Origin of the sequence: Mucilaginibacter ximonensis (assembly GCF_042686265.1) — a bacterium.
In the GTDB taxonomy this organism is placed as follows: Bacteria; Bacteroidota; Bacteroidia; order Sphingobacteriales; family Sphingobacteriaceae; genus Mucilaginibacter; species Mucilaginibacter ximonensis.
In genome coordinates, this window is record NZ_JBHUPD010000003.1 from 227,463 (window position 1) to 342,805 (window position 115,343).

General features: G+C 41.2%; 103 protein-coding genes and 5 tRNA genes (2 of these 108 cut by a window edge). 79 read left to right on the forward strand and 29 right to left on the reverse strand.

Annotation, left to right across the window (positions count from 1 at the left end; all coding sequences use genetic code 11):
• Positions 1 to 260, forward strand: the end of a protein-coding gene (locus ACFS5N_RS14945) for a class I SAM-dependent methyltransferase (protein ID WP_377187186.1). It extends 577 nt beyond the left edge of the window; 260 of the gene's 837 nt are visible here — the last part of the coding sequence; its start codon lies off the left edge, out of view; it ends in the stop codon at positions 258 to 260.
• 13 nt (positions 261 to 273) lie between these two features.
• On the opposite strand, the gene ACFS5N_RS14950 is transcribed toward ACFS5N_RS14945, so the two are convergent.
• The 3 genes from ACFS5N_RS14950 to ACFS5N_RS14960 form a co-directional block, all read right to left on the reverse strand.
• Entirely contained in the window at positions 274 to 1,500 is a 1,227-nt protein-coding gene (locus tag ACFS5N_RS14950; protein ID WP_377187189.1) for an MFS transporter, read from the reverse strand.
• A gap of 161 nt (positions 1,501 to 1,661) precedes the next feature.
• Complete coding sequence (gene purN / locus ACFS5N_RS14955) at positions 1,662 to 2,240, reverse strand: phosphoribosylglycinamide formyltransferase (protein WP_377187192.1); 579 nt, start codon at positions 2,238 to 2,240, stop codon at positions 1,662 to 1,664.
• Positions 2,241 to 2,294: 54 nt separating this feature from the next.
• Positions 2,295 to 2,783, reverse strand: coding sequence for a DUF5004 domain-containing protein (locus ACFS5N_RS14960; RefSeq protein WP_377187195.1), 489 nt, complete (start codon positions 2,781 to 2,783; stop codon positions 2,295 to 2,297).
• A 107-nt stretch (positions 2,784 to 2,890) separates the two neighbouring features.
• On the opposite strand from ACFS5N_RS14960, the gene yiaK reads away from it, so the two are divergent.
• Positions 2,891 to 3,880, forward strand: a complete 990-nt coding sequence (gene yiaK / locus ACFS5N_RS14965; protein WP_377187198.1) for a 3-dehydro-L-gulonate 2-dehydrogenase — start codon at positions 2,891 to 2,893, stop codon at positions 3,878 to 3,880.
• Positions 3,881 to 3,973: 93 nt separating this feature from the next.
• Here the strand turns inward: yiaK and ACFS5N_RS14970 are convergent, their stop codons facing one another.
• Positions 3,974 to 4,702 carry an RluA family pseudouridine synthase gene (locus tag ACFS5N_RS14970; RefSeq protein ID WP_377187201.1) on the reverse strand — a complete coding sequence of 243 codons (729 nt, stop codon included), beginning with the start codon at positions 4,700 to 4,702 and terminating at the stop codon, positions 3,974 to 3,976.
• A 73-nt stretch (positions 4,703 to 4,775) separates the two neighbouring features.
• Positions 4,776 to 5,591 (reverse strand): 3-methyl-2-oxobutanoate hydroxymethyltransferase, encoded by an 816-nt coding sequence (panB, locus tag ACFS5N_RS14975; RefSeq protein ID WP_377187204.1) that lies wholly within the window; start codon positions 5,589 to 5,591, stop codon positions 4,776 to 4,778.
• A gap of 322 nt (positions 5,592 to 5,913) precedes the next feature.
• Between panB and carA the strand changes: the two genes are divergently transcribed.
• The 17 genes from carA (at position 5,914) to ACFS5N_RS15060 (ending at position 23,034) form a co-directional block, all read left to right on the forward strand.
• A complete protein-coding gene (gene carA / locus ACFS5N_RS14980) occupies positions 5,914 to 7,014 on the forward strand; it encodes a glutamine-hydrolyzing carbamoyl-phosphate synthase small subunit (RefSeq protein ID WP_377187207.1) in 1,101 nt (366 codons plus the stop codon).
• A 189-nt stretch (positions 7,015 to 7,203) separates the two neighbouring features.
• A complete protein-coding gene (locus tag ACFS5N_RS14985) occupies positions 7,204 to 7,416 on the forward strand; it encodes a hypervirulence associated TUDOR domain-containing protein (protein WP_377187210.1) in 213 nt (70 codons plus the stop codon).
• 399 nt (positions 7,417 to 7,815) lie between these two features.
• Positions 7,816 to 8,580 carry an ABC transporter ATP-binding protein gene (locus tag ACFS5N_RS14990; protein WP_377187213.1) on the forward strand — a complete coding sequence of 255 codons (765 nt, stop codon included), beginning with the start codon at positions 7,816 to 7,818 and terminating at the stop codon, positions 8,578 to 8,580.
• A 148-nt stretch (positions 8,581 to 8,728) separates the two neighbouring features.
• Positions 8,729 to 9,841 carry an ABC transporter permease gene (locus tag ACFS5N_RS14995; protein ID WP_377187216.1) on the forward strand — a complete coding sequence of 371 codons (1,113 nt, stop codon included), beginning with the start codon at positions 8,729 to 8,731 and terminating at the stop codon, positions 9,839 to 9,841.
• Between the two features lie 135 nt (positions 9,842 to 9,976).
• Positions 9,977 to 10,702: a DUF2490 domain-containing protein gene (locus ACFS5N_RS15000; RefSeq protein WP_377187219.1), complete on the forward strand. Its 726-nt coding sequence runs from the start codon at positions 9,977 to 9,979 to the stop codon at positions 10,700 to 10,702.
• A gap of 156 nt (positions 10,703 to 10,858) precedes the next feature.
• The gene (locus ACFS5N_RS15005; RefSeq protein WP_377187222.1) at positions 10,859 to 11,356 is read left to right on the forward strand and encodes a PAS domain S-box protein; all 498 of its coding nucleotides are present in this window, start codon (positions 10,859 to 10,861) and stop codon (positions 11,354 to 11,356) included.
• 150 nt (positions 11,357 to 11,506) lie between these two features.
• Positions 11,507 to 12,805 (forward strand): phosphopyruvate hydratase, encoded by a 1,299-nt coding sequence (gene eno / locus ACFS5N_RS15010; RefSeq protein WP_377187225.1) that lies wholly within the window; start codon positions 11,507 to 11,509, stop codon positions 12,803 to 12,805.
• A gap of 248 nt (positions 12,806 to 13,053) precedes the next feature.
• Positions 13,054 to 14,409, forward strand: coding sequence for a DEAD/DEAH box helicase (locus ACFS5N_RS15015; protein WP_377187228.1), 1,356 nt, complete (start codon positions 13,054 to 13,056; stop codon positions 14,407 to 14,409).
• A gap of 169 nt (positions 14,410 to 14,578) precedes the next feature.
• Positions 14,579 to 14,872 carry an FtsB family cell division protein gene (locus ACFS5N_RS15020; RefSeq protein ID WP_377187231.1) on the forward strand — a complete coding sequence of 98 codons (294 nt, stop codon included), beginning with the start codon at positions 14,579 to 14,581 and terminating at the stop codon, positions 14,870 to 14,872.
• Positions 14,873 to 15,026: 154 nt separating this feature from the next.
• The gene (locus ACFS5N_RS15025) at positions 15,027 to 15,719 is read left to right on the forward strand and encodes a DUF3291 domain-containing protein (RefSeq protein WP_377187234.1); all 693 of its coding nucleotides are present in this window, start codon (positions 15,027 to 15,029) and stop codon (positions 15,717 to 15,719) included.
• 47 nt (positions 15,720 to 15,766) lie between these two features.
• On the forward strand, positions 15,767 to 16,471 hold the full coding sequence (locus ACFS5N_RS15030; RefSeq protein ID WP_377187236.1) for an ATP-binding cassette domain-containing protein: 705 nt from the start codon (positions 15,767 to 15,769) through the stop codon (positions 16,469 to 16,471).
• Between the two features lie 100 nt (positions 16,472 to 16,571).
• Entirely contained in the window at positions 16,572 to 17,090 is a 519-nt protein-coding gene (locus tag ACFS5N_RS15035) for a hypothetical protein (RefSeq protein WP_377187239.1), read from the forward strand.
• Between the two features lie 173 nt (positions 17,091 to 17,263).
• Positions 17,264 to 19,660 carry a gliding motility-associated ABC transporter substrate-binding protein GldG gene (gene gldG, locus ACFS5N_RS15040; protein WP_377187242.1) on the forward strand — a complete coding sequence of 799 codons (2,397 nt, stop codon included), beginning with the start codon at positions 17,264 to 17,266 and terminating at the stop codon, positions 19,658 to 19,660.
• Between the two features lie 37 nt (positions 19,661 to 19,697).
• Entirely contained in the window at positions 19,698 to 20,822 is a 1,125-nt protein-coding gene (dnaN, locus tag ACFS5N_RS15045; protein WP_377187245.1) for a DNA polymerase III subunit beta, read from the forward strand.
• 124 nt (positions 20,823 to 20,946) lie between these two features.
• Positions 20,947 to 21,615: a DUF4397 domain-containing protein gene (locus tag ACFS5N_RS15050; RefSeq protein ID WP_377187248.1), complete on the forward strand. Its 669-nt coding sequence runs from the start codon at positions 20,947 to 20,949 to the stop codon at positions 21,613 to 21,615.
• A gap of 6 nt (positions 21,616 to 21,621) precedes the next feature.
• Positions 21,622 to 22,341: a DUF4397 domain-containing protein gene (locus ACFS5N_RS15055; RefSeq protein ID WP_377187250.1), complete on the forward strand. Its 720-nt coding sequence runs from the start codon at positions 21,622 to 21,624 to the stop codon at positions 22,339 to 22,341.
• Between the two features lie 45 nt (positions 22,342 to 22,386).
• Positions 22,387 to 23,034 (forward strand): DedA family protein, encoded by a 648-nt coding sequence (locus tag ACFS5N_RS15060; RefSeq protein ID WP_377187253.1) that lies wholly within the window; start codon positions 22,387 to 22,389, stop codon positions 23,032 to 23,034.
• A 94-nt stretch (positions 23,035 to 23,128) separates the two neighbouring features.
• Here the strand turns inward: ACFS5N_RS15060 and ACFS5N_RS15065 are convergent, their stop codons facing one another.
• Genes ACFS5N_RS15065 through ACFS5N_RS15075 form a run of 3 tightly spaced genes read right to left on the reverse strand, consistent with a single transcriptional unit; the run spans position 23,129 to position 26,031 of the window.
• Positions 23,129 to 24,097 carry a zinc dependent phospholipase C family protein gene (locus ACFS5N_RS15065; protein ID WP_377187256.1) on the reverse strand — a complete coding sequence of 323 codons (969 nt, stop codon included), beginning with the start codon at positions 24,095 to 24,097 and terminating at the stop codon, positions 23,129 to 23,131.
• A 6-nt stretch (positions 24,098 to 24,103) separates the two neighbouring features.
• Positions 24,104 to 25,708 carry a MutS-related protein gene (locus ACFS5N_RS15070; RefSeq protein WP_377187259.1) on the reverse strand — a complete coding sequence of 535 codons (1,605 nt, stop codon included), beginning with the start codon at positions 25,706 to 25,708 and terminating at the stop codon, positions 24,104 to 24,106.
• Entirely contained in the window at positions 25,705 to 26,031 is a 327-nt protein-coding gene (locus tag ACFS5N_RS15075) for a phosphoribosylpyrophosphate synthetase (RefSeq protein WP_377187262.1), read from the reverse strand. Before ACFS5N_RS15075 ends, ACFS5N_RS15070 begins: the two co-directional genes overlap by 4 nt.
• 337 nt (positions 26,032 to 26,368) lie before the next feature.
• On the opposite strand from ACFS5N_RS15075, the gene ACFS5N_RS15080 reads away from it, so the two are divergent.
• The 9 genes from ACFS5N_RS15080 to ACFS5N_RS15120 all read left to right on the forward strand — a co-directional run bounded on the left by ACFS5N_RS15080 (position 26,369) and on the right by ACFS5N_RS15120 (position 39,198).
• On the forward strand, positions 26,369 to 31,666 hold the full coding sequence (locus ACFS5N_RS15080; RefSeq protein ID WP_377187265.1) for an Ig-like domain-containing protein: 5,298 nt from the start codon (positions 26,369 to 26,371) through the stop codon (positions 31,664 to 31,666).
• Between the two features lie 137 nt (positions 31,667 to 31,803).
• Positions 31,804 to 32,058, forward strand: a complete 255-nt coding sequence (gene rpsT, locus ACFS5N_RS15085; protein ID WP_377187268.1) for a 30S ribosomal protein S20 — start codon at positions 31,804 to 31,806, stop codon at positions 32,056 to 32,058.
• Positions 32,059 to 32,227: 169 nt separating this feature from the next.
• On the forward strand, positions 32,228 to 32,929 hold the full coding sequence (gene radC / locus ACFS5N_RS15090) for a RadC family protein (RefSeq protein ID WP_377187271.1): 702 nt from the start codon (positions 32,228 to 32,230) through the stop codon (positions 32,927 to 32,929).
• Between the two features lie 188 nt (positions 32,930 to 33,117).
• Complete coding sequence (locus tag ACFS5N_RS15095; RefSeq protein WP_377187274.1) at positions 33,118 to 33,339, forward strand: hypothetical protein; 222 nt, start codon at positions 33,118 to 33,120, stop codon at positions 33,337 to 33,339.
• A gap of 196 nt (positions 33,340 to 33,535) precedes the next feature.
• Positions 33,536 to 35,938, forward strand: a complete 2,403-nt coding sequence (gene pheT, locus ACFS5N_RS15100) for a phenylalanine--tRNA ligase subunit beta (protein ID WP_377187276.1) — start codon at positions 33,536 to 33,538, stop codon at positions 35,936 to 35,938.
• Positions 35,939 to 36,052: 114 nt separating this feature from the next.
• Positions 36,053 to 36,340 (forward strand): hypothetical protein, encoded by a 288-nt coding sequence (locus ACFS5N_RS15105; protein WP_377187279.1) that lies wholly within the window; start codon positions 36,053 to 36,055, stop codon positions 36,338 to 36,340.
• A gap of 22 nt (positions 36,341 to 36,362) precedes the next feature.
• A complete protein-coding gene (locus tag ACFS5N_RS15110; RefSeq protein WP_377187282.1) occupies positions 36,363 to 36,656 on the forward strand; it encodes a cell division protein ZapA in 294 nt (97 codons plus the stop codon).
• Positions 36,657 to 37,006: 350 nt separating this feature from the next.
• Entirely contained in the window at positions 37,007 to 38,569 is a 1,563-nt protein-coding gene (gene rny / locus ACFS5N_RS15115; protein WP_377187285.1) for a ribonuclease Y, read from the forward strand.
• Positions 38,570 to 38,682: 113 nt separating this feature from the next.
• Positions 38,683 to 39,198 (forward strand): Mpo1 family 2-hydroxy fatty acid dioxygenase, encoded by a 516-nt coding sequence (locus tag ACFS5N_RS15120; RefSeq protein ID WP_377187288.1) that lies wholly within the window; start codon positions 38,683 to 38,685, stop codon positions 39,196 to 39,198.
• Between the two features lie 244 nt (positions 39,199 to 39,442).
• On the opposite strand, the gene ACFS5N_RS15125 is transcribed toward ACFS5N_RS15120, so the two are convergent.
• Complete coding sequence (locus ACFS5N_RS15125; protein WP_377187291.1) at positions 39,443 to 41,197, reverse strand: lysophospholipid acyltransferase family protein; 1,755 nt, start codon at positions 41,195 to 41,197, stop codon at positions 39,443 to 39,445.
• Between the two features lie 71 nt (positions 41,198 to 41,268).
• Here ACFS5N_RS15125 and ACFS5N_RS15130 point away from each other — a divergent pair, with 71 nt between their 5' ends.
• Genes ACFS5N_RS15130 through ACFS5N_RS15140 form a run of 3 tightly spaced genes read left to right on the forward strand, consistent with a single transcriptional unit; the run spans position 41,269 to position 44,490 of the window.
• Entirely contained in the window at positions 41,269 to 42,138 is an 870-nt protein-coding gene (locus ACFS5N_RS15130; protein ID WP_377187294.1) for a ComEA family DNA-binding protein, read from the forward strand.
• A complete protein-coding gene (locus tag ACFS5N_RS15135) occupies positions 42,135 to 42,662 on the forward strand; it encodes an adenine phosphoribosyltransferase (protein ID WP_377187297.1) in 528 nt (175 codons plus the stop codon). Before ACFS5N_RS15130 ends, ACFS5N_RS15135 begins: the two co-directional genes overlap by 4 nt.
• Positions 42,663 to 42,675: 13 nt before the next feature.
• A complete protein-coding gene (locus ACFS5N_RS15140) occupies positions 42,676 to 44,490 on the forward strand; it encodes a glycoside hydrolase family 71/99-like protein (RefSeq protein WP_377187300.1) in 1,815 nt (604 codons plus the stop codon).
• Positions 44,491 to 44,615: 125 nt separating this feature from the next.
• Here ACFS5N_RS15140 and ACFS5N_RS15145 read toward each other — a convergent pair whose 3' ends face one another.
• Positions 44,616 to 45,836, reverse strand: coding sequence for a glycoside hydrolase family 76 protein (locus ACFS5N_RS15145; RefSeq protein ID WP_377187303.1), 1,221 nt, complete (start codon positions 45,834 to 45,836; stop codon positions 44,616 to 44,618).
• Between the two features lie 354 nt (positions 45,837 to 46,190).
• Between ACFS5N_RS15145 and ACFS5N_RS15150 the strand changes: the two genes are divergently transcribed.
• On the forward strand, positions 46,191 to 47,363 hold the full coding sequence (locus ACFS5N_RS15150; RefSeq protein WP_377187306.1) for an acyl-CoA dehydrogenase: 1,173 nt from the start codon (positions 46,191 to 46,193) through the stop codon (positions 47,361 to 47,363).
• 30 nt (positions 47,364 to 47,393) lie between these two features.
• On the opposite strand, the gene ACFS5N_RS15155 is transcribed toward ACFS5N_RS15150, so the two are convergent.
• The 4 genes from ACFS5N_RS15155 to ACFS5N_RS15170 all read right to left on the reverse strand — a co-directional run bounded on the left by ACFS5N_RS15155 (position 47,394) and on the right by ACFS5N_RS15170 (position 50,743).
• On the reverse strand, positions 47,394 to 47,993 hold the full coding sequence (locus ACFS5N_RS15155; protein ID WP_377187309.1) for an alpha-ketoglutarate-dependent dioxygenase AlkB family protein: 600 nt from the start codon (positions 47,991 to 47,993) through the stop codon (positions 47,394 to 47,396).
• Positions 47,980 to 48,249: an Ada metal-binding domain-containing protein gene (locus ACFS5N_RS15160; protein WP_377187311.1), complete on the reverse strand. Its 270-nt coding sequence runs from the start codon at positions 48,247 to 48,249 to the stop codon at positions 47,980 to 47,982. The genes ACFS5N_RS15155 and ACFS5N_RS15160 overlap by 14 nt, the downstream gene beginning before the upstream one ends.
• On the reverse strand, positions 48,242 to 49,096 hold the full coding sequence (locus ACFS5N_RS15165; protein WP_377187314.1) for a bifunctional helix-turn-helix domain-containing protein/methylated-DNA--[protein]-cysteine S-methyltransferase: 855 nt from the start codon (positions 49,094 to 49,096) through the stop codon (positions 48,242 to 48,244). Before ACFS5N_RS15165 ends, ACFS5N_RS15160 begins: the two co-directional genes overlap by 8 nt.
• A gap of 66 nt (positions 49,097 to 49,162) precedes the next feature.
• A complete protein-coding gene (locus tag ACFS5N_RS15170) occupies positions 49,163 to 50,743 on the reverse strand; it encodes a PAS domain-containing sensor histidine kinase (protein ID WP_377187317.1) in 1,581 nt (526 codons plus the stop codon).
• A gap of 208 nt (positions 50,744 to 50,951) precedes the next feature.
• Here ACFS5N_RS15170 and ACFS5N_RS15175 point away from each other — a divergent pair, with 208 nt between their 5' ends.
• From ACFS5N_RS15175 to ACFS5N_RS15370, 40 genes are all read left to right on the forward strand, one after another.
• Positions 50,952 to 51,557, forward strand: coding sequence for a hypothetical protein (locus ACFS5N_RS15175; RefSeq protein ID WP_377187319.1), 606 nt, complete (start codon positions 50,952 to 50,954; stop codon positions 51,555 to 51,557).
• 95 nt (positions 51,558 to 51,652) lie between these two features.
• Entirely contained in the window at positions 51,653 to 51,847 is a 195-nt protein-coding gene (gene rpsU / locus ACFS5N_RS15180; RefSeq protein WP_377187322.1) for a 30S ribosomal protein S21, read from the forward strand.
• 73 nt (positions 51,848 to 51,920) lie between these two features.
• A complete protein-coding gene (locus ACFS5N_RS15185; protein ID WP_377187325.1) occupies positions 51,921 to 52,826 on the forward strand; it encodes a tyrosine-type recombinase/integrase in 906 nt (301 codons plus the stop codon).
• Between the two features lie 12 nt (positions 52,827 to 52,838).
• Positions 52,839 to 53,186, forward strand: coding sequence for a ribosome hibernation-promoting factor, HPF/YfiA family (hpf, locus tag ACFS5N_RS15190; RefSeq protein WP_377187328.1), 348 nt, complete (start codon positions 52,839 to 52,841; stop codon positions 53,184 to 53,186).
• Between the two features lie 256 nt (positions 53,187 to 53,442).
• Positions 53,443 to 53,515, forward strand: a tRNA-Thr gene (locus ACFS5N_RS15195).
• 83 nt (positions 53,516 to 53,598) lie between these two features.
• Positions 53,599 to 53,679 (forward strand) — tRNA-Tyr (locus tag ACFS5N_RS15200).
• 94 nt (positions 53,680 to 53,773) lie between these two features.
• Positions 53,774 to 53,846: transfer RNA gene (locus tag ACFS5N_RS15205), tRNA-Gly, on the forward strand.
• Positions 53,847 to 53,891: 45 nt separating this feature from the next.
• Positions 53,892 to 53,963: transfer RNA gene (locus tag ACFS5N_RS15210), tRNA-Thr, on the forward strand.
• A gap of 58 nt (positions 53,964 to 54,021) precedes the next feature.
• Positions 54,022 to 55,209 (forward strand): elongation factor Tu, encoded by a 1,188-nt coding sequence (gene tuf / locus ACFS5N_RS15215; RefSeq protein ID WP_377187331.1) that lies wholly within the window; start codon positions 54,022 to 54,024, stop codon positions 55,207 to 55,209.
• A 115-nt stretch (positions 55,210 to 55,324) separates the two neighbouring features.
• Positions 55,325 to 55,395: transfer RNA gene (locus tag ACFS5N_RS15220), tRNA-Trp, on the forward strand.
• Positions 55,396 to 55,414: 19 nt separating this feature from the next.
• On the forward strand, positions 55,415 to 55,609 hold the full coding sequence (secE, locus tag ACFS5N_RS15225; protein ID WP_377187334.1) for a preprotein translocase subunit SecE: 195 nt from the start codon (positions 55,415 to 55,417) through the stop codon (positions 55,607 to 55,609).
• Positions 55,610 to 55,622: 13 nt separating this feature from the next.
• Positions 55,623 to 56,165, forward strand: a complete 543-nt coding sequence (gene nusG, locus ACFS5N_RS15230; RefSeq protein ID WP_377187337.1) for a transcription termination/antitermination protein NusG — start codon at positions 55,623 to 55,625, stop codon at positions 56,163 to 56,165.
• Between the two features lie 198 nt (positions 56,166 to 56,363).
• Positions 56,364 to 56,804: a 50S ribosomal protein L11 gene (gene rplK, locus ACFS5N_RS15235; protein WP_377187340.1), complete on the forward strand. Its 441-nt coding sequence runs from the start codon at positions 56,364 to 56,366 to the stop codon at positions 56,802 to 56,804.
• Between the two features lie 24 nt (positions 56,805 to 56,828).
• On the forward strand, positions 56,829 to 57,527 hold the full coding sequence (gene rplA, locus ACFS5N_RS15240; RefSeq protein ID WP_377187343.1) for a 50S ribosomal protein L1: 699 nt from the start codon (positions 56,829 to 56,831) through the stop codon (positions 57,525 to 57,527).
• Positions 57,528 to 57,529: 2 nt separating this feature from the next.
• Positions 57,530 to 58,048, forward strand: coding sequence for a 50S ribosomal protein L10 (gene rplJ / locus ACFS5N_RS15245; protein WP_377187346.1), 519 nt, complete (start codon positions 57,530 to 57,532; stop codon positions 58,046 to 58,048).
• A gap of 61 nt (positions 58,049 to 58,109) precedes the next feature.
• Positions 58,110 to 58,493 carry a 50S ribosomal protein L7/L12 gene (rplL, locus tag ACFS5N_RS15250; RefSeq protein ID WP_377187349.1) on the forward strand — a complete coding sequence of 128 codons (384 nt, stop codon included), beginning with the start codon at positions 58,110 to 58,112 and terminating at the stop codon, positions 58,491 to 58,493.
• Positions 58,494 to 58,716: 223 nt separating this feature from the next.
• Positions 58,717 to 62,520, forward strand: coding sequence for a DNA-directed RNA polymerase subunit beta (rpoB, locus tag ACFS5N_RS15255; RefSeq protein WP_377187352.1), 3,804 nt, complete (start codon positions 58,717 to 58,719; stop codon positions 62,518 to 62,520).
• Positions 62,521 to 62,611: 91 nt separating this feature from the next.
• Complete coding sequence (gene rpoC / locus ACFS5N_RS15260; protein ID WP_377187355.1) at positions 62,612 to 66,901, forward strand: DNA-directed RNA polymerase subunit beta'; 4,290 nt, start codon at positions 62,612 to 62,614, stop codon at positions 66,899 to 66,901.
• Positions 66,902 to 66,968: 67 nt separating this feature from the next.
• The gene (locus ACFS5N_RS15265) at positions 66,969 to 67,280 is read left to right on the forward strand and encodes a DUF3467 domain-containing protein (protein WP_377187357.1); all 312 of its coding nucleotides are present in this window, start codon (positions 66,969 to 66,971) and stop codon (positions 67,278 to 67,280) included.
• A 39-nt stretch (positions 67,281 to 67,319) separates the two neighbouring features.
• The gene (locus tag ACFS5N_RS15270; RefSeq protein ID WP_377187360.1) at positions 67,320 to 68,273 is read left to right on the forward strand and encodes a bifunctional heptose 7-phosphate kinase/heptose 1-phosphate adenyltransferase; all 954 of its coding nucleotides are present in this window, start codon (positions 67,320 to 67,322) and stop codon (positions 68,271 to 68,273) included.
• Positions 68,274 to 68,352: 79 nt separating this feature from the next.
• The gene (locus ACFS5N_RS15275; RefSeq protein ID WP_377187363.1) at positions 68,353 to 69,690 is read left to right on the forward strand and encodes an undecaprenyl-phosphate glucose phosphotransferase; all 1,338 of its coding nucleotides are present in this window, start codon (positions 68,353 to 68,355) and stop codon (positions 69,688 to 69,690) included.
• 23 nt (positions 69,691 to 69,713) lie between these two features.
• Positions 69,714 to 70,637 carry a GDP-L-fucose synthase gene (gene fcl, locus ACFS5N_RS15280; protein WP_377187366.1) on the forward strand — a complete coding sequence of 308 codons (924 nt, stop codon included), beginning with the start codon at positions 69,714 to 69,716 and terminating at the stop codon, positions 70,635 to 70,637.
• Positions 70,638 to 70,829: 192 nt separating this feature from the next.
• On the forward strand, positions 70,830 to 73,334 hold the full coding sequence (locus ACFS5N_RS15285) for an SLBB domain-containing protein (protein WP_377187369.1): 2,505 nt from the start codon (positions 70,830 to 70,832) through the stop codon (positions 73,332 to 73,334).
• A gap of 6 nt (positions 73,335 to 73,340) precedes the next feature.
• Positions 73,341 to 74,432: a lipopolysaccharide biosynthesis protein gene (locus tag ACFS5N_RS15290; protein WP_377187372.1), complete on the forward strand. Its 1,092-nt coding sequence runs from the start codon at positions 73,341 to 73,343 to the stop codon at positions 74,430 to 74,432.
• 2 nt (positions 74,433 to 74,434) lie between these two features.
• Positions 74,435 to 75,832 (forward strand): lipopolysaccharide biosynthesis protein, encoded by a 1,398-nt coding sequence (locus tag ACFS5N_RS15295; protein WP_377187375.1) that lies wholly within the window; start codon positions 74,435 to 74,437, stop codon positions 75,830 to 75,832.
• An 8-nt stretch (positions 75,833 to 75,840) separates the two neighbouring features.
• Positions 75,841 to 76,461 carry an acyltransferase gene (locus ACFS5N_RS15300; RefSeq protein WP_377187378.1) on the forward strand — a complete coding sequence of 207 codons (621 nt, stop codon included), beginning with the start codon at positions 75,841 to 75,843 and terminating at the stop codon, positions 76,459 to 76,461.
• Positions 76,462 to 76,520: 59 nt separating this feature from the next.
• On the forward strand, positions 76,521 to 77,147 hold the full coding sequence (locus tag ACFS5N_RS15305; protein WP_377187381.1) for an acyltransferase: 627 nt from the start codon (positions 76,521 to 76,523) through the stop codon (positions 77,145 to 77,147).
• The gene (locus tag ACFS5N_RS15310; protein ID WP_377187384.1) at positions 77,144 to 78,037 is read left to right on the forward strand and encodes an NAD-dependent epimerase/dehydratase family protein; all 894 of its coding nucleotides are present in this window, start codon (positions 77,144 to 77,146) and stop codon (positions 78,035 to 78,037) included. Before ACFS5N_RS15305 ends, ACFS5N_RS15310 begins: the two co-directional genes overlap by 4 nt.
• Positions 78,016 to 79,158, forward strand: a complete 1,143-nt coding sequence (locus tag ACFS5N_RS15315) for a glycosyltransferase family 4 protein (RefSeq protein WP_377187387.1) — start codon at positions 78,016 to 78,018, stop codon at positions 79,156 to 79,158. The genes ACFS5N_RS15310 and ACFS5N_RS15315 overlap by 22 nt, the downstream gene beginning before the upstream one ends.
• Positions 79,158 to 80,411 carry a glycosyltransferase family 4 protein gene (locus ACFS5N_RS15320; RefSeq protein ID WP_377187390.1) on the forward strand — a complete coding sequence of 418 codons (1,254 nt, stop codon included), beginning with the start codon at positions 79,158 to 79,160 and terminating at the stop codon, positions 80,409 to 80,411. The genes ACFS5N_RS15315 and ACFS5N_RS15320 overlap by 1 nt, the downstream gene beginning before the upstream one ends.
• A gap of 10 nt (positions 80,412 to 80,421) precedes the next feature.
• Positions 80,422 to 81,174, forward strand: a complete 753-nt coding sequence (locus ACFS5N_RS15325) for a glycosyltransferase family 2 protein (protein ID WP_377187393.1) — start codon at positions 80,422 to 80,424, stop codon at positions 81,172 to 81,174.
• Entirely contained in the window at positions 81,174 to 82,337 is a 1,164-nt protein-coding gene (locus tag ACFS5N_RS15330) for a hypothetical protein (RefSeq protein WP_377187396.1), read from the forward strand. Before ACFS5N_RS15325 ends, ACFS5N_RS15330 begins: the two co-directional genes overlap by 1 nt.
• On the forward strand, positions 82,334 to 82,942 hold the full coding sequence (locus ACFS5N_RS15335; RefSeq protein ID WP_377187399.1) for an acetyltransferase: 609 nt from the start codon (positions 82,334 to 82,336) through the stop codon (positions 82,940 to 82,942). The genes ACFS5N_RS15330 and ACFS5N_RS15335 overlap by 4 nt, the downstream gene beginning before the upstream one ends.
• A gap of 70 nt (positions 82,943 to 83,012) precedes the next feature.
• Complete coding sequence (locus ACFS5N_RS15340; RefSeq protein ID WP_377187402.1) at positions 83,013 to 84,044, forward strand: glycosyltransferase; 1,032 nt, start codon at positions 83,013 to 83,015, stop codon at positions 84,042 to 84,044.
• A gap of 362 nt (positions 84,045 to 84,406) precedes the next feature.
• A complete protein-coding gene (locus ACFS5N_RS15345; RefSeq protein WP_377187405.1) occupies positions 84,407 to 85,207 on the forward strand; it encodes a glycosyltransferase in 801 nt (266 codons plus the stop codon).
• 100 nt (positions 85,208 to 85,307) lie between these two features.
• Complete coding sequence (locus tag ACFS5N_RS15350; protein ID WP_377188494.1) at positions 85,308 to 86,651, forward strand: undecaprenyl-phosphate glucose phosphotransferase; 1,344 nt, start codon at positions 85,308 to 85,310, stop codon at positions 86,649 to 86,651.
• A 33-nt stretch (positions 86,652 to 86,684) separates the two neighbouring features.
• Positions 86,685 to 87,329 carry a hypothetical protein gene (locus ACFS5N_RS15355; protein WP_377187407.1) on the forward strand — a complete coding sequence of 215 codons (645 nt, stop codon included), beginning with the start codon at positions 86,685 to 86,687 and terminating at the stop codon, positions 87,327 to 87,329.
• The gene (locus ACFS5N_RS15360) at positions 87,326 to 89,011 is read left to right on the forward strand and encodes a capsule assembly Wzi family protein (protein ID WP_377187410.1); all 1,686 of its coding nucleotides are present in this window, start codon (positions 87,326 to 87,328) and stop codon (positions 89,009 to 89,011) included. Before ACFS5N_RS15355 ends, ACFS5N_RS15360 begins: the two co-directional genes overlap by 4 nt.
• 11 nt (positions 89,012 to 89,022) lie before the next feature.
• Positions 89,023 to 90,702: a capsule assembly Wzi family protein gene (locus ACFS5N_RS15365; protein WP_377187413.1), complete on the forward strand. Its 1,680-nt coding sequence runs from the start codon at positions 89,023 to 89,025 to the stop codon at positions 90,700 to 90,702.
• A gap of 15 nt (positions 90,703 to 90,717) precedes the next feature.
• The gene (locus ACFS5N_RS15370; protein WP_377187416.1) at positions 90,718 to 92,436 is read left to right on the forward strand and encodes a capsule assembly Wzi family protein; all 1,719 of its coding nucleotides are present in this window, start codon (positions 90,718 to 90,720) and stop codon (positions 92,434 to 92,436) included.
• A gap of 45 nt (positions 92,437 to 92,481) precedes the next feature.
• On the opposite strand, the gene ACFS5N_RS15375 is transcribed toward ACFS5N_RS15370, so the two are convergent.
• From ACFS5N_RS15375 to ACFS5N_RS15385, 3 genes are all read right to left on the reverse strand, one after another.
• The gene (locus tag ACFS5N_RS15375; protein WP_377187419.1) at positions 92,482 to 93,540 is read right to left on the reverse strand and encodes a hypothetical protein; all 1,059 of its coding nucleotides are present in this window, start codon (positions 93,538 to 93,540) and stop codon (positions 92,482 to 92,484) included.
• Entirely contained in the window at positions 93,540 to 95,876 is a 2,337-nt protein-coding gene (locus ACFS5N_RS15380; protein WP_377187422.1) for an SLBB domain-containing protein, read from the reverse strand. Before ACFS5N_RS15380 ends, ACFS5N_RS15375 begins: the two co-directional genes overlap by 1 nt.
• Before the next feature lie 125 nt (positions 95,877 to 96,001).
• Positions 96,002 to 97,069 carry a glycosyltransferase family 4 protein gene (locus tag ACFS5N_RS15385; RefSeq protein ID WP_377187425.1) on the reverse strand — a complete coding sequence of 356 codons (1,068 nt, stop codon included), beginning with the start codon at positions 97,067 to 97,069 and terminating at the stop codon, positions 96,002 to 96,004.
• Positions 97,070 to 97,296: 227 nt separating this feature from the next.
• Here ACFS5N_RS15385 and ACFS5N_RS15390 point away from each other — a divergent pair, with 227 nt between their 5' ends.
• From ACFS5N_RS15390 to ACFS5N_RS15400, 3 genes are all read left to right on the forward strand, one after another.
• On the forward strand, positions 97,297 to 97,935 hold the full coding sequence (locus ACFS5N_RS15390; RefSeq protein ID WP_377187428.1) for a methyltransferase domain-containing protein: 639 nt from the start codon (positions 97,297 to 97,299) through the stop codon (positions 97,933 to 97,935).
• A gap of 262 nt (positions 97,936 to 98,197) precedes the next feature.
• On the forward strand, positions 98,198 to 99,139 hold the full coding sequence (locus tag ACFS5N_RS15395; RefSeq protein WP_377187430.1) for an SDR family oxidoreductase: 942 nt from the start codon (positions 98,198 to 98,200) through the stop codon (positions 99,137 to 99,139).
• A gap of 45 nt (positions 99,140 to 99,184) precedes the next feature.
• On the forward strand, positions 99,185 to 100,258 hold the full coding sequence (locus tag ACFS5N_RS15400; RefSeq protein ID WP_377187433.1) for a glycosyltransferase: 1,074 nt from the start codon (positions 99,185 to 99,187) through the stop codon (positions 100,256 to 100,258).
• On the opposite strand, the gene ACFS5N_RS15405 is transcribed toward ACFS5N_RS15400, so the two are convergent.
• From ACFS5N_RS15405 to ACFS5N_RS15425, 5 genes are read right to left on the reverse strand one after another with little or no spacing between them, the layout of a single operon-like run.
• Positions 100,255 to 101,379: a glycosyltransferase family 4 protein gene (locus tag ACFS5N_RS15405; RefSeq protein ID WP_377187436.1), complete on the reverse strand. Its 1,125-nt coding sequence runs from the start codon at positions 101,377 to 101,379 to the stop codon at positions 100,255 to 100,257. The two genes, ACFS5N_RS15400 and ACFS5N_RS15405, sit on opposite strands and share 4 nt — an antisense overlap.
• The gene (locus ACFS5N_RS15410; RefSeq protein WP_377187439.1) at positions 101,372 to 102,070 is read right to left on the reverse strand and encodes an acyltransferase; all 699 of its coding nucleotides are present in this window, start codon (positions 102,068 to 102,070) and stop codon (positions 101,372 to 101,374) included. Before ACFS5N_RS15410 ends, ACFS5N_RS15405 begins: the two co-directional genes overlap by 8 nt.
• Positions 102,048 to 103,454, reverse strand: a complete 1,407-nt coding sequence (locus ACFS5N_RS15415) for an O-antigen ligase family protein (protein ID WP_377187442.1) — start codon at positions 103,452 to 103,454, stop codon at positions 102,048 to 102,050. Before ACFS5N_RS15415 ends, ACFS5N_RS15410 begins: the two co-directional genes overlap by 23 nt.
• An 11-nt stretch (positions 103,455 to 103,465) precedes the next feature.
• On the reverse strand, positions 103,466 to 104,395 hold the full coding sequence (locus ACFS5N_RS15420; RefSeq protein WP_377187445.1) for a glycosyltransferase family 2 protein: 930 nt from the start codon (positions 104,393 to 104,395) through the stop codon (positions 103,466 to 103,468).
• Positions 104,388 to 105,596, reverse strand: a complete 1,209-nt coding sequence (locus ACFS5N_RS15425; protein ID WP_377187448.1) for an oligosaccharide flippase family protein — start codon at positions 105,594 to 105,596, stop codon at positions 104,388 to 104,390. The genes ACFS5N_RS15420 and ACFS5N_RS15425 overlap by 8 nt, the downstream gene beginning before the upstream one ends.
• A 209-nt stretch (positions 105,597 to 105,805) precedes the next feature.
• On the opposite strand from ACFS5N_RS15425, the gene ACFS5N_RS15430 reads away from it, so the two are divergent.
• The 3 genes from ACFS5N_RS15430 to rfbA are packed head-to-tail and all read left to right on the forward strand — an operon-like array spanning position 105,806 to position 108,383.
• Entirely contained in the window at positions 105,806 to 106,630 is an 825-nt protein-coding gene (locus tag ACFS5N_RS15430) for a 2OG-Fe(II) oxygenase (protein ID WP_377187451.1), read from the forward strand.
• A 25-nt stretch (positions 106,631 to 106,655) separates the two neighbouring features.
• Positions 106,656 to 107,516 (forward strand): dTDP-4-dehydrorhamnose reductase, encoded by an 861-nt coding sequence (gene rfbD, locus ACFS5N_RS15435; protein WP_377187454.1) that lies wholly within the window; start codon positions 106,656 to 106,658, stop codon positions 107,514 to 107,516.
• Between the two features lie 9 nt (positions 107,517 to 107,525).
• Positions 107,526 to 108,383 (forward strand): glucose-1-phosphate thymidylyltransferase RfbA, encoded by an 858-nt coding sequence (rfbA, locus tag ACFS5N_RS15440; protein WP_377187457.1) that lies wholly within the window; start codon positions 107,526 to 107,528, stop codon positions 108,381 to 108,383.
• Here the strand turns inward: rfbA and miaA are convergent.
• From miaA to ACFS5N_RS15470, 6 genes are all read right to left on the reverse strand, one after another.
• On the reverse strand, positions 108,366 to 109,262 hold the full coding sequence (miaA, locus tag ACFS5N_RS15445) for a tRNA (adenosine(37)-N6)-dimethylallyltransferase MiaA (RefSeq protein WP_377187460.1): 897 nt from the start codon (positions 109,260 to 109,262) through the stop codon (positions 108,366 to 108,368). The two genes, rfbA and miaA, sit on opposite strands and share 18 nt — an antisense overlap.
• A gap of 164 nt (positions 109,263 to 109,426) precedes the next feature.
• On the reverse strand, positions 109,427 to 110,086 hold the full coding sequence (locus ACFS5N_RS15450) for an IS1096 element passenger TnpR family protein (protein ID WP_377187463.1): 660 nt from the start codon (positions 110,084 to 110,086) through the stop codon (positions 109,427 to 109,429).
• A gap of 39 nt (positions 110,087 to 110,125) precedes the next feature.
• Positions 110,126 to 111,544: a CCA tRNA nucleotidyltransferase gene (locus ACFS5N_RS15455; RefSeq protein ID WP_377187466.1), complete on the reverse strand. Its 1,419-nt coding sequence runs from the start codon at positions 111,542 to 111,544 to the stop codon at positions 110,126 to 110,128.
• A gap of 170 nt (positions 111,545 to 111,714) precedes the next feature.
• Entirely contained in the window at positions 111,715 to 112,281 is a 567-nt protein-coding gene (locus ACFS5N_RS15460; protein ID WP_377187469.1) for an L-threonylcarbamoyladenylate synthase, read from the reverse strand.
• Positions 112,274 to 113,257 carry a glycosyltransferase family 9 protein gene (locus ACFS5N_RS15465; RefSeq protein ID WP_377187472.1) on the reverse strand — a complete coding sequence of 328 codons (984 nt, stop codon included), beginning with the start codon at positions 113,255 to 113,257 and terminating at the stop codon, positions 112,274 to 112,276. The genes ACFS5N_RS15460 and ACFS5N_RS15465 overlap by 8 nt, the downstream gene beginning before the upstream one ends.
• A gap of 91 nt (positions 113,258 to 113,348) precedes the next feature.
• Positions 113,349 to 114,164 carry a 2,3,4,5-tetrahydropyridine-2,6-dicarboxylate N-succinyltransferase gene (locus tag ACFS5N_RS15470; RefSeq protein WP_377187475.1) on the reverse strand — a complete coding sequence of 272 codons (816 nt, stop codon included), beginning with the start codon at positions 114,162 to 114,164 and terminating at the stop codon, positions 113,349 to 113,351.
• A 442-nt stretch (positions 114,165 to 114,606) separates the two neighbouring features.
• On the opposite strand from ACFS5N_RS15470, the gene ACFS5N_RS15475 reads away from it, so the two are divergent.
• Entirely contained in the window at positions 114,607 to 115,011 is a 405-nt protein-coding gene (locus tag ACFS5N_RS15475) for an RNA-binding S4 domain-containing protein (RefSeq protein WP_377187478.1), read from the forward strand.
• Between the two features lie 99 nt (positions 115,012 to 115,110).
• Here the strand turns inward: ACFS5N_RS15475 and ACFS5N_RS15480 are convergent, their stop codons facing one another.
• A protein-coding gene (locus ACFS5N_RS15480) for a nucleoside deaminase (protein ID WP_377187481.1) crosses the window boundary here: on the reverse strand, positions 115,111 to 115,343 show its 3' portion. 226 nt of this gene lie beyond the right edge of the window; only the last 233 of its 459 coding nucleotides appear in the window; its start codon lies beyond the right edge, outside the window; the stop codon is at positions 115,111 to 115,113.

Here is a 115,343-nt window from a genome sequence, read left to right on the forward strand (position 1 = left end):
AAGGCACCGAGTTTGTGTTTACGGCATCTCAAAAACGTACAGGCCCGTGGTCGGCCAAGGTTGCTGAACGAGTAGCAAAAGCGGGCGAACCCTGGATAAGCCATTTTGATTTTGATGAGATGGAAAAACAACTCAAGAAAAGCGGATTTAGCCAGGTAATATTTGTATCGCCTGCAGAAAGTAAGAAACGCTATTTTACGGGAGCGAAGCTGCGAATACCGCCGCCGCAAAGGTGTAGTTTGGTAAGGGTAATAGTATGAGTCGTCCTCCAACTTACACCTCTGTAAAATCCAAATCCTTACCGTAAGTTTCGTCCAAAGCCCAGGCCGCTGCTATACCTATTGCAAAAATGATCAACCCTGTTACCCAACCGCCGGTTAAGTAATTGCCGAAGAATACGCGCAATCCTTTAAATAGCAAAATCATCAGGGGCAATGTACCGCGAACCATATTGGGGATACTGATACCTGCTGATGCGCGTAGGTTAGTGCCAAATTGCTCGACGCTGCTGGTAATGTAAACCACGTTCAGGCCCGCGCCGTAGCCTAATCCCATACAAATAATGTAAAACCAGGTGGGGCTGCCATTATGCTGTAAAAAATAAAGGATGGTAAACAGAATGGCGATAGCATAAAAAATAAATAAGGTTTTTTTACGGCTTTGCAACCGCTGGCTTAACCAGCCTACGCTAAAGTCGCCCGCGGCTATGGCCATGTACAGGCACATAATGGCAGTACCCGGATCGACGCCGTTAATACCCATTGATTTGGCAAACTGGTCTGAAAAAGTAACCAATATGCCTATAATGTACCAAACCGGTATACCCAGTAAAATGCATTGCATGTATTTGGCAAAACGTTTGCGGTTATTAAAAAACATCAGGAAGTTGCCTTTACTAATCTGGCTTTCCTGCACATTTTTAAAAATATTGCTTTCCTGTACTTGTATCCGCATGAGCAATAATATAATACCCAGTACACCTCCAATATAATAGCACACCCGCCAGTCGACCATCTTGCTGATCACTGACGCCGCCACCACGCCAAACAAACCAAAGCCTGCTATAAAACCGGCAGCTGTACTGCGTTTCTCTTTAGGTAACAGTTCGCTTACCAATGTGATGCCGGCTCCTAGTTCGCCCGCCAAACCCACGCCGGCTATAAATCGAAGTATGATGTATTGATTGATATCATGCACCATTCCATTAAGTATATTGGCTATAGAGTAAAGCAATATCGACCCAAATAAAACTTTAAGACGACCTTTTCTGTCGCCCAATATGCCAAAAATAATCCCGCCGATAACCATCCCCACCATTTGGATGCTGATCAGCAATTCGCCTTGCGACACAATATCCGTAGCATTTAGGCCAAGCGACGCCAAACTGGGTTTGCGGATAATGGCAAACAACAGCAGGTCATACGTATCAACAAAAAAGCCAAGGGCGCTAACAATTACGGCAAGCTGGAATATGCTGGTGGAGGGTTTGATCGAAGACATTTATGATTGAAGAATAAAGATTAAAGTTGGGTTTTATTTGGTTGCGATAAAAATACACATACAAATAAGAATGGCAATAAATAAAAAGAGACACAATATTTGTGTCTCTACATATATGATATTTGTTAATCTTTAATCTTCAATAACCCGTCTTCAACCGATCAGCTTTTCATCTTCTTCAACAAATTCTCAATCACCTTTGGGAAGTTCTGATGTTCCAACTGCTGGCCTTTAAATTTGATCATTTCCAGACTGTCGCCTGGCTCAATCTTAAATTTTGATTGATGGATGATCTCGCCTTCGTCAAATTGCTCGTTAGCAAAATGGATGGTGATGCCTGATTCTTCCTCGCCGGCAGCCAGTACGGCTTTATGGACGTGGTCGCCATACATACCCTTGCCGCCAAATTTAGGTAACAGCGCAGGGTGCAGGTTAATGATTTTATTGGGGAACGCCGCCAGTAGTGATTTAGGCACCAGCCACAAGAAACCGGCCAATACAATCAAATCTACCTGCAGGTTTTTAAGCATCCTGATAACGTCATCAGTTTCATAAAACTCCTGGCGGGTAAATACATGCGATGGGATCTCGAAATTATCAGCACGTTGTAAAACATAAGCCTGCGGGTTGTTGGTTAAAATCAATACAACCTCGGCGTCTGCGCTGCGCTTAAAATGCTCCATGATTTTTTGAGCGTTTGATCCTGATCCTGAAGCAAAAATGGCTATTCGTTTTTTCAAAAGGTTTATTTTGTTAGTGTTGACTCAAATATAAACTTTTACAGCTTTTATTCACTAATTGTTTTGCCGTACAAAACCGTAGCGTACAACACGCCGGGTGGCCGAACTGTTGTAGTTAATATAATCGCCGGTTAAAAGTACCATCGAATAGCGCCCGAGCGAGTTGATGGCGCATTTAATAAATGGTGTTGAGCTGCCCGTTAAAGTATCCTGGCACACCATGTTTGACCGCAGCGTAAGCCGGTTATCGGTTAGCTCCCACGCGCCTTTGGCTATGGTGTTATCCAAGCAATCAAAATTGGTATAAGTACAGGTTTTATCAGCATTAAAGGTAAATTTCTGATCGCACATGTTTATTGAGTATGTGGTATCCAGCAATAAAGTATCGCCGTGATTAACGGTAACTCTCACAGACGATAGTTGCCAGGTGCCATTTACCAGCAGATCGGGTATGTCAGAATCCAGCTGCCGTTTACATGAATTGACAAAAAAGCCGATTAATAAAAGCCCCGGTATTAATAAATATGCAAGATTTTTTTTCATTACAGAGATGTCGCAAAAATAAAAATTAATTAGCCATTGCGCTAACCTAAGGCAATTATAACTGTTTTAGTGGTGGTATTATTTTATGCCCTACTATATTTGCTTGTATGCGTATACCTTTTGAAAAACTGAAAGCAGAATTTAAACGGGTACTTATTACCCTTGATTTCCCTACGGATAAGGCCGATCTGTGCGCCCGGATATTTGCCGAAAACAGCCGCGACGGGGTTTATACCCATGGGCTTAATCGCTTTCCGACTTTTGTGAAATATATTAAGCAAGGTGTTATTAAACCCAATACCGAACCAACTTTGCTAAACAGCTTTGGAGCCTTAGAACAATGGGACGGCAACCTGGCGCCAGGAATAATTAACGCTTTGTTTTGCATGAACAGGGCCATTGAGCTGGCTACGACTCAGGGAATAGGTTGCGTAGCCATCAGAAACACCAACCACTGGATGCGTGGCGGTACTTACGGCTGGCAAGCTGCCGATGCCGGATTTATTGGTATTAATTTTACGAATACTACTGCAAATGTTGCTCCCTGGGGTGGCACGACGCCCACATTGGGAAATAATCCGCTGGTAATTGCTGTTCCACGCAAAGAAGGGCACGTGGTTTTGGATATGGCCATCTCGCAATTTTCAATAGGTAAGCTGCATCAATATCAAAGTTATGGCAACCAGTTACCCATACCCGGTGGTTATAATGACCGGGGTGAGCTAAGTACAGACGCGGGTGCAATTTTAAATTCAAAGAGAGTTTTACCCATCGGTTTCTGGAAAGGCTCGGGCTTGTCGTTAGTCTTAGATATGCTGGCTTCGGTATTAAGTCAGGGAAAATCAACTAAACAAATAACTGAAGACGGGCTTGAGTGGGGCGTGTCGCAGGTTTTTATTGCCATAAAACCTCAAAGTACCCGGCAAACCGAGGACTTGGTTGAGGACATACTGAGTTTTACCAAGAGTAGCAAACAGGTAAATACAGATAAGCCAGTAGCATATCCTGGCGAGAGTACTTTAAAAACAAGGCAAAAAAATATAGAACAAGGGGTGTTGGTTGATGAAAAGATCTGGGCAGAGGTACAGGCTTTATAAAACTTTAGTTATCTTGAGCTTTTCGAATAGCGAGCGTTAGTAGAGGTTTATAGGCCGCCGCGCTTATACTTAGACAAGCTTAGCTCAGCCTCTCTATGCCTGATCCATCATTCCTTCAAACTTTTCCCAAAAACCGTCTTTGGGTACAGGTGCAGTTATCAGTATCGGTTCTTTTTTAATGGGATGAATAAATTGCAGTCGGCGGGCATGCAGGCAAATGCTTTTGCGCAGGCTGCCGCGCGGATAGCCATATTTATTGTCGCCTACTATAGGAGTACCTAGCGTAGATAATTGTACACGTATCTGATGCGGGCGGCCGGTAATCGGATCGACCTCTATTAAAAAGTAACCATCCAGTTCGCCAACCAGTTTATAATGAAGCTCTGAGCGCTGGCCGTTGGCCACCTCATGATCAAAAGCTTTAGTGACGTTTTTCTGCGGATTTTTGATGAGGTAATGTACCAGTGTCCCGGCAGTTGGGTAGGGGCGTTTACGCGTTACGGCATAGTAGGTTTTATGCATTTCGCGCGCTTTAAACATTTTGTTTATACGATCTAGAGCTTTGCTGGTTTTGGCAAATAATATAACGCCGCTCACCGGGCGGTCCAGACGGTGAACCACTCCCAAGAAGGCACCGTTAGGCTTGTTGTATTTTTTGGTAAGATATTTTTTTACCTTTTCGTCAAGCGATTCATCGCCGGTGTCGTCAACCTGCACAATATCGCCTGCGCGCTTATTAATGGCAATAAGGTGATTGTCCTCATAGAGGACGTCCTTATCGGTTATATCATGATCTTCGTAATGAAATTCAGGTCTTGCCATTGTTAGTCGATGGGATCATGGTTAATGGTTCATGGTTTAATAATGCTTCTATAATCCATGAACTATGAACCAATTAATATTGTTCTTTCTCGTTCGGGAATTCCCTGGCTTTTACATCGCTCACATAATTGCCTATTGCGCCGTGCATCACGTCGTATAAATTAGCATACTGGCGCAAAAAGCGAGGTTTGAAGCCTTTGTTAATACCCAGCAAGTCATGTATTACCAAAACCTGCCCGTCGCAATGCTGGCCGGCACCGATACCGATGGTTGGGATGTCCAGGCTTTCAGAAACTTCTTTAGCCAGTTGTGCCGGGATTTTTTCCAATACTACGGCAAAGCAACCCAGTTCCTGTAGTTTCAGCGCATCTTCGCGCAGCTTGGCGGCCTCGGCTTCTTCTTTAGCACGAACGGTATATGTGCCAAATTTATAGATGGACTGCGGCGTTAAGCCCAGGTGGCCCATTACCGGTATACCGGCCGTAAGGATACGGCTTACTGATTCGGCAATTTCTATACCCCCTTCAATCTTCACTGCATGCGCACCCGATTCTTTCATGATACGGATGGCCGAATTAAGTGCCTCTTTTGAATTACCCTGGTAAGTACCAAATGGCAAATCAACTACTACTAATGCACGTTTTGCTGCGCGCACTACCGACGAGGCATGATAAATCATCTGATCCAGTGTGATGGGCAGCGTAGTTTCGTGACCCGCCATGACGTTTGAGGCCGAGTCGCCTACCAATATAATGTCCATACCGGCGGCATCAACTATGGTTGCCATCGAATAATCGTACGCGGTAAGCATAGCAACTTTCTCGCCGCGATTTTTCATTTCCTGTACGGTATGGGTGGTTATTCTTTTTACTTCTTTATGAACAGACATAGCTAGATCTGATTAAGATTAGGCAAAGGTAGGATTATTATTTTTTTCTTTTTGTCATTCTGAGCGTAGCGAAGAATCTTATGCGCCTTGCTGTAGTCACTTGATAAGATCCTCCGCTATGCTCAGGATGACAATTTATAGCTTCAAAACAATGTAAGTTTCTAATATTAAAAAAATCCGAAATCTCACTTCCGAAATACGAAATAAATCTCTACTTTTGCGGCGTGAATCAGAAGGTTTCTTACTTCGTTTTTACAATCCAGTTTAACGGCGCATCGCACCAGACAAGCCGCAATTTTAACCATTCAATTTTTTTAAACAGATGACATATTTCACCAAATTACCGGCGGTATTATTGTTAGAAGATGGAACAATTTTTCATGGCAAAGCTGCCGGAAAAATCGGTACTACAACCGGCGAAATTTGTTTTAATACCGGCATGACCGGCTACCAGGAAATTTTTACTGACCCATCATACTTTGGTCAGATCATGGTGGCTACCAACGCACATATCGGTAACTACGGTATCGCAAATGAAGAAGTTGAATCGGGCAATATCCAGATTGCCGGTTTGGTTTGTAAAAACTATAACATTCCTTACAGCCGTAAACAGGCTGACGAGTCTATCCAGGATTATTTTCAGCAACAAAATATTGTTGGTATATCTGATGTGGATACCCGTCAATTGGTACGTCACATTCGCGATAAAGGCGCGATGAACGCTATTATCTCATCAGAGATCACTGACATTGACGAGCTGAAAGCCAAGCTGGCCGAAGTACCGTCAATGGACGGACTGGAGCTTTCATCAAAAGTGTCAACTACCGAAACTTATACCTTTGGTGAAGAGGGCGCTCCTTACCGTGTAGCGGTGCTTGATCTGGGTGTAAAGAAAAATATCCTGCGCAATTTTGACGATCGCGGTGTGTATGCTAAGGTATATCCGGCTAAAACCACTTTCGAAGAAATGGAGAAGGACTTTACGCCAAGCGGTTACTTTATCTCAAACGGTCCCGGCGACCCGGCTGCCATGCCTTACGCAGTTGAAACCGTAAAAGCTATCCTGGCTGCTGAGAAACCAATGTTTGGTATCTGTTTAGGTCACCAATTATTGGCTTTAGCAAATGATATCCCGACTAAGAAAATGTTTAACGGCCACCGTGGTTTAAATCACCCGGTAAAAAATATTATTAAAGATCACTGCGAGGTAACTTCTCAAAACCATGGTTTTGGTGTGGTGCCTGAAGCGGTTAGAGCTTCTGACAAAGTAGAGATCACCCACATTAACCTGAATGATCAGTCAATCGAAGGTATCCGTGTAAAAGGTAAAAAAGCATTCTCGGTACAATATCACCCTGAATCATCGCCGGGCCCGCACGATAGCCGCTACTTGTTTGATGATTTTATTGAGTTGATGAAGTAATTTGCAACAGAGAAACAAACAAAAAGAGACGCTTGGATGAGCGTCTCTTTTTGTTTTATAGCATATCTGTGAAGACGCGAAGCATCGCGTCTCTACGAATGAGGATGAAATTGGCAGCTCTTTTGTACAACGCTACGTAGAGACGCGATGCTTCGCGTCTCCCGAAATGCAAATCAAAACGCAATCGCCATGAAAAAAGGAGACACCGTACACTGGGCCTGGGGCGCTCACGAAGCCGAAGGTAAGATCGTTAAAGAACATACATCCACCACAACCAAAACCATCAAAGGCGCCAAGGTAAAGCGCAAAGCCAGCAAAGATGAACCCGCTTATGAGATCAGGCAAGAATCGGGCGCTAAAGTGCTGAAATCTGAAAGTGAGTTGAAAAAGGGTGGGAAATAAAGTAGCATTGTCATTCTGAGCATAGCGAAGAATCTTATGCGCTCGCGTGCCGCTTCGATAAGATTCTTCGCTATGCTCAGAATGACAAAAAATAAAGTATTTCACCGCGGCCCGCATCCATTCACCGATAATTTGCCTCAACTTACCTAATAACTGTGTGCAATTTTTGATTTCCGAAGCAATTTTGGATCATAAAATCAAAACACAAATGACACATTTATTTACACTACCTACATTAATTATCGTCAGTAAGTTCCTGGCTCATGTGGTCTCGGCTATCCACTTAATTGGTCACTTGGTTAAATAATAGGCTATGAAAATATTGCTGTTAATTGTAATAATCTTAGCGATACGTGAAAAAAATCGTTAAAATTTCAATTTTCTGTACAACTTTGCGGCATGGCAAAACAATCCATAATTACGGTTAAAAATCTGGTGAAAAACTATGGCGACTTCAAAGCCGTAAAGGGAATCAGCTTTGAGGTTTTTGAGGGCGAGATTTTTGGCTTGCTCGGTCCGAATGGTGCCGGTAAAACCACCACGCTTGAGATCATTGAAACCCTGCGCAACAAAACATCAGGCGAGATTACTGTCGACGGCTTTAATATCGATACTGATGCCGCCAGGATTAAACAACGTATAGGTGTGCAGTTGCAGGCAGCCGGTTACTATCCAAACCTGAACCTTTCTGAATTGATTGAGCTATTTTCAGGATTATACGGGATTGATCGCAGCCCTATGGAGATGCTCGAGAAAGTGAACCTTGCGGAAAAAGCGAAGGCTAAGTATAAAGATTTGTCGGGCGGACAGAAACAACGTTTCTCTATCGCTACCACATTAATTAATAACCCGCGCATTGTATTTCTGGATGAGCCTACCACCGGCCTCGACCCGCAAGCGCGCCGTAACCTGTGGGATCTGATTCGCGAGATACGCGATCAGGGTACGACCGTGGTTATCACCACCCATTACATGGACGAAGCAGAAGTGCTTTGCGATCGTGTGGCTTTTGTAGACGGCGGTAACGTAATAGGCGTTGATACCCCTGATGCCTTCATCGATAAATTAGTAGCTTCGGGGTTCGAACGGCCAAAACAAGTGAAGCTTGCCAACCTTGAAGACGTATTTATTAATTTGACCGGCAAGGAGTGGCGACCGGAGTAGAACCCTCCCGACCCTCCCAGAGGGGGAGGGCTTTGAATAACTTGCTGGGATGCAAATGGATTGAAAGAAATTAGATATCGATATATAAAACTAAAAAATAAGCTCATCAGAACCCTCTCCTTTGGAGAAGGCAGGATGAGGTCCGGCGATGATGAATAACCAAAATACCAAACCATACAATAACCTAAAAGCAACCCTGGCTATAGCCAAGGCAAGTTTTCGTTCTATAGTGCGTAGCCCATCGTCGGTGGTGTTTACGTTGCTTTTTCCGTTGATATTTATTTTGGTGTTTGGCTTCATTAGCGGGGGCGGTGTTATTTCTGTCGATGTCGGCGTAGCTAAAACTAACGACACGCTGAATCCGGTTTACCAGGCTTTGAAAAAGGTGAGTGTGGTGAAGCTGATTCATGACCAGTCGCCTAAGGAGATGGAGGATAACCTGAAGAAAGGTACCATTGACGCCATCCTGAATATTCAAAAAAATACACAGCCGCCATACTTTACGGTAAATGTACAATCAAGCAAGGCATCTGGCGAGAAGATGTCTATCCTTAAATCAACCCTGAACAATATTTTCTTCGAGATCAACTCGCATATGCCTGACGCACCGCCGCCTGCTGCTGTACTAAAGGAGTCGACAATTGTGGGCCGTGAGTATAAAACAATTGACTTTATATTGCCGGGTCAGTTGGGTTTTGCTTTGTTGAGCACCGGCGTGTTTGGCACCGCATTCGTGTTTTTATCGCTCAGGATAACCCTGGTAATCAAACGTTTCTTCGCTACGCCTGTTAAGCGTTACAGCATTGTAGTAGGCGAGGCCATTGCGCGTATTTCATTCGCGTTGATTGGCGCTATATTTATCATTACTATCGGCAGGTTTGCTTTTGGCTTTACGCTGGTACATGGTTTTATTACCATGCTGGACATGCTGGTGCTCTCTGCCATAGGGGTGGTGGTGTTTATGGGCTTTGGTTTTGTGGTGTCAGGCATCGCTAAAAATGAAAGTACGGTGCCGCCGATAGCGAACATGATCACTTTGCCGCAGTTTTTGCTGTCTGGTACCTTCTTCTCTATCAATGTTTTCCCGGCCTGGCTGCAGCCTATAAGCCGTGCGTTGCCTTTAACTTACCTGAATGATGCCTTACGTAAAGTAGCATTTGAGGGTGCCAGCTTAATGGACGTATCGCACCAGATTTTGATTATGCTGATTTGGGGCGTGGTAGTTTATTTTGCCGCTACTAAAGCATTTAAATGGGAATAACCACTTCGGCAGGTTCAGATCACATTACATCACTGTTCATTTGTTAATAATAAATTAACATTCAATAACAGTTTCTTAATATTAAAATAATATTAAGAAAATACATTTGCGCTTATAATTTACATTAATTTAATAATGAAGAAATATAAGGTAAGCGTGATTGGGTTGGTTGCCCTGTTAATGTTAAGTACATCTTTAAAGGCTCAAAACAACAAAACCGGAACTTTTGGTATAGCTACGTTAGTTTTGCCCGGCGATAGCTTGAATCGTTGGGGTGGGTATATAGAGTTACAGGGTCGCGGCGATAAAGTGCTCAATCAATTTTTTTATTATGAGACCAAAGGGGGTATCAGTTATGACATCACTAAAGACTTTGTGGCGTTAATAGGTACCGGCCGTTATTCTACCGGCGATAATCTCGAACATCTTACAAAAGGTACCGAGTTCAGGTTATGGGAGCAGATGACAGTTAATCAGTTTCTTTACCGCATTAAAATGGAGCATCGCTATCGTGTAGAGCAGCGGTGGGTTAATGGTTATTATCGTAATCGTTTCAGGTATCGTCTTAACGTATTTGTTCCCCTGAATCATACAAAAATAGACCCTAATACCTGGTTTGTTTCTGTTTTTGAAGAGGTATTTCTAAATAACGCAACACCAAACTTTGAACGTAACCGTGCTTATGCTGCTTTAGGTTATCAGTTCGATAAAAGCATTAACGTGCAGGTTGGATGGTTAAACCAATATAATTATTCTGCCACGTATGCTGCGGCCAAAAACAATCTGGCTTTGACCTTTATGTATCGCATAAATCGTAAAAATGCGGTGCAGCGCGAGCATATGCCAAGTACCGGCGATTAAAGAACAAGACGCCAAAACGCGTTAATTTTGTTTTTGTTCGTATAAATGGCTAAATCGCCACGTATTAACTATTAAAATTACGTGAAGTCGGGCGCATTTAAAATTGTAATAATTTATGTTATAACCGGTGTTTTATGGATTACCCTGAGCGACAGAATGTTAGATTGGTTGAAAGGCCGGGTTGATGTGTCGACTCTTTTATTCATCGGCAGTATAAAAGGTTTAATTTATGTTTTTGTAACTGGCCTGGTGCTTTACAAACTTATATTAAACTATAACACTAAACTCGATGAAAGCGAAAAGCAATACCGCAGTTATTTCGAGGCACACCCCTCGCCGATGTGGATATATAACAAGCGAACGCTGAACTACACTGCAGTTAATAATTCGGCTATTGCTAAATATGGCTACACCCGCGAGGAGTTTATGAATATGACAATTCTGGACATCCGTCCTAAAAGCGAAGTGAGTAAAGTATATACAGTGATTAAAGAATTGCCTGAAGGCTATAATGATTCTGGTATCTGGACTCACCGTAAAAAAGATGGTACTTTAATACAGGTGCATATCACATCGCATACCATCACATCGCTTAAAGAGCCCCATATTATGGCTATGGCTACCGAAGTTGATCAGCGGCAGGTAACTGTTTAAAAGCCTGCGTGTAAACTATCGCAGATATTAATTTTATGTTAATATTAAACAATTTTGCTGCTTATTTATTTGAAATTGTATCTTTGAAAACTAAATATATTTAGTGTACTATTTACACTAAATATCTTAACCGAATAAACAAGCAAAAAAATGAGTTTAATAATTGACGTTCACGCCCGCCAGATCCTTGACTCGCGCGGAAATCCTACTATCGAAGTAGATGTTTTAACCGAAAATGGCTTTTTAGGCCGTGCTGCTGTACCATCTGGTGCATCAACCGGTGCGCATGAGGCTGTCGAGCTGCGTGACAACGATAAGTCTGTTTACCTGGGCAAAGGCGTTTTAAAAGCCGTGTCTAACGTTAATGACATTATCGCTAAAGAATTGCAAGGTGTCGATGTGTTTGACCAAAACAGCATCGACAAAATTATGATCGATCTGGACGGCACGCCAAACAAAGCTAAATTAGGTGCTAACGCTATATTAGGCGTTTCGCTGGCTGCTGCTAAAGCTGCTGCTCAGGAAAGCCGCCAGCCATTATACCGCTATATTGGTGGTGTAAATGCTAACACATTGCCAATCCCGATGATGAACATCGTTAACGGTGGTTCACACTCTGACGCGCCTATAGCGTTTCAGGAGTTTATGATCATGCCTGTTGGTGCTCCTTCATTCTCTGAAGCATTACGCTGGGGTGCTGAGGTGTTTCACAACCTTAAAAAAATCTTACATGACCGCGGCCTTTCAACTGCAGTAGGCGACGAAGGTGGTTTTGCACCAACCTTTGAAGGTACTGAAGATGGTGTTGAAACCATTTTAAAAGCTATTGAAAAAGCTGGTTACAAACCGGGCGAAGATATTTGCTTAGCGTTTGACTGTGCTGCTTCTGAGTTCTACGTGAATGGTAAATACGACTATACTAAATTTGAAGGCGATAAAGGTGCTATCCGCACCAGCGAAGAGCAAGCTGATTATCTGGCTTCATTAGCTGCTAAATATCCTATTATCTCTATCGAAGACGGTATGGCTGAAGACGACTGGGCTGGCTGGAAAATTTTGACCGAAAAAATCGGCGATAAGGTACAATTAGTAGGCGACGATTTGTTTGTTACTAACGTTGTGCGTTTACAAGAAGGTATAGACAACCATACTGCAAACTCAATCCTGGTTAAAGTAAACCAAATTGGTTCATTAACCGAGACTATCAATGCAGTTAGTCTGGCTCAAACCAGCAGCTATACTTCAGTAATGAGCCACCGTTCAGGCGAAACTGAAGACGCTACTATTGCCGACTTAGCTGTTGCGCTTAACTGTGGCCAGATCAAAACCGGTTCTGCTTCTCGTTCAGACAGGATCGCTAAATACAACCAGTTGTTGCGTATCGAAGAAGAATTAGGCGAGAACGCCAAGTTCATTGGCAAAAACTTTAAATACGCTTATAAAAAATAAACTGAAAGCTTGAGGCTGAAAGCGAAAAGGCTCCGGGAGATCGGGGCTTTTTTTGTTTTTGAATAATTGAAAGTGCGCCGGAGACGCAAGCTATTGCGTCTCTACGGAGCGGGCCAGATGCAGGCAGACTCAATATTTTACGTCTGCCTGCCGCTTTCCTTTTAAAAGCGTATCTTTGCCCGTAAATAACATCTGACTATACTTTTCAGACAATTACTTGCGACTACGTTTCGCAGACAAATAAGACAATGACATTTAACGATTTAAAATTAATAGAGCCTATTCTTAAGGCTTTAAAAACCGAAGGGTACACTACACCTACGCCTATACAAGAGCAGGCTATACCTATTGTACTACAACGTCGCGACCTCCTGGGTTGCGCTCAAACCGGTACCGGTAAAACCGCCGCTTTCTCGATACCTATCTTACAATTGCTGTATCAGGACAAACAGCAGCACAAAGAACAAAAAACCATTAAAGCCCTGATATTGACGCCTACCCGCGAACTGGCTATCCAGATCAACGAGAGCTTGGCAGCCTACGGCCGTCACACAGGCTTAAAGCATCTGGTGATTTTCGGTGGTGTGTCGCAAAACCCGCAGGTTGATGCTTTAAAAAGAGGTATTGATATTCTGGTAGCTACCCCTGGCCGTTTGCTTGATTTAATGCAGCAGCGTTTCATCAGCCTGGAGCATATCAAAATGCTGGTGCTTGACGAGGCCGACCGTATGCTGGACATGGGTTTTGTGAACGATGTAAAGAAAATTATTGCGAAAGTTCCGGCTAAAAGGCAGACGCTGTTTTTTTCGGCCACGATGCCAAAAGAAATTCAAAGCCTGGCAGATAGTTTGCTAACCAATCCTGAAAAGGTTGAGGTTACGCCGGTGTCGTCAACTGCTGAAACGATACAGCAAGAGCTTTATTATGTTCAGAAAAGCGATAAGCGCGATTTGCTTTCACATATCCTGAAAGATAAAAACATAACATCCGTATTGGTTTTCACCCGTACCAAGCATGGCGCCGACAAAGTGGTGAAAGACCTGCACAAGCTAAAGATCACCGCCGAGGCTATCCATGGCAACAAATCACAAAATGCCAGACAACGAGCACTGACAAACTTCAAAAATCGCGATACACGCGTATTGATCGCTACGGACATTGCCGCCCGCGGTATTGATATCGACGAGTTGGCCTATGTAATTAATTACGAGATCCCGAATATTCCCGAAACTTATGTGCACCGTATTGGCCGTACCGGCAGGGCAGGAGCAAGCGGTATCGCTTACTCATTCTGCGATGCTGAAGAAATAGCTTACATTAAAGACATCCATAAGCTTATTGGAAAGCAGATACCGGTAAAGGAGGGTCATCCTTATGTGATGAACCCAGATACTGTGCGGCCAGCAGAAACCGCGGAAAAACAAAAAGGCAAAGGTGGCGGTCAAAAACGTGGCCGGGGCTTTGGCCGGGCTGATAAAAAGAAAGACAATCGTCAGGGCGGTGGTGGCAATAACAACCGTTCTAGTGGCAACAATCGTTCAAGCGACGGTAACATGAGCGGAAAGAAGCCGAATCATGGAAACCGAAATAAGCAACAAAATTAAAAAAGGTGTCATGCTGAGCCCGTCGAAGCATGAGCGTTGGCCTCTGCACCAACCCTTCGACAAGCTCAGGGTGACATCCATTTTTTCCTTTACTGTTGATAAGTTAATAACGATATTTGCACTCAATAACTCTTTTAAATAATTTTAAAGAAATTATCGCTCAAGGTTTATGCAACGACTGATAGACTTATTTAAAAACAAATTTTTCCTGGTTACGGTAGCCTTTGTGATCTGGATGATATTTTTTGATAAGAATGACTTGTTGTCGCAATATCAATATCGCCAGGAAGTTGGTAAGTTAAAAGCCGAGCGCGATTTTTACCAAAACCAAAGCGATAAGGTAAGCAAAGACCTTGAGGAACTTAATTCAGACCCGCAAAAGCTCGAGAAATTTGCCCGCGAAAAATACCTCATGCACAAAGACAATGAAGATGTTTTTGTGATTGTAAAAGAGAAAAAATAGTCACATGTCATGCCGAACTTGTTTGGCATCCCACACGCTAAGCAAATTCGGACCATCTCCGGAGATCCTGAAACAAGTTCAGGAAGACAACATAGTTACACATTATTGATACTATAAACTCCCTACTATTTAGTAGGTTTGCCACTCTGGTTCTATGATTGCAAGCCTCACCATCGTCCGCTATAAAAAACGCTTTATACCATTTGCTTTAACAGCTATGGCGCTGCACAGGCTACCTATGTCATTTCAAAAGGGTTGTTCCTTCTGGAAACTATTAGGCACCGGTAAAGACGAAGGTTTCAGTATGCGTGCCGACTGGCAGCAATGGGGACTGTTTGCGGTATGGGAAACCGAAGATGATTTTCATGGGTTTAATGAAACCTCTTTTATCTCAAAATGGTGGAACGCATTCGCCTTGGAGCGATGGACTATACTTTTACAACCGCTGCAAAGTCATGGTAAATGGGGCGGGGTTGATCCGTTCGGAAAGATCGCGCCTAAAATCACTGCCGGACAAGTAGCCGTGTTAACCAGGGCGCAGATTAAGTTTAGTAAACTGAAAGCTTTTTGGGGTGCGGTAGCCGGAGTTGAAGAGCAGCTATCGGCGGCGCCAGGCCGTATCAAGTCAATCGCTATCGGCGAAACCCATTATCTGGCAGCAACATTTTCTATTTGGGATAATGTTGAAAATATGAAGGCTTTTGCTTACAAACCCGGCAAACATGTCGACGTTATTAAACGCGCCCGTGATGAGCAATGGTTAAGCGAAGAGCTGTTTGCCCGCTTTAAACCTATTGCGAGTATAGGAACCCTGAACGGGAAAAATCCACTTGAGGGCTTGATCTGAATTATTAATTGAGTGCTTATTTCCCTCCAAATTTCTACATTTGACGCATGAGCATTTGTGTTGAAGGTTTGACTAAAATTTATGGTGAGCAAAAAGCTGTCGATAATATCAGCTTTGAGGCTAAGCCCGGCGTATTAGGGTTTTTAGGGCCCAATGGCGCCGGTAAATCAACCACTATGAAAATACTCACCTGCTTTATCCCTCAAAGCAGTGGTAAGGCGCAGGTGTGTGGCTTTGATGTAACCACCCAGCCCATAGATGTTAAACGCAACATAGGCTACCTGCCCGAGAGCAACGCACTTTATACAGACATGTACGTGAAAGAGTCGCTTGGTTTTGTGGCCGATATGCACAAATTACATGAGCCTGCCGCACGTATAGCAGAGGTAATTGAAATGACCGGCCTGGGCCCTGAGCAACATAAAAAGATCGGCCAGCTATCCAAAGGCTATCGCCAGCGGGTGGGTTTAGCGCAGGCTATTCTGCATAATCCGCAGGTGTTAATTTTGGATGAGCCCACATCAGGCCTTGATCCAAACCAATTGATCAGCATCCGTCAGTTAATCGTTGATTTAGGTAAAACTAAAACGGTGGTGCTATCTACGCACATTATGCAGGAGGTTGAGGCAGTTTGCAACCATGTCATTATCATTAACAAAGGCAAAATAGTTGCCGATGACACGCTTGCTAAACTTAAAGCAGCCAATGGGGCAAATTCATTGGAAAGCATTTTTGTTAAGCTTACCAATTAATCCTTTTCGTATCCTCACAATATTTTTGCGCTTATTGAGTTTAGGTGGCATATTAAACCAATTTTATATTTTTAGCCTAATTATAACCATCGCCATTATTATGAAAAAACTTTTACTAAGCATTACTTTCATTTGCGCTGCTGTTGTTGGCGCTTTCGCTCAAAAAACCGATGCCTATCAATTTAGTGTCGGGTTAGAGGGCGGCTTGCCATTTGGGTCAGCCCGCAACATCTCGACGTTTGTTATAGGCGGTTCATTGAAATATGCCTACCCGGTTTGTGCCGCTACGTCGCTTACTGTTTCAGCAGGTTATACTTATTTTCCATATCGGGGCGATATCACATCTAACTATATAGGATATGCCAAAATTAACTCAGGCGAAGGTTTTGTGCCGTTAAAAGCGGGCGTTAAATACTTTTTGAATAGTCTGTTTTATGCCGAGGGCCAGCTGGGAGCAGTAATACCCATGCAGTCAGGTGAATCTACCAAATTTGCTTACGCGCCGGGTGTCGGTTTCCAGTTTGACAACCGTGCCGATTTAGGCTTACGATACGAAGGGTGGTCAAGCAGTAAAAGTACCATTAACCAGGTGGCTGTACGGTTAGCGTATAGTTTCTAACCCCTCCTAAATCCTCCACGGCAGTGAGGATTTAATAATTAAATAGAAAAGTCTTTCCGCCGATTGGCGCATGAAATTAGAGGGGATTAATACGTCTCCTCTTTTTTGTTTTTTTACATACCTGGTAGGCCGAAAACAAATATTGTTGTAATTTCGGCGTTCAAGCTTTTAAGGTGTATAGCATATTCAAAAAAGAAATAACAACTTACCTCAGCTCGCTGGTGGCTTACGTTACCATCGGCGTGTTTTTACTGGTGCTGGGGCTCTTTCTGTGGGTTTTTCCTGATTCATCAATTTTAGATTATGGCTACGCCGGATTAGACAGCTTGTTTAGTACGGCTCCTTATTTGTTTATGTTCCTGATACCGGCGATAACCATGCGGTCGCTGGCCGAGGAACGCCGGGAAGGCACCTTCGAATTATTAATTACCCGCCCGCTTACAGATCTGCAAATTGTGTTGGGCAAATATTTTGCCGCGGTATTGATTGTATTGTTTGCGCTGGTACCTACATTAGTTTATTATTACTCGGTATCTGTATTAGGCACTCCTCAGGGAAATATTGACAGTGGGGCAGTCATTGGTTCTTATATAGGTTTATTTTTGTTGGGTGCCTCATTTGCTGCAATAGGTTTATTCGCATCGGCTATTACCAAAAATCAGATCATTGCTTTCACTATCGCGGTATTTATCTGTTTCTTTTTTTACAGCGGATTTGATTCGCTGAGCGGATTGCTTTCGTTACAGTCGACCGGTATACAAAGCCTGGGTATTAATGATCATTATCAATCTATTAGTCGCGGTGTTTTAGATACGCGCGATTTGGGATACTTTTTGGTACTTACCGCTTTATTTATCTGGTTGACGGTTGTTGTGTTATTAAAACAACAGCAAAAATCGGCAGGTAAAAAGAGCGTTATTGGTTTGGGCATCATAGTAATAATAGCAATTTTAGGTACCCTGGGCTTTACCCGTTTCGATTTTACTAAAGAGGGGCGCTATACCATCTCAAAAATGAGTCGGGGCATCTTGGACAGCCTTAAAGGCCCTGTTAAAGTTACCGTGTATTTGCAAGGCGACCTGACCGGCGGCATGAAACGATTACAGCATGCCACCAACGATATGCTGAGCGATCTGCAGGCTTACAGCCACCATAATCTGCAATTTGAGTTTGTCGATCCGCTCAAAGGTTTATCAAACGAGCAACAAAATCAAACTATTGAAGACCTGCAGGCCAAAGGTATCGAGCCAACCGCCTTATCAGTAAAAACTGACGATGGCGTAACACAGAAGACTATTTTCCCGGCGGCCATGGTATCATCAAACGGCAAAGACATCCCCGTTAAACTGTTGTATCAGCAAAGTCAGATGGGTTTATCGGCCGATGAAGTGTTGAACAACTCCATCCAAAATTTAGAATACGCTTTCATATCAGCCATAAAAAAAGCAAACAAAGGCGGCAAGCCGGCCATTGGCTTCACCACCGGCCACGATGAGCTTACAGATTTACAATTGAACGATGCGTTGCGTTCATTGTCAGACGGCTTTCTGGTAGGTCGTGTTGATTTGAAAACCATTCCGTTTGATAGTTTGATGAATATCCGGTTAATGGTGGTGCCAAAGCCAAACAAGCCATTTGCCGAAGCTGAGAAATTTAAACTGGATCAATACCTGATGCGCGGTGGAAAGATATTATGGACGATTGACCAGGTAAGCGCCGAACTGGATAGCCTAAAGGGCCATGGCGGTGAGCAACTGGCTTTCCCGAAGCAATTAAACCTGGATGATCAATTGTTTACTTACGGTGTTCGTATTAATTACGATCTGATAGCCGATATCAGTGCATCGCAGATACCCATCAGTACTGGCAACATTGGCGGGCAGGCCCAGATACAAATGGTACCCTGGTTATTTTACCCGATATTTATCCCATACTCCAAACATCCGATAGTTAAAAATCTGGATGGTATTTACAGCGAGTTTGCCAATACTATTGATGTTTTGGGTGTTAAAGATGTAACGGCTACGATATTGCTGAACACGTCGCCATACAATAAAAATTTGAAGGCGCCACATATGTTATCGTTGCAAGCTATAGAGCAGGAGCCTGACCCAAAAGCATTTCAAAGCATGCCCAAGTTGACAGGAGTATTATTGGAAGGCAAGTTTAAGTCCGACTTTCAAAATCGCCCCATTCCTGAAGGCGTAGGCGAAAATATCGTACAGAAAAATGAAAGCGTACCTACCAAACAAATTGTAATTAGCGACGGTGATATTTTCAAAAATGCAGTAGCTGCCGATGGTTCACCATACCCTTTAGGTTATAACCATTATACCCAGCAAAACTTCGGCAACAAAAACCTGCTGCTAAACATTGCCGACTACATGACTGACGATTCAGGCCTGATTACCTTGCGTAACAAAGAGATCAAACTGCGCCTGTTGAACAGGGCCCGTATCCGTAACGAAAAAATGTTCTGGCAGGTAATAAATACTGTTGTGCCTTTGCTTTTAGTGTTAATATTTGCTATTTTTCAACATTATATTCGCAAGCGAAAGTATGCTCATTAAATTTTATACTTTTGACTAATTAACATTTAATTTATATATGAGATTCATAGTTTCCACAACAACATTGTTAAAGCAATTACAGGCCGTTAGCGGGGCGCTGAGCAGCAGTACCGTATTGCCTATATTGGAGAACTTTTTGTTTGAGATCAAAGAGGGAAACTTAACCATTTCTGCTACCGACCTGCAAACCAGCATGACTACATCGTTACAGGTTGAAGCTAAAGAGAATGGCCGTATTGCAATACCATCGCGCATTTTATTAGATACACTGAAATCATTACCAGAGCAGCCTGTAGCTTTTTCGGTTGATGACGCCACGTTTGCTATCGAGATTAACGCTGGCGACGGTAAGTATAAATTAAGCGGCGAAAACGGCGAAGATTTCCCGAAAATTCCGGTGGTTGAAAATGCGGCTTCAGTAAACCTGCCTGCATCTGTTTTAGCCGAGGCTATTAATAAAACCATTTTTGCCGTTAGTAACGATGAGCTGCGCCCTGCAATGACCGGTGTTTACTGCCAGCTGTCAAGCCAGTACTTGACCTTTGTAGCTACCGATGCGCATAAGTTGGTTCGCTACCGCCGTCTGGATGCAAAAGCTGAATCGACTACTTCATTCATCCTGCCTAAAAAAGCTTTGACGTTGTTAAAGTCGGCTTTACCAGGCGATGACGTGAATGTATCTGTTGAGTACAACAGCACCAGCGCGTTCTTTAAATTTAACAACATCAACCTTGTTTGCCGCTTAATTGATGAGCGCTACCCGGATTACGAAGCGGTTATCCCGTTAAATAACCCGAATAAACTGCTGATCGATCGGTTGGCTTTCTTAGGTTCTTTGAATCGTGTGGCTATTTACGCCAATAAAACTACCCACCAGGTGCGTTTAAAAATAAGTGGCAGCGAGTTGCATATCTCTTCGGAAGATATTGATTTTGCTAACGAGGCTCACGAGCGTTTGTCGTGCCAGTATGAAGGCGAGGACATGGAGATTGGTTTCAACGCCCGTTTCCTGATCGAGATGCTTAAAAACCTGAGTGGCGAAGAAGTATCATTAGAAATGTCATCACCAAACCGCGCAGGTTTATTGTTACCACAGGGTGGCGATGAAAACGAAGACGTTTTGATGCTGGTGATGCCGGTAATGCTGAACAGCTACGCTTAAACAATCATCAATAAAAAAGAATTTTTGAACTTAATCATAGTCCGGGCGTTAAAAACCGGACTTTTTTATTAAACACCCGATAACAAATACCGCCATACAGCAGTTATATATCATCAGGTTATTTATGAATAGTAAAGTAATATTGTTTGTGGTTTTGGTAGCGTTGACTGGCTTCATTGCATGTAAAAAATCTGGCGATCAGGCTCCGACTACAATTACTAATGAAATAAGTCTGATCAATGCAACTGGAGACACACTGAACGTTTACGAAAACGGTACCCGCGTAAACAGCGGATCTAATTTATTGCCTTCAGGCCAGTATACCGACCTTCAAATTATTGCAGGTACCCAACGTTATCAATTCAAAAAAGCCGGTAACCCAAATACACTGTTTGAAACGGAGCTTACACTGGATACTCCCTTTGCATATACCGTATTTGTAGCCGGCCAATCTTCCGATAAAGTTTTTGCTATTAAAGGCAGCGATACCTTAAAAGTAACAGATACTACAGCTCATATAAGATATATAAATGCGTCGCCCGATGCGGGAGATATTAGTTTTACCATCAGTACCTATCCTACGGTTGCGGGTGTTACTTTTAAATCTGCTACCTCGTTTGTGAGCGTGCCTAAGGGGCTGGTTTATTATTCAATGGTAAGGCCAGACGGCAGCATCCTGGCATCAGGCAACCTTACGTTAAGCGCTGGTGTATCGTACAATTTATTTTCAAAAGGTTTAGTAGCGGGCAAGGGGACGAGCGCGCTTGGTGCCCGTATATTAACAGCGCAATAAATGAATATGGCTAACAAAAATAGGTTTATGGTTTTTGTGTTTTTAGGCTGTGCGGGTATTATGGTCCTGTCCTTTATAACTTCGTGCGGCAAAAGCAATGGTGTTACACCGGCTACTTCGAAAATTCAATTCCAGGTAGTTAACCTAAGTCCTGATTTGCATCCGGTTTACTTATATGCTGACAATATTATTCAGGACAACAGAACCTACTTTACTTACCCAACGCCATCGGGCTATTTTTCATTAGCCAACCCCATTCCGCCAATACAGATCAGGTCTGCTGTTTCGCAATCATCAACGGTTAATATTATTTCATTAGATACGGTTAACCTGCATGCGTATTTCAAATACACGCTGTTTGTTATCGGTATGAATGCAGATAATACCATAGGTTCAATATTTACCGTAGATACTGCCGGCCCGCCGCCTGCCGGTCGGGGTAAAATCCGGTTTATCAATGCATCACCCCGCTCAACGCCGGTTGATATTTACGCCAATGATAAGGTTGCATTTCAGAACCAGGTTTATAAAAATGTGAGTTCATACATATTGCTGCCCCCGGGCAACTACGATTTAAAGGTTACTCCCGCCGGCCAAACTACTGTCATATCTACGTTGCCTAAGTTTACTATTGCCGACGGTAAAGTATACACCATGTTTTGCCGTGGCGTAGCTAACGGTGCAGACTCTGTAGCTTTTGGTACCGGTATGATTATTAACCGATAAGCTTTTACCAGAGATATTTCTATTTTTGCGCCAAAATCAAACACATTGGAACTGATAAAATCATTACTCGACTTTATATTACATATTGACAAGCACCTGGTGCAAATTACCAGTCAATACCAGGGCTGGACCTACCTGATACTATTTACCATCATATTTGCCGAAACAGGTTTTGTAGTAACCCCATTCCTGCCCGGCGACTCGCTGCTGTTTGCAGCAGGCGCATTAATAGCCGGCGGCAGCTCGGGGCTTGATATTTACTTGCTTACAATAATTTTGATTGTGGCAGCCTTTACCGGTAACACGGTCAATTATATGTTAGGTAAATATCTGGGGCCAAAGGTTTTTAAAGAAGATAATAAAGTGCTCAAGCTTGATTATTACCTGCAAACTAAAGCATTCTTTGACAAGCATGGCGGCAAAGCCGTGATCTTTAGTCGCTTTATGCCAATTATACGTACCATTGCACCGTTTGTGGCAGGGGTAGGGCGCATGCCCTTATTGCGTTACAGTCTATATAACATCATCGGTGGTGTGTCATGGATAGTGTTATTTTTATTTGCGGGATATCTGTTGGGTAATATCCCTTTCTTTAAAGCACATTTCTCTTTAATAGGTATTGTTATTATTTTGGTGTCGGTGATTCCGGCTGTTATTGCCGCCGTTAAAAGCAGTAAAAAGAAAACGGCATAAATGGTATTGGGAAGACACAAATTATTGTGGCTCTGCGTTGCGAAATAGCGTAGAGACGTAATAATTTGCGTCTCCTTTTTATTTGGTCTGCTACTCAGTTAATATCAACTGGCGCTATTTTCCCGGTCTTAAATATTAACTCTTCTTTCCGAATTTTATATAAATCTTTAGCCGGTAAAGGCTTTTTGATGAGCTTATTTAAATCAGGCTGGCCGGCATCAACCCAGGCCGAAAACCAAAAACTGCCCACCTCCAGAATCGCCGATCGCATGCGCCGTTGTACCATGCCATGCAGCAAGCGCTGGTAATCGCTGCTGTAAGCAACTGAATATTCTTTAACTTCCCGCTTTCCACGCATCGCAATTTCAAATTTCTTGTTAGCAGGATAAATTTTGCTTAAAGCTTTCTCAATTCGCAATACAGAATCAACTTCGGCAAATGAGGTGCGGCAGATACGGAAAGCTTCTTTCAGCGGATTTTCAATGTAGCGGGCTTTACCTGCATAAACATTGTAATTAGCCGCAAAAAGTTCGGGGATACGGCTTTCCCAAAAAGCATGTAAACCGGTTTGTCCGCTTAATTGCCCATCGTAATTTTGGGTAAGGTGCAGAGGCACGTGAGCGTCGGCCACGTAGTGGCCCAGGTTTGCCGAAGCCGTCAGTATAGCCGTAGTGTCATGCGATTTAAACGCATTGACCAGTTTGTAATAGTTGTACTGGATGGTCCATGGGACGGTGCCATATTTATTTAAGGTGTCTTCTGAATATTTCACCACTGCATCGTTCCATCGTTCAGGAATTAATCTGAACGGATTCTTTCCGTAATGATCGGCATTTAAATAATGATGCGGCGCTTCTGCCGAGTCGACGTAACGGCGTTTATCTGCAGCGATAGCATGTGCTGTAATAAAAGCAATGTTGGCTTTATAAAACCCTGACATAGCTTTGGGTAGCGTAAACACCGCCAGGCGGTTAATGCGGTAATGCGCAAAAAAGCCCCAGGACGAACATAATACCGTCAGTGCCGAAAATAATAACCATAGTATTAAGCGACGTTTCACCATCTGCATTTAAAATAAGCCGTACCTTTCACGTAGCTGCCTGCCTACAGTAGTTGCATCATCGATTATGCTTTCAGGATAACCTAAGCTTTTAAGGATAGCTATACCATTTTTGTTTTTTAGCAATCCTTCCTTAATCTTGTAATCAAATATCAACCGGTTGTTGCCAACGCGTTCTTCGAATGAAAATACTTTGTAGTCACTACCCAATAGTTCGGCTAGTTCCAGATCATGCGTCGACACAAAAACAAAGCTCTTGTTTTTTACCAGGTATGAAAGAACTGCTTTGGCTGCAGCTACACGCTCTATAGTGTTTGTTCCCCTAAAAATTTCGTCAATAATAACCAGACTGTTAGCAGGTTTACTATCTATAACATTGTCTATAATGCTTTTTACCGCCAGGGCTTCAGACTGGAAATAGCTTTTGTTCCCGTCCAGGTCATCATTGATATTAATACTGGTTGATATTTTGAGTAAAGGGGCCGAATAGGCAGTAGCAAAACATGTATTAATGGTTTGTGCACAAAGCACATTTATAGCCACCGCCCTGATAAAAGTGGTTTTGCCCGACATGTTAGAACCTGTTATTAAAATACCTTGCTTATTATCGATTAATATAGAATTAACTACACAATTTTCAACAAGCGGATGATGCAGGTTTTCAATCACAATCTCCTCGCTATTTTCCAAAAACAGTGGTCGGCAAGTATTTACCTCACCGTCGCGTACCGATTGGATGGAGATGGCCATATCTACCTTAGCCGTTTCCTCGAACAATATCTTAATGTCGCCCAGATATTTATTTACCCTGCTCATCGAGAAAACAAACACTAAAGGTTCAATCGCCAGAAACATTTTAAGCCATTCAGATATCAAATAAGTGATATCCGTCGGGTCGGTATCTATCTGGTTTTGGATATTGATAAAGCTCAGTGAATCTCTGAGCTTACCAACCTTAGTCAGGCTCTCATCTATATCTTCATCTATCAGCTCATTGTCTGACAGCCATTTTGCCGTATTATACAATATCAATAGCTGCGGCAGCGAATGCGTATAGCCCAGCATCTTAAACTTATTCAGGTAATGCATCGCAACGTTGGCTATCACCATAGCCAGTGCACCAATAAACGCAAACTGATTGGGAAAAATAAATAAGCTGATAATCAACGCAGCCGTAAGCCAGGGCGCTATAATAATATATGAGTTTACTAGCGGACTGAAAATAGCTTGCTGTGGCCTGCTGAATAACTGAGGCAGATTATAAGCGTTGCGATTACTTAGATTGGACAATTTGAGCTGAGCCCAATCGCGCAAGTCGGCATTTTTGCTTACGTTTTCTATATTTTTTTCGAGCGATTTAAGGTAGGGAGCTGATGTTTGAGGCTGATGCAGCTTTTTATAAAGGTATTGCTGACCCGGTACAGAACTGGTTCGGTCGATATATTCAAACAAACCATTCAAATCCAGATCGTTGGCCGTATCGCCGGATACATAGCTTTCATCTGTGGTCTCTAAATATCCGGCAATAAGGTTAAAGTTTCTGTTGATGTATTTGGGTTTACCCCATTGTTCTCTGATTTGGGCCAGCTTTTTCTTCTCGGACTTGGTGATCATCCCTGCTGGCTCTGATTATACTTATAATGTAAATGCTTAATAGTTTCTTCGCCCTGCTCATCATCAGCAGTTGCGCCATAGCCTGTTACTAAAATACCTTTAAGGCCGGCTTTTGATGTGAGTGCATAAACTGTTGCCTCGTCAGCCGGGTCAGACGGCCCCTCATAACGGTACAGGTCGACAATCTCAAATTCGTCAGCAGGATAAATTTTACCTTCGGCCTTAAAATGATCGCTTTCTAAACTCAATTCAAGGTTAAAGCCCTGGCTTTTCAGCTGCTCTATTGCCTCTGTGATAGTGGCGTAATGAAATTTTTGCTTCATAGGATAAATCGGATAGTGAATGAGTAAATTTAGTAAAATAGCCTTTAAAATTCTTAAAGCCCGATAATTGTTTGTTGAATTTGAAATGATGGATTTAAATTAATAAAGCGATGCTCATGCTAAGAAAAATTAATCCGACTTTACAAAGTCAGCAGTAATTTAATTAATAATTTGCCGTTGTTTTGCAGGCAAAGATTTATTTGCTTTAACGCATCTTTATGGTGCTATTACACGTATAAAGGTTTAGTGTTAATTAAACATTTGACTTTTTAAATTAATACGCAACCGGCTAGTATCCTGCAAACGGATAGCCCTATATGGTTAAGGTGTTGGTATTATGAAGAAACTATTATTGGTCCTTATTTTACTGATAAGTGTCGCGCATTTGTATGGCCAATGCACTTTGTCGGTTAATTTAACGGCTACCAATAATGTAATTTGTTCAGGCACGCCGGTTACCCTTATTGCTACACCATCGGCAGGTACACCCGGCTATACTTACGCCTGGAGCACCGGCGAAACCACTTCAAGTATAACTGTAAATAAAGCCGGTACTTATACCGTTTCTGTAAAAGATAATTCGGCCAGCTGTCCGTCAGTGTCTAACAGTATAATTATAACAGATGGCGCAACTCCTCCGGCCCCAACGGTGGCCGATGTATTTTCATGCCCTAATTCGCCCGCTACCATAACTGCATCCGGTTCGTCAGGTACTTATCAATGGTATGATGCGCCCACGGGTGGTAATTTTTTAGGCAGCGGGGCTACGTATACTACTGCTACACCTATTACTAAACAAACCACTTTTTATGTTGAAACTACTGTTGGCGGGTGTCCCAGCGCGCGGTCGGCGCTGACAGTGACGCCTTATGCCGTTTCTGCAACAGATGGCACTACGTGTCCCGGATCGTCAGCCGTACTAACAGCAAGCGGAGCAAGTAGTTACATTTGGTACGACGCACAGGGAAACCAGGTGGGCACCGGGGCTTCATTTATAACTCCGCCTTTATCCGCTACTACTACGTATCAGGTAGTAGGCATAATTGGAGGATGTTCCACCACACCCATAGCCGCAACTGCTAACGTGTTACCGACACCTCCTCCGCCTAATGCAGCCGGGGTGGCTACCTGTGCGGGTTCTGTTGCTACTTTGCATGCTACAGCAAACCCCGGCGATGTGTTTGATTGGTTTTCGACCCCGACAGGTGGTACCTCATTAATATCAAGCCCTGATTATACTACGCCACCGCTAACCGCGACAACTACTTATTATGTTCAGATAACTACCACCAATGGTTGTATCAGTGCCCGAACGCCAGTAACAGTAACCGTTAACCCCATACCTGAAACACCGACCGCTGCCGATGTAAGCACCTGTTCGGGTAGCCCTGCAATTTTAACAGCTACGGTATCTGCCGGAACGTTGAAATGGTACGCCACGCCAACCACTAGCACCGCAATGGGAAGCGGTAGCCCTTACTCAACTCCGGTGTTAAACGCCTCGACAGATTTTTATGTAGAAAATGTTAACGGCAATTGTGTTAGCCCGCGCGTAAAGGTACATGTTACCGTGAACCCAACCCCTACGGCACCAACTGCGCCGGGGCAAGTGATATGTTCAGGTTCTACGGCTGTATTGCAGGCATTAGGCCCCGGCGGAACCTATTCATGGTATGATGCGGCAACAGGCGGTAATTTTTTGGGTAATGGCGATACCTATACAACATTACCGCTAACCGCTAATAAAACTTATTATGTGGAAACAGAGATAGGCAACTGTACCAGTCCGCGCACTGCTGTATTGGTTACGGTTAACGCGACGCCAACTGCACCAACAGCAGCCAGCGCGACTACCTGCTCGGGCTCTGCGGTAACGTTGAGCGCTACCGGCGCGGGCACTTCATTCGAATGGTATGATGCGGCAGCGGGAGGAAATCTTTTAGCCAATACATCGACCTTAACAGTTTCGCCCTTAATAACTACCACTTATTATGTACAGACTATAGCAAATGGCTGTGTAAGCCCGCGAACGGCCGTAACTGTTACTGTAAACCCAACACCTGCTGCACCGACTGCGTCCGGGCAGACCATTTGCGCGGGCACCGCCGCAACTTTAACGGCTACCGGAACCGGTACTATACAATGGTTTAGTACGGCTACGGGTAGTACGGCTTCATACACCGGCGCATCTTATACAACGCCGCCCTTATCGGCTACAACGACTTATTATGTGCAAGCATCTAACGGTAGCTGCGCAAGTTCGCGCACGCCGGTGACAGTTACCGTAATATCAACCGCTAATCAGTTCAATTATGCGTCGAGTACATATTGTAAATCGGGTGCGACAGATCCGTCGCCGACAATAACCATTTCGGGAGGGACATTTAGCGCAACGCCTGCAGGTTTGAGTATTAATAGCGCCACCGGCCAAATTACATTGGCAACCAGCGCCGCTGGAGGCTACACCGTTACCTATACTAATGGTTGTGTTATATCCACACAAAAAATTTATATTGTTATAGTTCCCGATGCTACATTTACTTACAGTGCGACTTCCTTTTGCCAGAATGGAACAAATCCGGCGCCTATTTTTACGCCTGTTAGTACCGCCGGCTCGTTTACGTCCTCTCCAGCTGGTTTGGTTTTCATTAGTACCAAAAGCGGGGTTATTAACTTGAAGAATTCCGCCGCCAATACATACACAGTAACCAATACTATCGGCGCGGCAGGGGGATGCCCAACGGTATTCTCATCTTTCATTGTTAAAATAGATCAGGGTGTTACGGTTAATGCCGGCCCTAATCAAACTGTTGCCAGCGGCACCCCGGTTCAATTGGCAGGAAGTGTCAGCGGTGCGGTTACAACCGGCACCTGGTCGGGCGGCACAGGCAGCTTTTCAAATAATACCGATCTAAATGCTGTTTATACGCCCGGCCCTGGCGAAACCAGCGCAGTGCTCACACTTACCTCAGGTAATCCCGGTACATCCTGCGGCCCGCAAGCTAAAACGGTAACTATCACTTTTGCAACTCCGCCGGCTGCGCCTGTTGTTCCTAACGCCACTGTTTGCGCGGGCAATGCGGCTGTTTTAAAAGTTAGCCCACCTTTGGCTGGCAGTTATGATTGGTTTACCACCGCTACAGGTGGCACTTCAATATTTACGGGCTCAACATTTGTTACCGCGCCGCTTAACGCCACTATTACCTACTATGTACAAAAAACAGTGGGGGTGTTAGCCAGCAGCCGTACGCCGGTTACAGTTACGGTTACGCCTATACCAGTGGCCCCAACGGTGGCACCGGTGGGTATAGTGTGTTATGGTACAAAAGCCACGCTAACAGCTACAGGTCCGGGTGGCACTTATAAATGGTACAATAAGGCAGGTAGCTTGCTGTATACGGGTGCGGTATATACTACGCAATTTTTAACTGCTGATACGTCTTATTATGTCGAAGATGTTTCCGGAACATGTGTTAGCCCAACCCGTACCCGGGTTGATGTGGTAGTTAGCCAGTTGCCCTCTGTTACCAGCGCTCAAACGGGTGTAGTATGCAGTGGTAATGCCTTAAATTACACCATTACTGCTGATTCAGCCGGTACTACTTTTACCTATAGCCGCGCGGCCGTAGCAGGTATAAGTAATGCTGCGGTGAGCAATAAGCCGGCAACTGCTATTACCGAGACTTTAATCAATACAACCGGCACGACAATTAATGTTACCTACGTCATTAGACCAAACCTAAACGGGTGTAGTGGGAAACCCTTTGACTATGTAGTAACGGTTAATCCTTCTCCTATAGTAACCAGCGCGACAACCGGCCAGGCGTGCAGCGGCACCAGCGTTAACTACCAAATTAAATTCAATACCACCAACACTCCGGTTAGCTGGAGCCGGGCGGCAGTAGCGGGGATAGGCAATGCAGCAGTATCAAATCAAATAAGCAGCCAGGTACAGGAAGCTTTAAACAATACCAGCAATGCACCGGTAAATGTAGACTATGTTTTTACTTATGGCAATGCAAGCTGTAATGCAAATACATTTACCTATACGGTTACAGTAAATCCTACGGTTACCATTTCTTCGTCAAATGTAGGTAATGCGTGCAGTGGCAGTCCGCAAAATTATCAGATTACGTCAAATGTGTCGTCGGCTACTTATAGCTGGAGCCGGGCGGCTGTACCTGGTATCAGCAACGCGCCGGTTACCAAAGTTTCTAATATTATCGACGAAACATTGATCAACACAACTTCTAAGCCAATTATAGAATACTATACCATTACTACCGTAAGCAATGGTTGTCAAACAAAGCCATTTTTATATACGGTAATAGTTTTTCCGCAACCACCCAACCCTGTTGCTAATAGTAACTCGCCGGTTTGTTCGGGTAAAACTATCAAACTGCTTACGCCAACAATTTTTACCGGCGGTACTTATTTGTGGACAGGACCAAACGGCTATACCTCAAACTTGCAAAACCCGACAATCCCTAATGCCACCACTGCAAATCAGGGTACTTATACGTTGTATATATTGGCAAATAGCTGTTCAAGCATAGCTGCCACTACAGATGTACTGGTTGATGCGCTGCCGGTAGCTAATGCTGGCCCCGATCAAACTGTATGCCCTACGGCAACTAACGTACAACTTGCGGGCAATGTCAGCGGCGGTACTACTACCGGGTTGTGGAGCACCTCGGGCACGGGCACATTTCTACCTTCCGAAGCGGCACTGAATGGACAGTATCTGCCATCGGCGCAAGATCTGGCTGCCGGATCGGTAAAGTTAACTTTGGCATCGGCCAGTAAAGATGATTGTGCTATTGCAACCGATGAGATGACCATCTCTTTCAAGCAATCGCCTGCGGCAGATGCCGGTGCAGACCAAACCGTGTGTTCGCAAGCCGGTACCATAACGCTTAACGGCAAGATGCTGGCGCCATATAGCGGTACCTGGACGAGCAGCGGTACCGGTACATTTCAACCATCGGCAACACAAAATGGCAGCGGCGCAAGCCCCGTATATATATTGAGCGCTGCGGATAAGAAACTGGCGGCCATTAAATTTACGCTGACCTCAAACACCAGCGATCCGTGTTATCTGCCGTCAGACGATATGACGGTAAAGCTGACCTTACCGCCAACTGTTGATGCCGGACCTAATAAATTTGTGTTAAAGGATCATACCACTACACTTACGCCGACCGTGAGCGACGCTAAAGTGACTTATAAATGGACGCCTGCTGTTGACCTGGATAATGCCGCCATTAAAAACCCGACCGTAACGGGCACTATAGACAGAACATATCTGTTAACCGTTACTGACAGTCTGGGATGTACAGCTTCAGATTCTGTTACGGTTAAAGTAGCTCCTAAAATAGTTATCTCCAATACGTTTACCCCTAATGGCGATGGCGTAAATGATTATTGGGATATCCCCGGTTTGACGGCCTACGCTGGCGTTACGGTGGACGTATTTGACAGAAATGGGCAGAAAGTATTTCATAGTATAGGTTATGGCACGCCGTGGGATGGTACATATAATGGGCAGCCGCTGCCGTTTGGTACTTACTATTATATTGTTGATACTAAAATAATCAAACCCGTTTTTGCCGGGTTTGTGACAATTATAAGGTAAGAGAATTTAGATAACGCTGAGGATGTGATAATACATCTGTAAATCAACCTGAAAAATATTTTTAAAAGACATTTGACAATATAATAAAAGTCCCTATATTTGCAGTCCTTAAATAACGAATAGAATAACAAGCTAAAATGGCAAATCATAAATCATCAATAAAAAGGATCAGAGCTAACGCTGCGAAGCGCTTACGTAACCGTTATCAAGCTAAAACTACCAGAAACGCTATCAAGAAATTGAGAAACACTACCAGCAAAGCTGATGCTGCTCCTCTGTTGTCTAAAGTGATCTCAATGCTTGACCGTTTGGCTAAGAAAAACGTTATCCACAAAAACAAAGCTTCAAACAATAAATCAAAGCTTACTAAATTTGTAAACGCATTAAGCTAAGTATAGCTTAATACAGATATTTTAAAAGGCGATGGGCTTAGGCTTATCGCCTTTTTTGTTGACCTCACCCCAGCCCTCTCCAAAGGAGAGGGAGATTAAGTGGTATCAAAAAGTCCTCTCCTTTGGAGAGGACTTAGGAGAGGTGTCGATTTTTTCCTACCTTAACTTCGTGGAAAATAGTTATGATACCAAAATCAGCATCAAAGCCTGGGCTGAGGAAGACCGCCCCCGCGAGAAGCTAAGTGCGCAGGGCCGCCGTGCGCTCACCGATGCCGAACTGATAGCCATACTGATTGGTTCGGGCAGCCGCACTGAAACGGCCGTTGAGCTGAGTAAGCGTATTTTGCACCACTACGATAATGATCTGAATAACCTGGGTAAAGCTTCAATTGCTGAGCTTTCTAAATTTAAAGGCATCGGCGAAGCCAAAGCTATCTCTATTATCGCCGCGCTCGAAGTGGGCCGAAGGCGAAATGATACTGAGAGTAAAATGCTCGAATCAATCGGCGGCGCTAAAGATGCTTATCAAATTTTGCGACGTTTTTTAATGGACCTGAATCATGAAGAGTTTTGGATATTATTATTGAACCAGGGGGGTAAGGTCATTGCCAAAGAACTGATTAGCAAAGGCGGCCTTACCGGTACAGTTGCCGATCCGAAAATTATCTTCCAAATTGCGCTGCAGCATAGCGCGGTATCTATCGTTATGGCGCATAATCATCCCTCAGGTAACCTTAAACCAAGCCAGTTGGATATTGATTTAACTAAAAAAATAGCCAATGCAGGTAAGTTGCTGGATATAAAAGTGCTCGATCATTTGATTGTAACCAATGACGGGTATTATAGTTTTGCTGACGAAGGAGTGATTTAATTTACGAATTGTGATTTTAGATTTACGATTTGGCCGGCTTCTAAAAATCAACCGGCGACAATTTGTCTAGCCTTTTTATTAGGCGCCCGGCCCAACTGTTATGAAAGCTTTGCCTTTATCCAAGATTAGTTTTTGTTTTCAAAACAACAATTTGCTTAAATTCGTTAAATCTTAAAAACACCAAAACTATGATTACGCCAGACGACGAACTATTACCAGACGATTCTGAAACAGAAGATGAAGAACAATTAAGTCAGCAAGATATTCACTCAAACGGCTTTGATGATGATGAGCTGATCAGCGAGGATACACAGGATGAGTCGGACGCTTTATCCCGGGCTTACGATGCATCAAGATCATCGTACGAGTTGAATTTTGACGACGACGATGATGATTTGAACGATGAGTAATTCTTTAATGTAGTTGGTCATTTCGACTGAAAGGAGAAATCTATACGCGAGTTAGTAACTAACGTTTGGCTTGTGTATAGATCTCTCACTATCGTTCGAGATGACACATTTTAAATTTTTTCACCTTTTCCTTTTACCTTCCCGCCTTTCTGCTTTCGCCTTAAATTGTATCTTTGCCGATTATCGCATCATCGCAATGAAGATATCTTATAATTGGCTTAAAGAATTTATACATACAGATAAAACTCCGCAAGAGATCTCGACCATTTTAACCGGCACCGGCTTAGAGGTAGAAAGTGTGGAGAAAGTACAGGCAATACCCGGCGGACTGGAAGGTTTGGTGATAGGCTTTGTTAAAGAAACCGCTCAGCATCCTAATGCCGACCGCCTGAAGGTTACCAGGGTTGACGTAGGTGGCCCTGCCGATCTGCAAATTGTTTGCGGCGCGGCCAACGTGGCCGCAGGTCAGAAAGTAGTAGTGGCTGTTGTGGGCACTACCGTACATCCGGTTAGCGGCGAGCCCTTTCTGATCAAAGAATCAAAAATTCGCGGAGAAGTATCGCAAGGCATGATCTGTGCCGAGGACGAGATTGGCCTGGGCACAAGCCACGAGGGAATTATGGTTTTGGCTGAAGATGCTAAAGTAGGCACCCCGGCCAAAGAATACTTTGATGTTACCGACGACTACATGTACGAGATAGGCTTAACGCCTAACCGTGCCGATGCTGCTTCACACCTGGGGACAGCCCGCGATATAGCTGCTTTCCTGAAAATTGGAATTACCAGGCCTGATATTTCTGCTTTTAAAATTGATAACACCAACCGCCCGATAGAAGTGGTGGTTGAAAACGAAGCCGCCGCGCCCCGTTATGCGGGCCTGACTATTTCAGGGCTTGAAGTAAAAGAATCGCCGCAATGGTTAAAAGAGCGTTTGGCAGTTATCGGTGTGCGTTCGATCAATAATGTGGTTGACGCGACGAACTATGTGCTGCATGATTTAGGTCAGCCGTTGCACGCTTTTGATTTGGATAGCATAGCTGGTAATAAAGTGATTGTAAAAAATGCAGTTGAAGGGATATTGTTCAAGACGCTGGATGAGGTTGAACGTAAATTATCGGCTGACGACCTGATGATCTGCGATGCCGAAAAGCCTATGGTTATTGCAGGCGTGTTTGGCGGGATTGACTCGGGTGTTAAGGCTACTACGAAAAATATCTTTTTAGAGAGTGCTTATTTTAACGCAGTATCGGTACGTAAAACAGCTAAAAGGCACGGCCTTAAAACTGATTCATCTTTCCGTTTTGAGCGTGGTACTGACCCGGATATGGTAGTGTTTGCTTTAAAACGCGCTGCTTTGCTGATCAAAGAAATTGCCGGTGGCGAAATATCATCAGAGATCATCGACTTATATCCAAACCCGGTTGCGCCATTTGATATTGATCTGAGCTACTCAACGGTTCATCGTTTGATAGGGCAAATCATCCCTCACGAAGAAATTAAAAGTATTATAACCGCATTGGATATCAGGATACTGAGTGAATCAGCCGAAGGGTTGATGCTACAGGTACCGCCTTACCGGGTAGATGTAACCCGCGATGTGGATGTGATTGAGGATATTTTGCGCATTTATGGTTACAATAATATTTATATCCCGACCCAGGTACGTGCGTCGCTGAGCGCATCGCCCAAGCCGGAGAAGGATACTGTGCAGAACCTGTTAAGCGATTTGCTGACTGCTAATGGTTTTAACGAGATCATGTCGAACTCGCTAACCAAGTCGGCTTATTATGCTGACAAGCTGGAGACAGCGGTTAAGATTCTGAATCCGCTAAGCTCTGATCTGGACGTTATGCGTCAAAGCATGTTATATTCAGGCTTGGAAGCAATTGCTTACAATGCTAACCGGCAAAATCGTGATATCAAATTCTACGAGTTTGGTAAGGTTTACAACGTTAAGGAAGATAAATATAACGAAAGCCAGCGCTTTGCTATTTTTATGAGTGGTGCGGCCACCGGCGCGCAGTGGAATCAAAAGGCTGCTGCGGCTACATTCTATAATTTGAAAGCCATTGTTGATGGTATTTTGCAAAAACTAAATATTGGCGACCTGCAGGTGGCCGAGGCAACCTGTAAAAACCTGGCTTACGGCTTAAACTATACCCGCAACAACAAGGTGCTGGTAAAATTTGGTGCAGTAGCTAAAGACGCGCTGAAAAAGGTGGATGTAGATCAGGAAGTGTTTTATGCCGATTTTAGTTTCGACCAGATCATGCAGATTGTTAAAAAGAATAAGATTGTTTACCAGGAAATATCCAAGTTCCCGGCGGTGCGCCGCGACTTGTCGATGCTGATAGGCAAGGATGTAACTTTTGGTCAGTTGCGGCAGATAGCGCTGCGTACAGAGCGAAAATTGCTTAAAGACGTAAACGTGTTTGATGTGTACCAGGGTGACAAATTGCCTGAAGGGAAAAAATCATACGCATTAAGCTTTATTCTGCAAGACGTTGAAAAAACGCTGACTGATAAAGCTATCGACGCGATAATGCAAAAACTAATTTATAACTTAGAGAAAGAAGCAGGAGCGGAGATAAGGAAATAAAGTGGTGAGTGGTTGATGAGGTGAGTGGTTGATTGCACAACAACCATCAAACCTCAGATCAGCAGTGCCACATATAACTTAATCAACTCTTAACTTAATCAACATAATCAACAAATGAACGCGGCATCACAACTAGACACCGTCCTCGAAAAAACCCAGCGCCTGATAGAGCTTTGTTCGGCCTTGCAGGAGGAGAACGATTTGTTGAAGTTGGAAAACGATACCTTAACTGCGGCGCTTAATGCCAGCAAAACCAAGACCAGGGAACTGGATGAAAAGATGCGTGCAGTAAAACTAGCGAAGTCGTTTTCAGACACAAATGAAAAAAGTGTTGACATTAAACAAAAAATTAACGAATTTGTGCAGGAAATAGATAAGTGCATTGTATTATTGAAAAAATAATACAGAAAGTGAACAAGCTCAAATGGGAGAAATCTCAATAAAAATAAATATTGCTGACAGAGTTTACCCATTAAAGGTAAACATGGAGGAAGAGGAAATAATACGCAGGGCGGCAAAGCTGATCAATGATCGCATAAAAGAATATCAGGAGAATTATGCGGTTAGAGATAAACAAGATCTGCTGGCAATGAGCGTGTTGCATTACGCTACATCGTCATTAAAAGCAGAGAAAAAGGTTACTGTGGAAGATACCGAGGTAGCCGATAAAGTTTATCAGCTGGACCATTTGTTATCTGAATTTTTTTCTAAGTCGTAATAAGCGTTCTTTAATATAGAGCTGAAAGGCGAAATTAAAGCTGAAAGGCGAAAGCATAAAGCCGAAAGCACCTATATACAGGAGCTTTTAATTTTTAGCTTTAATCTTTGAGCTTTCCGCTTTAAGCTTAAAATGAGCCAATTAAGATTTAACCGCGGTTGAATTTTATGTTTCACTATTAAAAACTTAACACTTCAATATCTACGGATCTGCGAAGGGCATGCGTTACTCGACAAGGTTTAACGGTAACCCATGATCCCAAAATATCTGTACCGAAGTTTTTAAAATACATGTTACGTAAAGTTTAGACGCGGTTTTTTTATTATATACTAAATTATAACCATTAAATAATGAACATACTATACACTATTATCGGCCTTCTTTTAGGGCTGATAGGGGGCATTGCAATAGGTCGTTTCCTGTTGCGCAAGCTCTTCAAAGACCAGGAGATCGCGGCACAGAATAAGGTAAAAAAAATCCTGAAAGATGCTGAGAACGACGCCGAGATACTAAGAAAAAATAAATTGCTTGAAGCTAAAGAGCGCTTTTTACAAATGAAAGCCGAGCATGAGCAGGAAGTTAACGCCCGCAATAACGAAGTAAATCAACGCGAAAACAGCGTTAAGCAAAAAGAGCAGTCATATACCGCTAAGCTGGATAATCTGTCGCGCAAAGAAGGCGAGTTGGATAAGATCAAACAAAACCTGGAGCGCCAGACAGAAATTGTTATCAAGAAACAGGAAGAGGTTGACGCATTAAAAAATCAGCATGTAACCCAACTGGAAGCTATCGCCGGATTATCGGCCGAGGATGCTAAAAACCAGTTGGTTGAAAACCTGCGTGAGGATGCCAGAGCTAAAGCTATGGCACAGATTAAAGACATTGTGGATGAAGCCAAGCTGACCGCAACCAAAGAAGCTAAGAAAATCGTTATCCAGACTATTCAGCGTACTGCTACTGAGGCGGCAATTGAGAATACAGTATCTATTTTCAATATAGAGAATGATGAGATCAAAGGTCGTATCATTGGTCGCGAGGGGCGTAATATCCGTGCGCTTGAGGCTGCTACCGGTATTGAGATCATTGTTGACGATACGCCGGAAGCCATCATCCTTTCGGGCTTTGACCCGGTACGTCGTGAAATAGCCCGTTTGGCCATGCACCGCCTGGTGACCGACGGTCGTATTCACCCGGCCCGTATTGAAGAGGTAGTTGCTAAAACGAAAAAGCAAATTGAAGAGGAGATTGTAGAGATTGGCGAGCGTACCGTAATTGATCTGGGCATCACTGGTCTGCACCCTGAGCTCATCCGTATGGTTGGCCGTATGCGTTACCGGTCATCTTATGGGCAAAACCTGCTGCAGCACTCGCGCGAGGTTGCTAACTTCTGCGCTACTATGGCTGCCGAATTAGGCCTTAACGTTAAACTGGCTAAACGTGCCGGTTTATTACATGATATTGGCAAAGTGCCCGATGATAACCCTGAACTGCCACACGCTATTCTGGGCATGCAGCTGGCCGAGAAATATAAAGAACATCCTGAAGTTTGCAACGCTATCGGCGCTCACCACGACGAGGTCGAGATGACCTCAATGCTGTCGCCAATTGTGCAAGTTTGCGACGCTATTTCAGGTGCCCGCCCTGGTGCCCGCCGCGAGGTGGTCGAAAGCTACATCAAGCGTTTGAAAGAGCTGGAAGACCTGGCGCTGTCATATCCTGGTGTAGAGAAAACTTTTGCTATACAGGCCGGCCGTGAGTTACGCGTGGTGGTAGAGAGCGAAAAGGTAAGCGATGCTGAGTCAGAGATACTGGCTGCGGATATTTCAAACCGTATCCAGACAGAGATGACCTACCCGGGCCAGATCAAAGTAACCGTTATCCGCGAAACCCGCTCGGTAGCGTTTGCTAAGTAAGATATATATTCTAAAAGTCATGCTGAACTCGTTTCAGCATCCCGCTCGCTAAGTTATACTTGTCCTGGGGGGTGCCGAAACGAGTTCGGCATGACGAGAGGATACTAAACTCTATGAAAAAGCAACAGCAACCCAAAACCGAACTTCGCCCCATCGACGCCATAATCGCCGAGTACGACAGCTTTCACCAAAAGCCGGTTAACAGGGTAATAAATTATTTTTGCATACCGTTGCTGGTATTTAGCATTGTGGGTTTTGTGTGGTCTTTGCCTTTTCCGCAGTTGAAATTTTTGGGCGTTTACAACAGCTATCTAAATTGGGGATCCTTTCTGATTGCTTTTTCAGTGTATTATTATATGCGCTTATCGCCTGTAATCTCCTATATGGTGCTGCTGCTGTTATTCGCATTAATTTACGGTGTCATTCAATTGCAGGTGCTTGAAAGAGCCGGCGGGTTTGTAGTGCCGCAGATTTGCGTATTTGTTTTTGTAATGACTATCATTGTGCAATTCATAGGCTATCAAATTGAAGGCAAAAAGCCAACTTTTGCTGAAGAGTTTAAGTTCTTGCTAACCGGGCCGCTTTGGCTGCTTGGAGCGATTTTGAAAAGATTGGGAGTGAAGTATTAAGACCCCTCGCGGCCTTCCACCAGTTGGCGGGGAGGAGAAAAAGTAGGGTTAAATAAAAGAAAGGCTTCACAATCTGTGAAGCCTTTCTTTTATATCAAACTTGTCATTCTGAGCATCGCGAAGAATCTTATACGCCTATTATTATCGCTTTTATAAGATTCTTCGCGATGCTCAGGATGACAAACGTTTTTTATAACTGCGTCCACCTCCTCTCTGCCGGCTGGTGGAAGGCCGCGAGGGGTTGCTACAAATTCTTCCCTAACTTATCCAGGGTATCCTGTGGTACATTCTCAAGGTCCAACACCAGGAAACCATCCAGCGAGTCAGAAAATTTTGGATCAATATTAAAACTGATGATCTTGGCGTTTAAACCAATGTACTGACGCAGCAGCACCGGTACCTTCATGTTATGTGTCTCCACCTGCGAGATAAGCTGGTCAAGCGATTTAAAACTATCCTCGCCGCTCATCAATACGTCCGAGTCGATGCTTGAAAAATCGACCTTAAACTTTTTGCGCGGTTTTACATACTGCGCCATGTCATGATCAAAATGATTACGGTTAATATAATCGACGATCAATGATTTCGACAATTTGGAGAACGCATTACTGATGCTTACCGGGCCTATCAGGTATTGGTAACGGGGGTTATCCAATAGGTATTTCAATATACCTTTCCAAAGTAAAAACAATGGCAGCGGCTTTTGCTGATACTCCTTGCGTATCCACGAGCGACCCAACTCCAGGCTTTTGCGCAGTACGGGTGTAAACTGGTCTTTTATTTTAAACAGTTCGGCGATATAGAAACCTTCTTTACCCAGGCTGTAAAATATCTCGTCGCCCAAACCAATGCGATATGCGCCAACAATCATTTTGGCCTCTGTATCCCATATAAACAGGTGATGGTAGTAAATATCGTATTCGTCGAGGTCGATAGCTTTATTGGTGCCTTCGCCAATCTCGCGGAAAGTTACTTCGCGCAGGCGGCCAATTTCACGGATAATGTTAGGAATTGCAGAAGTGGGAACAATAAACACCTCGTAATTTTTCTCCACCCAAACGGTATAGTTTTCACGTACCCTGGCAACCTCTTTTTCAAGTATGGCCTGGTCAATCTCCTTAACTATTTCCTGTTGTTTTTTTTTTATTTTAAAAAGGTTACGCGGGCTGAAAATCCGCTTCTCCTCTTCCAGTCCCGAGCCCAGCGCGTAAGTACGGGCGCGCAGGTAGCTTAACACCTTGGTCGCATTGTTATTATCCGGAATATCCTCTACATTAATAGGTTTACCAATACGCAGTTTGATGGTTTGCCCTTGTTTGTTAAACAGTTCAGACGGTAGTTTGGCCGTACGCAGGGCAGGGTGTATCAGGCTGAGCAAATTGAATAATAAACCATTGTTGCCATGAAAGTAAACAGGTACCACCGGCACTTTGGCTTTGGTGATGATCTTGCCCACTACCGGATGCCACATACGGTCTGTTACCTCTTGTTTATCCAGCTTAAAAGTTGACACCTCGCCGGCCGGAAAGATACCGATGGGCGTGCCTTCATCTAATAATTGTAAGGTGTTTTTTAATCCGCTGATGCTTGATGAATGTTCAATATTTTCAAATGGATTTACCGCAATGAAATAGTCGCTCAGGTTAGGGATCTTTTTCAAAATAAAGTTCGCCATCAGCTTCGCGTCCGGGCGCGCCATTAAAAGCATCTTCAGCAAAACCATACCTTCAATGCCTCCGTAAGGATGATTTGCTATGGCAATGAAGCTGCCCGTCGCCAGGATGTTTTTCAGCTCCTTTTCGTCAAACTCAATTTCAACACCGCATCCCTGCAAAATAGCGTCAATAAACTCAATGCCTTGTTTGGGCTGAGCTTGTGCAAACAAATTGTTAACCTGATTTATTTTCATCAGTTCCATCAGGAACGACGCCAGCCCGGGTAGTTTAAGCCTGTCAAGCCTGGTAGCTTTTGCAAACTCTTCGGTGGTTATGATTTTCATTTAACGCGCAGATTTGTGGGGACAAATATCTTCTAAAATTATTACTTTAATTGCGTTTTTCAACCTCATCCATGAAATCCGGACTAAAAAGTTACCTTTCTATCACAAAACGCCAGTGGAATGGAATAGTGGTGCTATTGCTTTTGATTGTTGCGGTATTGGCAGCGCCTTATTTTTACCGGTATCTGTACAAAGACAGCGTTGTTGATTTTAAGGACATTGAAAAAGATATCGCTCTGCTAAAGCAGGCAAATGGTGGTAAAGATACCGGAGTTGACCAAACGCCGTCGGACATTAAAATAACCCAGACCCAACTATTTGTTTTTAACCCTAACAATTTGCCGGCCGAACAATGGAAGCAATTGGGTTTTAGCGATAAGCAGATCGGTATCATTAAAAATTATGAGGCCAAAGGCGGCCATTTTTATCGCAAAGCGGATGTTCGGAAAATTTATGGTATTACTGCCGATGATTATCATCGTATTGAAAACTATATCAGCATTCCCGGCGAAGATTTAAGCAGCAATAAACTTGCGCCCGGCCAAACCATTGAGCTCAACAGCGCTGATTCGGCCACGCTTACCAAAGTTCATGGCATTGGGCCTGCCTTTGCGCAACGTATTGTTGAGTACAGAAAACGCCTCGGTGGATTTCTCCATAAAGAGCAACTGAAGGAAGTTTATGGTATTGACGAAAATAAATATCACGATATGCAGGCTCAACTAACACTCAATCCGGGCCTTATTACCCAGATAGATGTTAATCACCTTGATTTTGAAGCGTTACGCAAGTTTCCATACCTTACTAACAAGCAAACCAATGCGGTAATCCAATATCGCACACAACATGGTAATTATCGCTCAATAAATGATATGCGGAACATCGTTATCTTGGATGAAACAATTTTGCGTAAAATTGAGCCTTATTTGAGTTTTAAATGATAGATCAACAAATTAAAGCCGCAGTACGCGACATTGCCGATTTCCCGAAGCCGGGGATTATATTTAAAGACATTACGACTATTTTAAAAGACCCTAAACTGTGCGAAGGCATTGTTGACGCATTTGTGGAGCAACTGCAAGGAACCCGCATTGACGCCATAGCCGGTGTAGAGAGTCGCGGGTTTTTATTCGGACTGACGTTGGCTACCAAATTGGGCGTGCCGTTTATACCGGTACGTAAAGCAGGTAAATTGCCTTATACCATTCGCCAGAAGAAGTACGACCTTGAATACGGTACTGCCACAATTGAAATGCATACCGACGCTTTTGAACCCGGCTCGCATATTTTATTGCATGACGATTTGCTGGCTACCGGAGGCACTGTCAACGCTGCCAGCGAACTGATTAAAGAAATGGGTGGTGTAATAGCTGGGTTTAGTTTTGTTGTTGGATTAGGGTTTTTAAACGGCAAAGAACGTATAGCGCCCATAAGCAATAAAATTGTTGTATTGGCCGAATATTAAATAAAACATAAATATGAAAGCAGCCCTGACCATTGCCGGCTTTGTGCTGATGACCCTGACCGTCACTGCGCAAAAATATATACCTACTACCAACACTTTAAATGGTAAGGTAATGTTTGGTTACCAGGGCTGGCACGCAACACCTAACGACGGCTCAGGCAACGGTGTTTGGCGACATTATTTTGGCGGAGGGATGCCTGATGCTAAGAATGCCGATTTTGATGTATGGCCGGATATGCGTGAATATCCGGAGGATGTAACCGAAGCCACCAATATGCATTACCCGGATGGTAAGCCGGCTAAACTGTATTCGGCTTATAAATATGGCGCGGTGGACCTGCACTTTAAATGGATGCAGGAGCATGAACTGGATGGCGTTTTTGAACAACGCTTTTTGAGCGATGTCCGTGGCGGCGGCGGCAGGCGGCATTTTAACCAGGTAGTACGCAACGTGCAAAAAGCCAGCGAGAAATATCAGCGGGTTTATTGCATTATGTACGATATATCTGGCGCCGGTAAAAACTGGAAGCGCGACCTGGTTAAAGACTGGATGTTTCTGGTTGATTCGCTAAATGTTACCAACGGAAAATCATACCTGCACCATAACGGCAAACCGTTGCTTGCTATCTGGGGATTGGGTTTTGATCACACCATTCCGTTTGCTTCAGTTGCACAGGCCGATTCGTTGATAGACTGGTTCCACAAAAACGCACCAAAAAAATACCAGGCCACTATTATGGGCGGTATCAACGATACCTGGATGGCGCATGGTGACGACTGGAAAGCGGTTTATAATAAAATGGATGTGATTAGCCCCTGGGCGGTGGGCCGTTTTGGCGATGAGCAAGGTGCAGATCGTTTCCGCGACCGTGCCATTGTTCCCGACAAAGCTTATTGTGATGCACATAACGTCGCTTATATGCCCGTGATCTTTCCCGGTTTCTCGTGGTACAATTTAAGGCATGGTAAAAGCCCGTTTAATCAGATACCCCGCGAATATGGCACCTTTTATTGGCGTCAATCCTATAATGCTATTGAGGCAGGTGTAAAAATGATTTACATAGCCATGTTTGACGAGATTGACGAAGGTACGGCGATGTACAAAGCGGCGCCAACAGCTGCAGAGCGCCCGGCAGGGGAAAAGTTTTTGTCGTTAGATCAGGATGGTGTAGTGCTACCGTCTGATTGGTATTTGCAATTGGCTCAGGCTACCAGTAATGTCTTGAGGGGCAATGCGAAAAATGTTCAATATCCAACGATGCCAAAGGATTTTCAACTGAATTATCGATTGTACGTAATGGGCTTGAATATTAACATGCCTAAGAATTTTATAGGGACTGAAAAACCGGATACTGAAAATTATAGCCCGCGGCCGGATATAGGTGTGTTATCATCTAGTGTATATAAACTCACCTCGAATGATAACCATGTGGTAGTTAAGCTGATTTTTTTTGCCACTGATACAAGTAAAATGAAAGGCCTTGTTGGCAGGTGGATTTATAATAAAGATAATCATCAGCGTATTATGAATAGTTTGATAGACGGCAAATATTTAGATAAAGTGGGTTTCAATAAATTCGGAATATTAGATAGCAGCCGCGTTAATATTTTTAAGCCCGACGAACTAAAGAAATACAATGCGGACGACGCTGGTATAGCTGATGTACCGGTAACTAACCCTTACAAAGGCATCTACCATAAACTGAAAGTACTCTATATGTATAAGAAAGGCAGGGGTGAGGTTTATAGTTATTATTATTATAATGATGATGCCGCATTACGCAAATATTTGAACGAAACCAGGTACATGTTAAGGTATAATGATTGACATATTTTAGCGACCTGAAGCTTCGCGCTTCTACAGGGGTAATCAAAAAGCAAAAAGGTCCGGATCAAATCCGGACCTTTTTGCTTAACGAGCAAATGTAGAGACGCAATACTTTGCGTCTCGAATTAATGATATAAATAAGCGTTATTCATCATAGAAACACCACAAGTAGTCTGGAATGCATTCAGCACCTGGGTATCTGAAGTTCGGGTACCCCAGGTGTTCCACATTAAGCCTGATGAATTACGGATTGACCAGGCTTGTGCTGCATTAAAATCAAGCCATGACCCATAAGTGCTTGCAGTGCCTGTGTGCGCCACAAACTGGCAGGCCCAACGGGCAAAAATGCTTTTCATGCCTTGTGTGTCGGCATTACCGTTTTCATCATTTAAAATGCCGTTAGCGGTGATGGTAAGATGCGCCATGGCATAATCCATAGCTTTTTTGCCCATACCCAGGTAGTCAACACTTGGGTAGTAGCTACGCAGCAAGTCGCACGCGCCTATAAAGGTTCCTTGTGTATAACTAAGGGCGCCCTCGGTAATTGTACCGTTAGGAATGATGGCACCTTTAACTTCACCTGTGCTGGCGTCGTACAGTTTGCTTACCATCCAGTCCATAATTTGCTTGGCCTTGGTTTTATAGGTAGTGTCGCCGGTTGCCTGATACAGCAACATAGCGCAGATCACGGCCGGTGCGTTTACGCAGGTATTCTTGGTGTTGTTGTTGGTGTTCCACCAAAGCCCGCCGCCCAATGCAGTGGTATCCCAGGCGCGGTTCCACATCATGTTGAAATTATTTTCAGCCATAGTGAGCTGACCGCCATCATTGGTAATGTGGTAAGCGCGAATACACATCAGCGCACCCCAGGTTACGTCGTCATTGTAAATGTTGCTGGTCCATAAGGTACCATAACCATCGCGAACGCCATTATACAGCGATTGGATCTTATTCAGGAAATCGGTACTCGGATTAATATTATAAGCGTCTATCAGCATTTCAATGGCTTCCTGCTGAGTCCAGAAATCCATGCGCCCTGTATGGCCGTCGTCTTTCCAGTAATAGGCTTTGTAGCCTGGCCCATATGTGCCGTACTGATTGTAAAAGTGATTGTTGTAAACCTGCATAGCTACCAGTGCTTCACTCTTAGCCGGGAAGGGTGGTGTGCTTGGTAAGGCTACGCCGGTGGTGTTTGTTGTTATAATGGAGCTGCCGTTTGTTACGGCCTCTTTTTTACAGCTGGCCAGGGTTAGTCCGAGGCAAATTGCTGTGGCCGCCATTACTTTGGCGCCTGATTTTAAAATTGTGAATGAATTTTGAAGTGTACAGTTTAGTAATCTTTTCATAATAGGTAATTAAGTTTTATAAAGGTTTGTTGCTCGTTCCGTAAATGTGAGGGGGAATGAGAATTTAATTAGGTAATTGGTGTGTAGAAAAAGGTAAGTTGTTGGTTTATAATAGTTATACGTTATTTTATTGGTTAATGTTTTAATTAATAGTTATTGGTTGTATATTTTTTATAAATCATACTTATTTATACTGAAAAAAATATTTAGACACCTAAGCTTGCCAATAAATATGTTTAAACTCACTAAACCTATTATTTATACCGGATACTGAAAGTGTCCCTTTTTACCGCTGCCATTTATGAAACCAAGGGCAGATATTTGACGTTCATCTAAAGTAAACCTAAAGTGACTATGGACGTTTTATTGACTGATGTATCCGCCGGATACAATTTCTCTTCTGATGACAACCAGGCAATGGTAGCGCAAATGGCGCGCGATTTTGCCGAAAAAAATATTCGCCCTCATGTAATGGAATGGGACGAAGCTCAAACTTTTCCTGTTGAGCTTTTTAAACAGATGGGCGAGTTGGGTATGATGGGCGTTTTAGTACCCGAAGAATATGGTGGTTCAGGTTTTGGCTATTTTGAATACGTAACGGTAATTGCTGAGATTGCTAAAGTTTGTGGTGCGATAGGCCTGTCGGTAGCTGCACACAACTCGCTTTGCACCGGCCATATCCTGGCCTTTGGTACCGACGAGCAAAAGAAAAGATGGCTGCCCAAACTGGCCACGGCCGAGTGGATTGGGGCCTGGGGGTTAACGGAGGCTAATACAGGCTCTGATGCGTTGCACATGAGCACAACTGCGGTACTTGAAGGTGATTATTACGTAGTAAACGGGGCAAAGAACTGGATAACTCACGGCAAGTCAGGTAACATTGCGGTAGTAATGGTACGCACCGGTGAAAAAGGAGACTCGCATGGCATTTCGGCATTGGTAATTGAGAAAGGAACGCCCGGATTTACACACGGAAAGAAGGAGAATAAACTGGGTATGCGCGCCTCTGAAACCACCGAGCTGGTATTCGACAATTGCCGGGTACCTAAAGAAAATTTATTGGGAGCAGAGGGGCAGGGGTTCGCCCAGGCTATGAAGGTTTTAGATGGCGGCCGGATCTCGATAGCAGCATTGTCGCTGGGTATCGCTAAAGGGGCTTTCCAGGCAGCGCTGGCTTACTCCAAAGAGCGTAAACAATTTGGCCAGCCGATATCCAATTTCCAGGGGATTTCATTCAAGCTGGCCGATATGGCGACAGAGATTGAAGCCGCCGAGCTACTCATTATGCAGGCTGCCGATTTGAAAAATCGCCATTTGCCGGTTACCAAACAATCGGCTATGGCTAAATATTATGCATCTGAAGTTGCGGTACGCACTGCTACCGAGGCTATTCAAATATTTGGTGGTTATGGTTATACCAAGGATTTTCCGGTAGAGAAATTTTACCGCGATGCCAAATTGTGTACCATAGGCGAGGGTACTTCAGAGATACAGAAGATCGTTATCAGCCGGGAGATATTACGATAGATAAATGGCGCCAATAGCAGCGCCATTTATTTAAATCATCGTTCTGAAAGTCAGGTTTACTCTGGGTGTTTTAATTCGGGTTGATTTTGGGAGGCTGTGCAGCCAGTTGGTTTGCGTGGCGCCTTTCATTACCAATAAGCTTCCATGCTCCAAAATAATATCTGTCGTTTCTTTACTGACGCGATGTTTGAGCGCAAATTTTCTTTCGGCACCAAAACTTAGCGACGCAATAGTGGTGTCTTTTCCCAACGATTTTTCGTCGTCGCTGTGCCAGGCCATGCCCTCGTTACCGTCATGGTATAAGTTGAGGAGGCAGGAGTTAAACCTGTCGCCGCAAAATTCTTCGGTCAGCGCTTTTAGTGCCAGTAATTCTTTAGTCCAGGGTAAAGCCCGTTTAGTAGTGTTACTGTAGGTGTAGCTGTAACCATCATTGCCATACCAGGCTACTTTTCTTTTAGTGATGATGTGTTTGCCAAATATAATCGCTTCATCATTTCTCCATTGGATGGTATTGAGCAGGGTATCGAGGTAATGATCAGCGTCGGCAGGAAACATTATTTTTCCATAGTAATTTACAATGCCGTCATAAGGAAGCAGGTTAACTATATTTCGACAGTTATTGATTTCCATTTTGTTGTTTCCAGGTTTGATATTGGTGTATCATACAATGGCCGCAGGGGCGGTAGCCAGCGTCTATCGCTTCTTGTTCGTCGATGAAGAAAACCCGGTTTGCGGATTTCATGCGCTTACCCGATTTACATTGCAACGTCCCGTAAATTTTAAGCTTTTTGTTACCGCCGTAACAGATTTCGCCCTTTTGTATTAATTTTTGAATGGCCATAAAGCGTGAAAAAACGCTTGGCCCCAAATCAATGTGGTTAATCATGATGCTTTGCCGTTTGCGCAGCTTCCCAGCCCAGCATCGCGGTTTTGCGGCCGCTACCCCAGTGATATTGCCCGGTTTCGCCGGTCGACCGGATAACGCGGTGGCAGGGTATCAAGAATGCTACCGGATTATCGCCCACTGCCGAGCCGACAGCACGGCTGGCGTTAGGATTTTGCAAAGTGTTAGCCAGGTTACCGTAGGTTGTCAATCCACCAACAGGTACTTTCAGCAAAGTCTCCCAAACTTTCAGCTGAAAAGGTGTGCCTTTCAGGTGTAATTTAATATCGCTCAGTTTACTCCAATCCCGCGTAAAAATAAATAGCGCGTTTTGCTGTATGGTATCTAAAAAATTGGTGTAATGTGCATTCGGAAATTTACTTTTCAAATCGCCCAGCGCTTCATTATTATCACCATCGGCAAAAGCCATGTAGCAAATACCTTTAGTGGTTGATGCTACCAAGATAGTGCCGAACGGACTTTGGGCAAAGCTGTAGCTGATATTCAATTGTTCACCGCCGTTTTTGTACTCGCCGGGCGTCATGCCCTCTATCTTGATAAACAAATCATGCAGGCGGCCCGTACCTGATAATCCGGTATCAAGGGCTGCATCAAATAATGAAGCCTGTTTTTCCTTTAAAATTGACTTGGCGTGTTCAATGCTCAGATATTGCAAAAACTGTTTTGGCGAAACGCCGGCCCAGTTGGTAAACATCCTTTGAAAATGGAAAGGGCTCAGGTTAACATATTCGGCAGCTTCTTCGAGCGTTGGCTGGCGTTTATAGTTAAGCCTTAAAAACTCAATGGCTTCTGCTATTCTTTTATAATCTATCTCGTGTTGCATTTCCATGATTGCTTGTTTGACGGTACAAAATTATCATGGGCTCACATGCCATAAAACCCGATTCTTGCTGAGTTACGAAATAGAAGGATCATCCAGCGGAATAGTGAACCAAAAGTTACTGCCGCTGCCAACTTCGCTATGTACGCCAATCTTACCATTGTGGCGGTTAATGATCTCTGCACTAATATAAAGCCCCAACCCTAAACCCGAAAACTGGTGCCCAAACGCATCAACGCGGTAATATCGATCAAAAAGATGGGGTAATTTTTGTGGGTTGATGCCAATTCCGAAGTCACGGATAGCAACCGTGGCATTAGCATCATCATGCAGTACGGTGATTTCAATGCGTTTTTTATGGGGAGAATATTTTATTGCATTACCGATAAGATTAATCATTACCTGGTCAATTCGGCGGTAATCAGCATAAATCATCAGCTCTTCGTCACCTAAAAAAACAAATTCATAGTCATGTAACGGGTTAATATGCTCGCAGCAATCTTTCACCAGTTCGACAAGGTCAAAGCGGTTAATATTAAGCGCCAGTTGGCCCTGTTGTATTTTAGTAACGTTAAGCAGGTCGTCCAGTAAATGGGTAAGTTTACTCAGATTATTACTGGCTTTGTTTACAAACATGGGTACTTTGTCTGAAGAGGGGTCGGTTTTTACCAGTTTTTGCAAGATCTGTATTGAAGCGCTAAGCGAAGTGATCGGTGTTTTTAACTCGTGACTGGCTACGCTGATAAATTCGTCTTTACGTACTTGTAATTGGTACTCCTCGGTAACATCCTGCAGTATACCGCTAAATTGGTACGGCTTGCCCTCTGCATCAAATTTAGCGCGGCCGGTAGCCTCAACAATGCGTTTACCGCCTTCGCTATCGTTTATAGTATATATTATATTATAGTTTCCGTCAGATGCTGGTTCCAACGCTTTGGCTATGGCGTTAGATACGCGCACGCGGTCTTCTTCAGACAGTGCGGCCAAAGCCAATTCCAGGTCAATTTCTTCATGGTCAGCTAACCCAAACCATTTTTTTAAGCGTTCGTTACCAATAAATTTATAGGTTATGGGGTTAAGGTCCCAGGTACCCAGGTCGGCCGCTTCAACAGCAAATTCTAATTCATTTTTTGCGTTTTGCACATTGTTGTAAGAAGTCACCTGGTCGGTAGTTTCATTACATATCACCAGTACACCGCCGGGTTTACCCAACTCATCAATTACCTTGCTGTAGCTAAATGTCCAGTAAACATCTTCAAGTTTATTATTGCGATAAATAGGTATAAGCTGGTTTTCGTTCCAGGTCGATTCACCGGTTTCAAGCACCTGATCGATTAATGGCTTGATAACCGGCCATATTTCGGGCCAGCAGTCAATACCCGGCTGGCCAAGTGCTTTTGGATGTTTGCCGTTTTGGCCCAGGCTGGGCCTATAGGCATCATTATAAAATTGAATTAATTCCGGCCCCCACCATAAAAACATAGGGAACTTAGAATTGAGGATAATGGCTAACGTAGTCAATAAGCTTTGCGACCAACCTTCGGGATTACCTAAGGAGGTGCTATCCCAATCAAAATCGCGGATTAGCTGCCCCATTTCGCCGCCGCCTTGCAAGTAATGGACGTATGTTGCCTGGGTGCTATTATCTGTAGTCATGTATCAAATAAAAATAGAGGAGCTAAATATAACAGATAGAACCAACATATAGCCGACAAAAAAGTTTGGTTGTTACTTCGATTTAAGTATTTAGTTTTTAATCGTAATATTGATATGTAATAACCTGATACCGCCGTCTATGAAATATCCATTTTATATTATAATACTCTGTTTAATTTGTAATGCCGGCTACGCACAAACTAGTGCCATGGCCAAGAGAATCATTAACCAAATAATTACTGATAAAGATATTGTTTATCAGGACAGCATTGGCAGGTTTGCTATACATATTATGCATGAGGGTTTATGGTATCCTCAAAGCCATATGTTTTATAAAGAAAGTGCCGATAGTGTAATATTTACCGAAAATGGTACTGGTAAACCTACGGCCATGTCAAGAGCTAAAGGAAATTCGCTTGTTTTTAAAGATAAGGGTGGAAGGATGCGTCCGGTCGGACTAGATTCAATGGTAATGTCTGTTGCAGAAATGAAGTACGTAAATGACGAAATTGATAAAATGGTAAATTATAAATGGTACGATCATCTGTTCTTAGATTCGCGAATGATATCAACTGATACCGTAAATGCTGTTTTTAAAGACTGGAAAGGTCGCGGTTGGAACTATATGTATAAAATGGGTATACATAAATTATATACATTTTCAAAGCCGATACTTTTACGCAATGGTACCTTCTGTTTGTTTTATTATGGCTACAGTTGCGGCGGTTTATGCGGATACGGAGAGTTTGCACTTTACAAAAACGAGAATGGTAAGTGGGTTAGATGGGTAGCCATAAGTTCGTGGATAAGCTAACTCGCTGAAAAATAATCCCATTCTTTATTAAAAACCTTTTTGTAAATCAAAACATTGTGTGTACATTTGCCGTCCCGAAAGGAGGTATATTGGATATGATCATAATCAACGTTAAAGAAGGCGAATCTTTAGATAAAGCGTTAAAACGCTTCAAAAAGAAATTTGAAAAAACAGGTGTATTGCGCGAACTACGCAGCCGTCAGGCATTCGAGAAAAAATCTGTGGCCCGTCGTCACGAGATTAAGCATGCCATCTATAAACAGAACATGAACCTTGATACAACTGCTTAATTCTTTGTAAAAAGAATTTTCAGTTTTTCTTGTAAACATATATAAAACTATTTGTACATTCATTCTACTGGATGTGCAAGTAGTTTTTATGTTTTTAGACCGGTTTATACAATACATCAAATTCGAGAAACGGTACTCTCCCCATACCGTTTCGGCTTACCAGTCAGACCTTGATCAGTTCATGCGCTTTATTCATGAACCGGATGAACCCATCGCACATCCATCAGAAATTACTCATCACCAGATACGCAACTGGATGGTTGAATTGATGAACGAGGGGCTTACCTCAACATCTATCAATCGTAAAGTTGCTACACTTCGAAAATACTTTAAGTTTTTACTGCAGGAGGGGGAGATAACTGTTAATCCCACCTCAAAAATAGTCGTCCCCAAAATACCAAAGCACCTTCCCGTTGTGGTTGAGGATGCGCGGCTTACCCAGATGCTGAACAACGACGGGATTTTTACAGAAGATTTTAAAGGTACCCGCGATAAGCTCATTATAGAGATGTTGTTTGGTACCGGTATGCGTTTGTCTGAACTGCTGGGTATAAAACATACCGATATCAACATTTATGAGGGCACCGTGAAGGTTTTAGGTAAGCGTAACAAAGAACGCATTATACCTATGAACCAAGAGTTGCGAAATTTATTGTTGAAATACAATGAGTTAAAGAAAAATGAAAATTTTGGTAACAATTCATTAACATTGATCGTTACAGATAAAGGGGCAAATGCATATCCAAAACTAATTTATTTGACAGTGCATAAATATTTATCTCATATATCAACCCAAAATAAAAAAAGCCCCCATGTGCTGAGGCATACCTTTGCTACCAGCTTATTAAATGCCGGAGCTGACTTAAATGCGATAAAAGAATTGCTGGGCCATGCTAATTTAAGCGCCACGCAAATCTATACGCACAATTCAGTTGAACGATTAAAAACTATTTATAAACTTGCCCATCCAAAGGCATAAAAAGGAGGAATCATGAAAATTACAGTGCAATCAATTCATTTTACTGCAGACAAAGGATTATTGGAGTTCATTCAAAGAAAAGCAGACAAGCTGGAAACTTTTTATGATAACATTATTAATGGCGAAGTTTATTTAAAGCTTGAAAATGTAGAAGACGAGGCCAATAAGATCGCTGAAATTAAGCTGCAGTTACCCGGCAATCAAATTTTTGCGAAGGAGCAATGCAAAACTTTCGAAGAAGCTACAGACCTGGCCATTGAGAGCTTGCGCAAACAAATTGCCAAACATAAAACCAAGAAAGAGATTGCAGCTCAGCAGGTTAAAAATGCCGTATTGGCATCAACCGACGATGAATTTTGAGAATTAAAAACCTAGAATATTTTATTGAAATCGGCGGCCCAAAAAGGCTGCCGATTTTTTTTGATAAAAAATTTTGCGGGGCGTTATTTATTTGTAAATTTGCAATCCCTTTCGGGGAGGTATGTAATGCACTTCTTCAACGAAAAGGAAGGTTCTTTAAAATAAAAATTATCAAGCTTAAAAAAATAATCGCATCTTCGCCGATTGTTTGCTGAAAGGTGTATAACACCGGGCAGTAAAATAAGTTCAATAATAAGCCTCCTTAGCTCAGCTGGTAGAGCAACTGACTTGTAATCAGTAGGTCATTGGTTCGATCCCGATAGGAGGCTCTGCTGAATTTAGATTGCAGCATTACGATTTACGATTTGCTTGTCAATTCGTAAATCTGAAATCGTAAATCTGAATTAGCGCTGGGGAGATACCAGAGCGGTCAAATGGGACGGACTGTAAATCCGTTGCTTCGGCTACGAAGGTTCGAATCCTTCTCTCCCCACAATAGAATGAGTGAAGGTTTGATTGAGTGAATGAGTGGATAGATTGAATTTAAAATCAATCAATCGCTAATTCACTCATTCACTCATTAACAAGCGGAAGTAGCTCAGTTGGTAGAGCGATAGCCTTCCAAGCTATAGGTCGCGAGTTCGAACCTCGTCTTCCGCTCAAAAATGCAGTCGGATTTCAAAAATCGAACTCAGACTAACATTAGCCGACGTAGCTCAGGGGTAGAGCACTTCCTTGGTAAGGAAGAGGTCATGGGTTCAAATCCCATTGTTGGCTCAACGTATTAACGTTATTAATAAAGCATATAAATTAACCTACAAATAAAGATTAAATCATGGCAAAAGAAAAGTTTGACCGCAGTAAGCCGCACTTAAACATCGGTACAATCGGTCACGTTGACCACGGTAAAACAACCCTTACCGCAGCTATCACTAAAGTATTAGCTGACGCAGGTTTATCAGAAGCTCGTTCATTTGATTCAATTGACTCAGCTCCTGAAGAAAAAGAGCGTGGTATCACCATTAACACTGCTCACGTTGAGTATTCAACTGCTAACCGTCACTATGCTCACGTTGACTGTCCGGGTCACGCTGACTATGTGAAAAACATGGTTACTGGTGCTGCGCAAATGGACGGTGCAATTATCGTTGTTGCTGCAACTGACGGTCCGATGCCACAAACTCGCGAGCACATCCTTTTGGCTCGTCAGGTAGGTGTACCTGCCCTAGTAGTATTCATGAACAAAGTTGACATGGTTGACGACCCAGAGTTGTTAGAGCTTGTTGAAATGGAAATTCGTGAATTATTATCATTCTATGAGTTCCCTGGTGATGACATTCCTGTTATCCAAGGTTCTGCTCTGGGTGGTTTGAATGCTGATCCGAAATGGGTTGGTAAAATCATGGAGCTGATGGATGCTGTAGATAACTACATCCCAATCCCTCCACGTTTGACAGAGCTTCCATTCTTGATGCCAGTTGAGGACGTATTCTCAATCACTGGTCGTGGTACAGTAGCAACTGGCCGTATCGAGCGTGGTGTAATTAACTCTGGTGAGCCTGTTGACATCCTGGGTATGGGTGCTGAGAACTTGAAATCAACCGTAACTGGTGTTGAAATGTTCCGCAAAATCCTTGACCGTGGTGAAGCTGGTGACAACGTAGGTTTATTGTTACGTGGTATTGAGAAAACTGATATCCGTCGTGGTATGGTTATCTGCAAACCAGGTTCAGTAACTCCGCACACTGATTTCAAAGCAGAAGTTTACGTATTATCAAAAGCTGAAGGTGGTCGTCACACTCCATTCTTCAACAAATATCGTCCGCAATTCTATTTCCGTACTACTGACGTAACTGGTGAGATTTCACTAGCTGAAGGTGTAGAAATGGTTATGCCTGGTGATAACGTTACCATCACTGTAAAATTGATTAACGCTATCGCAATGGAAAAAGGCTTACGTTTCGCTATCCGTGAAGGTGGCAGAACTGTAGGTGCTGGCCAGGTTACTGAAATTTTGAAATAATTTCAGCCCATTAAGGGAAATAAAAACGGTTAATTTTTTGAAAAGTACCCTGGCTCAGGCCGGGGTACTTTATCAATATTATAAAGTTCCTTCAGTATTATAGAAGGTTTTACACACGGGAATAGTTCAATGGTAGAATAGAGGTCTCCAAAACCTTTGATCAGGGTTCGAATCCTTGTTCCCGTGCATAATAGCAATAATTAGAATGGCTGGTATATCTGAATATATTAAAGAGTCTTACGTCGAGATGACCGAAAAGGTAACTTGGCCAACCTGGCGCGAGTTACAAAGCAGTGCAGTATTGGTGTTGGTTGCAGCGATTATTATCGCCCTGCTTATTTTTGGCATGGATCAGATTATCGGCCTTTTGCTTAACAAGTTTTATAGTTCACTAGCTTAATTATATAGTAAGAATGGGTGATCAGTTAAAATGGTATGTAGTACGCGCTATTAGCGGTAAGGAAAAAAAAGTTAAGCAATATATTGATGCCGAGATTTCACGTCTGGGCATTAGCCATTTGGTACCTCAGGTGTTAATCCCTACAGAGAAGTATTACCAAATGCGCGACGGGAAGAAGATCGCTAAAGAGCGTAACTACTTTCCGGGTTATGTATTAATGGAAGCTCAATTAGACGGCGAGCTGGAGCACATCATTAAAAATGTGAACAGTGTAATTGGTTTTTTGGGCGACAAAGCAGGTAATGCCATTCCGTTGCGCCAGGCAGAGGTTAACCGTATTTTAGGTAAGGTTGACGAGATGAGCGCACAAGGCGAAACCATGAATGTGCCGTATTACGTTGGCGAAAACGTTAAAGTAATGGACGGACCTTTCAATGGCTTTAGCGGTGTTATTGAAGAAGTTAACGAAGAAAAAAAGAAACTCAAAGTAATGGTAAAGATATTTGGCCGCCGTACGCCGCTTGAATTGAATTACATGCAGGTTGAGAAAGAGTAGCGATTAAAGATTGGTGATTGAAGATTAGTTGATAAGGAAGCTGTCAGCAAATTGATACACCAAATTCAAAAATATTAAATAGATAAAGCGATACAGAAGAGAGTCTCAAATCTCAATTCTCACATCTAAAAATCTATCAAGAGCGTAAATGTTACATAGCTTCCACTTTATAACATTGATAATTAAATAAAAAGCAAAATGGCAAAAGAAGTCGGTGCAATGGTTAAGCTGCAAGTGAAGGGCGGTGCTGCAAATCCATCTCCTCCAATTGGCCCGGCATTGGGTGCAAAAGGTGTGAACATTATGGAGTTTTGCAAGCAGTTCAACGCACGTACCCAGGACAAACCTGGTAAAGTGTTACCTGTAGTGATTACTGTTTACGTTGACAAATCTTTCGATTTTATCATTAAAACTCCTCCTGTTGCAATCCAGTTAATGGAAGTGTCAGGTTTAAAGAGTGGTTCGGCAGAGCCTAACCGTAAAAAGGTTGCCAGCGTTAGCTGGGATCAGGTTGAGACTATCGCCAAAGATAAAATGACCGATTTAAACGCGTTCACAGTTGAATCAGCCATGAAAATGGTAGCAGGAACTGCCCGCAGTATGGGGATCACCGTATCAGGTACGGCTCCCTGGAATTAATTAATTTACAAATCAGTTTAAGACGTGGCTAGATTAACAAAAAATCAAAAAGTGGCGCAGTCCAAAATTGAGGCGAACAAATCTTATACTCTGCAGGATGCAGCGGCTTTGGTAAAAGAAATTACTAATACCAAGTTCGATTCATCAGTTGATATAGATGTACGTTTAGGTGTTGACCCTCGTAAAGCCAATCAAATGGTACGTGGTATTGCAACCCTTCCTCATGGAACCGGCAAAACTGTACGTGTATTAGTACTTTGTACTCCAGACAAGGAGCAAGAGGCTAAAGATGCAGGTGCAGATTTCGTTGGTTTGGACGATTATATCGCCAAAATTGAAGGTGGATGGACTGATGTTGATATTATCATCACTATGCCAAGTGTGATGGCTAAAGTAGGTAGATTAGGCCGTGTGCTTGGTCCGCGTAACTTGATGCCAAACCCTAAATCAGGTACAGTAACAACAGAAGTTGGTAAAGCTGTAACTGAGGTTAAAGGTGGTAAAATTGACTTCAAGGTTGATAAAACCGGTATCATTCATACCTCAATAGGTAAAGTATCTTTCCCTGCTGATAAAATTTATGAGAATGCATTAGAAGTATTGCAAACTATCTCAAAATTAAAACCATCAGCAGCAAAAGGAACATATTTTAAGAGCATTCATATCTCTTCAACTATGTCTCCCGGAATAACAATTGAAGCAAAATCAGTAGCGGGAATTTAATCATGAATAAAGAAGAAAAACACGACCTTGTTCTTGCCCTCACTGAGCAAATGAAAGAGTACGGTAATTTTTATATTACTGATACTTCAAATTTAACGGTTGCCAAAATCAATGACATCCGTCGAAAATGTTTTGAGAGTGATATCAAAATTCAGGTAGCTAAAAACAGCTTGATTAAAAAAGCTATGGAAGCTGCCGGTGGCGAATTCACTGAAATATATGATGTATTAAAAGGTTCATCATCAATCCTTTTCTCAAAATCAGCAACTGCTCCGGCAAAGTTGATTAAACAATTGAGAAAAACAGGTGACAAACCGGTTTTAAAAGCAGCCTATATTGACTCAGCAGTATTTATCGGCGACAACCAAATTGATGCTCTTACTAAGTTGAAATCAAAAGAGCAATTGATTGGCGAGATCATTGGATTACTGCAATCTCCAGCGAAAAATGTGATATCGGCCCTGCAGTCAGGTGGCAACACATTGGCAGGATTAGTAAAAACATTACAAGAAAGAGGTTAATTCAAACACCTTAAAGTTTGAACATTAAAAACAAAGTATTAAAGTAAAAAAACATAATAAAATGGCGGATTTAAAAGCATTTGCTGAACAGTTAGTTAACTTGACAGTAAAAGAAGTAAACGAATTAGCTCAGATCTTGAAAGACGAGTATGGCATTGAGCCTGCTGCTGCAGCTGTAGCTGTTGCTGCTCCTGCTGCTGGCGGTGATGACGCTGCTCCAGCTGCTGCTGAGCAAACAGCATTTGACGTAATCCTGAAAGAAGCAGGTGGTCAAAAATTAGCTGTTGTTAAATTAGTAAAAGACTTAACCGGTCTTGGTTTGAAAGAAGCAAAAGATCTTGTTGACGGTGCACCAAAAGAATTAAAAACAGGTGTATCTAAAGAAGAAGCTCAATCTCTGAAAACTCAGTTAGAAGAAGCCGGAGCAGTAGTTGAGATTAAGTAATTAATCACAACACGTATAGCATCAGACTCCGACCTAAATTGGTCGGGGTCTATTGCTGTTTATAAAGGTTTGATAATAGATTTGGGACAGTGGGAATTGAGATATGAGATCTTAAGCTGTTGACAAGTTGGCGAATATCAGGCATTAGATGTTAAAATTTATCTCATATCTCACATCTGGTAACGTACGTCTTAATAGTTTAATTAACTAAAATTAAAATACCTTGGCAAACAACACAAATCAAAGAGTAAACTTCGCAACCAGCAGAAAGGTACTTGAGTACCCGGATTTTCTGGATGTGCAGTTGCAATCTTTTCAGGAATTTTTTCAATTAGAAACAACTTCAGACAATCGCCACAAAGAAGGCTTGTTTAAAGTGTTTGCCGAAAACTTTCCTATTTCAGATTCAAGAAACATCTTCGTCCTGGAGTTTCTTGATTATTTTATTGATCCGCCACGTTACGATATACGCGAGTGTATTGAACGCGGATTAACTTACAGCGTTCCGTTAAAAGCAAAACTTCGTTTGTCATGTAATGATGCCGAGCACGAAGATTTTGAAACCATTGTTCAGGACGTGTATCTGGGTACTATCCCATACATGACTCCAAAAGGAACATTTGTGATCAACGGCGCTGAACGTGTAATTGTATCGCAATTACACCGTTCGCCGGGCGTGTTCTTTGGCCAAAGCCGCCATACTAACGGTACTAAGTTGTACTCTGCCCGTGTTATCCCTTTCAAAGGTTCATGGATTGAGTTTGCTACAGACGTTAACAACGTAATGTATGCGTACATTGACCGTAAAAAGAAATTCCCGGTAACTACCTTATTGCGTGCCATTGGTTATGACTCAGATAAAGATATCTTAGAGTTGTTCGAACTGGCCGACGAGGTTAAAGTTAGCAAGTCAGGTCTTAAAAAATTCATCGGCCGTAAACTGGCTGCAAGAGTTTTGAAGAAATGGGTTGAAGACTTTGTAGATGAAGATACCGGTGAAGTAGTTTCTATTGACCGTAACGAAATTATCCTGGAGCGTGAAACCGTGCTTGAAGATGATCATATCGATATGATCATTGACGCCGGTGTTAAAACCATCATCCTGAACAAGGAAGATGCGTCTACCAGTGGTGATTACACTATTATATATAATACTTTACAAAAAGATACTTCAAACTCAGAGAAAGAAGCGGTTGAGCATATCTACCGTCAATTACGTAACGCTGAACCACCTGATGAGGAAACTGCACGTGGTATCATCGACCGTTTGTTCTTCTCTGACAAACGTTATGACCTGGGTGATGTTGGTCGTTACCGCATCAACCGTAAGTTACAACTGGATACTTCAGAAGAAACTAAGGTTTTAACTAAACAGGATATCATTGCGATAGTTAAATATCTGATCAAATTAATCAACTCAAAAGCTGAGGTGGATGATATTGATCACTTATCAAACCGTCGCGTACGTACCGTTGGCGAGCAGTTATATGCTCAGTTTGGTGTTGGTTTGGCACGTATGGCTCGTACCATCCGTGAGCGTATGAACATTCGTGACAACGAGGTGTTCACACCAACCGACCTGATCAATGCACGTACATTATCATCTGTGATCAACTCGTTCTTCGGAACTAACCAGTTATCACAGTTCATGGATCAAACCAATCCACTGGCAGAGATTACGCACAAGCGTCGTCTGTCAGCCTTAGGCCCCGGTGGTCTGTCGCGTGAGCGTGCAGGCTTCGAGGTTCGTGACGTTCACTACACCCACTACGGTAGGTTGTGTACCATCGAGACTCCTGAGGGTCCAAACATCGGTTTGATTTCATCGCTTTGCGTACACGCCAAAATCAACAACTTAGGCTTTATCGAAACGCCGTACAAACGCGTTATTAACGGTAAAGTACAAGTTCAGGAGCCGGTTATCTATTTATCTGCCGAGGATGAAGACGGTAAAACCATTGGCCAGGCAAATGCGGTTTATGATGACAAGGGCGAGTTTGCTACACCAAAAGTAAAAGCCCGTTATGAGGGTGACTTCCCGGTTATCGAGCCGGAAAGACTGGATTTGATGGACGTTGCTCCAAACCAGATCACGTCTATCGCGGCATCATTGATTCCGTTCCTGGAGCATGATGACGCTAACCGTGCATTGATGGGATCGAACATGCAGCGCCAGGCCGTTCCGCTATTACGTCCTGAAGCGCCAATTGTAGGTACCGGTTTGGAAGGTCGCGTAGCAAAAGATTCACGTACCCTGATCAACGCCGAAGGCGATGGTGTAGTTGAATATGTGGATGCTAACCAAATTGTTATTAAATATGATCGTAACGAAGACGACCGTTTGGTTTCTTTCGATGGCGATTCAAAAAGCTATATCTTAACCAAGTTCAAGAAAACCAACCAAAGCACAACCATTAACCTGAAACCTATCGTTAAGAAAGGTGAGCGCGTTGAAAAAGGACAAGTGCTTTGCGAAGGCTATGCAACTCAGGATGGTGAGCTTGCTCTGGGCCGTAACCTTAAAGTGGCATTCATGCCTTGGCAAGGTTATAACTTTGAGGATGCGATCGTAATTTCTGAGCGTGTAGTATCTCAGGATATCTTTACTTCGATTCACGTTGAAGAGTTTGAATTAGAGGTACGTGATACTAAACGTGGTGAAGAAGAATTAACACCAGATATCCCTAACGTATCAGAAGAAGCTACTAAAGACCTTGACGAAAACGGTATTATCCGTATAGGTGCTGAGGTTAAAGAAGGCGACATCCTGATTGGTAAGATCACTCCAAAAGGTGAGTCTGACCCTTCACCGGAAGAAAAACTGTTACGTGCAATTTTTGGAGACAAAGCAGGAGACGTAAAAGACGCTTCTTTGAAAACTCCACCATCAATTGCAGGTGTGGTTATCGATACTAAATTGTTCTCTCGCGCTAAGAAAACAACCAAAGCCGAAGAGAAAGCTCAGATTGACAAGCTTGACGTTAAACACGAAAAAGCATTGAAAGATCTGAAAAATACTTTGATCGATAAGTTGTTCGAGATTGTAAACGGCAAAACATCACAAGGTGTTAGCAACGTTTACAAAGAGCTGTTGGTGCCAAAAGGTGTTAAATTCACTCAGAAAATATTAGCTGAGCTGAACTACGAAAACATCAACCCGACTAAATGGACAACTGATGATGATAAAAATGATCAGATCAAGTTGTTACTGCATAACTACGGTATCAAAGTAAATGAGGAACTGGGCGCTTACCGTCGCGATAAATTTGCGATCAGCGTAGGTGACGAGCTTCCATCAGGTATTGTACAAATGGCTAAAGTTTACATCGCTAAAAAGCGTAAGCTTAAAGTAGGTGATAAAATGGCGGGCCGTCACGGTAATAAAGGTATCGTTGCACGTATTGTACGTGACGAGGATATGCCTTTCCTGGAAGACGGAACTCCGGTTGATATTGTGTTGAACCCACTGGGGGTACCTTCACGTATGAACCTTGGTCAGATCTATGAAACTGTATTGGGCTGGGCTGGTAAAGAACTGGGCGTTAAATTTGCTACTCCGATCTTTGATGGTGCAAGCCATGAAGAAGTTGAGGGTTGGATCAAAAAAGCCGGAATCCCTGAATCAGGCCGTACCTACTTATACAATGGCTTAACCGGCGATCGTTTTGATCAGCAAACTACTGTAGGTATTATTTACATGCTGAAATTAGGTCACATGGTTGACGATAAGATGCACGCACGTTCAATCGGTCCGTACTCATTAATTACACAACAACCATTGGGCGGTAAAGCTCAATTTGGTGGTCAGCGTTTTGGTGAGATGGAGGTTTGGGCACTTGAGGCATTCGGTGCTGCAAACATCCTGCAGGAGATTTTGACTGTTAAGTCGGATGATGTTGTGGGCCGTGCTAAAACTTACGAGGCTATTGTTAAAGGTGAAAACTTACCTACACCATCAGTTCCTGAATCATTCAACGTATTGGTTCATGAGCTTAGAGGTTTAGGTTTGGATATCACATTAGACTAATTTGTGAATTAGTGAATGAGCGAATGAGTGAGTAATCACACATTCACTCATTCACCACTCACTCATTCACTCATTAAAAAAAAGGGAGACTATGTCTTACAAAAAGGATAATAAAATCAAAAGTAATTTTACTACTATCACCATTAGCCTGGCTTCGCCTGAGGCTATATTGGAGCGTTCAAGCGGTGAGGTATTAAAACCAGAAACCATCAACTACAGAACCTACAAACCTGAGCGTGATGGTTTATTTTGCGAGCGTATTTTTGGTCCGGTGAAAGATTACGAGTGCCATTGCGGTAAATACAAACGTATCCGTTACAAAGGTATCGTGTGCGACCGTTGCGGTGTTGAAGTAACCGAGAAAAAAGTACGTCGTGAGCGTATGGGCCACATCAACCTGGTGGTGCCTGTAGCTCATATCTGGTATTTCCGTTCGTTACCAAACAAAATTGGTTACTTATTGGGCTTGCCAACCAAGAAATTGGATCTGATTATTTATTATGAAAGATATGTAGTTATCCAACCGGGTATTAAAGAGTCTGACGGCATCAGCGCTATGGACTTTTTAACTGAAGAAGAATACCTGGATATCCTGGATACACTACCAAAAGAGAATCAATACTTAGACGATAAAGATCCGCAGAAATTCGTTGCCAAAATGGGTGCCGAAGCTCTTGAAGAATTATTAAAACGTATTGATCTGGATCAGCTTTCTTATGATCTGCGTCACCAGGCTGCTACTGAAACTTCACAACAACGTAAAAACGAAGCGTTAAAACGTCTTCAGGTTGTGGAGGCTTTTCGTGGTTCAAAAACTCGTATCGAGAACAACCCTGAGTGGATGATCGTTAAGATCGTTCCGGTTATTCCGCCAGAATTGCGTCCATTGGTACCACTGGAAGGTGGCCGTTTCGCAACGTCTGACTTGAATGACCTTTACCGTCGTGTTATTATCCGTAACAACCGTTTAAAACGTTTGATCGAGATCAAAGCACCAGAGGTAATTTTACGTAATGAAAAACGTATGTTGCAGGAAGCTGTTGACTCGTTATTTGATAACTCACGTAAAGTTAACGCGGTAAAAACTGAAGGTAACCGTGCTTTGAAATCACTTTCAGACATCCTGAAAGGTAAACAAGGCCGTTTCCGTCAAAACTTATTAGGTAAACGTGTTGACTACTCTGCACGTTCGGTAATCGTCGTAGGTCCGAACCTCAAATTGCACGAGTGCGGTTTACCAAAAGATATGGCTGCCGAGCTGTTTAAACCATTTATCATCCGCAAAATGATTGAGCGTGGTGTGGTTAAAACGGTAAAATCAGCTAAAAAGATTGTTGACCGTAAAGACCCATTAGTTTGGGATATTTTGGAAAACGTATTGAAAGGACATCCTGTATTGCTAAACCGTGCGCCTACGTTACACCGTTTGGGTATCCAGGCGTTCCAGCCAAAATTGGTTGAAGGTAAAGCTATCCAGTTGCACCCATTAACCTGTACGGCATTCAACGCGGATTTCGACGGTGACCAGATGGCGGTTCACGTACCACTGGGTAACGCGGCAATATTAGAGGCTCAGGTATTGATGTTAGCATCGCACAACATTTTGAACCCTGCTAACGGTACGCCAATCACTGTACCTTCTCAGGACATGGTGCTGGGTCTGTACTACATTACTAAAGGCCGTAAAACTGATGCTACCAGAGTTGTAAAAGGCGAGGGCCTTACCTTCTACTCGGCTGAAGAGGTTATTATAGCCTACAACGAGAAGAAACTTGACCTGCACGCATTTATTAAAGTTAAAACTAACGTTAAAGAGCGCGATGGCAAAATAGTGAACAAGATAATTGACACTACTGTAGGCCGCGTATTATTTAACGAACATGTACCTGCCGAGGTAGGTTATATTAACGAGTTATTGACCAAGAAATCATTACGTGATATTATTGGCGAGGTGGTGAAAATTACCGGTATGGCTCGTGCAGCTCAGTTTTTGGATGATATCAAAGAACTTGGTTTTAAAATGGCGTTCCAGGGTGGTTTGTCATTTAACCTGAAGGATATCAATATCCCTGCAGAGAAGGTAACCTTGATCGAAACTGCTTCTAAACAGGTAGAAGAGGTAATGAGTAACTATAACATGGGTTTCATTACCAACAACGAACGTTACAACCAGATCATCGACATCTGGACACGTATCAACAACCGCTTAACCGCGAATGTAATGGACATTTTGAGCAACGACAACCAGGGCTTCAACTCAGTTTATATGATGTTGGATTCAGGTGCGCGTGGTTCGAAAGAGCAGATCCGTCAGCTTGCAGGTATGCGTGGTTTGATGGCGAAACCTCAAAAATCAGGTTCAGGCGGTGAGATTATCGAGAACCCTATCTTGTCAAACTTTAAAGAAGGTTTGTCAGTATTGGAGTACTTTATCTCAACCCACGGTGCCCGTAAAGGTTTGGCGGATACGGCTTTGAAAACTGCGGATGCTGGTTACCTGACCCGTCGTTTACATGACGTAGCTCAAGACATGATTGTTGGTATGGTTGATTGCGGTACCTTAAGAGGTATCTATACTACTGCGTTGAAAGACAACGAGGACATTGTAGAGCCATTATATGACCGTATACTTGGCCGTACTTCATTACATGACGTGTTTGACCCCATCACTAACGAACTGTTAGCTGGTGCCGGTGAAGACATTACCGAAGAAGTAGCTAAGAAAATCGAAAACTCGCCACTTGAAGGTATCGAGATACGTTCAGTATTAACTTGCGAAAGCAAACGTGGTGTGTGTGCATTGTGCTACGGCCGTAACCTGGCAAGCGGTAAACGCGTGCAAAAAGGCGAGGCTGTGGGTGTAATTGCTGCACAGTCAATCGGTGAGCCGGGTACACAGTTAACATTGCGTACATTCCACGTGGGTGGTACCGCATCAAACATCGCGGCTGAATCTCAGATCAACGCTAAATTTGACGGTATCATTGAGTTTGAAAACGTACGTACCGTACAGTTCGAAACTGCCGAGGAAGGTACAGTTGACGTAGTATTAGGTCGTTCAGGCGAGTTCCGTATTATTGAAGAAGGTAGCAATAAAGTTATCGTAACCAATAATATTCCTTACGGTTCATACCTATATGTAAAAGACGGTGCCAAAATTACTAAAGGCGATCGTATCTGCTCATGGGATCCGTACAACGCGGTAATTATCTCTGAATTTGCAGGTAAAGCTCAGTTTGAGGCTGTGTTGGAAGGTATCACTTTCCGTGAAGAATCTGACGAGCAAACCGGTCACCGTGAGAAAGTAATTATCGATACCAGGGACAAAACTAAAAACCCTTCTATTCAAGTTGTTGATAAACAAGGCAACGTAATTAAAGGATACAATATTCCGGTAGGTGCACACATCGCTGTTGATGAAGGTGAAAAACTACAAACCGGTCAAATTATTGCGAAGATTCCTCGTTCAACAGGTAAAACGCGAGATATTACCGGTGGTTTGCCACGTGTAACTGAGTTATTTGAGGCACGTAACCCTTCAAACCCTGCTGTAGTAACGGAGATTGACGGTGTGGTAACCTTAGGTGGTGTTAAACGTGGTAACCGCGAGATCACTATTGAATCAAAAGATGGTCAGGTCAAAAAATACCTCGTACCGCTTTCAAAACATATCCTTGTACAGGATAACGACTTTGTGAAAGCTGGTATGCCATTATCTGACGGTTCAATTTCTCCATCTGACATCTTGGCTATTAAGGGCCCTGCTGCTGTACAAGAGTATCTTGTTAATGGTATACAGGAAGTTTACCGTCTGCAAGGTGTGAAGATCAATGATAAACACTTCGAGGTTATCGTTCACCAAATGATGCAGAAAGTACAGATTGAAGATGCCGGTGATACCCGCTTCTTAGAGAAAGAGGCTGTTGACAGCTGGGATTTCATGTTAGAGAATGATGAAATCTTCGATAAGAAAGTGGTAACCGATCCAGGAGATTCAAATGTATTAAAAGCCGGCCAGATCATCTCTTTAAGAAAATTAAGAGACGAAAACTCTACCTTGAAACGTAGAGACCTGAAATTGGTTGAGGTGCGTGATGCAATCCCTGCTACTTCAAGCCCTGTTTTACAAGGTATCACACGTGCGTCGTTAGGTACCAAATCGTTCATTTCGGCGGCTTCCTTCCAGGAAACTACCAAGGTATTGAACGAAGCTGCGATTGCAGGTAAGAGAGATACTATGCTTGGCCTGAAAGAGAACGTTATCGTAGGTCACCTGATTCCTTCAGGAACCGGTTTGCGCGAATACGACAATATCCGTGTAGGTTCTCAGGAAGAATTCGACCGCCTGATGGCATCAAAAGCCGAAGAAGTAGAAGCTTAATTTTAGAGTAAATAATAATAATGCACAAAGCCTTCCGCAAAACGGAAGGCTTTGTTATTTTTACACTATGGAAGAACAAAACCAAAACCAGTTAAATATTGAACTTTCTGAAGAAGTTGCTGAAGGAACCTATTCAAATCTGGCTATAATAACGCATTCAAATCAAGAGTTTGTACTTGATTTTATTAGAATAATGCCGGGTACACCTAAGGCTAAAGTAAAATCGCGTATTATAATCACTCCTGAACATGCCAAACGGCTTTTAACTGCGCTTGAAGATAACATTGAGAAATATGAAGCGGTTAATGGCCGCATTAAAGTACAACAGGATCCTTCAGGTTTTCCAATGAATTTTGGTGGCACAATGGGCCAGGCGTAATTATTATTGACAATATTACTGGCCGTTATAAAAAAAAATATGCCAACTTTTTACTTTCCTGATCCAAAAAATATAAAAATAGCCGTGATGGGCGATATTATGATCGACCATTATATTAACGGTTCATGCGATAGGATATCTCCTGAAGCTCCTGTACAAATAGTGGATGTGAAAAATGATACTTACACACTTGGTGGTGCAGGTAATGTGTTGGAAAACTTGCATGCCTTTGGTTGCACCGGTTCCATCATTAGCATAACCGGCGATGATGATTACCGAAACATTGTTGAGGCCGAACTAAAAGGTATTATAACCGGGTTTGTTTACCTGGCTAAAGATACCAGGCGCCGCACTACGCTTAAAAGCCGCGTAGTGGTTAATAAGCACCAATTACTGCGTCTTGATAAAGAAGATAAATTTTATTGTGATGATGTAATTGGCAATGAACTTTTTGAGTGCCTCAGATCAAATATCAATAAGATTGATGTTTTGATATTATCTGATTATTGCAAGGGCGTTTTGAATGATAAGTTGGTAAAAGATACGATTGAATTATGTAACAGACATAATATCATAACACTGGTTGATTCAAAAAATAAAGATTTATCTAAATATCGCGGAGCTACAGTAATTAAACCTAATAAAAAAGAAGCGGTGTTAGCGTCTGGAATTGCGATAGTTGATAACGAAAGCCTGGAGGCAGCTTGCAAAAAAATAGCGCAGGTAACAGCTTGCGAAACTGTTGTTGTAACTTTGTCAGAGGATGGAATTGCTGCCTATAAAAACAATGTATTAATTAAAAAGCCAACAAAAGCCATTGACGTTTATGACGTTACAGGGGCCGGCGATACGGTAGTAGCTGCATTAGCTTTTGCGCTGGCTAATAAGCTATCAATAGCTGAAGCTTGTGATTTTGCAAATAGCGCTGCGGCTATTGTGGTAGCTAAGTTTGGTAGTGCAGTTGCAACATTACAGGAGATAAATAACTTATAAAATAGGACGATACTGTTCAAGAATGATATACAGATACGCGACTTTTATTAAATTAGTAAACTTAACAATTGACTATATCATGCTCAATTTGAGCATGTTTTTAGCGTATTTGTTTATCAATAATCCAACAACCTGGCAAGCCGACAATAAATATTTGTTAATCATTTTGGTTTTTAACTTGGTATGGTTATTATCTACAAATATTACGGGTTTATATGAAAGCGTGCTACATAAAGACTCTATTTTAACTTATCGCGATTTTTTAAAAGCCTACCTGCTGTTTATATTCCTTTTATCGTTTTTTGTAATAATAATAGGTATACAATCTTATTTGGTTACCCGGGAGTACTTGCTTTACTCTGTCATTATCTTTGGTTTTTTAGTAGGTGGATGGAAATTGATATTCCTGGCAATAAGAAAAAGTAACCGCGACCTTTTTGTAAACTCAAGAACTATTGTGATAGTTGGGTCAGGGCGTATAGCTATGGACATATTTCAATATTTTGAAAATCATAAGCACAGCGGTTACAGAGTGATTGGTTTTTTTGATGACAAAGCCTCACGTGTTGCAGAGATTGGGCTATACCTGGGCAGTGTTTCAGATGTTATAGATTTTACACTTGAAAATAATGTCCACGAGATATTTTGTGCCCTGCCTACATCTCAATCAAAGCAAATAGAAGATCTGATGCTAGCGGCCGATAAGCATTTGATCAGGTTCAAGATCATACCCGAATATATCAAGTCGAAAAAGTTGATGCAGGTAGAGAACTACGATCACATACCTGTAATCTCTGTGCGACCGGAGCCATTGGAAAACATGCTGAACCGGTTTATTAAGCGCGCGTTTGATATTGTGTTTTCTCTATTCGTTATTGTGTTTGTTATTAGCTGGTTATTTCCTATCCTGGCTATCATTATAAAGCTGCAATCAAAGGGGCCTGTATTTTTTACGCAAGAGCGTTCAGGAAAGGACAATGTGCCATTTAAGTGTTATAAATTTAGAAGTATGCGGGTTAATGCTGATTCTGACACTAAACAAGCCACACGCTCGGATTCGCGTATTACACCAATAGGCGCATTTATCCGGAAAACCAGTTTAGACGAATTTCCGCAATTTTTCAATGTATTGATGGGACATATGTCTGTTGTTGGGCCCAGGCCACATATGATAAGCCATACAGAACGTTATTCGCAATTAATAGATCAATTTATGGTTCGCCACTTTTTAAAACCTGGCATTACCGGTTGGGCACAAATAAACGGGTTTAGGGGCGAAACCAAGACCACTGAGGATATGTTACAAAGGGTAGAGGCTGACGTATGGTATTTAGAAAACTGGTCGTTTTTATTAGATCTTAAGATCATATTCCTGACCTTTTGGAACGTGCTTAAAGGAGAGGAAAAGGCATTTTAATTATAAAATTAAACATCATAGTAATGGATAAAAATTCCAAAATATATATCGCAGGTCATAGAGGCATGGTTGGGTCTGCCATTTATAGAAAACTTCAAAGTGAAGGCTTCGAAAACCTGATCACCCGTACATCAGCAGAGCTCGATTTACGCAATCAACAGGCTGTTGCCGATTTTTTTGCGCAGGAAAAACCTGACTATGTTTTCTTAGCTGCTGCTAAAGTGGGTGGTATAGTGGCAAACAATACTTATCGAGCTGATTTTATTTACGAAAATCTTGCGATACAGAATAACGTTATCCATTCATCGTATGTAAATGGCGTGACCAAATTGATGTTTTTAGGATCAAGCTGTATTTATCCCAAAATGGCTCCGCAGCCTTTAAAAGAAGACTATTTATTAACCGGCCCCCTTGAAGAAACCAACGAGCCTTATGCTATAGCGAAAATTGCCGGTATCAAAATGTGTGACGCCTATCGTGCACAATACGGCTGTAACTATATATCTGTAATGCCTACCAATTTGTACGGGTATAATGATAATTATCACCCCCAAAATTCGCACGTATTGCCGGCATTAATCAGGAGATTTCATGAGGCTAAAGAACAACGTGTTCCTTCAGTTACCATTTGGGGTACAGGCACACCTAAACGCGAGTTTTTGTTTGCTGACGACTTGGCATCTGCTTGCTATTACTTAATGCAAAACTACGACGAGCCGGGGTTGGTAAACATAGGTACAGGTGAAGATATATCAATTAAAGACCTGGCTTTGCTGGTTAAAAAGATAATTGGCTACGAAGGTTCAATTGAATTTGATACTGCAAAACCCGACGGCACGCCACGCAAATTGATGGATGTAAGTAAATTACATAGTAAGGGCTGGAAACATACCGTTGAATTAGAGCAGGGAATAAAACTTGCATATCAAGACTTTTTAAGAAAATAAATTTTATTATTTATAAAACACATACGAAGCCAAACTTTACGGTAATCTAATTGTTTATTGGATGATAATTTAGTGTTCCTCATATTTAATAATGACTTTTTCGTCAGGTTTGAATTATTAAAATTGCGTATTATTGCACCTGTTATTTTTCAATAAAACATAAAATTTATTGAGTAGTGCTTACAATAAGACATGAATAAACTAAAAATATGTTTGGCTTTGCTGGGCGTAATACTCTGCATTTTTGCGTGTAGTCCGGTATCAGCACAAACGCTACCTCAAAACTTATCGAACGTAAATATTGACAGTTATTCTGATGACCAGATACGTCAACTCTTACAAGCAGCTAAAGCACAAGGTTTAACCGACGCTCAACTCATACAATTAGCTGAAAGCCGCAACCTTTCACCTGATCAAGCCCAGCGTTTACAAGCCCGAATAACTGAAGTGAGAAGAAAAGACGGGAATACTACAGGTTACAGTGGCAGTACCGATACGGTAATAAATACAGATGCAATCCGAAAAGTGAATGGGGGTAAATCTGGAGATGGGATTGCTAAAGACAATAACAATGATGTTTTAAGTGCTTTGCAATCCAAAATTTTTGGCGCCAGCCTTTTCAGAAACGCTAACGCTAATTCCTTTCAACCCAATTTAAAAATAGCTACACCGGTAAACTATATTGTGGGTCCAGACGATAAATTGGTAATTAATGTATATGGTAATTCTATTGCAAATTGGACGCTAACAGTGTCTCCAGAGGGAAATATTAACATCCCTGGGGTGGGGGTTTTGAATGTGGCTGGTAAGACTATAGAGCAGGCCACTACTTCGATAAAAAGCAGACTTGCAGCTAACAGGTATGCTATCGGAAATGGAACTAATGTACAGGTTAGTTTAGGTGATATCAGGAGTATTAGCGTCCGTATTCAGGGCGAACTGGTTAGACCTGGCACTTACACACTGCCGTCGCTATCGTCTGCCTTTGACGCGCTTTATGCTGCCGGCGGGCCGAGTGATATTGGCTCATTTCGTAAAATTGAAATTATCAGAGGCAATAAAGTGATTAGAAAACTTGATTTGTATGAATACCTGGTGCATGGCGATCATAAGGACGATATTGTATTGAAGGATCAGGATGAGATACACGTACCGCCTTATACTATGCATGTTGAATTGCGCGGAGAAGTAAAAGTGCCGGCCATATTTGAACCGTTACCCAATGAAAAGTTAAAAGACATTATAAATTATGCTGGAGGGTTTACAGATCAGGCTTATACAGCTCATATTAAAGTTATCCAAGCCAGCGACAGACAACGCCGTATAAGTGATATTTTTGAGAAAGATTTCGATACTTATACCCCCAAAAGAGGTGATATATATACGGTAGACCGTATTCTAAATCGTTTTGAAAATCGGGTAGTTATAACGGGAGCGGTTTTTCGACCGGGCGACTACGAGTTACAACAAGGGCTAACTGTTTCTCAATTAATCAAGAATGCTGGTGGTTTAAAAGAGGATGCTTTCACAGGTAGGGGAAGTATTATAAGATTGAACCCGGATAATACAACGCAACAACTATCATTTAATTTGCGGGATATAATGAATAATTCTTCTGCAGATATTGTATTACAGCGTGAGGACAATGTTACAATTACGTCGTTATTTGATTTACATGATCCATACAAAGTAACCATTAAAGGACAGGTTAGAAAACCAGGTGACTTTAATTATGCCGATAGTATGAAAGTTGCCGATTTGATTTTGAAAGCTGGGGGCTTTGCCGAAGGAGCAAGCTCGAAAAGGATAGAGGTGTCGAGACGAGTTTTCGATAGCGATCCTTCTCAAAAAGGAAGCAGAGTTGCCCAGGTCTTTAGTATAAATGTTGATTCTAATTTAAAATTCGAGGACATAAAGTTTTCCCTTAAGCCTTTTGACATTGTGTCGGTTTACAGTTTGCCGGGCTATGAGATACAAAAGGTAGTGAAAGTTGAAGGAGAAGTAATATTTCCCGGCTATTATACTATCGAAAAAAAGAACGAGAAAATATCTGATCTGGTTAGACGTGCCGGCGGGCTAACTCAATCGGCAGATGTAGAAGGTGGTAGCCTACGCAGGGACAATGCAGCTGTTTTAGGTGTAGATAAAACTAAATTAGATACAGTAGCTTTGAATAGAGAAAGATCAGAACGCCTGAAAAGATTACAACGTAGCTATAAAGATTCTACAAATAACTCAGTTGATACTTCACAATTTAGAAACAATTATGTTGGTATCAACCTAAAGAAGATATTGGCGCGCCCTGGTTCAGGAGAGGATTTGATATTAGAAAATGGCGATGTACTTAGAATCCCTAAAGAGCAGCAAACGGTTAGAGTAAACGGTGAAGTATTATATCCAAGTGCCGTTGTTTATAGCAAAAATAAATCGTTTAGAGATTATGTATTAAATGCAGGTGGCTTTTCTCCGAGCGCGCTTAAACGAGGAGCCTATGTTGTTTATCCAAATGGTACCGTTAAGGGAACGAGTAAATTTTTATTTTTTAATAGCCATCCCCGTGTCAAGCCCGGCAGCGAGATTTTTGTACCAAAGAAGCCGGTTAACAATACAAACACGGGCCAACTGATATTGGGGTACACTACAGGTTTAGCTTCATTAGGCGCAATTATTTTAGGCATATTAAGTTTAAAAAGGTAATCAGGCATGGTTAATTCAGATCAACAAATTGCTGTAAGCCAAGCTCAAGAAATTTCTCTATCACAGCTTGTCCAAAAAATTAGAAGCTGGAAGAAGTTAATTTTATCTAAATGGAAAAGGATCTTGCTGTGTGCAGTTATAGGATGCGTGATTGGATTGGCATATTCCTTTTATAAAAAACCTGTATATAAGGCTGAGCTAAGTTTTGCACTTCAGGACGAAAAGTCAGGTGGAAATTTAGGTGGGGCTTTAGGTTTGGCTAGCCAATTTGGTGTCGATTTGGGTAGTTTAGGCTCTGCTGGTGGCGAATTCTCGGGCGATAACCTGATGGCTTTGATGCAGTCGCGTTTTGTTGTTCAAAAGGCTTTACTGTCTCCTGTTATGATCAAGGGAAAGAGTACAACATTAGCACAATATTATATTGATTTTAATAAGCTAAAAGAAAAGTGGAAGGGAAACCCTGAACTTGAAAAGATTACCTATCCAGTTGGCGCCGACGCTTCTAAATTTACGCTAACACAAGATAGCCTTTTAGGTGTTTTTCATAAAACGCTTATTAAGGAAAACTTAAACGTAGACAAGGTTGATAAAAAACTAACTATTATTTCAGTTGTAGTTAAAACTACTGACGAATTATTTTCAAAAAACTTTGCAGAAGTGTTAGTTAAAGTTGTTTCTGACTTTTACATAAAAACGAAAACTGAAAAAGCAGAAAAAAATGTTGCAGTATTACAACGTCAGACGGATTCTGTAAGGGCTATGCTAAACGCGGCAATAAGCGGCGTTGCATTGTCTAACGACGCCGCCCCTAACGCTAATCCGTTTTTGCAAAGTTTACGTGTTCCATCTCAAAAACGACAGGTGGATGTACAAGCCAATACCGCTATTTTAAGTGAATTGGTGAAAAACCTGGAAATATCGAAAATGTCTTTGTTACAAGAAACACCACTTATCCACATTATTGATACACCTATTTTGCCTCTTGAAAAAGATAAGGTTGGCAGGTTAAAGGGCGCTGTAGTAGGCGCAATTATCGGCATATTATTGTCAATAATAATTATTACGGTTAATACTTTTATTCAAAAATTACTGGCCTGAAATTGGCAAATGCGTATGTCTATTACAAAAAAAAGATTGCACTTCAAGTGGATAGGTTAAACAAATTACTTAAGTTAAACGATAGCAAAAGCAAAACCGTAGTTCTGAATGCTTTTTATTCGATTTTTATCAAGGTTCTAAATGTAAGTGTAAATTTTCTTACCATACCGTTGGTTTTAACTTTTTTGAGTGTTACCCAATACGGTATATGGCTTACTTTAACGGCGGTTTTAGGATGGTTTTCCTTATTTGATTTGGGGTTTGGAAATGGCCTTCGGAATCATTTAACCATAGCCGTAGCTAAGGGAGATTTTGAGAAGGGACGGATATATGTATCAACCACATACGCGGCATTGAGCATAATATTTGGGTCACTCATCGTCATTTTTTTATGTATACATCCTTTCATAAACTGGGTAAAAGTGTTTAATGCCCCGGTATCAATGGAGTATGATTTAAATAACGCTGTTTTATTTGCTATTTGTTTTTTATTCGTGCAATTTGTTGTTCGTCTTATAAATACTGTGTTGCTGTCATTTCAGCGTGCGGCAATGGCTGATCTTACTAATGCATTAGTACAAGTAGTTATTTTAATAGGTTTATTTCTATTAAAATCATCAAATTATAATTCGTTAACAGCGGTTGCAGTTGTTTACTCGCTGAGTCCTATAATTATTTTCTTTGTTTTCACATTTTATTTATTTTTCAGACCTTATCATCTGATAAGGCCATCTATCTCTTTTGTTAAAAGATCTTACGTTAGCAAACTCATTAAACTAGGTATCAATTTTTTTGTAATTCAAATTGCTGCTTTAGTCCTATTTGCCTCAGACAATTTTATAATTGCCCAACTTTTTGCGCCGGCGCAAGTAACTACTTATAATGTAGCCTATAAATACTTCAGTATCGCGAGTATATTTTTTACCATAATATTAACACCAGTTTGGTCAATGACAACCCAAGCCTACGTCGAAAAAGATTGGACCTGGATAGTTGACTCTATGAAAAAGCTAAAGTTTGTTTGGGCCGGTCTATTGGTGGGTGGATTATTGCAAATGGGTGTTGCCACACCTTTATATAAAATTTGGACTAATAACAAGGTATTGGTGCCATTTCAATTGTCATTAATTATGTTTCTGTATTTTGTTACAACAAATTGGTGCTCTATATATTCAAACTTTCTAAATGGTGTAGGCAAAATAAAAATACAATTGCTTTGTGGAGTTATTGGTATGGTTTTCAATGTTCCATTCGCGATTTTTTTGGCGAAATATTGTAAGTTAGGTATTATCGGAATTCCCTTGGCAACCATTTCTACTATGATATTTGCTAATATTGTGAATTTAATTCAATACAATAAAATAATAAATAATAATGCTCATGGCATTTGGAATAAGTAGCGAATAAAGTGATAAGAGATATTTTAATATTTGGCATCCGGCTTTTTAAAAAATTAATTTTTAAACTAAGTGATTTAGAAAATAGCGCACTTTGCGAAAAACTTACCACTAACAACGGCGGGGTATTTCTATCGCAGGCTAGTATCACAAACCTGCAAAATGACAAGAAAAAAATAATCATTGGTAAAGGGTCGCATATTCGGGGTCAACTATTAATATACCCGTATGATGGTAAAATAACCATAGGGGATTATTGTTATATCGGAGAAGGCTCAAGATTATGGTCTGGCGAAAGTATCACCATTGGGAATAACGTATTGATATCTCATAATGTAAATATCATGGACACAAACGCGCATGAAATCGATTCAGTAGAGCGGGCTTTGTCTTATCGAGATATGACTTTAAATGGCCACCCTTTAAATAAAGGGTCTGTTCAAACTGCTTCAATTGTGATAGGTAACGACGTTTGGATTAATTTTAACGTGTCGATATTAAAAGGAGTGACTATTGGACAAGGAGCTATAATAGCGGCGGGTAGTGTGGTAACACACAATATACCCCCGTATGTTTTGGCTGCCGGTGTGCCTGCAAAAGTGTTAAAGAATTTAAATATCAACGATAAATAACCTACACCCAATTTTTAATATTAATAATTTGTTGTCAACGCTTTATTTTAACGTGAAATATGTTTAATTTATTAAAAACGGAAATAAAAAAGTGGTTGTTTAAAAGACGCTTGAAACAAATACGACAATATATTACTGCCGGGAACTCACTTTTTTGGCAACAATTTGACCTTGTATTGGTTAAACCTGAGCCAGGAAAGAAATATTTACAAGTTGGCGATGATACAGTACTAGATTGCAGAGTAGTGTTCGAAACGTCGGCAGGAAGGGTTATAGTAGGAAATAATACATTTATTGGTTCTAGTACCATTATTTGCCGATCAAAGATCGAATTTGAAAACGATATCTTCGTGGCATGGGGAACCTGTTTTTATGACCATGATTCTCATTCTGTCGACTATAGACATAGAGAAGCTGATATAAGGCAACAGTTAATTGATCATCGGAACAATAGAAATTTTATAGAAAACAAAAATTGGGATGTAGTAAATTCTAAACCCATAAAGATTTGCTCCAATGCGTGGATTGGGATGAACTGTATCATTTTGAAAGGTGTAACTATTGGTGAGGGTGCTATAGTTGGCGCAGGCAGCGTAGTAACAAAGGATGTAGCGCCATGGACAGTGGTAGGCGGTAACCCGGCAAAGATGTTGAAAGAATTACCTGAGAATTTGCGAAAAAAATGAAAATACTAGTTATAGGTTCCAAAGGTTTTGTAGGCTTAAATACTTTTAATTATTTCAACAACGGAAATAATGAGGTATGGGGCGCAGATATTTTGGAGTCAGATGATAAAAATTATTTTAGGTTGGAGCGGCAAAATACTTCTTATGAACCTATTTTTGAAGCACATAAGTTTGACGTTTGTATCAATGCAAGTGGTAACGGAAGCGTTCCCATATCTCTGAATTTACCAGTATTTGATTTTGAGCTCAACGTAACTAATACTTTAAAGGTACTTGATGCTATCAGATTAAATAATCCACAATGTAAATACATAAGCTTGTCTTCAGCAGCTGTGTATGGTAATCCCGCGATTATGCCGGTGACAGAAGATTCGCCATTGAAACCACTGTCGCCATACGGATGGCATAAGTTATACACAGAATACCTTTGCAAGGAGTATTACTATTTATATAATTTGCAAACCATAAACTTGCGGCTATTTTCAGTTTACGGCGAACATTTACGTAAACAGCTTTTTTGGGACACATATCAAAAAAGTTTAAGGTCTAAAACGGTCGAACTTTTTGGTTCGGGTAATGAAACCCGCGATTTTATTTACATACAAGATCTTAACCGGGCGCTTGATTGTGTGATACAACGGGGCTTATTTAACGGTGAGGCTGTTAATGTTGGCTCGGGCGTAGAAACAGCCATTAATGAGGCGGCTGCAATTTTCTGTAAAGCAATTGATCAGAATATCAAACTGAAATTTAATCAGCTTGTTAAGCCTGGCGATCCGCTTAATTGGAAATCAGATATATCAATTTTGAAAAGTTTTGGGTTTGAACCCCAGGTGTCAATAGAAGAGGGTTTAACTAACACAGCTCAATGGATGAAAGAAAACGCATAGGTCTGATTTATCAATACAACGAAAATTGGATCGGTGGTACTTATTATATACTCAATATCATACGTGCCTTAAATAAATTAGACGAACCTATAAAGCCATTTCTAACTATCTATTATAACTCAGGTTCGTCTTTAGATAGTATTAGTGCTTTAGGCTATAAGCATATAGAATTTATTAAATTTTCATCGGCGCTGAGCGTACCGCAAAAAGTTGGAAACATACTTTCTCTTAAAATTTTTGGCACACAAGTGTTTAAGAAAAAACTTCCCGCTAATTATGTCGAGAATTTTTATTTTAAAACCTTTGATATAGACGAAAGTAATATAGGAAAATACTTTTTTTGGATTGCAGATCTTCAGGATCTGTGTTTACCTCAATTTTTTAGAAAACGTGAGCTTGATAAACGTATTGCTAACTATAACCGAATGGTCAAAGAGAAACAGCCTGTTGTTTTTAGCAGCAACGCCGCCCTTGCCGATTTTGATAGATTTTTCCCGGGCAACTCTAATCTGAAAAAGGTATTACCTTTTGTTAGTATTACAGATTCTGATTTCAAAAGCATTTCAATAGGGGCCTTAAAAGTTAAATTCGGAATAAAGGGTAAATACTTTATTTGTTCTAATCAGTTTTGGCGTCATAAAAATCATATTGTTGTTCTAAAAGCCTTTGCTCTTTTTGTTAAAACAAACCCTGAAGTGCAATTGGTATTTACCGGCAAGGAGCATGATTATCGCGATCCTGACTATACCAACGAGGTAAAGGCTTACGCCAGCCAACTTGGGCTTGACGAAAAAGTATTATTTCTGGGTTTTATTGACAGGGATGAACAGCTTAAATTAATGGAAGAAAGCATTTGTATCGTTCAACCATCACTATTTGAAGGATGGAGTACCACGGTTGAGGACGCTAAGTTTTTAAATCAACCAGTGATATGCTCTGATATTGCTGTGCATAGAGAGCAATTACCAGACTCTGCACTCTTTTTTACACCAGCTGATGAAAATCAGCTTTTGGAAAAATTGAACGAAGTTACCGCAAATGGCTATGAAGGCAAAATGCATTTTGACTACGAAGCAGCTATCAAAAAATTTGGCGAAGGTTTTTTAAATATTTTTAACTGATGAAAACATCCGTTTCCCGAAAAATAATTGTGTCACAAGGGTTAACAATTTTGCATTTTCCGGAAGTAGCTACCAGTATTGAAGCTAAAGGTAATGAGGTTACTTATATAACGGGATGGATACCTTCTTTCTATCAGAAACCTATAGCTAATTTTTTTGGACGTCTGCTTAACAAGAAAAATTTGTACGCGAGGCTTATCGCCAGAAAGCCTAAAATTACCGATGACAGAATAATTAAACTGACCCTTTGCGAAATTTATTACTGGCTATTATCAGTTGGGGCTAAACTTAAGTTTTTATCCGTTACACAAGTTAACGTCAAGGCCTGGACGTATTTTGGAAAATGTTCTGCTAAATATATTGATAATCAAAGCATATTTCATTTAAGAAGCGGTACCGGCCAGGGAGGAGCGATCCTTAAAGCTAAAAGCAAGAATATAATTACTGTTGCCGATCATAGTATCGCTCACCCTGCTGAAATGGATAGAGTTTTATCGGCAGAGTATGCAAAATACGGACTACCTTTTGAATTGGGAGCTAATGATGATTTTTGGAAAATAATAATTTTAGATTGTCACCAAAGTGATTATGTTTTGGTGAATTCTGATTACGTTGCGCAAACCTTCATAGCAAATGGCTTTCGGGCCGAAAAAATTAAAGTTATTTACCTTGGCGTACGCGAAGATTTTTTGGGGTTGAAAAATAATTGGAATAAACATCAAATACCAAAATTATTATTTACCGGTACTTTTAGTGTCAGAAAAGGGGCGCATATATTATTAGAAGCTGTAGAAATACTTAACCAAAATGGCTTAGTATTTTCACTTGACGTGGTAGGGCCCGATGAGTTTACCGGCGCTTATAACAAACCGCTTCCGGCTAATATAAATATGGTAGGTAATGTCATACAAGATGATTTAAAGCAATATTTGGCCAATAGTGATATATATGTGTTTCCTACCTTGTCTGAGGGTTGTGCAAAATCTGTTATGGAGGCTATGGCTGCCGGTTTGCCGGTAGTAACTACAGTTAATAGTGGCGCACCTATTGTTGACAATGAGTCGGGCTTTTTAGCTGAAGTTGGAAGCGTTCAGAGTCTGGTAAATAAAATTAAAATTGCCATAGATAATAACGAGTTACGCCAATATATAGGTAAGCATACAATATCACTGGTAGAAAATAATTATAGTTGGCGTAATTACGCCTATAATTTATCGACGTTTTATAATGAAGTATTGAATAATCAATATTAAACCAGTAATAATGACCAGTAACCAAACTGTTATATCTATTATAATCGCCACTTACAACTCGGCGGACGTTTTACAACGTTGCCTAGATAGTATTATTAAACAGACGGTAACCAATTTCGAATTGATCATCGTAGATGGTAATTCTACAGACGGAACAGTTAATGTAATTAAAAATAATGCAGAATTAATAGATAAGTGGGTAAGCGAGCCTGATAACGGTATTTATGATGCCTGGAATAAGGGAGTAAATTTATCAACTGGTAACTGGGTTATGTTTTTGGGTGCAGACGATGAACTATTGCCAGAGGCTATAGAATCTTATAAGAATTTTGTCGCCATTAACAATGAAGTAGAATATGTTTCGGCAAGGGTAAATTTACTAGAGCAAAATGGAGACCTTATTCGTGTATTCGGCGATCAGTGGGATTGGGGTGTTTTTAAAATTTATATGAACGTAGCACACGTATCATCATTGCATTCAAAAAAACTGTTTGAAAAGTATGGTTTGTTTGACGCGACTTATAAGGTTACCGGCGATTATGAGCTACTGCTTAGAGCTAAAAATAAATTAAACGCAGCTTTTCTTAATAAAACGGTAGCCAATATGAGAACCGGTGGGGTTAGTTCCACACCGGCCGGGGCTTTTAAAGAATCTCGAATGGCTAAAATCAAAACAGGTGGCCGATCATACTATTTAGCCATATTTGATGAACTCGTGGCCAGGACTAAATATGGTCTCAGAAAAGTAATCAAAAAATTGTAGTGAAAAATTATATATTTTATAGCACACTCATTGGAATCTTTACAGAGAGGTTATTTGTACACGTCGGAATAGATATAAAATTAATCTATGGTATTTTTTTTATTAACTATTTGATATTGCTGGCTTTCAATAAAATAATAATTCCTAAATTTTTATTCTATATAGTTTTTTATTTAGCAGTTACCTCAATAATTGCTTGTGTTTTCAAAACAGATCAGCCCGCGGCAGCTATAGCCCAGCTATTAGGAATAAGTGTATCTATGCTATATTTTTATAATATTTATAGGTACACCGATCTTGATATTGAAACTGTTTTTGATAAATACTTACAAGTATCTTTTTATCTTTCGGCTATAGGCATACTTATTTTTGTTTTTGAAATAGTTAACGGGCACTTTGATTACAGATTACAAAGCCTGATGAATGAGCCGGCGCACTTTTCTGGCATTATAGCTCCTGCATTTTATTATTCACTAAAAAAATATAAACAAAGTCCGAAGAGATTTTATGTAATTGCCTTAGCATTAATTTTAAGTGGTTCATCTGTGGGCTATATATGCATCCTATTATCTGCTATTATATACAATAAAAAAATATTTGTTTTAAGGAACCTAATTATTTACTGTGCTGCGGCATTTCTAGGCTTAGCGGCTTATTTAAGTTTAGAAAATGTTAGAATGCGTGTGGATGATACCGCAAAATCGTCTGCTAGCTTAGACGTTACCGGAGCTAACTTAAGTACTTATGCCTTAATATCGAATTTGTTCGTTACTCAGCAAGTGTTGATGCACAATCCAGTTACTGGGAATGGATTAGGATCGCATAAGTTAAGTCATCAAAAATATATAGGTGATCTAACCGGAAATGAAACTTTTGATGAATTACAGGACCTTAATGCTGAAGATGCAAATTCATTGTTGCTCCGGGTATTGTCGGACTTAGGCCTGGTAGGTGCATTTTTCGTTTTTAGGTTTATCGGTAAATTTTACTTAAAACAGGATGACTGGTATATTTTATCCCGAGCGGTGTTAATATATTTCTTTTATAAGTTATTTAGAGAAGGGCACTATTTTTCACCTGAGATGTACTTTTTCGTTTTTATGTATTATTTCCACTACCAACAAAAAATGAAAAATAATTTAGACTTAATTATTAAAGCATGAAAACGTATTACTTACGATATGGTTTTTGGGGTACAATTTATATGATAAAGTGTAAACTTATTACAAAGCTTTTTTTTAAAAACGCCAGGTTAATAAGGTTACCAATTGATATTAGAGGTAAAAAGTTTATCGATTTTGGGAATAGTCTTACTACTGGCAAGTATTGCAGGTTTGAAGCGCTCGTTAAAGGTATAGAAAAGCAAGATAAACACAGCCTTGTATTTGGTTCCAATGTTACTATAAATGACAGTGTGCATATCGGTGCTATGAACTCTGTAATTATAGGAAATGATGTGTTGATAGCAAGCAAAGTATTTATTTCTGACCATAGCCACGGTGATTATAAAGAAATTGGGACAGATCCATCTATTCCACCTGCTCAAAGAAAAGAAGTTGCTGCAGCTGTTGTGATAGAAGATAATGTGTGGATCGGAGAATTCGTTTCTATACTACCGGGAGTAACAATAGGGCAGGGCTCAATAATAGGCACAATGTCAGTAGTAAATAAATCAATACCGCCGTTTTGTATAGCGGTAGGCGCACCCGCACGTGTAATAAAAAAATACAATTTTGATAATAAGCAATGGGAAAGATATCATGAATAAGATCGTAATCTCGGGGGTTAATTTAGTTGAGGGTGGGCAGATGAGTGTGCTGAAAGACTGCCTAAACTTATTGAAAGCCGGGAATAATATTGAGCATGAGGTTATCGTTTTGGTGCACTCTAAAAGTCTGGTGACAGAATTCATTAATAACTTTGAAATACGCGAATATCCGCTTGTCAAAACTTCATGGATTAGAAGGGTTAAGTTTGAATATTTTACGTCGAAAAAGCTCTCAAAGCAAATTAAACCTGATTTGTGGTTTTCTTTGCATGATATGACTCCGAATGTTGATTGTAAAACACAAGTAGTTTATTGTCATAACCCTTCACCGTTCTATAAGTTAACTTTTAAGGAAAAGCTTCTGGATATCAAGTTTGCACTCTTCAATGCCTTTTATAAATATTTATACCAAATTAATATCAAAAGAAATAGGTTTGTTATTGTACAACAAAACTGGTTACGCGACGAGTTCATAAAACTGTTTGGTGTAAATACCATTGTCGCATATCCACTTATAAATAACGACTTTTCTTTTTCCAAAGAGGTCATTGAAAATGATGTATCTAAGTTTTCTATTTTTTATCCATCATTTCCCCGTATTTTTAAAAATTTTGAAGTTTTATTAGAGGCCGGGAAGATATTGTCGACCTACAGAAACGATTTTGAAATTATTGTCACGATAAGAGGCGATGAAAATAAATATGCCATAAGTTTATTTGAACGCTATAAGCAATATGACTGTATAAAATTTGTAGGTAAATTAACCAGAAATCAGGTTTATAATTATTACAATGAAGTAGCTTGCCTCGCTTTTCCTTCAAAACTTGAAACCTGGGGATTACCAATAAGTGAGTTTAAGCAATTCAATAAACCCATACTGGCCGCGAATTTACCTTATGCAAAAGAGACAGTTGGCGAATATGGATGTGTTAAATTTTTTGATTCTACAAATGCCTACGAATTGGCTGAATATCTAAGCAAGTTAATTGATGGTAATTTGGAATTTGACCGGTACAAAACATTAGTACCTGCAGCGCCTTTTGCATCAAACTGGGCGCAGTTGTTTGATATCATACTGCAACAAAAAGATATTAACACTTAATAGCTTTGCCTTAAACAAACTTGAAAACAATTTAAACAAAAACAACGCAGCTGTGTTACAAAAAAGTGTGCGTTAAACCGTAAATATACGAAGTTATAATACACAGATTAACATGCCAATTGCCAACAAAAGAATGTAACTCGGCTACGTTGGTATCGAATGATTTATATTTAGTGAAGAAAATAAATTTTAATGATAATGGCTATGTCGATGATGATAAAATAATTTTTGGCATAAATATGATGAAAAACTTAGTTTCGCATCGATTAATAATACTGTCTAGCTATTTTGTTTAGAGATCTGGATGTAAAGTTGGGGACGTAATATACTATAACAAATTATTAACAAATACCTTTGTAATTATGGCTGATCTTTCAGTTTCAGTTGTGCTATATCATACCGATAAAGGAGAATTATACAACTTATTAAAAAGCTTTATTAAGTCAAATCTGTCGATTGATATTTTTTTAATAGATAATTCTGCTAGCGACGAATTAAGAGAAATATCATTAGTGTTTGATAATTCGATATATATATTCAATGGCAAAAATATTGGTTATGGAGCTGGCCATAACATTGCCATTAATAGATCAAATTCAAAGTATCATTTAATTGTTAATGCAGATATAGAATTTGATCCTCAAATACTTAATACGGCGTTGGAGTTTATGAACGACAACCCTGATGTTGGAATGATTAGCCCACAAATAATTTTGCCAAATGGCGAGATGCAGTTTTTTTGCCGGAAGTTACCCACCCCTTTTGATTTATTTGCCCGTCGATTTATACCTTCGTTTATAAAGCCAATATTTAAAAAGCAGCTTGACGAGTATTTATTGGCTGACAGAGATTATTCAAAACCAATGAATATACCAAATTTGCCAGGCTGTTTTATGTTTATGCGCATGAGCGTCTTAAAAGAAGTTGCTGGTTTTGATGAGAATTTTTTTATGTATGTTGAAGATATTGATTTGACAAGAAGAATACATGAAAAATCTAAAACTTTATATTTGCCTGAAATAAAAATTGCACATGGTTTAGCAAGAGGTTCTTACAAGTTTTCAAAGTTAATGTTATACCACATTCAGAGTGCCGCCTATTACTTTAACAAATGGGGCTGGTTTAATGATGAGCAGCGTGTGAAGATTAACAAGGCGCTTTAAGTCCGATTATACGCTGTCCGTCTTATACTAATTAAAGCTCTCAATGGTTCATCGATATACTACTTTTATAAAGGCTATCAATCTTACCGTTGATTATATCATGCTAAATATTAGCATGATGATTTCATACCTTATAGTTGGTCATAGTTTTTTTTCTTGGTGGAATAATCATTATTTGCCCGTAGTGCTGGTGTTAAATTTAATCTGGTTGTTAACCGCCAATATAACGGGCCTGTATGAGTATGTCATTACCAAAGATTCAATTAAGACTTTTAGAGGCGTCATACAGTCGTATTTGTTGTTTTTAAGTTTCACAGGTTTTACTGTTGTAATTCTTATTGGAACTAACTCATACTCTGTCAGCCGCGAATACCTAATTTGCAGCCTGCTTCTTTTTGGCTTTTTATTGTGTTTTTGGAAACTTGTGTTTTTGACTATCCGTAAAAGCGAACGATCTTCACTCATAGATAACAGAACTTTTGTGATTGTGGGTGGTGGAAGAATAGGTGAAGAGCTTTACGCTTATTTCGAGGGAAATCCGGAACTCGGTTACAAAATAATGGGTTTTTTTGATGATGAACCCACAAACGTAACACAGGCGCACCTTTATTCTGGTTCTGTAGACGACTGCATTAGATTTGTTATAGCTAATGATGTAAATGAGATTTTCTGTACACTGCCAGCTGCCCAGTCACAGCAAGTTGAGCAGCTAATGATTGCGGCCGACAGAAATTTAATTAGATTTAAATATGTGCCTGAATACTATGATTTTACTAAGCGCGCCACCTACGTTGAAACATTTGGTCACATTCCTGTAATATCTACCAGACCTGAACCGCTTGAAAACATGTTGAACCGCTTTTTAAAGCGAGCTTTTGATATTTTATTTTCCTTATTCATCATCGTATTTATACTAAGTTGGCTATTTCCTATTTTGGCAATCTTAATAAAACGTGGTTCTAAAGGTCCAATATTTTTTGTACAAATTCGGTCAGGCCGTAATAATAAGCCTTTTAAATGTTATAAATTTAGGAGTATGAAACTTAACGCTGATTCGAACAATAAACAAGCAGTTAAGGGCGACTCGCGTGTAACTCCATTGGGCGCTTTTTTGAGAAGGTCAAGTCTGGACGAACTGCCGCAGTTTTTTAATGTTTTAATGGGCAATATGTCCGTTGTGGGGCCTCGTCCACACATGATAAGTCATACAAAACAGTATTCGCAACTTATTGATAAATTTATGGTGAGGCACTTTTTGAAGCCGGGTATTACCGGATATGCACAAGTACAAGGATTGCGTGGCGAAACAAAAACAACCGAGGCGATGTTACGGCGAGTGGAAGCCGATGTATGGTACTTGGAAAATTGGTCTTTTTTACTCGATTTGAAAATTATATTTCTTACAGTATGGAATGCGGTGCGGGGTGAAGAAAATGCCTACTAATAACACAACTTATCTAACGTTTTATTATTGCTAATGAAAAAGAAATCGATAATTTTAGGATTAATACCACTTATGTTAGCCTGTAAAACCGAGGTGAGTAGAACTGTTGTAGTTTACAATAACGATTTTGAGAGCAATAATTTAACTAATATTACTAACGGTCTTACTGCAACTTACAATGGTTCTACCGTATTAGGGCGGTATAATTCAAATGTTAACAAAGGATTTTTTGATCTGTCGATTAATAATTTGCCCAAGCACGATTTGGTGATCGTAACATTTGACCTTTACATTCACGATAGTTGGGATGGCAATAAGTCAGCCCCCGACGGACCCGATATCTGGGAAATGAAAGTTGACGGAAATACATACATCTATGCAACTTTTGCAAACTTTCAATGCAGCCCCACCGCCATTTGCTCACCACAGTCTTATCCTGATAATTATCCAAATTTTTATCATAATCCTAAGACCGGGGCTTATGCTACTAATTTGCCTGGCATTTGTAATGCCGCGAACAGCACTACACTATACAAAATATCAAAAACCTTTAGGCATTCAAGCAGTTCGTTAATACTTGAATGTTCCGATAAATTAATACAGACAAATGCTACTGACAAGCTGTGCGACGAAAGTTGGTCAGTCGACAATTTAAAAGTTCAAGCTGTATCTTTATGAAAATTATCAAGCTTTTAGTCATTTTTCAGTTGGTTTTTTGGACTTTTAAAAAAGCGGACGCACAATCATTACCGGTTGGGACACCTGCTGTGGAAGATTATTTCCGCAGATTGCAATTGTTCGGTAAGACAGATTCGACAGTTTCATTTATGGTAAGGCCGATATTTCCAAACGATGTTAAAGCCGTGAAATTATCGACTGATAGTATAGAAGATAAATTTAACCTGATGGGGGGGCGTAATAAGGACCATAGGGCGAAACCACTATTTTTAACAGTATTGCCTGTAGGTTTACAAACAGAAGTCAATTCGCATAACCCCTATGGATGGAATGATGGTGCCATGATACCTGCTAAAGGTTTTCAAACCTTAGCCACCTTTGGTTTTTATGCTGAGGTTGGACCATTATCCGTTCAATTAAAGCCTGAAATAGTGATGGCCCAAAATCTGGCTTTTGAAACATTTAACAATAACCAATATGATGTGATTTTTGCACGTTATTACGATATTTATAACAATATTGATTTACCAGTCAGATTTGGTCAACACAGCTATACTCGCGCTTATTGGGGGCAAAGTGCCATTCGATTAAACTACAAAGGTCTGTCGGTGGGCCTATCTACTGAAAATCTGTGGTATGGGCCGGGTATACGCAATTCATTGCTGATGAGTAACTCTGCACCCGGATTTCCCCATATTACTTTAAATACAATAAAACCAATTAAAACTGCAATAGGCTCGTTTGAGGGACAATTGATAGGTGGCCGGCTTGATAACTCTAATTTTGCACCACTGGTGCCTGATCACTATTATTACGGCAGTGACTTGTACGTGCCTAAGCCTGATAATTGGCGATATCTTTCGGGATTGGTGCTCACCTGGCAGCCAAAATGGGTGTCCGGTTTGTTTTTAGGATATGCCCAAACCGCGCAATCTTATGGATATAGTCTAAGCGGAATTAAAAGCTATCTTCCTTGGTTCGTTCCTGTAAAATCTACCACGGCACCAGACCAACCGATAAATGCGCAAGATCAACTTAGTTCAATTTTTATGAGGTGGATATGGGCACCTGAAAACGCAGAAATTTATTTTGAATACGGTCATTACAACAACAGACAAGATATTTATCAATCAGTTTTGCAGCCAAATAATTCGAGAGCGTATGTTGCAGGCCTGAGAAAGCTTTTGCCGTTTAAACAACGAACCGACCAGAACATAATGATAGCCGTTGAGGTTACGCAAATGCAGGAAACATCAGCTGCTGCTGTAAAAAGTGGGCAATCATGGTATGTAAGCCAAGGCATTCGGCAAGGCTACACTAATCAAGGGCAGCCACTGGGCGCTGGTATAGGGCCAGGCGGTAACTTGCAATCAGTAGAGGTTAGTTGGGTAAGCGGCTTAAAAAAAATTGGTTTGCAATTAGAACGATATGTGCATAATAATGATTTTTACTATTATGCATTTTATGACAGTCAAAATTATAGCCAGCATTGGGTTGATTTGGCCTTAGCTTTCAACGGCGAGTGGAACTACAGGAATTTTATTTTTAACGCTAAACTTCAATTTATAAACTCGTTAAATTATCAATGGGCACTAACTCAAAACGGCAATGATATAACATTTTCACACCAGTTGCATCAGTATAACGTGCAATTACAAACTGGCATTACCTACAGATTCTAATATAAGGCAACATGCGAAAAGTTATTATTAACTCATCTTTAATAATTAGTTTGAGTTTTTTTTTAACGCTAACTAAAGTCTGCGCCCAGTCTGTGCCTGTAACATCTATTTTTGACGATTACTATAGACAAATGCAATTGCTTGGTAAAGTTGATTCTAATTTCTCATTTTGCGTAAGGCCGGCGTTGTCAAAGGATGTTTTGAAAGTTAATGATGTTTTTGATCCTTACAGTACTTTACGTAAAAATAGAGAAAATACCGGCGCTGATGGCCGTGGCGTATTTCTACTTTTACCGCTAACTTGGCAGCAACAGGTCAACTCTAATCAGCCATATGGTTGGAATGACGGCGCAATGATACCTGCCAGAGGTTACCAGACTATAATTAGTGGAGGGGTCTATTTAAAATACGGATTTCTAGATATTCAACTTAGGCCGGAATACGTATACGCCGTTAACCCTGCGTTTAACGGGTATGCCAGTGGGCATGGCAGCCAAGACTTGATTAATTACTACGATTTTTACCGGCTAATTGATCTTCCTGAACGATTTGGGAATGGCCCCTACAGTAAGGCTTTTTGGGGACAGAGCAGTATAAGGGCAACCTTTGGCGCTGTGTCTCTTGGGTTATCTACTGAAAATTTGTGGTGGGGGCCAGGTATCACAAACTCACTACTTATGAGTTCTAATGCGCCGGGTTTTAAACATGTTACTTTCAATACGATTAAGCCCGTAAATACTGTTATAGGGGGCTTTGAATGGCAAGTATTCGCTGGCAGACTTGATCAGTCTAATTATCCACTTTTACAAACAGGTTCCACCAGCGTTGACTCCGCCCGAAGAAAGGGCTGGAGATATTTAACAGGATTCAATATTAACTATCACCCCCGATTTATACCCGGGTTAACAATTGGATTAAATCGTACCTTTAACGCCTACAAAGAAGATGTTAAATCCATTGCAGATTATATCCCTTTTTTGTTGTCATACCAAAAAAAGAACGAAAACAACGGAGCCGGAGACGCAATTCCCCGGGATCAGCTCACATCGGCCTATGTCAGATGGTACTTTGCCAAAGCTGAAGCAGAATTATATTTTGAGTATGGCCGCGAAGATAATTCGTATAACCTCAATGATTTTTGGGGAGATCCCGATCATAGTCGGGCTTACACCGTAGGTTTTCGGAAAATGCTTGACTTGAATAGTCATCGTGATCAACATATCTTATTAAGCTCAGAGATCACTCAACTTGCTTTAACAACTGACGACAGATTGGTTAGGTACGATGGTTCATGGTATGTGCATAGCACAGTAAAACAAGGTTATACAAATTTGGGCCAGGTATTGGGAGCAGGTATCGGTCCTGGAGGTAATTTACAATCGGCAGATATTAGCTGGATATGTGGGCTGAAAAAAATAGGTGTTAGTTTTCAGCGATATGAACACGATACTGACTTTATTAATTATTATTATTCACCTATTAACGGTAATAGTCGTAATTGGGTTGATCTTGCTTTTGGCGTGCAGGGTACATGGGATTTTAGGAATTTTTTATTTAATATCAAATTGCAACAAATAAAATCTTTAAACTACGAATGGGTTTTGAAAGACTATATTCCAGACCAATATTATATTCCTCATAACACAGTTTATAATTTTCATGGCGAGCTAGGAATAACTTACAGATTTTAGCAAAGAACTTAATAAATGGACAATCGTTTTTTTATAAAGAAGATACTTGTGGCCGGCATTTTAATCACGTCCGGCATATCATCCTTTGCTCAATCATTGCCGGTTGGAACCCCGGTTTTGGACGATTATTACCGCCGGGAGCAGCTATTAGGGAAAGTCGATTCTAACCTTTCATTCACTTTAAGGCCCTTGGGCAAAAGTAACCTTAAGATTACTGATATTTTCGATCCGGATAGTACATTATCAAATATCCGGGACGGATATGGAGCGAAAAAAGTTTTCGCAAATGCAAACGGGCTTTTTCAGATATTACCGCTAACCTGGCAGCAGCAATTCAATTCTAATCATCCATATGGTTGGAATGACGAGGCCATGATTCCGTCAAAAGGTTATCAAACTATGATTAGTGGTGGCATATACCTAAAAATAGGTTTTTTAAGTATGCAATTGCGGCCAGAGTATGTTTATGCAACTAACTCGTCTTTTGCGGGTTTTGCAGTGCCTGGAAGGTCTGACGCCGAGATTAAGGCATATTACAACTACTATAATAATACCGATGCGCCTGAACGATTTGGTTATGGTGTTTACAGTAAATGGTTCTGGGGGCAAAGTAACATAAAGCTAACTGTTGGTCCAATGGAAGCTGGCGTTTCTAACGAAAGTTTATGGTGGGGGCCTGGAATACAAAATTCCCTTATCATGAGTAATAATGCCCCCGGTTTTAAGCATATAACAATAAATACTTCACGACCAATTAAGACATACATAGGGCATTTCGAAGGGCAAATTATTGCCGGACGTTTGGACGGGTCTAATCAGCCTGCTTTATTAAAGAATCCCCAGTTTAATTACATTGATGGTTCGATATCCAAAACGGCCGATTGGCGGTATTTTACCGGATTTAATATAAATTATCACCCTAAGTGGTTGGCAGGCTTAACGCTTGGTATAACCCGCACATTTGACGCTTATGAAAAAGATGTACACGGATTTTCAGGATATCTGCCATTTTTTACTCCTTACTCTAAATCTGCTACCACTGGGCCAGAAAAATCAGGAACCGGTGATCCTTTTCCGCGCGATCAATATACATCGTTTTATGGACGATGGTTGTTTTTAAAAGCACAGGCAGAACTATATTTAGAGTACGGTTTAAACGATAATTCTTACAATCTGACAGACTTTTTCGAATCGCCTGACCACTCAAGGGCTTATATAGTTGGTTTAAGAAAGATGCTCGCCCTGCCTGGAAACAATGATCAGCATATTTTATTTGGTGCCGAAATTACGCAGCTTTCGCAATCCATCGATCGCATAGTCAGAGGAGCCGGTGGATGGTATGTACATTCTCAGATAAAGCAGGGGCAAACTAACTTAGGGCAATGGCTCGGAGCCGGAACCGGGTCAGGCGGCAATCTGCAATCGGTAGAAACTAGCTGGGTTTCCGGGCTGAAAAAAATAGGTTTTCAAATAGACAGATTTGAGCACGCGGTTGATTTCTCAGACAAATCTCTGCCTGATATTAATGGGAACAATCGTCAGTGGGTAGATTTTGCATTTGCCTTAAAAGGCGAATGGGATTATGAAAATTTTTTATTTAATGTAAAATTACAACAGGTAAAGTCGTTGAATTATGAGTGGATACTGAAAGATTACAATCCTGGTCAATATTATATCCCTCACAACACTGCCTATAATTTTCATGCAGAAATGGGAATAACCTACAGATTCTAAATAAAGAGAATCATTGAAACTTAGTTTTGAAGGTGTTTTCCTTTGTTAGTCTTTGCGTCTAATCAAAATAAATACGCAGAATAGTATTTCAGTAATTACGATACCTGTAGGTATAGTAATGTAGTATTTAAGGCTGTTTTTCTTTAAAGGTAAATCGGGTTCGTCGACTATTTGTACAGTCGGAGTTTCTTGAGCTAACATGGTTTTGCTAGCTTCCAAATTTTTAACTGTTTCGCTATACACTGCCGACAACAATGTTTTGTCACGTTGTTTAACTTCAATATCTGCGTTTGCGCCTGAGTATGCGGGGTTTAAATCTATAACATTTTGATCTGCGGCGGCTGATGTATATGTCTTGTGGTTAAGTAAGTGTTGAACACTGTCGGCTATATGCTGAAGCCGTTCAACATTATTTCTGAGCCTTTTTGTTTTGGTTGATATAAAAAAGCTTGTCGATTGGTCTATCATCCGCCTGCAAAAAAGCTGAGCCAGCTTTTCATCTTTCATGGTGGTATTTACCTCAAAGAAACTTAGCTTTTTATCTGTTTTTGCTATACCAAAATTATTGTCGAGTATTAAATCAATCATTTCGTGCAGCAAACTATCTTGTAAGCGTGTGGCTTTAAACCCGTTTAATGGAAACCTGATGATTTTATCGTCCGGACTATATTTACGCCATTTTTTGCTAAGCTTATAAACTGATGCATATTTATCTGCCAGCGTTTGTGTACTATCGTAAGCGGTAAGCAGAGTCTGTTGCATAAGTTTGCGGCTTTTTATTAACTCTTCAACATTATCGCCGGCCAATACGCCGCTTGCCCCGCTTAAACTACCAAGGTCAAGACCTGCCAGGCCAGCCAGTGCGGAAAGGCCACCGCCGCCACCAATTGATTTCGAATCATCTACCACAAAGGTTAGACGGGCCGTGTATGTTGGGGCTTTGTACCATGCAATAGACGCGCCTATTAACGCACCTATTATAAGACCAGTTGCTAATATTTTTTTAAAACTTAATATATACTTTAGGTCGTTAACCCTTTGTGCCAAAAGTTTTTTTAATGAGAATTCGGGCTCGTATAAATATGAATCGTCTTCGTGGGTCATTATTTGTGCAGAATGGCTATTATACTTACAATTGCTGTTAATGCGGTAGCTAAGCCGCCAATTTCACTGATACCTATTTTAAATCTGCCGTCTATCTGCTTTTCGGGTACAACTATTCGGCTGCCCGGTTTTACAATCGGATATAGACGGAAGAAAAGAAAATGCCTAACCGGTTGGTTTAAACCATCAGGATATTGAATATATGCACCAGCTAATCTTGCATTTTGTTTTGTTCCGGCAGCAGCATTAATATAATATTTAAAACGCCTTGCCTTAAAGGTTATATATTGGGGATTATTAACAGCCCCCGAAACTTCTACGTATGATATTACCCGTGGTACATATACGCTGTCGCCCGGCAACAAAATCATTTTATTGTGATCTGAAGCGGATGACTTACGTGTTTGGGACAGATCAAGGTTAACCCTTACACCGTTGCGATAGATTTGCGTGTTTTCAATGGATCCATATGGTGTAACGCCTCCGGCTCTTGATAAAAACTCTAAAGCAGTTTCGTCGCGTTTCTGCACAGGATAGTTTCCGGGAAAAGCAACTTCGCCTTTTACAATAACATTCCCTAATGGACGATAGTTTACCAAACGCGGCACATTGATTATATCCATCGGCTCCAGTTTTAAGTCTTGATTAGCCTCATTGGTCATATCAACCACAAAAGTATTTACCAGCTGGTTGGCTACACTGTCAGATTTGTTGTTTATAATGCGCGATATTTCGACATGATGTTGTGCCGCTTCGTCGGCGAAGCCTCCTGCCATAGCTAGAGCATCGCCCAGATTCAGGCCGTCGCGATAAATAAAGCTGACAGGTTTTTTTACGTATCCTCCAACAGAAACCTTTTGCATAGAAGCAAATAACGTACGGTCAAGTACAACAACCGAGTCTTCGCGTAAAAGCGGTATGTCGTTTTTTCCAGCAATAATATCACCTGGTTTAAAAGAAATGATTTGTTTCTCAAGATTTGGAAGTGTACGATTTATATAGCCGCGCTCCATATAAGCTTCAGGCCTTAATCCTTGCGCATCTTTTAAAAGTTGGTTTAAAGTGTATCCCGTTTTCAATTCGTAAGCGCCTGGGCGAAATACCGAACCACTCAAAAAAATGCGATTGGTATATCTATTTGTTACCGCTCCAATAGTTACTAAATCTCCATTTTGCGGTACATAATTGGCAAACATATTAGCCGATACGTCTTTAACCTCATGTTGCAAATCCGTAATCTGATCAACTTTTGCAACGCCTTTATACGCTAAAGCAGTAAAACCTCCGGCATAATTAATTAGGTCTTGCAATGTTTCATCATTTTTTAATTCAAACAGAAAAGGATTCTTCACTTCGCCAGTGATACCTACGTGTTTTTTATAGATGGGAACATGTATGATATCTTGATCTTCCAGTCGGATATTTTCATCTTGCAAGCCGCTTTGCAAAAAGCTATAGAAATCAACGGTTTTATAGATCTTGTTGTTTCTTATAAGTTCTATATGTCTTAGCGATCCGTTTTCGTTGGGCCCACCCGCGTTATATAAAATATTAAACAACGTAGTAAAACCTGATACCGTAAAGTTTCCAGGCATTACCACCTCACCGTTAACAGTTACATGGATACTGCGGGTGGTGCCAAGGTTAACAGCTAATTGAGTTTGTCCGCTTTTTAAAGCAGGGTATACTTTGCTCATTTTCGCTTTAATGAGACTGGTAGCTTGTTCAATAGTAAATCCGTTTACATAAATTAAACCGGCGTACGGTAGCAGTATATTACCCTCACCGGTCACTTTTGGCTGCAAGGTAGTTTCGTTTAATCCGGTTAGTATTACTATTACCTGATCGCCAGGGCCCAGTACGTAGTTTTTGGGTGTCGCAATAGAAAAGTTAGGCCTAAAGCTAAGACGATTTTGGGTGAAAAAATTCATTCCGTAAACTTCAAGTGTTTGGGCATCAGATGGAAGTCTTTTCTTTTGCGGCTCGGGCTTAACTATTGTGTCATTAGGAGCGCGGGTGAAATCGGCAGATTTTTCTGACTTGGTAGCTGTTTTTTTTTGCGAGGTTTTATCGCTTAAACCTAGCAACGAAACTCTTTGCTTAAGCATTGCAATATCATCAGCAGAAACTCCTTTCTTTTCAAGAGCGTCATAAACGTCTTTTTCACTTAAACCGGCTTCCTGAGCTCTTTCCCAATATTGAATTATCTGATCATCTGTTAACTGGCCAGGTTTAATACTTGATATATCACTTAACGACAGCTTTTGGGCAACTGCATTTTGCGATAAGAAGAAACAAGGTAGAAACAGAATAAAGAAGAGGTATTTAATTTTCATCTAAAATGATGTTTATAGAACTGGTACAAATATAGAATATATATTGGGTGTTAAGTTATGCAGATTGCCTACACGCAGCTAAACGAAACAACGTTAAATAAGTTTTAATATCGTAACAATAAGGGTTATAAAATTGATTTGTATGCAGCCAAAGTTTGTTGAGCCGCTTTTTTCCATGTATGCTCAGTTAATATTTTATTAGCTAAGTCTTCGTTAATTGGTGCTTTAGCAGCCAAATCAACCGCTTTACGAATGCTGTCTGGGTTTTCTGGTGCACAATAGAATGCATCATCGCCAAAATAATCTCTGGTGTCGCCTTTATCCGTGATTACCAGGTTACAGCGCATAATGGCGGCTTCGAGCGAGCTTAAACCTGTAGTTTCGAACCAGCTGGCCAGTACATGTACTTTAGCCAGTTGGTAGTATTTAACCATATCTTCATGGGGGATACGGTTAAGTAATTGAACGTTAGGGCCGGCAGCATCAACACATTGCTGATAATAGCTTTGTTGAGTTGGAGTAGCAGCCCCAATTAACACCAATTTATAGTCTGTATTATTTAATGCCCTGATAATGTTAAGCTGATTTTTACGTTTTTCAATGCGTCCTACGCTGATAACAAGTTTTTCGTCCTTAGGTGTATTTGTATCGTATTCAAATTTTTCTGGGTTTATGCCATTTGTGATAATTGCGTAAGGTGTTTGGCAAGCATAACGTTCTTTGATACGATTAAGCTCTGACATAGAATTGGGTAATATAATCTTTGCCTTTTTTAACACCTTTTGTATGCTGTGACGTTGGCCTGTAAAAATATAACTAATGGGCAGCCCTTCGCGGCCTCGTATCCAGCGTGAAATAGTTCTGAAATAATCTTTTGCATCTTCAGACATAAGTGCAAATAAACTTCGCCAATTAAAACCTGAATGTTTGTCGTAATCACCGTAGGGGCAATGTATCGTAGAAACCAAGATTGGTTTATCAGTGTTTTTGGTTTGCAGTAAAATAGCCGCCGAACGCGTGATATGGAAGAAGTTTAAAACGTCATATTGCTGGTGTGAGATTACCGCATTTGACAGTAAAATATCGACCTCAACACCTAATTCTCTTAATTTTTTTGCTGTTTGATCTATTTGTACGGTATCCCCGCCAGCTATATCATATAAATTAGGTCTTACGATGAAAGCTACCTTCATTTTCCTTGTTAAAACTAAAATATCACAGGTAAATTAGGGGTCGAAGTTAGTTAATTAACCACTACTCCCCAAATTGATAATGCGCCTGGTGGTATTACGTTTTGGCATTGAATTTTTCATATTAATTAAATTAAAGTTTAATCAATATGGTAGTGGTTTTAATCCGGCTTGCAAAAACAAGGCTATTTAACTACTATTGTACCGGTTAGCTTTTTAATAAACCATCTATGTTAAAAAATATTGCGGTTAATATTTCTACTAAAAATCGACAAAAAAAATATCAGTACTTTCTAAAACAATTGCAGCCTAACGTAAATACGCGAATACTTGACGTTGGGTTCACTAATGATGAACCGTATCCTGGCATTAATTTTTTAGAAAGAAATTACCCGTTTCTCCATAACATCACAGCTTTAGGCATAGAAGATGCGCCTAAATTCAAAGAAAACTTTCCCGAGGTGAAAGTAGTGATGTACGATGGCAGTTTCTTCCCTTTTGCAGACAAAAGTTTTGATATAGCATGGTCTAATGCAGTAATTGAACATGTTGGGGGATACGATAAGCAGCTTTTATTTTTAAGCGAACTGTTAAGAAGCAGTAAAGATATTTTTATCACCACCCCTAACAGGTGGTTTCCTGTTGAAGTGCATACGCGCTTACCATTTTTACATTATTTACCTAAGAAAATTTTTGACAAAGTATTGAAGTTAATTGGGAAGGATTGGGCGTCGGGAGATTATATGAATTTATTGAGTGTAGCTGACATGAAAAAAATGCTGAAGCGTCTTAATGTTGATAATTATATAATAAAGCGAAACAGGAAATTTGGTGTCACTATGGACTTTGTGCTTATTGTTAAACAATAATATTTAGTGTCGCTAATTAGTATATCGGCATTCGTTCTTACAAACATGCAAAACAATATACTTAATTAATTGTCTTTGATATTACAGTAATGTTGCTAAATGCTTTAGGATTGATGGATATCAATCTGCTTAATACTGTATAACTTTTAACAAAAATGCTGGTAATGCACCGAAAAAGGTTAATTTTGAAAAGTTTATAGTTAACTTGCCTATTTTCGTAACTAACATCTGCCAGATGTAGCCGCCAAGGCATAACATTTATATGAAGAAAAAAATTTACATTGCAGGTGCGGGAGGGATGCTTGGAGAAGCATTTTATCGCATTTTTAAAGATGACTACCAGATTAAATGTACTGATAAAGATGTAAATGAAAAATGGCTTGAATTTCTTGATTTTAGAAACTTTGAAGCTTATCGTAAAGATGTTGAAGCATTTAAACCCGACTATTTATTTCATTTAGGAGCCCATACTGATCTTGAGTATTGCGAACTTAACATTGACGATACTTACTTAACCAATACCACATCCGTTGAAAATGCTGTCTTTATTGCTAATAAATTAAATATTCCTTTATTGTACATAAGTACAGCAGGTATTTTTGACGGTACTAAAGACTTTTACGATGACTGGGACGAGCCAAATCCATTAGGCCATTATGCACGCTCAAAATATATGGGCGAACGGTATGTGCGTGAGAATGCAACACGTTACATTATTTGCCGCGCCGGTTGGATGATGGGTGGCGGGCCTGAAAAAGATAAAAAATTCATAAGCAAGATCATTAATCAGCTTATCGCCGGTAAACGTAACTTAAATATTGTTAACGATAAAGACGGCACGCCGACCTTTACCGTTGATTTTGCAAAAAATGTTCGCTTGCTGATAGAGCGGGAATACTGGGGCCTTTATAATATGGTTTGTAACGGAGAAACCAGCCGATATGAAGTTGCAAAAGAAGTAATTAATGTTTTAGGTCTGAAAGATAAAGTTACTTTGCAGGAAGTTTCATCGAGCTTTTTTAATGAAACCTATTTTGCTCCACGCCCACCTTCTGAACGGTTGATCAATAAAAAACTGGAGCTGAGAAGCATGAATATCATGCGCGACTGGCAAACTGCCCTTAAAGAATACATACACGATTATTACAGCGGCTACCTGCAAGAAAACGGAATTTATTTAGTAAAAGAATCTGTTACTTTATAACTTTTTATTTTGTAGATGCGTATTGCGGCATTTGGTTTTCGGTCTATGCCACCTGCAAAAGGCGCTGCAGGAGCAGATAAATTTGCGCTTGAACTTTTGCCTAGATTAGTATGTCGAGGTCATAGCGTTGTTGCATATAACCGCCGATATAAAGATGTTTTTGTTGACATCAATGAATATAAAGGCGTTAAGATCAAAACTTTTTATACTGTCGATAAAAAGGGTTTTGATACGCTCCTTCACTCTTTTAAATGCACATGGGATATTATTGTAAATAATACTGCCGACGTTGTTCATATACAAAACGGAGGTAACAGTATTTGGGCATTACCGTTACGCTTATTTGGTAAAAAGGTATTTATTAGCCAGGATGGTATTGACTGGAAGCGCGATAAGTGGACCTGGTACGCCAAACTTTACCTTAAATTTTCGTCGTTTATCACCGCCTACTTGCCTAACGAGGTAATCTTTGATAATGTGATAGCTAAGAAGCTTTTTGAAGATAAGTTTAACAAGCAATATAAATTCATTCCTTTTGGTAGTGAGGTTGAGGTACCGGCAAGTAGCGGTAATGTACTTGAAAAATTTGGACTTGAAAAAGGCGGTTATTATTTATTTGTAGGGCGTTTTATTCCTGATAAAGGCTTGCACTATCTTGTCCCGGGTTTTAAGAACTCTATATCTGACAAAAAGCTTGTTCTGGTAGGGGGCTCGCCCAACCCGTCGCCTTACGAAAAAAAGATTATGGACATGGCTGATAGTCAACTAATATTTCCAGGCTATGTTTATGGCGATGATACGAATATTTTAATTAGTAATGCCTATTGTTACATACAACCCTCAGATGTGGAAGGATTGTCGCCGGTGATTTTAACGGTGATGGGCTTGAATGTGCCGCTCATAGTAAGTGATATTGAAGAAAATCAGTATGCCGTTCAAAACACCGCGCGTATGTTTGAAAAAGGGAACATCAAATCATTAACCGAGCAGATCAATTATTGCGAGCGCCATTATGATAAGATGAAGGCTTTGGCCGAAAAAGCCAGTCAAAGAGCGCTGAGCGTATTTAACTGGGATAAAGTAGCCGACGAACACCTTGAGCTCTTTGCCAAGAGCTAGGCTACTTTTTTGAATAATTCGATTAACTGTAACGCAGCTTTTTGCCAAGAAAAAAACTGTAGACGCAAGTTGCCTTTTCTAATCAACTCTTCACGTAGCTCTTTATCGTCAACTACCACCTTTATTTTTTGATAGATATCATCAATATCAAATGGATTAAACTGTATAACGGCGTCGTCGCCTACTTCTGGCAGGCAAGTATTATTTGCTACCAGCACAGGGAGGTTACTTTTAAAGGCTTCAAGTATTGGTATACCAAAGCCCTCATTTATAGAGGGGAAGGCATACAATAAAGCATTTTTATACAACAAACTCAGGTCATTGTCACATAAATAGCCAGTCATTACTATATCCTTTTGCGTACCTGTAATTTCAATAGCTTTGGCGATTTCTTCATAATCGCTTTCATGCTTGTTAGGGACAGCGCCCGACAATACAAGTTTTAAATGCGCATAATCACCCGATTTCTTTAGTTTGTCAAATGCGTAGATCAGCATGGCTATATTTTTTCTTTTAAACATAGAACCAGCATGTAAAATGTATTGCTTATTTGCTATCGCAAATAAATTTAGTAGTTCATCTCCTCCTGCCGCATTTTGCGGCAGGCTTTTTGGGCCTTCGTATACAACGATGAGCTTTTCTTTAGCAATGTGCGTATAGTGGTGGATCCGCTTCTTAGCGTATTCGGTGGGCACAACCACTGCCGCCGAACTGTGTGCGGCAGGGACAGCTGTTTTTTTGTATAGCTTTAGCCAAAGCCGGCCATAATTTTCTGGCGTTTCCCAAAAAAAAGCGTCATGAAACACCGGGATGGTTTTAAAACCCAAATGAATAAGCGGAACAAAATTATCGGTGCAAAAAACGATATCGCAGCCGTTAAAAAAAGCCTTTAGTGGGAGGATAACTTGTTTCCAAAGTTGGAATCTGGTATGCTCAACCATTTTTAACAATCTGTTGTTGCCACTATAAACCGGGATACTGACATCCAGGAATTTAAATTTAATATTGTCGTTTTCCAGTTGCTTAAACGCTTTGGAAATTTCTTCGAGGTAGGTGCGTGTGCCTGTTTTCGCTACCCGCAGATCGCGTATGTCTACCCCTATAGTTAGTGGCTTAGGCATTGTCACGCGTTTTTATCACTTTAGCCGGCACGCCCGCAACAACCGAGTTTGCCGGGACAGATTTATTAACCACGCTGCCTGCCGCAATTACGCAACCGTCGCCAACTGTAACGCCAGCCAGTATGGTTGCGCCACCGCCTATCCAGCAGTTATTACCTATGATGGTAGCATGCTTGGTTACACCTTGTTGTCTGATAGTTTGATTTAGATCATGGAAATTGTGGTTCTCGGAAAATATTTGAATGTTGGGGCCCGTAATTACATCATCGCCAATAACAATACCGCCCTGCCCCGCCAAAAAAGCGCGCGCACCTATACCTGTACGGTTGCCGATCACGATTCCCTTACCTTTTTGAGCAATAACCCCAGTACAAAACAATATCGAATCGCGCGCTATTGAGACATTGTCGCCCACGGTTATTCCATTTGTTGATAATGCGTTAATGCTTACATTATCTCCCAGTATTAAATTTTTGCCTGCCAAAAACTGATAAGCGTGATGAACCTTAACTCCTGAACCTATGAATGTTAGGCCATCTGATCGCTTTAGAAACGGTTTTAAAAGCAATCCGCGAAGTATCTGAAAGAAACGTACCCAGCTTACATGCAGCAAATCTTTAAATGAATATGCACTGTCCCATTTATAATCGGGATCATTTTTTAGTTTTCTAATTAATTTCTCGATGACCATATGCCGGTAATTGTTTTGGCGGTTGTATCTGCATAATAACGGCTATCAACAAACCTGATAAAAACCAGTTCATGTATGACAAATAGGTAGATGACTCTAATTCTGAACTTAATGTAGGAATAAAGAAACCAACTTTTATTAAAAACACCGCGATACAAAGTTTTCTTTCTTTGCCTTTTAACCGATTAAGCCATTTATAGCTTATACGTATAAACATAAAAAATATAGCTAAGTCTATTATAACCGCTATCAGTCCGGCTTGCACGCCAATAATGATAAATTGATTTTCACCACCTACACTTTCATCTAAACTGGCAGCTACACGGCCGGATGTTCCCAGACCTAAACCAAGCGGATGCTGACTAATAGATAAGATGCCTTGTGTCCATTGAATAAGGTGTCCGACGCTTGACGGGTCGCTAAAGTCGATGGTGTTCATGAGTACCGCAATAATGCCGGTTTGATTATTCTCAAATTGAGCAAAAAGATATATTATATAAGCAGCAACTATAGCAAAACAAATGTGGATAGTGTTAACCAAAAGTTTGCGTTTGGTTATAAGTGCATAAATATATATTACGATACAATAGCTTACCAAAGGCGCACGTGACAACGCGAATATGATAGATATAGCCGTAGCGCATAAGCCCGCTATACCGAGGCTGGTTATGCGTAGTTTATTATCGTCGTCAGTAAAAAGTCCAAGTATTATAGACATGGCAAGTATAGCGGCTGCGGCATGCTCAAGCGGATTAGTATAAAAGCTGGCAAAACGTGTATAGCCACTGTCTGAGTGAAAAGTTACCGCAATACCGTAAGGGCCATCTGCATCCAAGTTAAAATAATGATAAGCGTAATCAAAATATCCCGTGTGAAACTGAAGTGGCGTTTGCAGTATAACTTCTATAACTAACACTATTGCAGTAGCTATCGCAAGCACAATAAATAAACTAAAGTATTTATTAATATAAACTTTCTTTGGGTCAAATAACCTTCCGGCAAAGTATACTACTATATAAAACGCAATGCTTTTTAATGAACTTAACCTCCCAAAAAAGCTTTGGCCTCCGATAGGCAAAACGGCGTAAACAACCAGGTATAGAAGTAAGGTAAGTATCAGGTAATCGATAACATGAAATCGAGGAAGATGCCTTAATGCAAGCAGATTAAGCAACAGTACACCCAATATCATCAGCTCTTTAAAAGACTGTAGCGCCGGAATGATAAAGTCAAATCCATATAAATAAATAACCGACATTGCTGTCGTATATATGGATAAACCAAAAATCATAAATATAAGCACGCCGCTTGTGTTCCCGTTGTAGATCTCCTTTAAAGCATAGTAAAACGAAGCAATAAAAATAACGGGGAAAATAATAAACATGCCTGCAGCGGTTAATAATTAACTGGGGTCCAAATTAAATTTTTTGGCGTAAAAAGTCCTTCTTTAATACCTTTAATTAAATAGCCTGCTTTTTGCCGGCGGTTGCGCAATATAAAATACCCCAAAAGAGCCAGATAGTAAACGCCATTATAAAGAAAATTGATTGGATAAAACATTGGATTTCCATACCTGCGCAATATCCATATATGGTTACGGCAAATGTAATAGTGTATAATGGGGCTCAAGTTGCCTTCTTTTTTTTTAACCCTGGCCGATATGCCCGCCTCATGGTACATTTTGCACGAAGGGAGGTAATGTAATTCAAATCCGCACTGGCGCAGACGAAATGACAAATCAACATCTTCATAATATAGAAAGAATATTTCGTTGAGCAGCCCGCTTCTTTGTAAGGCCGAGTTTCTGAATAAAGTGCAGCAGCCGGTCAGCCAATCGGCCTGTTCGTAACCATTGATAGATACTGCGTCAGGTAATTTTGTTGACGACGGAGTATTGCCTGTTAATTTATTAAAAGCACCCCTGCCGTTCCAGATTTTGCTACGGTTGTGCATCCAATAAATAGCTGGTTGTACAGCGGCAGCTTCGGTGTGGATATCTAAATGCTTCAAAAGCTTAACTATAATATCTTCATCAACCAGGGTGTCTGTGTTTATGAGTAAAGAATACGTATAGCCTTTTTCAATGGCATAACTTATAGCGCGATTATTGCCTTCGGCAAAGCCCAAATTTTCTTTATTTTCTATGTATATAAGCTTGGGATACCGCACTTTTAAAATTTCAAGCGAATTATCGGTTGATCCATTATCAGCCAAAATAATATCGAACAATTGCTCATTACAATATTGCTTTAAAGAAGCAATACAGTTAACGGTATGCTCCGGTGTATTCCAATTAAGTAATATTAATGCTACTGCTTTAGGCATTATTTAACAAGGGTTTTCTTAAAACATACTCATACATGCAAAACGCACAGGTTTCAATAATCACTGTAAATGCGCCTATCAATAATCGGTTGTTTATACTTACCGCAACAAATGCTGTTATTAAGCCAATAAATACCAAAGCTATAGCTATCCTGAACAAATAAATATTGCGGTTTTTTAAAAGCATGTCCAACACCCCGTACACGTTGAAAGCCGAAATAACAGGTACAAACCCCATGATTCTTAGCATTACAACAGCGTCGGGGTTGTGTTTTTTGGATAGCACAAATATGATCATATTGGCCAATACAAATATTAAAAGTCCCCCTATAAAAAAAAGTCCGGCAAATAATCGTCTTGACTTTTTACGATAGGCTGCCCAGGCTTCGCGGTGTTGTTTGTACAAATTAACCGCATTTGGGTAAACTGCGTTACTTACTATGTTTAATACACTGCGGCATTGTGCTATAAATCTGTCGCATAGCGCATAGGCGCCCAATAAGCCTGATCCGCTCCACTCTAAAGCAAAAATGATGATAGATTGCTGCATTATAGCCGAAATATTGTTGATGGTAAGATAGAAGTTCTCCTTAATCATCTTCAATATCTCGGTTCTTGAAGGCAATTTTAATTTGAGCTTAAACCGGTAAATAAAGTACAGGCATAAACCTATGTAGGTGGTTACGTTGGCGGTGCCTAAAATGAAATTAACCCAAGGCGCATCTTGCGGTTGATGTATGAATATAAATATAGCAGCTACGGCAAAAAAATTTGCTGCCAGATTTGTCAAGTTAAAAACCCTTATCCTTTCAATTCCTATATAAAAACATAGCGGATTCAAAACCTCTGCCAAAACCATTGGGGCTGCTGCTACAATATAATAATAACTTAATTTATGGATAGAGCAACAGGCAATCAGGCAAATTACATATATTGAAAATATCAGAATTCTGACAAACAGTGTATTGGAAAAAGTTAAACTAAGGCTCTCTCTGTTATTTAAATTAAACACCGTGTCTTTTACGCCCGATTGGCTTGTACCATAATTTACCACCGTACCTACCAGCATTGAAAATCTAGAAGCAAACATTACCATCCCAAAACCATTAATACCTACGTTGCCCGTTATTATCCTTATAGTTATAAACAGCAATAGCGTATTTGATAACTGTATGCTGGTAAGGTTAATAAAGTTAGACAAGATATTTGTTGATCTTAATCTTGTATATAGGTCTTTCAGGTTTCTTTTCAAATGTTTTTAGTTGATAACAGGGGCAAATTTAGAGTTATTTATAAGAAACTAAGCAGTTGTACGCCTAACTAAGTTCACATAATAAAAACAAATAAGCGTTATTATTATTTACAATAATCTGTAAGGTATAACTATCTTCGCAACACAACCATTGCGCTATGAATTTTCTGAACGCTTCCATAAAAGACCTTAAGCAATTAGGCATTGATAAACATAATGAATATAAAAATGCCAACCCTTATCCGCATATAGTTATCGATAACTTCTTTAATGAAGAAATGCTGTCAAAGGTGCTTGACGACTTCCCTGATCTTTCAAAAAAGGAAGAGATTATCAAATATGACAACCATAACGAGAAAAAATTTGCGGCCAAAGGGGAAAAATATTTTAGCGATAATACTAAAGCTTTTGTACACTTTTTAAACTCGCAACCTGTGCTGGAATTTTTGCAGGAGCTAACCGGTATAAAAGAAACTTTATTACCTGACCCGTACCTCGTGGGCGGCGGGTATCATGAAATTAAACCGGGTGGCTTGCTTAAAGTACATGCCGATTTTAATAAGCATGATCAAACCTGGCTTGACAGGCGCATAAACTTATTGGTTTATTTAAATAAAGATTGGCACGAAAGCTACGGGGGGCATTTTGAATTATGGGATAAGAAAATGACCGGGGCAGCCAAAAAAATACTGCCTGTTTTTAATAGGGTAGCTATATTTTCAACTACTGATTTTTCATATCACGGGCATCCCGAGCCATTAACCTGCCCACCCGATAGAAGCAGAAAATCAATAGCCTTATACTACTATAGTAATGGCCGCCCTAAAAACGAAATAAGCGAGAAGCCTCATGCAACACTATTTGTTAACCGGGCTGGGATAGATAATGACACCATCAAAGATCCGGTTACCTTAAGGCAGATAGTTGTGGATCTGGTACCGCCAATATTAACAAAGCTTGTAAAGAAAGTTGTTAACAAATAAATTTCTTAGGAGCAATTTTAACATTATGCAAAATATTTTAGTTTTTGGCGCATCGGGTCAATTAGGGCAGTGCCTTAAGAATGTTGCTGAATTAAATAATCAGGATAATATTATTTTTTTGGCCGAAGCTGAGGCCAATATCTTGAATATCGCCGGGTTAGAAACTATATTCGTCAGCCATAAGCCGGCCTATGTGATTAACTGTGCCGCCTATACTGCTGTTGACAAAGCTGAAGAAGATGCCGACCGCGCACATCAAATCAATGTTACAGGCGCCGAAAATCTGGCTGCAAAATGTAAAGCCCATGGTTCAGTGATGATCCACATATCAACTGATTTTGTTTTTAGGGGCGACCTGGCGCGCCCGTTAACCGAGATCGACGAGACCAAACCAATCGGCGTTTATGGACAAACTAAGTTAGATGGTGAATTGGCTGTAGCCGCAGGTTTGGACGAGCATTTCACTATCCGCACCGGGTGGTTGTATTCTGAATATGCAGCTAATTTTGCTAAAACCATGCTAAAGCTAGGCGCCGAGCGGGATGAATTAAATATTATTGCCGACCAGGTTGGCACGCCAACTTATGCTATTGATCTGGCGACATTTATTCTTACCGTAATCAATAGCGAGAGCAAGGCATATGGCACTTATCATTACAGTAATGAAGGGGTAACTTCGTGGTTTGATTTTGCCCGCGCCATATTTGATATTTCAGGTACCAAGGTAAAGGTTAACCCTATCCGCACAGATCAATACCCAACGCGTGCAAAACGCCCTGGCTACTCTGTCATGGATAAAAGTAAAACAAAACAAACATTCAATATTGAAATTCCGTATTGGCGAGACAGCCTCATCATTTGTATAGGCAAAATCAACAATAATTAAAATTTAATTATGAAGGGAATAATTTTAGCGGGTGGCTCTGGTACCCGTCTTTACCCAATAACCCGGGCTATCAGCAAGCAATTGATGCCGATATATGATAAGCCGATGATCTATTACCCGCTGTCGGTATTAATGCTGGCAGGTATCAGGGACGTGCTGATCATCACCACTCCGGAGGACAACGAAAGCTTTAAGCGCTTATTGGGCGACGGAAAAGAGCTGGGCTGCAATTTTCAATACGCCGTGCAGGAAGTGCCAAACGGGCTTGCACAGGCTTTTGTAATAGGCAGAGAGTTTATTGGCAATGATAAGGTAGCGCTGGTATTGGGCGATAACATATTTTACGGCAGCGGTTTCAGTAAACTGATACAGAGTTTTAATGATGTGAATGGAGCCGCCGTATTTGCTTACCCGGTAGCCGACCCTGAACGATATGGGGTAGTTGAATTTGACGACGATTTCAAAGCCTTATCTATCGAGGAAAAACCGGCGCAGCCAAAATCAAACTATGCCGTTCCCGGCTTATATTTTTACGACAACCAGGTAATAGAAATAGCAGCTAACCTTAAACCATCGCCGCGCGGCGAATATGAAATTACCGACGTGAATAAACATTATTTGGCGCAGGGTAATTTAAAAGTAGGCGTTATGGACAGAGGTACCGCCTGGTTAGATACTGGCACTTTTGACTCATTAAGCGATGCCAGTGAATTTGTTCGTGTTATCGAAAAACGTCAGGATACCAAAATTGGGTGTATTGAAGAGGTTGCTTATCGGATGAAATTCATCACCAAAGAGCAACTTACGGACATAGCTCAAAAGTATATTAAAAGCGGTTACGGGCAGTATTTACTTCGCCTCATTTAGTAATAAAATATCAATAACGTCAGGCCGGATATCTTCCGGCCTGAGCCAGTGAATTTCCTTGTCTTTTCTAAACCAGGTTAACTGACGCTTGGCGAAATGGCGGGTATTTTGCTTGATTTGATCGATAGCCTTTTCCAGGCTGATGTTGCCATCAAAATGATCAAATAATTCGCTGTAACCTACGGTGTTCAGCGCATTTAAATGTCGATGGAAAACAAGCGACCGCGCCTCAGCCACCAATCCTTGTTCAATCATTATATCAACGCGATGGTTAATGCGGTTATACAAAACCTCACGTGGCATATCTAAAGCTATTTTTAAAATATTAAACGGACGGGTATTCACACCCGCTTTGCGGTAAGATGAAAAAGGCTTACCCGTAGTTTGATAAACTTCCAGGGCACGTATAATGCGTTGAGGGTTGTTTAAGTCAACTTCATGATAATAATCTGGATCAACTTCTTGTAGCTTTTTTTGAAGCGCCTCGATACCTTTAATGGTAAACTCCCTGTTCAATTTTTCGCGAACCTCTGCTGACGCCTGTGGAATATCGTCAAAACCCGCTGTCAAAGCTTTGATGTACAAACCTGAACCACCTGCTAATATGATAATGTCATGCTCCCTGAAAAGCTCATCGAGCAAAGCCAAAGCTTGTTTCTCAAAATCGCCTACCGAAAAGCTTTCGGTAATTGAATGCGAGTCGATAAAATAATGTTTAGCCGCAGCAAGTTCAAGCCAACTGGGTTTGGCGGTGCCAATGGACATTTCGCGGTAAAACTGCCTTGAATCGGCCGACAGGATAACCGTTTTGTAATGCTGCGCCAGGCTGATAGCAGCTGCCGTTTTACCAGAGGCCGTTGGTCCGGCTATGACTATCAAGGTTTTTTTTGCAGGTTGGGAGCTCACAACTAAATTTTTACCACTTGTCATTTCGACCGAAGGGAGAAATCTATACATTTCAAATAACGCTTGCTTAGCGTGTGTATAGATTTCTCCCTTCCGTCGAAATGACAAATATGTTGTTTGTAATCTAACGACTAATATTAATAATCGTCGTGCGAAGATGATCGTCTTTCATCCTCGTAGTTCTCGTCGTCAGAAAATTCGTTTCCAAATTCGTCTTCCTCTTCTTCGGCCTCGTCATCATGGCTTCCGCGGCTGCTTACAGCTTCGCCTGTTTCATCAACTTCTGAGAAATCTTCGGTATCATCATGGTTCATGCCCATTTCGTTCAGGAAGTCAAAATCACTTTCGTCGGCAGTAGCAGCAGTAGCGGCATCGGCTACGGTAACAAACTGTCTTGGTGCGTCGCCTACTGATTTTACGATAGCAGGGTAGGTGGTATTTGGATTTTCGTCCAGGATGATCTTCATTAATTCAACATGAAAGTCAAACGGGCGGTCAAAATTAAAGGTATAATAAAATTTTTGATGCGGATCGTCAATACGGCTGCTTAGTTTTACTTTTTCCATAAGCGCCACGCCGCGGTCAATACGTCTTTGATTTGGCAAAAAGGTTACTTCTTCACCTTTTATCCATTGGTCATTACTTACATAAAAAGATGAAGGATATTCGGGGTTATAACCGGTTGATTTGTGAATCGCGCGGTGAAGATCTTCAAATGTTTGAGTTGATTTGATGTCGATTTCTCTGGTAACATCATCGTAATCTTCAAAAGTAACTCTAAACCTGTATAGTGCCATTGTGTAGTGTAGTAGATTTTTTTGCGTAAAAATAATATTTTAATTTGTGTTTGAGTTTGCCACAACTTTTAAGCCAATTTCTTCGCCAACCTTAATTGTAAATGTAATTGCTTCTTCGCGTGCATTCCCAATTTCGCCCTCCAATATGGCTTCGCGTATTTTGTTTTTAATAATTCCAACCTCGCGGCCCTCTTTTAAGCCAAATAATTCCATAATATCATTACCTGTAACCGGTGGTTGCCAATTACGTATCTGGTCGCGTTCCTCAACATCTTTCAGCTTTTGCTGAACTAATTCAAAATTGTTGCGGTATTTTTTGACCTTGTACTCGTTTTTGGTGGTAACGTCTGCTTTACACAACAGCATTAGTCCTTCAATATCATCACCTGCCTCAAAAAGTAAACGCCGAACAGCCGAGTCTGTAACTATTGATTGCGATAATACGATAGGCCTTAAATGCAGCAGCACCAGTTTTTGTACCTGCTTCATTTTTTCGTTAAGCGGCAGTTTTAGCTGGGCAAATATCTTAGGCACCATGCGGGCGCCTTTATCTTCATGGCCATGAAAGGTCCATCCGTGGCCTGGTTCAAAGCGTTTGGTGGCAGGTTTGGCTATGTCGTGCAAAATAGCGGCCCAGCGCAACCACAAATCGTCGGTGGTTTCGCAAATGTTGTCCAACACCTGCAAGGTATGGTAAAAATTGTCTTTATGCCCGCGGCCGTCCACATAGTCAACACCATAAAGCGCGACCATTTGCGGGAAGATTTTATGCAACAAGCCGGTATCAAACAAGTAATTAAAGCCGATGGACGGTTTTTTTGACAGGATGATTTTATTTAGCTCATCGGTGATACGCTCTTGCGACACGATGCTGATCCGGTCGACGTTATTTTTGATAGCCTGGATAGCCAGATCGTCAATCTCGAAATTTAACTGCGAGGCGAACCTGATGGCGCGCATCATCCGCAGCGGGTCGTCAGAGAAGGTCTCGATGGGGTTAAGTGGCGTACGTATAAGTTTATTTTTGATGTCCTTAACGCCATCGAAAGGGTCAATCAAGTCTCCATAGGTATCGGGATATAAAGAAATAGCGAGTGCATTGATTGTGAAGTCGCGACGCTTTTGGTCATCCTCTAAAGTGCCATTCTCCACGATTGGTTTGCGCGAATTTGACCGGTAAGATTCTTTGCGGGCACCCACAAACTCAATTTCCAGATCTTTATATCTTAGCGAGGCGGTACCAAAGTTTTTATAGACAGCTAGTTTAACATTCAATCTGGCGGCCACAGCTTCTGCAAAGTCAATACCGTTACCTATAACGACGATATCGATATCCTTTGACGGGCGGTCCAGGAGGATATCGCGCACAAAGCCGCCGATGGCGTAAACAGCCAGCCCTTTCTCGCCGGCTATAGCCGACAGTGTTTTAAAAACCGGATGTTGCAAGTGCTTCTTCATGTACGTTTATCCCGCAGGGAGACAGGGCAAAATTACGGATTTTGGGTTGAAGATTGGTTATTAAAGATTGAAGATTGGTTGTTGAAGATTGGTTGTTGACAATTGAAGATTGGTAATTGTAGCAGAAAACAAGCAACAATTACCAATCTTCAATCTTTAATAACCAATCTTTATCGACGAATAAACTCAAACTTTCCATCGGCCTCCAACCGCATAATGGTTGACGGGGTTTTAATTTCTTTGCTGTGCTGGTCAATGTCGACAACATAATCAACGCCATCAATAATTTCCTGTTCTATTTGCGAGAAGTACTGCGGCGAGGGGCTGCCGCTTATATTCGCCGAAGTGGATACCAATGGTTTACGTAAACGCTGAATCAGTCCCTCGCAAAAAGGGTGCTTGGCTACGCGAATGCCTACGCTGCCATCGACCGCAATCAATGCCGGTGATATATTGCGGGCTCCTGGCATAACCAGCGTGAGCGGCTTTTCGGCATACTCAATCAGGTTGTAGGCCAGCTCAGGCACTTCTCTGATATAACTTGGCAACTTGGCGTCAGTATCCAGCAAAATGATCATGCTTTTGCTTTCGGCACGTTGTTTTAATTTGTATATCTTTTGTATCGCTTCGGTATTAGTGGCGTCGCAGCCTATACCCCAAATGGTATCGGTAGGGTAAAGAATGATACCGCCCTCTTGTATAATTTTTAACGCTTTGGCTATTTCGTCTTTAAGCATGGTTTAAATATTGACTTAAGGCATTAACAATTCGTGGTTCGTCCAACAGTTGCATACACTTGGGTATACCATAAAGTCTGCACTCGTTGCGTACACAAGGTTCGCATTCTAATTGCCCGGCACGTATCACAGTTAAGTTTAATTTATTGTAAGGCGCCGTATTGCGTTCATTACCGGCACCAAACAAAGCTATTACCGGTATGCCCAATGCATTACCTAAATGCGCCGGACCCGAATCTGTGCTCAACATCGCTTTGGCACTGGCTATCAAATTGCTTAGTGTCACCAGCGTAGTTTTGCCGGCATAGTTTTCAATACGGTCGGGGTTGTGTGGGTTTTTTACCAGTTGCTCTATATACAGCACATCTTTTGGTCCACCCAGCAGGCCAAACCTGTATTCAGGGAAAACATGCGTCAGCAAATTGAGCATATTGCGGGCGGTATCTATGGGCATACGCCTTGATTCGGCTTCTGAATTAAAGTTCAATAACACCAGGTTGTTCTTTTTAACCTCGGTTGGGGTTAGCATAACCTTACGGCCGGTTACAGGCATATTGTTTACCTGTTCTAAGATAGACAAATACTCATCAACCCGGTGTGCATTTTTAGGACGTTTACAGGTTTTGGTGAATAGAAAAAAACCACCTTCTTTGCTATAACCTATACGCTGTTTAGCGTTGGTAGCTTTGCCCATTACTGCCGCCGATAGCGAGTCAGGCAGGGTGAAAAAGATATCGTAGTTTTCTGCCCGCAAGGTTTTTCCGTAGCGATAAACACCGCCAAGGCCGCGATACTCGTCTTTTGAAAACGCATGGATATTGGTTAAGCCCGGTATGAGTGAGGCGATAGCGCTTAACTCTTTTTTGATGATAACATCAACCTGTGCGGCAGGATAAAATTGTTTTACCGCCCCGATGAAAGCTGTACTCATTACGACATCACCAAGCCAGTTAGGCAATCTTACCAGGATTTTCATGTTATTGAGTTGATTAAGTGAATAAGTTGATTAAGTGAATGGTTGTTTTAGAAATTAACCAATTCACCTAATCAACCCAATCAACCATTCACTACACAGCCACATTATTATCACGCAAAGCATCGTTCAGCGACGTTTTTTTGTCGGTTGATTCTTTGCGCTGGCCGATGATCAGGGCACAAGGCACCTGATATTCGCCGGCTGCGAATTTTTTAGTGTATGATCCCGGAATAACTACCGAGCGTGCAGGTACACGGCCTTTATATTCAACCGGGGTGCTGCCCGTTACGTCAATAATTTTGGTCGATGCAGTTAACACCACGTTGGCACCTAATACGGCTTCGGTTTCAACGTGTACACCTTCAACTACAATAGCTCTTGACCCCAGGAAACAGTTATCTTCAATAATTACCGGCGATGCCTGAACCGGTTCCAATACCCCGCCGATGCCCACACCACCGCTCAGGTGAACGTGTTTGCCAATCTGCGCGCATGAACCAACGGTAGCCCAGGTATCAACCATAGTACCTTCGTCAACGTAGGCGCCAATGTTTACATAGCTAGGCATCATGATCACACCTTTTGACAAGTAAGCGCCATAACGGGCACTTGCACCAGGCACCACGCGTACGCCGGTAGCTTTGTAATCGGTTTTTAGTTTCATTTTGTCATGGTAGATAAAAGGCCCTGCCTTCTCTTCCTGCATAACACGGATAGGGAAATATAATATTACGGCTTTCTTGATCCAGTCGTTAGTATGCCAGCGTGTGCCGATAGGTTCAGCAACGCGGATCTCGCCTTTGTCAAGGCGCTCAATAACGGTCTCAATAGCGTCAGTATAATCTTTAAATTGTAGCAGGTTTCTGTCTTCCCAGGCTGCTTCGATTAGTTTTTTTAACTCTTGCATCTGTATTTAAACTTTCGACAAATTAAAGGAATTTTGGGGAGATTTGTTTGATAACTGCTGAATCAATGTAAATTGCTTACATGTTAAATTCGAGGCAGCCACTTTCATTTTGGATCAAGGTTTTGTTAAGGTCCGTCCTTCAAATAGCTGTTGGATATTTTGTTTTGGATTATATCCTGTAATGTCAATGCTGTTATTTGGAGAAGGAGGGGACAGTTTATTGTATTCAACAGGAAATCATATAGCCTGGGCAATATCGCCGCTAGTGATACCTTTTTTTTGGAATGCCCAGGAAATATACGGAGCGTATAACACACCGGAAAATAGAAAGGTGTATCAGGTAGTGTTTTTGATTTTCATGGGTGCCTATCTGATTTTTACGACAATCTGGGGCGTTTCAAGAGGATTTAAAATTTGATATTTCTTAACTTCGTGATTCGTTATGCCAGAAAAAGAAAAACTCCGGATAGATAAATACCTATGGTCGATACGCTTGTTTAAGACCCGCACCCTGGCGGCTGACGCCTGCAAGGCTGGTCGAGTAAAACTGGACGGAAATAATATTAAACCCCCGCACGAAGTTAAGCTGGGCGAGGTTTACCAGATATCCAAAGGACCCGATCGGAAAACTATCCGTGTAACCGGACTGCTGGAAAGCCGTACCGATGCCAAAACTGCTGTAGGTTTTTATGAGGATATTACGCCCGTAGAAGAGACGCCAGGTTTCAAATCGATGTTTCACGCCCCGGTACTAAAACGCGACCGTGGCGCCGGCCGCCCCACAAAGCGTGATCGCCGTGAAATTGACGGTTTGCAGGGCGATTATTTTGAAAAGGAGAGCGAGTAGCACCCCTCCCAACCTCCCCGAGGGGGGAGGGCTTTGAGTTTTTATTCGTTTAAACCCAGCGTTTCAAAAGTCTCCCCCTTGGGGAGATTTAGAGGGGTGTTAATACTCCGTTTTCCCTTCGTTCTCGCTCCACTGCCTAAATGCCTTTAACGCTTCGTCGCGCAGCAACTGAACAATAGGCAGCTTACGGTCGCCCATGGCCAGGTCCAGTTCATCATAAATAAACTTATCGTCAAAGCCAATATCGGCAGCGTCAACCTTGGTGTTGGCGTAATATATCTTGTCCAGTCGTGCCCAATAGATAGCGCCCAGGCACATAGGGCAGGGTTCGC

Bases quoted from the DNA above. Each gene is read 5' to 3' on its own strand.
- ACFS5N_RS15145 (WP_377187303.1), bottom strand. From the start codon at position 45,836: ATGAAAAGATTACTAAACTGTACACTTCAAAATTCATTCACAATTTTA.
- ACFS5N_RS15380 (WP_377187422.1), bottom strand. From the start codon at position 95,876: ATGAAAATTAAATACCTCTTCTTTATTCTGTTTCTACCTTGTTTCTTC.
- ACFS5N_RS15415 (WP_377187442.1), bottom strand. From the start codon at position 103,454: ATGTTTATTATTTTCCCCGTTATTTTTATTGCTTCGTTTTACTATGCT.
- ACFS5N_RS15465 (WP_377187472.1), bottom strand. From the start codon at position 113,257: ATGAAAATCCTGGTAAGATTGCCTAACTGGCTTGGTGATGTCGTAATG.
- ACFS5N_RS15165 (WP_377187314.1), bottom strand. From the start codon at position 49,096: ATGGAAATGCAACACGAGATAGATTATAAAAGAATAGCAGAAGCCATT.
- pheT (WP_377187276.1), top strand. From the start codon at position 33,536: ATGAAGATATCTTATAATTGGCTTAAAGAATTTATACATACAGATAAA.
- ACFS5N_RS15310 (WP_377187384.1), top strand. From the start codon at position 77,144: ATGAAAATACTAGTTATAGGTTCCAAAGGTTTTGTAGGCTTAAATACT.
- ACFS5N_RS15000 (WP_377187219.1), top strand. From the start codon at position 9,977: ATGAAGAAATATAAGGTAAGCGTGATTGGGTTGGTTGCCCTGTTAATG.
- ACFS5N_RS15450 (WP_377187463.1), bottom strand. From the start codon at position 110,086: ATGGCACTATACAGGTTTAGAGTTACTTTTGAAGATTACGATGATGTT.
- ACFS5N_RS15270 (WP_377187360.1), top strand. From the start codon at position 67,320: ATGCCAACTTTTTACTTTCCTGATCCAAAAAATATAAAAATAGCCGTG.
- secE (WP_377187334.1), top strand. From the start codon at position 55,415: ATGGCTGGTATATCTGAATATATTAAAGAGTCTTACGTCGAGATGACC.
- tuf (WP_377187331.1), top strand. From the start codon at position 54,022: ATGGCAAAAGAAAAGTTTGACCGCAGTAAGCCGCACTTAAACATCGGT.
- ACFS5N_RS15070 (WP_377187259.1), bottom strand. From the start codon at position 25,708: ATGATCACCAAGTCCGAGAAGAAAAAGCTGGCCCAAATCAGAGAACAA.
- ACFS5N_RS15175 (WP_377187319.1), top strand. From the start codon at position 50,952: ATGGCCAAGAGAATCATTAACCAAATAATTACTGATAAAGATATTGTT.
- ACFS5N_RS15050 (WP_377187248.1), top strand. From the start codon at position 20,947: ATGAATAGTAAAGTAATATTGTTTGTGGTTTTGGTAGCGTTGACTGGC.
- ACFS5N_RS15430 (WP_377187451.1), top strand. From the start codon at position 105,806: ATGAATTTTCTGAACGCTTCCATAAAAGACCTTAAGCAATTAGGCATT.
- nusG (WP_377187337.1), top strand. From the start codon at position 55,623: ATGGGTGATCAGTTAAAATGGTATGTAGTACGCGCTATTAGCGGTAAG.
- panB (WP_377187204.1), bottom strand. From the start codon at position 5,591: ATGTCTGTTCATAAAGAAGTAAAAAGAATAACCACCCATACCGTACAG.
- rpoC (WP_377187355.1), top strand. From the start codon at position 62,612: ATGTCTTACAAAAAGGATAATAAAATCAAAAGTAATTTTACTACTATC.
- ACFS5N_RS15275 (WP_377187363.1), top strand. From the start codon at position 68,353: ATGCTCAATTTGAGCATGTTTTTAGCGTATTTGTTTATCAATAATCCA.
- rplJ (WP_377187346.1), top strand. From the start codon at position 57,530: ATGAATAAAGAAGAAAAACACGACCTTGTTCTTGCCCTCACTGAGCAA.
- rfbD (WP_377187454.1), top strand. From the start codon at position 106,656: ATGCAAAATATTTTAGTTTTTGGCGCATCGGGTCAATTAGGGCAGTGC.
- ACFS5N_RS15105 (WP_377187279.1), top strand. From the start codon at position 36,053: ATGAACGCGGCATCACAACTAGACACCGTCCTCGAAAAAACCCAGCGC.
- ACFS5N_RS15025 (WP_377187234.1), top strand. From the start codon at position 15,027: ATGATTGCAAGCCTCACCATCGTCCGCTATAAAAAACGCTTTATACCA.
- ACFS5N_RS15095 (WP_377187274.1), top strand. From the start codon at position 33,118: ATGATTACGCCAGACGACGAACTATTACCAGACGATTCTGAAACAGAA.
- ACFS5N_RS15075 (WP_377187262.1), bottom strand. From the start codon at position 26,031: ATGAAGCAAAAATTTCATTACGCCACTATCACAGAGGCAATAGAGCAG.
- ACFS5N_RS15290 (WP_377187372.1), top strand. From the start codon at position 73,341: ATGGTTAATTCAGATCAACAAATTGCTGTAAGCCAAGCTCAAGAAATT.
- ACFS5N_RS15305 (WP_377187381.1), top strand. From the start codon at position 76,521: ATGTTTAATTTATTAAAAACGGAAATAAAAAAGTGGTTGTTTAAAAGA.
- eno (WP_377187225.1), top strand. From the start codon at position 11,507: ATGAGTTTAATAATTGACGTTCACGCCCGCCAGATCCTTGACTCGCGC.
- ACFS5N_RS15405 (WP_377187436.1), bottom strand. From the start codon at position 101,379: ATGCCTAAGCCACTAACTATAGGGGTAGACATACGCGATCTGCGGGTA.
- ACFS5N_RS15315 (WP_377187387.1), top strand. From the start codon at position 78,016: ATGGATGAAAGAAAACGCATAGGTCTGATTTATCAATACAACGAAAAT.
- ACFS5N_RS15350 (WP_377188494.1), top strand. From the start codon at position 85,308: ATGCTAAATATTAGCATGATGATTTCATACCTTATAGTTGGTCATAGT.
- ACFS5N_RS15020 (WP_377187231.1), top strand. From the start codon at position 14,579: ATGCAACGACTGATAGACTTATTTAAAAACAAATTTTTCCTGGTTACG.
- ACFS5N_RS15035 (WP_377187239.1), top strand. From the start codon at position 16,572: ATGAAAAAACTTTTACTAAGCATTACTTTCATTTGCGCTGCTGTTGTT.
- ACFS5N_RS15390 (WP_377187428.1), top strand. From the start codon at position 97,297: ATGTTAAAAAATATTGCGGTTAATATTTCTACTAAAAATCGACAAAAA.
- ACFS5N_RS15030 (WP_377187236.1), top strand. From the start codon at position 15,767: ATGAGCATTTGTGTTGAAGGTTTGACTAAAATTTATGGTGAGCAAAAA.
- yiaK (WP_377187198.1), top strand. From the start codon at position 2,891: ATGCGTATACCTTTTGAAAAACTGAAAGCAGAATTTAAACGGGTACTT.
- ACFS5N_RS15360 (WP_377187410.1), top strand. From the start codon at position 87,326: ATGAAAATTATCAAGCTTTTAGTCATTTTTCAGTTGGTTTTTTGGACT.
- ACFS5N_RS15335 (WP_377187399.1), top strand. From the start codon at position 82,334: ATGAAAACGTATTACTTACGATATGGTTTTTGGGGTACAATTTATATG.
- ACFS5N_RS15135 (WP_377187297.1), top strand. From the start codon at position 42,135: ATGATAGATCAACAAATTAAAGCCGCAGTACGCGACATTGCCGATTTC.
- ACFS5N_RS15400 (WP_377187433.1), top strand. From the start codon at position 99,185: ATGCCACCTGCAAAAGGCGCTGCAGGAGCAGATAAATTTGCGCTTGAA.
- ACFS5N_RS15285 (WP_377187369.1), top strand. From the start codon at position 70,830: ATGAATAAACTAAAAATATGTTTGGCTTTGCTGGGCGTAATACTCTGC.
- ACFS5N_RS15055 (WP_377187250.1), top strand. From the start codon at position 21,622: ATGGCTAACAAAAATAGGTTTATGGTTTTTGTGTTTTTAGGCTGTGCG.
- ACFS5N_RS15170 (WP_377187317.1), bottom strand. From the start codon at position 50,743: ATGACTACAGATAATAGCACCCAGGCAACATACGTCCATTACTTGCAA.
- ACFS5N_RS15005 (WP_377187222.1), top strand. From the start codon at position 10,859: ATGTTAGATTGGTTGAAAGGCCGGGTTGATGTGTCGACTCTTTTATTC.
- ACFS5N_RS15470 (WP_377187475.1), bottom strand. From the start codon at position 114,164: ATGCAAGAGTTAAAAAAACTAATCGAAGCAGCCTGGGAAGACAGAAAC.
- ACFS5N_RS15125 (WP_377187291.1), bottom strand. From the start codon at position 41,197: ATGAAAATCATAACCACCGAAGAGTTTGCAAAAGCTACCAGGCTTGAC.
- ACFS5N_RS15420 (WP_377187445.1), bottom strand. From the start codon at position 104,395: ATGCCTAAAGCAGTAGCATTAATATTACTTAATTGGAATACACCGGAG.
- ACFS5N_RS15065 (WP_377187256.1), bottom strand. From the start codon at position 24,097: ATGGTGAAACGTCGCTTAATACTATGGTTATTATTTTCGGCACTGACG.
- rplL (WP_377187349.1), top strand. From the start codon at position 58,110: ATGGCGGATTTAAAAGCATTTGCTGAACAGTTAGTTAACTTGACAGTA.
- ACFS5N_RS15140 (WP_377187300.1), top strand. From the start codon at position 42,676: ATGAAAGCAGCCCTGACCATTGCCGGCTTTGTGCTGATGACCCTGACC.
- ACFS5N_RS15265 (WP_377187357.1), top strand. From the start codon at position 66,969: ATGGAAGAACAAAACCAAAACCAGTTAAATATTGAACTTTCTGAAGAA.
- ACFS5N_RS15365 (WP_377187413.1), top strand. From the start codon at position 89,023: ATGCGAAAAGTTATTATTAACTCATCTTTAATAATTAGTTTGAGTTTT.
- ACFS5N_RS15120 (WP_377187288.1), top strand. From the start codon at position 38,683: ATGAAAAAGCAACAGCAACCCAAAACCGAACTTCGCCCCATCGACGCC.
- rfbA (WP_377187457.1), top strand. From the start codon at position 107,526: ATGAAGGGAATAATTTTAGCGGGTGGCTCTGGTACCCGTCTTTACCCA.
- ACFS5N_RS15460 (WP_377187469.1), bottom strand. From the start codon at position 112,281: ATGCTTAAAGACGAAATAGCCAAAGCGTTAAAAATTATACAAGAGGGC.
- ACFS5N_RS15325 (WP_377187393.1), top strand. From the start codon at position 80,422: ATGACCAGTAACCAAACTGTTATATCTATTATAATCGCCACTTACAAC.
- ACFS5N_RS15410 (WP_377187439.1), bottom strand. From the start codon at position 102,070: ATGGTCATCGAGAAATTAATTAGAAAACTAAAAAATGATCCCGATTAT.
- ACFS5N_RS14995 (WP_377187216.1), top strand. From the start codon at position 8,729: ATGATGAATAACCAAAATACCAAACCATACAATAACCTAAAAGCAACC.
- ACFS5N_RS15345 (WP_377187405.1), top strand. From the start codon at position 84,407: ATGGCTGATCTTTCAGTTTCAGTTGTGCTATATCATACCGATAAAGGA.
- ACFS5N_RS14960 (WP_377187195.1), bottom strand. From the start codon at position 2,783: ATGAAAAAAAATCTTGCATATTTATTAATACCGGGGCTTTTATTAATC.
- ACFS5N_RS15370 (WP_377187416.1), top strand. From the start codon at position 90,718: ATGGACAATCGTTTTTTTATAAAGAAGATACTTGTGGCCGGCATTTTA.
- ACFS5N_RS15475 (WP_377187478.1), top strand. From the start codon at position 114,607: ATGCCAGAAAAAGAAAAACTCCGGATAGATAAATACCTATGGTCGATA.
- ACFS5N_RS15150 (WP_377187306.1), top strand. From the start codon at position 46,191: ATGGACGTTTTATTGACTGATGTATCCGCCGGATACAATTTCTCTTCT.
- dnaN (WP_377187245.1), top strand. From the start codon at position 19,698: ATGAGATTCATAGTTTCCACAACAACATTGTTAAAGCAATTACAGGCC.
- ACFS5N_RS14990 (WP_377187213.1), top strand. From the start codon at position 7,816: ATGGCAAAACAATCCATAATTACGGTTAAAAATCTGGTGAAAAACTAT.
- ACFS5N_RS15160 (WP_377187311.1), bottom strand. From the start codon at position 48,249: ATGATTAACCACATTGATTTGGGGCCAAGCGTTTTTTCACGCTTTATG.
- ACFS5N_RS15375 (WP_377187419.1), bottom strand. From the start codon at position 93,540: ATGACCCACGAAGACGATTCATATTTATACGAGCCCGAATTCTCATTA.
- fcl (WP_377187366.1), top strand. From the start codon at position 69,714: ATGGATAAAAATTCCAAAATATATATCGCAGGTCATAGAGGCATGGTT.
- ACFS5N_RS15110 (WP_377187282.1), top strand. From the start codon at position 36,363: ATGGGAGAAATCTCAATAAAAATAAATATTGCTGACAGAGTTTACCCA.
- ACFS5N_RS15395 (WP_377187430.1), top strand. From the start codon at position 98,198: ATGAAGAAAAAAATTTACATTGCAGGTGCGGGAGGGATGCTTGGAGAA.
- ACFS5N_RS15080 (WP_377187265.1), top strand. From the start codon at position 26,369: ATGAAGAAACTATTATTGGTCCTTATTTTACTGATAAGTGTCGCGCAT.
- rpsU (WP_377187322.1), top strand. From the start codon at position 51,653: ATGATCATAATCAACGTTAAAGAAGGCGAATCTTTAGATAAAGCGTTA.
- ACFS5N_RS15455 (WP_377187466.1), bottom strand. From the start codon at position 111,544: ATGAAGAAGCACTTGCAACATCCGGTTTTTAAAACACTGTCGGCTATA.
- ACFS5N_RS15320 (WP_377187390.1), top strand. From the start codon at position 79,158: ATGAAAACATCCGTTTCCCGAAAAATAATTGTGTCACAAGGGTTAACA.
- ACFS5N_RS15155 (WP_377187309.1), bottom strand. From the start codon at position 47,993: ATGGAAATCAATAACTGTCGAAATATAGTTAACCTGCTTCCTTATGAC.
- ACFS5N_RS15355 (WP_377187407.1), top strand. From the start codon at position 86,685: ATGAAAAAGAAATCGATAATTTTAGGATTAATACCACTTATGTTAGCC.
- rny (WP_377187285.1), top strand. From the start codon at position 37,007: ATGAACATACTATACACTATTATCGGCCTTCTTTTAGGGCTGATAGGG.
- hpf (WP_377187328.1), top strand. From the start codon at position 52,839: ATGAAAATTACAGTGCAATCAATTCATTTTACTGCAGACAAAGGATTA.
- ACFS5N_RS14950 (WP_377187189.1), bottom strand. From the start codon at position 1,500: ATGTCTTCGATCAAACCCTCCACCAGCATATTCCAGCTTGCCGTAATT.
- ACFS5N_RS14985 (WP_377187210.1), top strand. From the start codon at position 7,204: ATGAAAAAAGGAGACACCGTACACTGGGCCTGGGGCGCTCACGAAGCC.
- rplK (WP_377187340.1), top strand. From the start codon at position 56,364: ATGGCAAAAGAAGTCGGTGCAATGGTTAAGCTGCAAGTGAAGGGCGGT.
- ACFS5N_RS14970 (WP_377187201.1), bottom strand. From the start codon at position 4,702: ATGGCAAGACCTGAATTTCATTACGAAGATCATGATATAACCGATAAG.
- ACFS5N_RS15130 (WP_377187294.1), top strand. From the start codon at position 41,269: ATGAAATCCGGACTAAAAAGTTACCTTTCTATCACAAAACGCCAGTGG.
- rpsT (WP_377187268.1), top strand. From the start codon at position 31,804: ATGGCAAATCATAAATCATCAATAAAAAGGATCAGAGCTAACGCTGCG.
- ACFS5N_RS15385 (WP_377187425.1), bottom strand. From the start codon at position 97,069: ATGAAGGTAGCTTTCATCGTAAGACCTAATTTATATGATATAGCTGGC.
- carA (WP_377187207.1), top strand. From the start codon at position 5,914: ATGACATATTTCACCAAATTACCGGCGGTATTATTGTTAGAAGATGGA.
- ACFS5N_RS15015 (WP_377187228.1), top strand. From the start codon at position 13,054: ATGACATTTAACGATTTAAAATTAATAGAGCCTATTCTTAAGGCTTTA.